Raw genomic sequence first — 115,343 nt, forward strand, 5'->3', positions numbered from 1 at the left:
CATAGTTTATTTGAACACCGTTTTGTAAAAGATAGTCCTTCATTTTGGCCATGAAAACCGTGGGCGTGGTGTGGGAATCGCAAAAATAATGCAGGGCTCCCTTCCCGATGACTTCCGTGTCCCCATGCAACTTCCTTAAGGCATCGGTTTCCAAGTGGGTAACCTCCAACCCAAAGCCTTTGGCGGTTGCCGCCACTTTTTTCTCGGCATCCCCATAGGCATCGGTCTGATAGATCATGAGTAGCCCCTTTTTCTCCAGATGGAAGTCCCCCAAATCCCCGGATTCCTTTATTTCATCGTACAACTTGGAACTCAAAAGATTGATGTCCTTGATGATGGGCGCGGCCCTGTCTACTTTTTCTTTTGTGGAAGATTTATGAAAGGCCCAGGCCCATTTAAAGAAATCGATATCCCAGCGCGGCTTGATATAGAACGGGCTTTTAGGATCCAACATCATGGACAATCCTTTGGTAATCACCCCGGGTGCCGCCATGGGAACAATATGACTTGGCGTAAGGTATCCGGCATTTACAAAGGAGGCCCCTAGGCCGCCCATGGACTGTTCCAAAACCGTGACCTGATGCCCTTTTTTGTGCAGGTAATAGGCCGAACAAAGCCCCATTACACCAGCACCGATAATCAATGTCTTTTTCTTCTCCGCCATATTATATTACTTGGAATCCAAAAGCATAGGGGTCCGCTTCATCAATGGTAATTTCATTATAACCATACTGTCTCGCCCACCCTTTTATGCTTGGTACGATGCCCGTAAAATTACCAATTTTACATTCCTTTTCAGCCATGCCGATGAATTTTGAACCGATGATACTTTCATGCACAAACTCCGCTCCAAGCTCCAGTTTTCCTTTGGCATACCACTGGGCCATGCGCGCCGAGGTACCGGTACCACAAGGGGAGCGGTCAATCGCCTTATCGCCGTAGAACACGGCGTTTCTGGCCGTGGCATCGGGTGAAATGGTGGTGCCCGTCCATAGCCCATGGCTCACATCCTTGATGGACGGATTCTCTGGATGCACAAATTTTCCAGGATATTTCAAGTTGATATTCTGTCTGAGCTCCCGGGCCATTTCTATCAATTGGGAGGCCGAATAATCCTGCAATCCCGAAAAGTTTTTCTGTGGGTCAAAAATCGCATAGAAATTTCCGCCGTAGGCCACATCAAAAACAAGTTCGCCCAAGAAACTGGAGGAAACCGTCAAATCCGATGCTGCCAAATAGGAGCCCACATTGACCAATTTTACCCATTCCACTTTGTCTCCATTTTGTTGGTAGGTCACCTCCACCAAACCTGCCGGAGCTTCCATTCTAATCTTACCGGGTTCCTTTGGAACGACGACCCCTTCTTCAATGGCCATGGTTATCACGCCAATGCTGCCATGGCCGCACATGGGGAGACAGCCACTCGTTTCAATAAAGACGATGCCAAAATCGTTTTCAGGATTTGAGGGCGGATATAAAAAGGCCCCGCTCATCATATCATGGCCCCTGGGTTCGTACATCAGTCCCTTTCTAATCCAGTCATACTCCTTCATAAAATGAAGTCGCTTTTCGCTCATATTCGACCCCTCCAAGGTAGGCGCACCTTCAACGACAAGTCTTACCGGGTTACCACAGGTATGGCCGTCAATACATTTAAAAACATGTTTTTTCACTCAAATCAATTCTTTTTACTACTAATGTATTTATTCACTCTTCTTTCCAAAATGGGCAATGTCACCGTGCCCTGACCCAAAATTACCTCATGAAACTCCCGGATGTTAAAGTCGGGACCAAGCTCGTCTTCCGCTTTGGTTCGCAACTCCCGTATCTTCAGTTCGCCCATTTTGTAGGATATGGCCTGTCCGGGCCAAGCGATATAACGGTCGGTTTCCGTATTGATTTCATGGAGGGAGAGTGCCGTGTTGTCCTTCATAAAGTCCAAAACCTGTTGCTTAGTCCAACCTTTGGCATGAATTCCCGTATCCACCACCAAACGGGATGCGCGCCACATTTCGTAGGTGAGCTTCCCAAATTTTTCGTACGGCGTCTTGTACATGCCCATTTCATCGCCCAAAAACTCGGTATACAAGGCCCATCCTTCCCCAAAGGCTGAGAGGTACATATCTCTTCTGAATTGGGGAATGCTATCGGACATTTCCTGATTGAGGCTGCCCTGCAAATGATGGCCGGGAACCGCTTCGTGAAGGGTCAAGGATGGCAACACATATAGAGGCCTACTGTCCAACTTATAGGTGTTCACCAAATAATAACCAGGTTCCGTGGGACTGCGAGAGCCGGAATACCTACCCCCCGTATATTTGGGTGCCAGGGCATCGGGTACTTTTATGACCCCATAGGGTTTCCTGGGCAAAGTGGAAAAGTAGGCGGGTAATTTCGCGTCGATTTGCTTTGCAATGTTTCGCGCCTCCTTTAATAAGTCCTCACCATCGGCCACGTAAAACTGGGGGTCGGTTCGGAGAAACTCCAGAAAATCGGCAAAACTTCCCTTGAAACCGACGGACTTTATGATTTCCTGCATTTCTGAACGAATCCGAGCTACTTCTTTTAGACCGATTTGATGCACGTCCTCTGCGGTGTATGTATTGGTCGTGGTATAATAGTTTACCCTGTTCTGATAGAGTTCCGCTCCCCCGGGCGTATCGGAAATACCAAACGTGTTCCGGGTATTGGGCAAGTATTCCGATTCAAAAAAGTCCTTTATTTTTTTGAAGGTTGGTACGACCGATGCCTCAATGGCCACTTTGGCAGCACCAAGAATGGAATCCTTTTGTACCGTTGTCAGCGATGATGGCAGGTCCTTAAAGGGGCCGTAAAATGCATTGTCCGAAATGTTTTCAGTGATATGTTGCTCGTAGGTGGATTCATAGCCCTCAAAAATCACCTTGGGCTGGGAAACCTTTTTTTCAAGGGCCATTCGCAATACCTGAAAATGCTCCTCGGCAAAGCGGGGTATATCATTAAGCGCGTTCAAATAATGCTTGGCACTTTCATAATCCCGTAGGGGCCGAATACGATAATTGAGGCTCAGGTGAAAACCTTGATCGGCCTGGATCGGGTTTAGGTAGAGTCCGTGTTTGTACTCGTCCACCCTATTTTGGAGACTAAATTTCAGTAGTCCCAGGGAAATCATTTCGGTTTCGGAAAGATTGTCCGTTTCTATCGATTCCAGTTTTGCCAGTTGTTCCGATGCAAAATCGGCATCCTTTTTATAGACTTCAGGAAGGTATCTGCCAAGGGGGAATTCGTTCCGGTCGTACAGTTGAAACGCCTCCACCTCCCCGATGATTTTTTCCAAGGCTTCCTTTTGGGCGAACATCGGACTTGCATACAATACAATACCAAAAACCAAGATTAAGATTCGCGGAACAGTATGTGTTGCCATCATCCTGTATTTAAAAAATTGCTTCTTCCAAGTGCAAATAGTCCGGCAATTGGGGCCTGTTTGCCATCCCGATCTCAATGATCTTCAGTACTCTTTCCCGCTCCGCACCCTGTAAAGGCAGTCGGGGAGCCCTAACGTTTTCAGTGCCTATGCCCGTGGCGACTTCGGCCAACTTAATATTCTGTACCAACTGTGGATTGATGTCCAATTCCAGTAAGGGCAGAAACCATCGGTAGATTTCGAGGGCCTCCTTAATCCTTCCAGCCTTTGCCAATTTGTAAATGGCGACCGTTTCAGCCGGGAAGGCACAAACCAGTCCGGCTACCCAGCCTTCGGCACCCATTAAGAGACTTTCAAGCCCAAGGGTATCCACCCCGGTCAGAATTTTGAGTCGGTCTCCAAACCGATTCTTTATACGGGTAACATTGGAAATATCACGCGTACTTTCCTTCACGGCGGTGATGTTTTTTTCCTCCAATAAGGTCTCGAACATATCCAAGGTCACCATGATACCATAATCAATAGGGTTGTTATAGATCATGATGGGCAGATCTGTACTACGTGCCACCTCCTGAAAATAGGTCACCGTCTCAAAATCATTGGCCTTGTAACGCATGGGGGGCAGCATCATAAGACCTGATGCGCCGTTCTTTTCAGCCGCTTTCACGGCATCTATGGCCCCTTGGGTGGTCTGTTCCGCAATATTCAAAATCACCGGCACTTTTCCATCCAAAATCCCGATCGTCCTTTTTAACAAGGTCTCCTTTTCGGGTCCGGTCAAGGTACTCGCCTCGCCCAGGGTCCCCCCTAGGATGATACCGTTTACCCCGGCAGCCACTTGGGCCTCGATATTCACTTGGAACATATGCAGGTCCAATGCTCCGTCCTTTGTAAATTTTGTAGTAACCGCGGGCATTACCCCGCTCCATGAAAATGCCATAATTCAATAATTTTGTTTCCTTAAAATTACATAGACCGGGTACAACGCCCTAATTGCATCTTATCCAATTACAGTATTATATTACCCTTAATTTTAATAATGAATCGTATAATGTGGATAATTTGAACTAACTTCATAAAATGAAAGTACTACCCTTCGTAATCCCAAAATCGCCCTCGGAGAATTTGGTATTCCAGGTTGATGAGGAAATCCGTTTCTATGATAAACTCCATCAACATGAAGAAATACAGATAAGTTATATTGAGCGGGGTACCGGAAAACTGGTCTTTATGGACGGAATCCATCCATACAGCTCCAATGATCTTTTTGTGATAGGAAGTGCCATTCCCCACCTGTTTAAAAGTGAGGATAGTGGTAAGACCCCTTCCAAAATGTACACCTTGTTCTTTACCAAGGATTCCTTTGGTGAAAATTTCTTCCGTTTATTGGAACTACAGGATATACGGATGTTTTTTGACAAGGCACAACATGGGTTTAGGGTCTTGGAGGAGCAAAAGGAACTCGGTCAATTTATTAAGGGGATGGAACCTAAAAATAGATTCGACCGATTCCTAGGCTTGTTGCAGCTACTGAGCAAATTATGTGGCCTTCCTAGCCAAACGCTCTCGCTATCGGCCACAACGAAGGTGCGAAGTTTGGACGAAGGGGAACGGTTGCAGCGCATCTTTGATTTGGTGATCCAAAATTTTCATAGGCCCATACCTTTGGAAGAAGTAGCTTCTATAAGTCATATGACAAAAAATTCCTTTTGTAGGTTCTTTAAAAAACATACCAACAAAAGTTTTATGGATTTTTTGATCGAATATAGGGTGTCCCATGCGTGCCAGCAATTGGTGCTTTCCACCAACCTGTCAATTGGCGAAATCTCCGAAGCCTGTGGTTTTCAAAATCAGTCCAACTTCAATAGACAATTCAAGGCCGTAAAAGGCGTATCCCCATCTTCTTACAAAAAGAGCTTTGAATAAGATTATCTGTTGATTCACAGTTAGAGGCAAAAACAGGCACGATTATTCCACCGAGAATGAAAAATTGGGATCTGCCCCTAATACTGGGAAGAAAATCCGGCCGAATGAGATGTACTCGGCTGTAGAAAAAGTTTTTAAGTCTCCGTGAATATTATGTGAATTTTGGAAGTCTCGTTTGTATTCTACACCTTTCAGCTTTGCAAAATCAGACTATCCCGTATATAAACCATAAATAGTAGGTAGAAACTGAAATCCCGTCAAATGAGTATTGCCTATTATTTTTAGGATAATTAGAACAAATTACAATTAGGAAAAGAGAAAGTGTTTTAATTATCCATTGCTTTCATTCTTGCTTTATTGAGTGTTATGTGAGCATTTGAAGAGGCTAGAATCAATACGCCATCTTTGAAATAACTTATTTGATAAACTATTTTATCGGAGAAAGTTGTGATAGTAAGAATATTATTAGCCGAAAGACTCCAAATATCAGAAGTCATTTTATTATTCCTAACGAATACAATTGAAAAATCCTTTTTAAAAGAATAGCTGCTTTTAATTATAGGATAGGGATTTCTTCTATATTTTGAATTGGTAACTGCCGTTGTATACCATACACCTATTAAATCTGCTTCATTTATTTCTTTTTGAAAAGTGGAAACGAATTCTTGAACATTTTTTAAATTTTCCAGATTTGGACTAGAAATTTGCTTTTCCTGACCAAAATTTAATAACACGAAAAAGACTATAAAAGGAGCCATTAATTTTCCCATAAAATGATTGAAACAATAACCATTCCAATTTAAGAACCGCAATTTTCATGGTATCAATAATATAATATTTGTAAACAAATTCCGGCGATTAATATTTTTGCCAACTATTGAACATAAACACCGTTACCATTTTTTCGTAAATAATCTTAAATTACCCTTTGAAAAACGACCTTATGAACACCTTAGAAATGAAACAATTATATGCGTTCGCCATCCTTTTATGTATTGGCTCGTTAACATTCGCCCAAAAGACCAATACCAAGACCCTTGAAAAGTTTACGGAACTGAAGGTCTACGACCGAATTGTAGTTTCCTTGGTAAAAAGCAATGAGAACAAACTCGTAATCTCGGGAGACGACCGTGACGAAGTGGAAATATCCAATAAAAACGGACTTTTAAAAATCAAGATGGAGTTTGGCAATTTCATGGACGGCGATGAGGCCAAGGGCACCTTGTACTATACAGAAGACTTGACCTTGTTGGATGTAAATGAAAATGCAAAAATTAGTTCCGAAGAAACCTTCAAGGGTTCCAAAGTCGAAATAAAAGGGCAGGAAGGTGGAATCATTGACCTAAAGGTCGATTTGGAGGAGGTCTATGTACGTTCCGTATCCGGAAGTGAAATAACCCTAACGGGAAGCAGCAAAAAACAGGAGGTTTCCGTAAATACGGGCGGAAAGGCCTATTGCAAGGATTTGAATACGGAGATGACCGAAGTAACCGTAATGGCAGGCGGTAGGGCCGATGTCAAAGCCACGGAGGAAGTAAATGCCAAAGTGAAGGCCGGCGGATCCATTTTCATCTATGGAAAACCCAAGAACGTGAAAAGGGACAAAGTCTTCGGGGGTAAGATTCAAGAAATGGATTAGTTATTGTCCGATTTCCCTGGCTTCAAAACCCACCAATGCATCGCCCTGAAATTCCGGGGTCACTTCAATGGGGTTACAACATACCTCACAATCCTCAATATAGGTCTGTTTAGATACGGAAGGATCCATAAGCATGGAAACCTTTTCCCAACAATAGGGACATTGAAAAAAGTGTTCGTACATAACTTGGTGCGATTAATTCCCTTTAAGTCTTTTGGTCAATTCCTCCAAGGTCATCCGTTGCACCAGACTTTCCGCATTGGAACTGAAAATAACCTGATTCCCCAATTTAAGCTCCAATTCATCCTCCTCCCTATCCAAGAATAGGTCTGAAGCTTTGGCCCTGATTTCCTCAAGTTTAATATCAAACCGCTTTTTTAAGGTAATATCGCCATCCGTGCGCGCCAGTTCAAAGCCACTGTAGTCGAACAATCTTTTTAGGCCACTAAAGAATTTGATGCCAACAAAAACGAGTCCCGCCATGGCAAACTTGACGGCCAGGGTAAAAACGTCTATTTCATCGCCATTCACAAAGGTCATTACGAGGTTCACGACACCGTTGACGCCCAAGAAGAAAATAATGAGCCCCAAAATGACCGCAAAGACATCGGTCAAGGTCGCGGTTTGGGTCCTGGTTACCAAAAATTTATTGTCGGTTGTTTCGGCCTTAAAACCAAAATCCTTCAAAAATTCAAAATTTTTTATTCGGGAAATCTTGTCTTCTATAGCGGCATCGAGTTCCGAGGTATCTGCAATAAGACCTCTCGTACTGATTTCGTCCTTTAAACTTAGTTGGGACTCGAATGTTAATTGGGAATATTGTTCCAACACCTCCAAAAGTTCTTTGTCCGTTTTATCCTTGTACATGGTACTTTACTTTATGATTTGAACTGTGCCGTTTATATTTCAACATTCAGTAACTGCCCCGTGAGTTGGAGTAATTGCAATTCCGCCAATTTGGCGTCATATTTAGCGAAATTCTTATTGGTCTGGGCATTCAATAGATTTATCTGTGCCTGTCTCAACTCAACGGAGGTAATTTGCCCTAGTTTGTATTGTTCATTAGACCGATCAAAATTGTTTTGAGCCGTTATCACATTTTTTTCTTGAAGGGCCAAAATATCCAATCGGTTTTGGTAGTCGTCTTTTGCATTTTCTATATCCCTTTTTACCTCTTGAATGGTCTGTTCCTCCAATATTTCCTGATTGTCCAATAGAATCCTTGCATTTTTTATTTGGGTGATACTAGTTCCCCCATTGAACAAATTCCATGTCAAATTGAGACCAGCGGAAACACCTGTAGAAACGTTGGAGGCCAAGAAGTTGGTGGCGGGGAAATTACCTTGGTTCCACCCATAAGACCCCGTAAGTCCCACTGTGGGCAAAAAAACGGACTTACTTGATTTTAAGGTATAATCGTTTATTTTGATATTCTGTTTCATTTGAAGGATTCGTACATTATTCTCTACCCCTACTCCAAGAAATTCTTCCAATCTAATTGAGTTGGTAAAACTAACGACCGTATCTACCTCAAAAGTGGTAAGTAGCTCGCGGTTCAACAGTAGATTTAAATCTCTTTTAGTATTTCTGAGCGTTTGCCGCTCGTTCATAAGATTTATACTATCGTTGACCAAGTCCACCTCTGCATTTAAGACATCCAATTTATTTGTCCGTCCAAATTCGAAACTATATTCTGCCCTTTGCAATCTGTTCTTAGTATTGGAAAATGTTTCCTCTAAAACGTTGATATTCTCGGTAAGTCTTGCCACCTCAAAATATACAGTAAATAACTGCAACATGGTCGTTTCGATAGTTTCCCTTGTTTCCAGCGCACTGAGATTATATTCCTCCTTAAGCCTTTTGAAGTCATACATTCTTCCAAGCCCATCAAAAAGCGTATAATTAAGGTTCAAAGATGCATTGTAACGAGTTGTTTCCGCACCATCTATAGCCCTTACGTTACCATCCTGGAATGTGGCCTCTTGATTGTTTTTATCATAGGATGCACCTGCATTTCCTGTTAAGGAAGGTAAAAAGCCTGAATTCATTAGGCTTTTATTGTTCTCGGCAATCCTTAAATTATTATTGGCAACCAAAATCCCAAAATTATTCTCAAGTGCCTTGGTAATCGCTTCTTCCTTGGAGAGAAGGTCTTCTTGTGCAACAACTAATAAAGAGAATAATAAAAGGAACGTTGTTAATCTAAATCTTGTCATTATATGGTTTCTTCTAATTCTTTATGGTGTGGTTTTTCCTCGATTAGATTTCCGTTCAGGCCATGGTTCTTTTGTCCTTCCAAATGTTCGGACTCCCTTTTTTCCAAAATAGCTCTTTCTACCTCTTCCTTGGTAATCTTATGACCGCTCGCCAACATTTTGTTCTTTGATTTCAATTTATTCCCAAAGGATAGAAACAATGGTAACATCAATAGGGTCAAAACCGTGGCGATGCCAATACCATATGCAATGGATATGGCCATAGGCTTTAGAAACTGTGCCTGTCTGCTTGTCTCCAACATAAGGGGAGCAAGTCCTGCAATGGTCGTTACAGAGGTCAAGAAAATTGCCCTAAATCTTGATTTACCTGCTTCATATATGGCTGCATCAAAGGTCATACCTTCTCTAAGGTTATTATTGAACTTACCGATAAGCACCAGACCATCGTTCACCATAATTCCTATCAAGGCGATGATACCCAAAATAGAAAGTACGTTCAAGGGGAAATCATGTATCCAGTGTCCCCAAGCTACCGCCGTAAAGCTAAACGGTACCAACAATAATAGCATCAAAGGCTGACTAAAGCTTCTAAACGTGAACGCAATGGTTATATAGATGAGCAATAGGACGGATAGTCCCACGACCTTTAGAGAACCAGTGAGTTTTCCCAATTCCCTATTCTGACCTTCGTAGGAAGCCGTAACGGTAGGATATCTGGACTGAATATCCGGCATAATCACATTTTGGATTTCTGCCATAATTTCCGTTGGGCTATCCTTAATATCCTTCATATCTGCAGAAACCTGAATCTCCCTGCGGCCTTCCAACCTATTGATGGCGACATCGCCACGTTCAATGGAATATTCCGCTATTTCCTTCAAGGGCACCCGATCACCGGAAGGCGTAACGATGCGCATCTCGTCCAAATTTGTAATGGACGACCTGTCTTCCCTATCATATCTGACCCAGACCCTAATCTCGTCCTGTGACCTTTGAAAACGCTGAGCCTGTACGCCGAAGAATCCGGCTCGTACCTGATTCATGACCGTTCTCAGGTCCAGCCCCAACAAATAGGCATTTTCCTTTAACTGCAATCTAATTTCCTTGATACCCGCAGGGTCGTTGTCCGAAATATCCTTTAAACGGGTATTGTTCTGCAAAATACCTTTAAGCTCGTTCTTGGCCGCCTTGAGCTCCTCAATATTGTTCCCCAATAGGGATACGGAAACGGGCGAACCGCCAAAATTTCCCCCGGAACCATAAATGAGGCTTTCTACGCCAATCACTGGCCCTACCAGTTCCTCTATTCTTCTCGTTACGACATCGGCCACAACGGCATCGGGGCGTTCCTCACCGGGTAATAAGTTGATGGTCAATTGCGCCGTTGAGGAACCAGGTCCCAGTCTACGGATCATGTTTTCAAACATCATCTTATCCGAATTGGGCAAAAATTCCTCCGTAAGTTGCTTATTGACAATTTCAGCCTTTTCCTCAATGAGGCTTATGATGGAATCGGTAATTTTTTCGTTGGTACCATTGGGCATCTGCAATTCAATACTAACCCTGTCACTGGCAATCCTAGGAAAAAAAGCTGTGCGTATGATACCACCTCCAAGAGACCCAAAAGTGAGCACCAGAGCCATGGCAAAAAAGCTGAATGTAAGTATTTTGTAACGCATGGCAAATCTTAGCGATGGCGCATAGAGCTTGTCGCGCATCCAAACCATAATCTTATCCCCGAAATCATTGATGACCCGTAGCTTGGCAAAAGCGCTGGCTGCTCCTTTCTTGGGCTTGTCATCCAAGGGCTGAAGTGCCTTTGAATGTGCCAAGTGTGCTGGTAGTATAATCAAGGCCTCAATAAGGGACACTACCAAGGTTAGAATAACGATGACAGATACCTCTCCAAAAAACTCCCCAATCCTACTATCGAGGAACAAGAAGATAGAGAAGGCCAAAATGGTGGTAATGATGGCCGATATAATTGGGGGCAGTACTTCCATGGTACCATCTACGGCTGCTTGTACTGGGGTTTTCCCCTTTTCATAATGCTGGTAAATATTCTCCGCGATAACGATACCATCGTCTACCAATATCCCGATCACGATAATCATCCCAAACAGGGACAACACATTAATCGTGACGTTAAAAAATCCGGCGAATACGAACATTCCAAGAAAGGCTACGGGCAATCCAAAAGCTACCCAAAACGCTAACCTGGTATTTAAAAAGAGTGATAGGAATATCAGAACCAAAATCATTCCCATAATGGCGTTTTCGGCGAGTAATTCGGTCCGTTGCACCAATGTTTCGGATTGATCGGAAACAACATCCAATTCCACATTGGAGTACTTTTGGTTGAATTCCTCCACATAGGCCTTAACATCGGTGGCAGATTGTATCAAATCCTCCGTATTGGTACTGGTGATGGATACGTTTACGGACAGATTACCGTCAAAGTAACTGGCGTTGGGGTCTTCTGCGAACCTATCGCGAATTTCCGCAACATCCTTCAAACGCACGGTACTACCGGATACATCAGCACGAACGATCAGATTGGAAAGCTCATCGCCATAATAAGACCGATTGTTGGCGCGAATCAGGTACTCCTCCGCATCCGTTTTTATATTACCACCGGTTACCAAAATATTGGCATTTCCTACTGCAGTAGCGACTTCCTGAAATGAAATTCCATAGGCCAATAGGTTATTTTCGTTAACAGCAATTTCAATTTCTTCCTGCGGAAACCCAGAAATCTCTATCTGGGAAATTCCGGGTATGGCCCTTAAATCGTTCTCAACCTGCCTACCCACATTTTTCAAAGTGGCCAAAGGAATATCCTCACCACTAATGGCGAAGGAAATCGTTTGCCGAACCGCTTCCAATTTGGACACTATCAAAGGCTCCATGCCGGTTGGAAAGGTAGGTACCCTGTCCACGGCATTTTTTACCTCAAGCAGCATGAAATCGATATCCCTTCCTTTTTCTATTTCGATGTTAATGGTACCACTATTTTCCCTAGATGTGGAAGTGACACGATCCACCCCTTCCAAACCTTTTAGGTTATCCTCTATTTTAAGCACGATACCTTCCTCCACCTCTTGTGGCGAGGCACCCGGGTAGGTAATGGTAATGGAAATGTTCTTGGAATCAGTTAATGGAAAAAAAGAGGATTTCAGGGACTTGTACCCCACGATGCCAAAAAGGGCAAAGGAAATAACTACCACGTTTACGGCGACATGGTATCTAATAAAGTATTCAATGATCTTTCGCATTATCCTTTAGAGTTATCTGGTTGGTCTTCGTATACCTTTACGGCCATACCCGTATATGCACCGATCAATGGCTTGGACATAATTGTCATTCCATTGGGAACATCCTTCAAAACAACACTTTTTTCAGAAAAATAGACCGGCTTTACATCAATAAGGTCCAATACGGAATCACGAACTACGAATATTTTATTACCTTCCAAAAGCAGGCTTCTATCTATTTCGATGGCATTTTCTTCCTTTTTGGCATCCAGATTCGCCTCTAGGTACATACCTTCCCGTAGTTTGTCGTTGTCCACTTCTATGTAGGCCTTAATTGTCTGAGAAGCCTGGTCAACCCTTCCATTAATTCTGGCAACCTTACCTGTATAGACTTCTTCGCCGTCCAAACTGGTCAATTCCACGGATTCGCCCACCTTTAATAAATCAGTGAACGATTTGCTTACCGAAACTTCCAATTCGTACACTCCGGGATTGATGAACTCGCCCAATTTCTGACCGGATCTGACCAATGTACCTTCCGTTACCAGAGCTTCTGTCAAAACTCCAGTAAAAGGAGCGACTATCCTATATTTTGATAGCCGTTGCTCCAGGTTCTTTACATTGTAGTAACTGGAAAGAATACCTCTTCCCGTGATAAAGAAACGCTCACTTTCTGAAGTCATTTCGGGCAATTTTGGTGTACTCTTGGAAAGGTCGAAACCGTTTAGGTACTTCTGCCATTTTGGATAAAAATCCGGGTAGTCCAAGCGTAAATCCGGCATAATGGATGTTAGCTCATTGTAAAGGTTACTCTTGGCGGATTGTACACTTGCAGTGTATTCATCGGCATCAATACTGATGATGGTTTCACCTTGGTTATAGGCCTGACCTTCCTTGAACAATTTGCTGCCCCTTCTAAAGACACCCTGCACTTCGGCATACAATTCAACCCGCTGTTTTGCCCTAAGATTTCCGTTAGCGGATACAACAATGGGAATGGTCTTGTTTTCAACTACTTCAGTAAAAACGGTCTTTACTACCTTTTGGGCGCGTGGCTTAAAGACCTTTTTATTGTCTATAATGACTTTCGCCAAAAAAAATGAAGCTACTATTAATACGATACCTAGTCCGGTAAAGATGATTTTTCGCATTTTGGTTTTGGTTTTAACAATTGATTTTTTAAAACGACTACAAATATATTTCTGTCTATGTGAAACAATTATTTTATGTACATGAAACGTCCAAATTGATTTGTGAAATGACCTTAAGCTTTACCCAATTTTTTGGATTATGGTTCAAGTACGCTTCAATATGCTCCAAACATGAATAGTAACCCTATAAAAAGTTAACTAGATTAAATTCAGTGATTTAGGATGAAATTAAACGGTTTTAAACGGCGAAACTACAAAAAATCGGTTCCCGTATATTCTTTACAGGAGGTTAAAAATTTCATAAAACTTGAAAAACTGCAACTGAAGTAAATGAAACTTACGTGTAGACGATTAACGTAAAAACTAAAAAGAGGTGCTTAAAGCACCTCTTTTAAATAGTTTAGTTCGTAGATTTTAATTTTTTGAGTCATCAAATTTTGTATCTGCCATTCTTGGTTTGCTAAACCCGATCTTATCCCTAATTTGAATATTCATAATCAAGTCATAACTGTCAAAGCTAACCAGACCTTAGGATTTTGAGATCTAAAAGACCTTATGAAATAAGATTGTTCCCATGCAATTGTACCAATTCAAGGTGTTCCAAATTAGCGATATTTTCAGGTAGGTTTCCCTCAAAGCTATTATAGGACAATACCATTTCCTCTAAATGCACTATATTTTCCATTTCAAGTTTGATTTCGCCACAAAGCCCATTTCCAAATAACTCCACCTGTTCCAATTCCTTAAGGCAGAAAAGACCTTGGAGCAGGGAACCGGTAAAATAATTACAGGAAAGGTTTAGTATTTTTAATGCCTTGGCATTCCCAATTTTACCTGGAATAACTCCTTCCAATTAATTATTAAAAAGGCTCAATTCCGTTAGTTTGCAATCCATAGAAATCCCTTTGGGCAATGTACCTGAAACGAATTCATTTCTAGTCGTAATATTCTTAAACGCGAAGTATTGAAAAGGAAAAAAGGAAGCGTACCATTTAAATCGTTAAAAGCTAGATTTAGGCTATCTAAGTATGGTAGGTTCTGAAAATTTTTCGGTAGTTCGCCTATTAGTCAATTATAATACAAATTTATGGAAATGACATGACCGTTTTCTACCCGAATTCCTTGCCTTGACGATACTTCTTCCTGCAAGTTCTAAGTGATCGTCCAAGATTCATCAGATGTTCTAACATAAAGTTCCTCCAAGGCTTTGCGCGCCTGTCTAGGGACTTGCGGATGAAGAATGTTATTGAAAAAAAGAGGACTACACCAAAGCTTAAATTACCTAGGAGTCTATTTTTTTTTTACTATATTATTGAACCAACCGTTGTCCATTTTCCTAATCTTTTGTAAAAGCTACTGAATACATCTAAAGCTCGAAATCAGAGGCTTTAATTATATCAAAAAAAACAAAAAGAGGTGCTACCAACACCTCTTTTTTCACCAAACTAACTAAAAGTGTAAACTACTCTTAATTTTCTACGTCTTCGTATTTTGTATCGGCCATTCGAGTCTTATCCAACTTAAGCTCCTTAAAATCAAGGTTTTTATCGAACCCATCATAGTCGAATACCAAATACTCCCTAGTCTTTAATATTTCAAGATTCTTAAAGGATGAAAAATTATTGTTCTGAATTTGAAATATTTGGAGGCTTGCCAATTGATTGAATTCTTCTGGAATTTCACCGTTCAAGCTATTATTCGCCAAAACCAATTCCTTTAATTTTGTCAAACGTCCGATTTCCCCTGGGATGGATCCTTCCAAGGTATTTTCGAAAAGTCCCAATGTTTCCAATTGTGTCAATTGTCCAAGAGATTCCGGAATGGTTCCATTTAGGGAGTTACTGGAAAGGTTAAGAATTTTTAAATTACTTATGTCACCAATACTCTCCGGTATACCTCCAGAAAGAAAATTATTGAAAGCGGTCAGTTCCACTAAGTTCGATAGTCCGCCAATATTAGTTGGAATTCCTCCCTTTAACCTGTTCATCTCCAGCTTTAAAACCCTTAAATGTGACAATTGTACCAAGTCTCCCGGTAATTCCCCCGTAATTGAATTAAACGCCAAATTCAACACCTTGAGATTTTCCAATTTAGAAATTCCAACCGGTAAGGGACCCATCAAATTGTTATGGAATAAGTTGATTTCAACGACCTTGTCGTCTTCAATCTTAACACCGTACCATTCTGAGACTGGCTTTTTCAAATCCCACTTTCGAATCCAATGTGCACCGTTTGTGCTATTATAGAGCGCAATCAAAGCCTTTTTTTCAGTTTTTGAAACTTTGGCCATACCAAGACTGGAAATTAACATGAATATGGATAACAGTACGTATAGATTCTTCATATATGATGAAATTATGTGTTCTTAACTAGAATTAAGAATTATCTTACAAATCTCTAACATAAACGATAAAGAGCCAAAAATTATCGTTCAACGCATACATTTTGTTGTGAAACTTCCGGAAAACGTTGTGAAACTACGAATGTAGTAGGTCAAGGTTATTGTATACTTTCAATTTCCAAGGTAAGGCTTTCCCATTTATCCATGTGTTTTTCAAGCTTTGCCTTTTTAGCTTGATATTCATCAAAAAAGTTGGGCTTGGCAATGGTGGCGTCATAATTCATCAACAACTCGTGATCTATCTTTTTTATCTCCTTCTCAAGAGCGGAAATTTTACTTTCCAATCCGCTGAGTTGGTTCTTAAGGCTCTTTAGTTGTTTTTGGTCATCAAAAGAAGTGTTTTTCCGTTCCATGGGTTTCACTTCCTTTTTTTCCTCCCGCTTTTCTATACTTCTAAAGTCATTGACCTTACGCTGTTCCAGATAAAAATCAATATCCCCAAGATACTCCTTGATTCGCTTGTCCTTAAACTCATAGACCTTGTTGGTCAATCCCTGAAGAAAATCCCGATCGTGGGAAACCAGAATAAGCGTTCCCTCAAAATTTAGACAGGCCTGTTTCAGTACATTTTTTGATTTGATGTCGAGGTGGTTGGTAGGTTCATCCATTACCAAAACGTTGAAAGGCTGTAAGAGCATTTTGGCTAGGGCGAGTCGGTTTCGTTCCCCACCGGAAAGCACCTTCACGTATTTTTCAACATCATCTCCCCGAAACAAAAATGAACCCAAGATATCACGCACCTTACTTCGGTTAGACTCATTTGCAGCATCTATCATGGTATCCAAAATAGTCTTGTTCCCATCCAAATATTCCGCTTGGTTCTGGGCAAAATACCCTATTTGGACATTGTGCCCCAGCTTAAGATGGCCTTTATGCTCCAGTTCCCCCACAATAATTTTGGCCAAGGTGGATTTTCCCTGTCCGTTCTGACCCACAAAGGCCGTCTTACTATCACGCTCCACCAGCAGGTCCACATTTTCCAGAACCTTTTTTTCACCATAGGATTTGGATAGGTTCTCCATCTCTACCACCACCTTGCCCGGCGTTACGGAAACAGGAAACCGAAGGCTCATCACACTGTTATCATCCTCATCGACTTCGATGCGTACTATCTTATCCAGTTTTTTTATGAGCGATTGGGCCATAGAAGCTTTAGTGGATTTGGCCCTAAATTTCTCTATGAGTCGTTCTGCCTGTTGTATTTCGCGATCCTGGTTCTTTTGTGCGCTTAACTGTTGTTGGCGAATCTCTTCCCTAAGGACCAAATATTTTGAATAGGGCTTATTATAGTCGTAAATCCTTCCCAAGGAAATCTCAATAGTTCTGTTGGTGACGTTATCCAAGAACATTTTATCGTGCGAAACGATCATGACCGCTCCGGTATAATTGTTCAAAAATTGCTCGAACCAGATGATGGATTCAATATCCAAGTGGTTGGTAGGCTCATCCAGGAGCAGCACATCGTTATTTTGCAACAACAATTTTGCCAGTTCGATACGCATGCGCCACCCCCCGGAAAAGGTTTCGGTCTTTTTGTCAAAATCGGCTCTTTTAAAACCAAGGCCCTGTAATATTTTTTCCGTTTCGCCCTGATAGTTGTATCCGCCCAAAATTTCATAGTGGGAAGTTACATCGCTCAAATCGATGATGAGCTGGTTGTAGCCTTCGCTTTCATAATCGGTACGTTCCGCCAGTTGATAGTTGATTTCGTCCATTTTGGCCTCCAGTACCTTTAGTTCCTCAAATGCTTGATAGGCCTCCTCCAGGACCGTCCTTCCCAGTTCAAAGTCGATATCCTGACGCAAAAACCCGATCTTAATATCCTTTTCAACGGCAATGGTACCGGAGTCTATCGGCATTTGCTTGGCCAGTAATTTAAGCAGTGTAGACTTACCTGCGCCATTTTTTCCAACGAGCCCTACCCTATTTCCGGCATTTAACCGAAAGGAGATTTCCTCAAATAAATATTCCCCGCCAAATGATACGGATAAGTTGTGAATGTTAAGCATTCTATCTAATTTTTAATAACGAAAAGAAATCGGCATTTTAGCTTTATATACCGTCCCTTTTTTGGATGTGCAAAGGTCAAAAAAAGGATTTTAACTCGATAGAAATTTATAAAGAAGTTCCCGTATTATTTAAGTATTGTACTATGGATACGCCCATGTGATTAGTTTGACAGCAAACTAAGAAACCTATTGATATCAACTTCAGGGTCCAATGATGTTCCTTTTTCAATAGAATTAAATAATTCCAAGGCCGCCCAAGGTGCGATCATGACACCATGGGAACCAAAACCATTGATAATATGTAGATTTTTGTGATTTGGATGTTTTCCTACTAAGGGTCTCCTGTCCTTGACCGTAGGCCTGACCCCTGCAACATGCCCTACCACTTCATAGGAACAATTCACTATACCCTCCAGTTTTTTGAGCAGTTCTATCTTGGTTGCTTCCGATGGTCTGTTGTCCTTGTCTACCGGATTATAGTTTGCCCCTACCAAATACCGATTATTCCCTAGTGGTATTAGAAAGACGGATGACTTTACGGCGTTTTTTTCCGATAATTCCTTGGATTCGATGATGAGATACTCCCCCTTTGAGCCTTGTACCGGAAGATAATTAAAGAAGGGATTTTTCGTTACCCCAAAACCTTCGGCAAAAACAAGGTTCTTGGCCTTTACACCTTTATATTCCAAATACTCCGACCTTATCTGTAGCTCAGAATAATCAAATGTTTCCAATGAGAATTGATCCGGTACAAGTATTTTTCTTTGATAGGCAGTTAGGAATTCTTCGGTCCTTAATCGGTACGCACCGTTCAATACACCAAAATCATAGGGAGCGTTCAACGCTGGATTGGTATTCCTTAAGAGTTGGGAGGATAAAAATTGATTTAAATGTTCCTTGTCCGATGCTTCAAACCATAAATTTTGCTCCTCAATGGAACTGAATTTGCGCAAAATGGGTTGCTCGATCAGAAAGGATTTTCCCAATTCACTTTCGATTTCCTCATAAAACCTTTTGGAAAACGGTAATAGACTATGGGCTCTCCAGGCCAAATTGAACCGCTTTAAAATAACAGGATTGGACAGGCCCGCAGCCACTTTTGAGGAAGTCTGGGATTGGTCGCTAAAGACATGAAAACTTTTTTGATTGCGTCTAAGGGTCTCACAAAAAGCGGCTCCTGCCAAACCGAGGCCTACAAGGATATAATCTACCATTTGGCAAAAATAGCCATAAACAAAAAGCTCCGATACTTATCGGAGCTTATATTGTTGAATTGGAATTTTTTTTTGACCTAGTAGGCCCACATATCTTGTTCCCTGTCCCTAATGGTTTCCTTGATACGTTTTGCTTCCAGCAATTGGAAAAGCGCATTGTCCGCAATGTAATCACTGACCTTGCGGTCTCCGTGAACGTTATCCTCTTTATAGATAACGGCATTAAACCTTCTTGCGTTCAACAACATATCAAAAGAGATGGGCTGGGCGGAATTTTGCTGGTTGAAGACCTTGGCCTCGTGCAAAATTTCACGGGCATCCGGGTACCATACCCAGAACAGCTCCACCATATCCGGATTATCATCGTCGATGAAGTTTACGTCCGGAGCAACCGGGGCAATACCCAACAAACGATATTTTAACTCTCCCTGCCTTTTATCAAAATACCACATGCCTTTAATATGGTATTCCTCAATTTCACCTGCAGTTATGTTTCTTCGGGTAATGTACTCTGCAGAAACCTGCTCCCCGGCATTCATTTGCTCATACCCATAGTCCAAAGTATCTACGGATTGCAATGCACCTGCAAGGTCATTATAAGTTCTTTTTTCTGTAAAATAGGAATCCGTATAGGCTTCCAGTTTACCTTCCCTAAGATTTTTGATCAATACATGGTATAGGGACCTTCTATTTTTTCCTATATCCATCGTATCCGTAGGATAGTAAAGCGGGAAATTTACCCTTTCGTCCAAATCAATGGTTTCCCATAGCGTCTTGGACCAAAGAATATCCCTATCGTCCACATAACCATATTCTAAAGGAGCGTCATTATCCACAGCTTTCTGTTCCTCGGTACGAACTCCTATATCCTCAGGTTTTTTAGCGTTAAGGATATTGGCCTGGGCTATCATGGAGGCAGGCAACAATGTTACCGCACCCAATATTAAAACATTTTTCCAATTCATTCTTATAAAACTTTAAAATTAACCGGGCAACCATTTGCTGGTTACCCGGTAGTATTCATTATTTTAATTTGTAATCTCCACAACAACCGGAGATACTTTCTTCAACTTGTAACTTTTGTTATTTGTAATGTAAGCCTCTATATCAAAGATTTGTACCACATCACCTCGACCTGCACGTTTAAGGGCGGCTTTGGCTCTACCATCCAACTTATCACCGTTTACAGTAACTGTTGGTTGACCAGGCACCTTGAATTTAAATCCGCTAACAGCAAGGTTCAAGTCAAAATCAAAGTCATCCAACATAGCGCCAATGGTAGCAATCTCCACATTTGCCCTAGGAAGTTTAATACTACCTGCCTGTCTGCTAAGAGTACCTTCTGGTCTTGGAATGTCCTTAATTCTAAATTCAGATTTGGAGGAAACAGTCTGCCCATCAGGTAATGTACCAGAGGCGGAAATCGTTACCGTTCTACCAGTACCTGGGTTCATTACATAGTTGCTGCCTCCTACTGATTTTAAACCTGGAGCAGATGCAGTAACTTTGTTATTTGGAATACCAGGGATGGAAATTGACATTGGGTTTGCCACGCCACGATACACCACGTTCATTTTATCCGCAGCGATCAAAGCGGCGTTTGGCTTGGAAATCGTTGCAAAAGAGTTACTAACAGGTACCTCGATTTCCTCACCATCCTGCATAAAATAAATAGTACCTTCCACTTTGTGGTCTCCTGCATTTCCTGCACCGACCAACATTTTCACGCCACCTGCTTCCAATTTATAGTCCGTCCCTTCGGAAAGTTTTCTACCGTCCAAAGTCAATTCAGCTCTCACTGGAGTTGAGGTGTTATCCGTTTTGCTTATGATGATTTTACCGTCGTACTTTTCACCGGCATAGTATGCAGATTTAGAAGCCGAAAGTGAAGTTGCAAAGTTCTTTAAGGAAACTTGGCTTGTCAACTCACCTTCCAACATGGATTTCAATGCAGCTTCTTCCGTAGCCTTAACATCGGCCTGTAAAGAAGTCAACTTGGCCAAAGAGGCGACCAAAGGATACCCTTCATAGTGATAGTTGATCCAATCTTGCTTGGTCCCGTCCCTTTTCTCGACCTTACCGTTTTCATCGCCGGTTTTAAAACGATCGATAACGGATTGCTTTAGCGTAGCTGGAACGATTGCGGCTACTTGATCTCTATATTCGGTCAATCTATTCATAAATTCCTGACCACCTTCGGATAGATTGTCACCCTGAAAGAATTTTTGATCCAAATAATCTGAATTGTCCATACGGGCATAATCTGTGGGATCTTCCAATCCTTCGGTCATACCGTCCTTAAGGGATTCCAAATAGTCGAAATACTCTTGGGACATTGCTTTGATCTTCTGTGCATTCTGATACAGCTTTTCATATTTGGCCGCATCTTCAGATGCCTTAGTTTCCAGACTACCCAAGAACGCTTCGTTACTTGCGGTCGTCTTTTCGTTAGAAGTCTCCAGCTTTTCGTTCATAATACCGAATGCCGCTAGTACTTCTTTACTCATATTTAACGCCAGCATTGCGATGAAGATCAAATACATAAGGTTGATCATCTTCTGACGTGGTGTTGCTTTTCCTCCTGCCATGGTTTTTTTAATTAGATTTTAATTAATACTGATTTGGTTTGGTTTTAATAAAATCCAATTTAGTTTCTGTTCATTGCGGACAACATTCCACCATAAACACCATTTAAAGAAGAAAGATTTGTAGACAATGAAGCCATTTGCTCCTTAAGTGCACTTGCGTTTTGTACTACTTCCTCGTTAACGGAAGCTTGTCTGCTAGCACTCTCTAATTGTACTTTATAAAGACTGTTCAAAGATTCCATCTGAGCGGCAGCCTGTACCATTTCCTCAGAATACTTTCTTGTAGATTCCATAGCATCTACGGTTGGTGCAATACCTTTGGCGGCACCTTCAAAGTTCTTAATACTGGTACCTAAACTTTCCATTAGGTTGGCATCTACACCTGCCTCTTTTAACAAATCATCCAATTTTTTGGATAAAGAAGTTTCGGCTTCCTTAATTTCGGCCACTTCATTTTTTCTAGCCTTGGCTTCACCTCCAGCTAATTCTGGGTATACCAAAGACCAATCCAATTCGTCGTCTACAGGTTCGAATGCACTGATCGCAAAGATTAGGGCTTCTGTAATAAGACCAATAGCCAATAAAAGTCCACCTGTTAAAGGTCCAAATTCCCAGTGAAGGATTTTAAACAATGCACCTATAATTACGACTGATGCTCCAAGCCCGTAGGCCATGTTGAATAATTTTTTTGTTGATTTTGACTGTGCCATGATTTAATTTTAATTTAAAGGTTTAATACTAAAGATTTGGTTACTAATTAATTAATTTAATATGAATAGTTTACTTGTTTACTGTGTTGAATCTTCCTCGCCCATGTAATCCTGTACTGTCCTGAAGCCTATGTAACTACGTGCGGAATCTGCATATTCGTAATCCCTTGTACTTACTTGTAAGAAGTAGGCAACATCCTTCCAAGAACCTCCTCGTATTACTTTTCTAGTATTTGACTGGTCTCCACCGTTAGGATTCATTGTGGACACGTAGTCGTAAGCACTAGGGTCATAACTAGAGTTTGTCCACTCAGATACGTTACCGGCCATATTGTAGAGATTAAAGTCGTTTGGCTCATAGGATTTGGCTTCTACGGTGTATAGCGCTGCATCCGCTGCATAATCTCCTCGCTGAGGTTTAAAGTTGGCCATAAAGCAACCTGTATCACTGATTACATAAGGTCCGCCCCAAGGGTATGTTCCACCTTCGATTCCGCCTCTGGCCGCATATTCCCATTCGGCTTCGGTTGGCAATCTAAACTGGTTTACGAACTGTTTACCGCGACTTTTCTGGTCATCATTCTTGAACTTGGTCCTCCAGTTGCAGAAAGCTTTTGCCTGCTGCCAGGAGATACCTACTACAGGATAATCGCTGTAGGCATCGTGCCAGAAATAATCGTTGTGCATTGGCTCGTTGTAGGAGTATTCGAAATCCCTGATCCAAACGGTCGTATCAGGATAGATTTCCAATTCTTCCGTACGGATGAAATCCTTCCTACTTCCCTTGCCTTTTTTGGCGGCACGGGCAGCAGCCTCAATATCCATCCAGCTATACTTGTATTTTAACTTTGTTACGTCGATGCTTCTTTGACCATTATAGGACTCCTCTTCTGGTATGTATAGGGAATCCATAACCTCTGCATAATATTCATCCGGATACTCAGAAGTGTCCCAAATAAGATCTTCATCCTTATTCAAGGCCCTTCCCTCATAACCAGTTTCACCCATGCCGGAATAGTTGTCCAACATATATTTGTCATAAACCGATGATTTTGTGGTATCCGCATCCTTAAAGGCATACTCGCCAATTCCACCATCTTCCGGTCCAATTCCCAATTCATCGGCCAAAATCGCCAAACGGGTTCTTGTAATGGAATCCTTTACCCATTCTACGAACTGACGGTACTCACTGTTCGTAATTTCAGTATCGTCCATGTAAAAGGAACGTACCGTTACTGTTTTGGTAGGGGCGTTTAAAACTTTGGCTTGGTCTTCTTCGCTTTTACCCATAATGAAAGAACCCCTTGGGATAAGTTCCATTCCATATGGTTTTTCGGGATACCATTTTTTGCCCTGGACGCCGACTAGCTCTCCTTTAGTCTTTGACCCACAACTCGTGAGCAAAAAAACAAACGCTATAGATGATAACAATAGCTTCTTCATACTTTAGGTTAAATTTCGATTATGGTTAAAATGCAAATACTATAATGTTATTCTAACTCTTAAAACTATCTTTTGAATAAATTATTGTATTATTAATTTTATGTCTTACTAATTTTTCAATTAATTAAAGCCCTTTTTATAGGCCTTAAACCACCGTTCGGGAATTTTTTGGTCACATGCGTCCAAATAATCCTGCTCTGTGCAAGGTAATAACGCAGGTGTACCTTCTTTAGTATGCGAAGAAAAAATAGATGGCACCTCTACCCACCATCTTTCGGTAAGAAGGCTCTTGTAGAAAATAAGCTCCTCTTCCTCATTGGGTACATTGTACTTGGTAAAGTCGTCCGTTTTGGAATAGGGAGACTCCTTGATCCTGTAATTGATACCCTCAATAAAATACCATATTATTTGTGCCAGAAGTTGTTGGCACTGGATGTTGTTTTCCATTTCAAAAATACCGAATGCCATGACCCGCTCACTGATACCGGCGTATCTGGCAATGGCACAGATTTCCCTTCCCGTAAAACCGTTTGGGGAAAAATTACCTGAAAATCCAATTTCACTGGCTTTGATAGCCCTGGCGTCCAAACTTACCATATGGGCGTTTCTAAGCACCGGCTCTGCCAAGGAAAGTTCGTGGGCAATCTCACCCAACCTGTAGGAATCAAAAAATAGCCGCTCCATAAGATCCACTTCCTCTTGGGCATTGAAGTAGCTCTGATAACCAATATTGGAAAAGTTGAAAAGGTTGTTCGGTTTATCGGTAATGATCTTGCTCATGTAGGAATGGGAAGAAATCAGCTCGTCATCGATGCCAAAATCGAACCGACTGTCAACCGCGACCATATTTATCATATCCTTGATACCGTCAAAAGCCCGGTAAACCGGATAGGTAATGTCCTGCGTGGCACCCAATAGTATAGGTATCACATTTTCTTCCAACAGGCCAGCGGTCACTTCCTTTACTACAAAATAAGTATCCTCAACGGTTTCTCCTTCCTCCAAATCTCCAAGGTCTACAATGGTAGTATCCCAGTTACCCAGCATCAATTTGTACAATTGTAATCGAATGCCCGATACATCCAAAGTTTCCAGTTTTTTCTCGTAAGCATTTCTGGACTCCTTGACTCCAAATATGGCGACGGTGGCATTTGCCAAAACCGGCAAACCATCCTTTTCCGTATGTATATGGGTATTTCTACCAATGGCCTGTGCGGGCAGTAATTCACAATGGGCAAGTACCTTATCTTCTACTGGGACTAAAAAATCAAAAGCCATGTGGGTTACGCGGTATTAATTTTGATGATTGAAAGTGATTCGCTGCTTCACTATTTTCAAAATTATACTACTTTTTTGATTTAGTTTTCGCTTTGGTCTTTTTTTTGGGTGTCTTTTTTTCTATGAGTTCGGCAGCTTGTTCCAAGGACATTTTGGAAACGTCTACCGTTTTGGCCAGCTCCACCTTAATCTTTCCTTTAATAATGTTATGGCGACCCCATCGTGCCTTTTCGATTCGGATACCTTTTTCCGGCCAGTTCTGCACTACCTTTTCCCGTTCCTTTTTCTTTTTGTCTTCTATCAATTCCTCAATATCATCCTGGGAAAGATTATCAAAATCATACTTTTTGTTGACATTGATAAACATTCCGTCCCATTTGATATAGGGGCCAAAGCGGCCAACACCTTTTGTAACGTCCTCACCCTCATAATTGGCAATAGGCGCATCGGCCTTTTGTTTCTCCTTTATGAGTTCAATGGCACGCTCCATTTCAACTTCCATGGCACTTTCATCCTGGGGCAGGGAAATAAAGGTTTTGCCAAAGCGCACATAAGGACCAAACCTGCCCACGTTCGCTTCTACTTCTTCCCCCTCATAAACTCCTAATTTTCTGGGAAGTTTAAAGAGGTCCATGGCCTCCTCGTACGTTATGGTATTTAGGGACTGGTCCGGCAAAAGACTTGCAAAGAGCGGTTTTTCCTCTTCCTCCACGGTACCAATTTGCACCATGGGCCCAAACCTTCCTAAACGAACTGACACCTGTCTGCCCGTTTTGGGGTCTTTGCCCAAAACGCGTTCGCCGCTGGCCCTATCCGCATTTTCCTCAACGTCTAGGACATTGGGATGAAAATCCTTGTAAAAGTTCTTCATCATTTTTTTCCAATCTTCCTCGCCCGTGGCAATTTCATCGAAATCCTCCTCTACCTGTGCCGTAAAGTTGTAATCCAGAATGTTTCCAAAATTGCTTACTAGGAAGTCTGTGACGATGGTACCAATATCCGTGGGTACCATTTTACCCTTATCGGAACCTACATTTTCTGTAAGGTTCTTTTCCTTTATTTTATTTGCCTCAAGAACCATCTGGACATATTTTCTTTCCGTACCTTCAATGGTTCCCTTTTCAACATACCCCCTATTTAATATAGTAGAAATAGTAGGTGCATAGGTCGAAGGCCTTCCTATTCCCAATTCCTCCAACTTTTTGACCAAAGAAGCTTCGGTAAATCGATAGGGAGGTCTTGTAAACCGTTCCGTGGCGGTGATATAATTATTATAAAGGATTTCGTTTACCTTCATGGCTGGTAGCATACCGTCCTGCTCTTCTGCCAAATCCTCATCATCAACACCCTCCAAGTATACTTTTAAAAAACCATCGAATTTGATGACCTCACCATTGGCGGTGAATTCCTCGGAATGTTTATCTGCCTGGATACGAACATTGGTACGTTCCAGCTCGGCATCGCTCATTTGTGACGCGACCGTCCTTTTCCATATAAGGTCATATAATTTTTCCTGATCCCGTTCCAGTGAAGGGGATTGGTTGGACATATCCGTAGGTCGGATGGCCTCATGCGCTTCTTGGGCTCCTTTTGATTTTCCGGTAAAGTTCCTGACCTTACTGTATTTTTCGCCGTAGTTTTTTATGATAGCATCTTTGGCCGAATTTATAGCTTCCCCTGATAAATTCACGCTGTCCGTTCTCATATAGGTAATGAGTCCGGCCTCGTACAATCGTTGTGCCACCTGCATGGTTCTTCCCACGGAAAAATAAAGCTTTCGCGAAGCTTCCTGTTGCAAGGTTGAGGTTGTAAAGGGTGCCGATGGGGATTTTTTGGCCGGTTTTTTGTCCAATTTGGCAACTGAAAATTCGGCCCTGATATTTTGTTCCAAAAAGGCATTTGCCTCTTCCTTGGAATCAAAGGCCTTGCCCAACTTCGCCTGAAAAACGCTGCCCGATTCCGTTTGGAATTCCGCAGAAACCTTGAACGAGGCTTCAGGTGTAAAGGCCTCGATATCGCGTTCCCGCTCAACAATCAGCCTGACCGCTACGGATTGCACACGACCGGCGGACAAGCCCGGTTTTATCTTCTTCCAAAGCACGGGCGATAGTTCATATCCCACCAAACGGTCCAAGACCCTTCTGGCCTGTTGGGCATTTACGAGATTGTAGTTTATATCCCTGGGGTTTTCAATGGCCCGCTGTATGGCCGCTTTGGTGACCGAGTTAAAAACGATTCTTTTGGTCTTCTTTTTGTCCAGGCCCAATTCTTCGGCCAAATGCCAGGATATGGCCTCTCCCTCCCGGTCCTCATCACTTGCCAACCAAATAGTTTCCGCTTTATTGGCCAAATCCTTTAATTTTTTGACCAAGGCCTTTTTCTCCTTGTCAACGATATATTTTGGTGTAAAGTCGTTTTCCACATCTACGCCCAATTCTTTGGAGGGTAAATCGGCAATATGTCCAAAATTGGATTCTACCTTAAAATCCTTTCCTAGGAATTTCTCAATGGTTTTTGCTTTTGCCGGGGACTCGACGATAACTAAATTCTTGGCCATGCATTGATTTTTATGGATACAAATGTATACTAAAATTTATACTTTAAAATTTGAGTCCTTTTATTTCAGGGTAATTTCAAAGAATTACATGAAATCAAAGAATTGATGATTAGCTATGAATTGGAAAGATTTGTTTTCTTATTTTTAGAAGAATTAATTCAAAAACCGACCTAAAATGAAAAAGAACTACTTCCTAGTTGTATTGTGCTTGCTTTTTTATCTACCCGCAAAGGAAGCATTTGCCCAGCGAAAAAACAACAAAGTAAAGGGCGTGCAGTTTGACCAGTCACTATATCAAGGGATGGAATGGCGTTTGGTGGGACCCTTTCGAGGTGGTAGGGCCGGAACGGTAACCGGTGTTATCAATGACCCAAATCTATATTATATGGGGACCGCGGGTGGTGGTGTCTGGAAAACAACCGACGCTGGTAATTCATGGGAATGTATTTCAGATGGCTTTTTTGGAGGTTCCATAGGGACCGTTGCCGTAGCCGAGTCCGATCCTAACATTATATATGTAGGAGAAGGGGAACAAACGTTGCGGGGGAACGTTTCCTCAGGCCATGGTATGTGGAAAAGTCTGGATGCCGGGGAGACTTGGAAGTTTATTGGATTGGAAGGGTCTGAACACATTGCGCGCATTAGGATACATCCAACAAATTCGGACATTGTCTATGTGGCCGCCCTAGGAAACTTGTGGAAACCAAACGAAACAAGAGGCGTTTACCGTACACTGGACGGTGGCGTGAACTGGGAAAAAATACTTTATATCAGCGACAAGGCAGGTGCCGGCGATCTTATCATGGACCCCAATAACCCAAGAATTTTGTATGCCACAACTTGGGAAATGAAACGAAATGGCTACCGTATGGACAGTGGGGGCCCAGATAGCAAAATGTACAAAAGTATCGATGGTGGGGATACTTGGACGGATATCTCAACAAATTCTGGTTTACCTGGATTTCCCTGGGGCATTGTTGGAATAACGGTATCACCTGTAGATTCAAAAAGGGTTTGGGCCTTAATCGAAGCGAAAGAGGGCGGTCTTTTCCGATCGGACGATGGCGGTAAGACTTGGGACAAGATAAATGAAAACCGTGCCCTAAGACAACGCGCCTGGTATTACACCAGAATATATGCGGACACACAAAATGTGGATAAACTATATGTAATGAACGTAAGTTACGGGGTATCTACGGATGGAGGGAAAACCTTTACTTTAAAGAACGCGCCCCACGGGGACCATCACGACCTTTGGATAGATCCCAATAACAATTTGAGAATGGCCATTGCCGATGATGGGGGAGCTCAAATCTCAAATGATGGCGGAAACAATTGGACTACCTACCACAATCAACCCACTGCACAATTCTACAGAGTAGCAACGGATAGTGTATTTCCCTATCGCATATATGGTGCGCAGCAGGATAATACGGCCATCCGAATAGCGCATAGAACCGCGGGAAGTGCCATTACGGAAAGAAATTGGGAACCTACCGCCGGAGGCGAAAGTGCTCATTTGGCTCCTGATCCAAAGAACAATGATATTGTTTACGGTGGAACCTATAAAGGATACATGAACAGATTAGATCATAGCACAGGTCAAGAAAGGTCTACAAACGTATGGCCGGACAATCCTGCGGGTTCCGGGGCGGAGGTTATGAAATTCCGCTTCAATTGGAACTATCCCGTTACTTTTAGCATGCACGATTCAAACAAACTCTATGCCGGATCCAACTATTTACATATGACCAGGGATGGAGGACAGTCCTGGGAGACCATATCCCCGGATTTGACCAGAGGTCTCCCTGAGACCATACAATCAAGTGGTGGCCCAATTACCCAGGACAATACAGGTGCGGAATTCTATTCGAATATTTTTGTAATATCGGAATCGGCATTGGAGGAAGGGGTACTATGGACCGGTAGTGATGATGGACTTATCCATGTAACAAGGGATAATGGGGAGAATTGGGAGAACGTAACCCCTCCTGCCGAAATGTCCCCAAAACTGAATATGATCAATTGTATCGATGCAAGTCCCTTTAAAAAAGGAACGGCCTATGTTGCCGCTTCGTCCTATAAATTTGGCGACTACACACCTTACCTCTACAAAACGGAGGATTATGGAAAAACATGGGAATTGATTACCAATGGAATACCTGGAGAATATTATACTCGGGCCATACGTTCGGATAAAGTGAAGGAGGGTCTCCTCTATGCCGGAACGGAATGGGGCATGTACATTTCGTTTGACGATGGCAAATCTTGGACCCCTTTTCAACTGAATTTGCCCATAACTTCCATACGAGATCTTCATGTTAGGGATAATGACCTCATCGCCGCAACCCATGGTAGAAGTTTTTGGATGATAGACGACCTCACCCCATTACATCAATTGTCCCAAGAAGTTGCCAACAGTGATTTTTATATGTATAAACCCGATAGCTCCTATAGGATGTATCAATCTGGTGATGGGGACGACAGAAATGTAAAATTGGAAGGGGAAAACCATCCAGATGGCACCATCATAAATTATTACCTGAAAGACCTCAAAGAGACAGATTCCGTACAAATCGATATTCTGGAAACCAATGGAAATATCATACAAAGTTTCTCTAATAAGGCCGTTGCCGATAATTTGAATCCTTCGGCCACTAAAACTTTAAAAGTAAAATCCGGTGGCAACCGACTCGTTTGGAACATGAGATATCCCGGTTTTGATGCCTTTAAGGGAATGATTTTTTATTCATCGCCCAACATAGGCCCAAAAGCCGTGCCAGGAAACTATAAGGTAAGGCTAACCTATAATGGACAGGTTCAGGAACGGGACTTTACCATTCTAAAAGATCCAAGACTGGAAATAACGCAAGAAGAACTACAAGAACAGTTTGATTTTCTGATTAGAGTACGGAATCAGGTTACCCGTGCGAACAATGCCATCATTTCAATAAGAAAGGTAAAAAGCGATTTGGATTATTTGAAGGAGAAAACCAAAGAGGATACCGCAATGCAGGAACTCATCAAAGAATTTGAGTCGAAATTATCGGTAATCGAAAACAACATCCATATGACCAAAAACCAAAGTAGACAGGACCCTTTGAATTATGGAATCCGAATAAACAATCGGCTTGCGTTTTTATTGGCCGATTCCCAAAGAGGTGATCAGCCTCCAACAAAACAGGCCAATGAATTCTTTGAGGTAGTAACAAAAGAATTGAATGTTGAAATCGAAAACCTGAATAAATTGATGCAGGAATACGTGGAAAACCTAAATAACAAAGTGCAAGAAAGCAAAATCAAAATGATTTCATTGGAGTAAACTAACATAGGGCAAGCTCACGAGGGGATCGTAGGAAACGACCTTTTAATTTCGAGACCTGCCCGACAAGCGTTCAGGCAGGCAGGCCTTGGCATATTAAATCATTTGGCGGTGCCAATAACTGGTTACATACTAATTTAATTAAAATGGGAAGCTCTATGTGCTTCCCTTTTTATTTTCATTATTTGTTGATTACAACTCAAAAGTACTTATCAACTGGATATCATTTTCCAAATATTCATATTGCCGTAACGTACCTCCTCCAATCATCAACAAGGTGTTTTCCAAAGGAATCACATCATAGGCTTCGATATCAGGGAAATGGTTGAGTTGAGTAATGTTGGGAGCATTACTCTTGTCAAAGACCTTAAGCCCATCGCTTCCATCACAAATAAAGAGTTTGTCCCCTTTTATACCCAGTCCATTGGGACCGAACATAGGATAAATCACCTTCAAATCAGGATTTTTTAAATCGGATATATCCACCACATAAAGACCGCTCTCGGTATTGCCACAAAAATCCCCGCCTTTTAAGGTCACATAGGCGAAGTTACCGTCCACTACCACAGGGTCACACGCAGTTCCATGTCTGAATTCAGAAACGAATTCAGGTTTGGCAGGGTCTTTAATATCATAGATGTACATGCCCTGTCTTCCACCTATGAACAAAATTTCACCTTGGTTAAATATCGTCTCTATGTCCCAAGCTACGGATACATCATCCAAAGCGGTAGGGGTCTCCAAATTTGAGATATCAAAAATATTCAGGTCGCTATAATCCACTACATACAGATAGTCGCCCACAATCTTGAACCGAGCGAGGGAACCACCTTGGCCCACATTACTTTCTGCAGTGTTTACAACGTTATCGAAATTTCTAAATTCACAGTTATCGCATCTGAATTGTTCTTCATATTCAGAAACCGGTCTTCGCTCCATTTTCACTTCCCAACCAACGACCACATACCTGTCGTAATCGATAGTGCCGTAGTCATAAATATCGGCCTGGGGAAACTCCACATTCTGTATCCAAACATCATAGTTCTTGTATATGGCATTTACCATACGGCTGGTCAATTGAATGTTATTGATATCGGAAATATCAAAAATGACGAGATCCCCATAGCTATCGGCAAATAGTTTATCGTCCTTAATGGAAATATCGTTATTTCCTTCCAATTTAATGAAGGCAATATTTTGTGGGTTGGAAGGGTTCTGATTGTCGATGACGTGAAATCCGCTACCTACATCATTAATAAAAATATAATTCTTGTAGGCATAAATTTTCCCCGATGTCTGTATAGGAATTGGGTCGATAATATCTATGGCTTCGGCCTTAAAAGAAATGGCATCTTCCAAAATGGGGCGTGCTACCAAATAGTCCTCATATGGACCATCGTCATCACAGGATACGAAAGGTAGCGCAGCCAATAAAAGCAACAGTAGTATACTCTTTTTCATTGCATTAGCAGTTTATTTGTTTCAATTATTAGATACAAAAAGGGCTTTCTAGTTGCGTATTCCATAATAAAAAAATTTGCACCCATTTCTTTCTACATCTAAACGAATGACATTCCATTTATAATAATTCAAACTATAAATTAAAGCTAAATTAAACTGTCATCTTGTCATATTTTTGAATATAATGCTATCTTTGCCCACCCAATATTTAATGGTATTTGGAGGCATTATGGAGAAAGTAATTGACGAAAGCGTGCAAGGTTCCGCGCTAAGGACCCAAGCTAACATCAAAAACAAAAGGAATTTATACATAGAGAGTTATGGCTGTCAGATGAATTTTTCAGACAGTGAAATCGTAGCCTCCATTCTGGCCCAGGAAGGGTTCAACACCACACAAAATTTGGAGGATGCGGATTTGGTGTTGGTGAACACTTGTTCCATACGCGAAAAAGCTGAACTGACCGTTCGCAAGCGACTTGAAAAGTTCAACGCCATCAAAAAGGACCGGCCGCATTTAAAGGTGGGTGTCTTGGGATGCATGGCGGAACGATTGAAGCATCAGTTTTTGGAAGAGGAAAAAATTGTGGATATGGTGGTTGGTCCGGATGCATACAAGGACTTGCCAAACCTCATTCAAGAAATTGATGAAGGTAGGAATGCCGTAAATGTCATACTCTCCAAGGACGAGACCTATGGGGATGTCGCGCCTGTGCGCTTGAACTCCAACGGAGTTACCGCCTTTGTTTCCATTACCAGGGGGTGCGACAATATGTGTACCTTTTGTGTGGTTCCCTTTACACGTGGAAGGGAACGAAGTAGAGATCCACAATCCATTATTGAAGAAATCAACGATCTATGGGACAAGGGGTTCAAGGAAGTGACCCTATTGGGACAAAATGTGGACAGTTATCTCTGGTACGGTGGAGGCTTGAAAAAGGACTTTAAAAAAGCCACAGAAATGGAGCAGGCCATGGCGGTGAACTTTTCCCAGTTATTGGAAAAAGTGGCGTTGGCACAGCCAAAAATGAGAATCAGGTTTTCCACTTCGAATCCGCAGGATATGACCTTGGACGTCATCCATACCATGGCAAAATACGAAAATATTTGTAATTACATCCATCTTCCGGTGCAAAGCGGAAGCAATCGGATTTTAAAGGCGATGAACCGCCTGCATACCCGGGAAGAGTATTTTGAACTTATTGATAACATCAGGAACATAATTCCCGATTGTGGGATTTCACAGGACATGATCGCGGGATTCCCCACGGAAAACGAGGAAGACCACCAAAATACCCTTACTCTGATGGAATATGTGAAATATGACTACGGATTCATGTTCGCCTATTCTGAAAGACCGGGAACCTTGGCAGAACGTAAGCTAAGGGACGATGTACCCGAAGAGACAAAAAAACGTAGGCTAACGGAAATCATCGAATTGCAAAGACAGCATTCCTTGGAACGGATAAAGGCCAATTTAGGGAAGACAAAAGAGGTGTTGGTCGAAGGCACTTCCAGGAAGTCCGATGCGCATTGGATGGGAAGAACCTCGCAAAACACCGTGGCCGTTTTTCCCAAGGAAGATTATAAGGTGGGGGAATATGTAATGGTGGAAATGCAGGATTGCACATCAGCTACCTTATTGGGCAAAGCCGTTGGATACTCACACAATAATTGAGTTGAAAACGGAATAGCATTGGTATTCTGGGCAACCTAAGGGAGAACCTATAAATAATTCAAGTTTTATTCCGACTGAAATATCGGAATATTTTAATCTCGATTATCGAGTTTATGGAAAGTATACAAAGTATAAAACAACGATTTGAAATCATTGGTCAGGACCCTAAACTGAACCGCGCAATTGAGAAGGCTATTCAGGTAGCGCCTACGGATATATCCGTTTTGGTAACGGGAGAAAGTGGTGTGGGCAAGGAATCCATTCCCAAAATCATTCACTCCCTCTCGCACAGAAAGCACGCCAAGTACATCGCCGTAAACTGCGGGGCCATTCCTGAAGGTACAATCGACAGTGAACTGTTTGGACACGAAAAGGGCGCCTTTACCGGAGCTACCCAAACAAGGAGCGGTTATTTTGAAGTGGCGGACGGAGGTACCATTTTCCTAGATGAAGTTGGTGAACTTCCCCTAACGACACAAGTGCGATTACTTCGGGTTTTGGAAAATGGCGAATTTTTGAAGGTAGGTTCCTCCCAAGTCCAGAAAACCAACGTTCGTATTGTGGCCGCGACCAATGTGAACATGTTCGAGGCCATAAAAAAAGAAAAATTTAGGGAAGATCTATATTACAGGTTAAGTACGGTGGAAATCAATATTCCTCCCTTGCGGGAACGGCAGGAGGATATCCATCTGTTGTTCCGAAAATTTGCTTCGGATTTTGGACAAAAATACAAGATGCCCACCATCCGTTTGGAGGACAGTGCCGTAGATTTGTTGTTAAAATATAGATGGCCGGGAAACATCCGTCAACTGAGAAACATAGCGGAACAGGTCTCCGTATTGGAAGAAAACCGCTCCATAGATGCTGCAACGCTCCATGGTTACCTGCCACATAATGTGGGCAATAACCTTCCGGCCGTTGTCAGTAATAAAAAGTCCGAAAGCGATTTCAGCAATGAACGTGAAATTTTGTACAAAGTGTTGTTCGACATGAAGGGCGATCTCAACGACCTTAAAAAGTTGACCATGGAACTCTTGAAGAACAATGACAGCCAAAAAGTGCAAAAGGAAAATGAAAACCTCATACGCAAGATCTATGGCGATAAACAAGAGGAGGAAATAGAGGAACAGGAAGTCTCTTCCCTGGAAGTGCTAAGTCTTCCAGAGCCCAAGGTAGACAGGACCTACACTCCTATGCCCCAGGAGGACAAATATCATTTTGCGGAGGAAATTGAGGAAGAGGAAACCTTATCTTTACAGGAAAAGGAAATTGAACTTATCAAAAAGTCCCTGGACAGAAATAGGGGCAAAAGAAAGGCCGCTGCCTCGGAACTGGGAATATCGGAACGCACCTTGTACAGAAAAATAAAGCAATACGATCTTTGATTTGAGAAAGCAAGGAAAAACGACCGAAGAAACGGAAACCTGAAACCTGAAACCTGAAACCTGAAACAAATTAAAACCTTGGACACACTTAAAAAATTAATTTGGCTCCTACTGCCCTTCTTTTTGGCGAGCAGCTGTGGTATTTATAATTTCACGGGGGCAGGACCCATAGACGCGGAAACCTTTCAGGTAAACTATTTTCAGAATTATGCCACGCAAAGTCCAGGTTCCATATTCGAGCCGGGAATGGATAGGGATTTTACCCAGGCCTTACAGAATAGGATATTGGACCAATCGAGTTTAGATCTGGTGAACAATGGGAATGCCGATTTATTGTACGAAGGTGAGATAACGGAATATCGAATTTCGCCCATGGCGGCCACGGCGCAACAGACCGCGGCCCAAAACCGACTTTCCATAAGGGTGAAAGCAAGATTTTACAACAGGAACAATCCCGATGCGGATTTTGACCAGAGTTTTTCCTTTTTTTATGACTATCCTGCCAATGTGCAGTTGGCCGCGGTAAAGGACGAAGCTCACGAAGTCATTTTTGAACGTATCACCCAAGATATTTTTAACGCTTCCTTGGCAGATTGGTAACCATGACAATTACGGATTTTACATATTTTCTTGAGCATCCCAACAAAGTTGTGGACCCGTTGCAGACCAAGCAATTGGAAGATATCATTGCGGAATATCCGTATTTTCAGGCGGCAAGGGCCCTACATTTAAAAGGGTTAAAAAACCTCAACAGTTACAAATACAATAAGAATTTAAAGATTACGGCGGCTTATACTACGGATAGGGATGTACTTTTTGATTTTATAACCTCTAAGGATTTTCTAAACTATGACGCGCCTACTCCCAAGGAGGCTGCAGAAAATGAAGCATCTTTTGATCTGCCGGTTAAATCGCAAAATGAAAAACAACTGATCGAAGAATCAGAAGATAAACCCTTACCACAGGATATCCATGACGCTGAACACATTTTAGACCCCGATATTTTCACCACCAAGGAACCCTCAGAAGAACTAAAAAAAGAGGCCAAGTCCTTGGACATGGGCAAGCCACTTGACTTTGACAAAAAGGAAAAATATTCCTTTACGGAATGGCTTCAATTAGCTTCCAAGAAAAAAATCGACAGGGAAGAAAGAGTAGGAACGTCCAAAGAAAAGGAACAAACAAAAGAAACTACACAGGAAAAGCCCGCCAAAAAAACCGACCCTAAAAAACATAAATTCGCACGCATCGATAAGTTCATTGCGGAGAATCCAAAAATAGTTCCCAAGGAAAATATCAAGACAACCTTCAATCCCAAGGACTCCATCAAAATCGACAAAAATGAATTGATGACGGAGACTTTGGCAAGGGTCTATCTGGAGCAAAAAAAATACAAAAAAGCCATACAGGCCTACAAAATTTTAAGTTTGAAATATCCGGAAAAAAGTAGTTTCTTTGCAGACCGAATAAAATCGGTGCAAAAAATTCAACAAGAAAACAAGTAATTATAATGAGTACATTTTCAATATTCCTGATACTGATTATCATAGTTTGCTTTTTATTGGTATTGGTAATTATGGTACAGAATCCCAAAGGTGGAGGGTTATCGTCTTCTTTTGGTGGTGGTGGAAATCAAGTTGTGGGAGGCGTAAAGAAGACCGGTGACTTTTTGGACAAGAGCACCTGGACGTTGGCCGGCTTGCTGGTGGTATTGATTTTGGCTTCCAACATTGCCCTAAAAGGAAACTTTGGCGATGCTGATTCCAAATTGTTACAGGGCGATGATTTTGAGACTACCGTTCCGGAGACATTGCCGGAGGAAGTTACCCCACCTGCCACAAATGAGCCTGCAGCAAACGACAGCTTGTAATCAAGACTCAAAAAATAGATATAAAATGCCAGCTTTGTGACAAGCTGGCATTTTTGTTTTTACAATGTGTCAGTTTTTAGGTAATGGCATAATTTCTGCCTATACTGTGTGAAACTTAAAAAATCAATTTAAAATTTTAATATTATGGCTAAAATTAATATCAAACCATTGGCTGATAGAGTTCTTATAGAGCCAATGGCAGCTGAAACAAAAACTGCGTCAGGTATATACATTCCGGACACGGCAAAAGAAAAACCACAGAGAGGTAAGGTAGTTGCCGTTGGACCTGGTACCAAGGACGAAAAAGTTACTGTTAAGGTTGGTGATACAGTTCTTTATGGAAAGTATGCCGGTACGGAATTAAAGTTGGAAGGTTCCGATTACTTGATGATGCGCGAAAGTGACATTTTAGCGATCATATAAATGACACCCTCGCCAATGGCCATTGGCCTTTGGCCCAATCAAAGAAAGTTTAATAGAATATTTTAATTAGGTTTGAAGGCAAATGGCCTTTGATCAAAAAGCTAAAAAATTAAAAACATGGCAAAAGACATAAAATTTGATATCGATGCAAGAGACGGACTCAAAAGAGGCGTGGATGCATTGGCGAACGCTGTAAAGGTAACTTTGGGACCAAAAGGAAGGAACGTAATTATCAGTAAATCCTTTGGAGCTCCACAAGTAACAAAAGATGGTGTGACCGTAGCAAAAGAAATTGAATTGGAAAATGCCCTAGAGAACATGGGTGCCCAAATGGTAAAAGAGGTCGCTTCCAAAACAAACGATTTGGCCGGTGATGGGACTACTACCGCTACCGTTCTTGCCCAAGCAATTGTTAAGGAAGGACTTAAAAACGTTGCTGCCGGAGCAAACCCAATGGATTTGAAAAGAGGTATCGACAAAGCCGTGGAAGCTATTGTTGAAAACTTGGCAAAACAGGCCAAAAAAGTGGGAGATTCATCTGAAAAAATCAAGCAAGTTGCATCTATTTCGGCCAATAACGATGATGCTATCGGGGATTTGATAGCACAGGCTTTTGGCAAAGTTGGTAAGGAAGGGGTAATTACTGTTGAGGAAGCCAAAGGAACGGACACCTATGTGGATGTTGTAGAAGGTATGCAGTTTGACAGAGGATACCTGTCCCCATACTTTGTAACCGATTCAGAAAAAATGGTAACGGAATTGGATAACCCTTACATCTTATTGTTCGATAAGAAAATCTCTTCCATGAAGGATTTGCTTCCTGTATTGGAACCAGTTGCCCAGTCTGGTAAACCTCTTTTAATCATTGCCGAGGACGTGGATGGCGAAGCTTTGGCTACATTGGTAGTAAACAAATTAAGAGGTTCCCTTAAAATTGCCGCGGTGAAAGCACCAGGTTTTGGAGACAGAAGAAAAGCAATGTTGGAGGATATCGCCATCCTAACAAAGGGTACCGTAATCTCTGAAGAAAGAGGATTCTCCTTGGACAATGCAACCATCGATATGCTTGGTACTTGTGAAAAAGTACAGATTGATAAGGACAACACGACTATCGTAAACGGTGGCGGTGTTGCCAAAGATATCAAAGCAAGGGTAAACCAAATTAAATCTCAAATCGAGACCACTACCTCTGATTACGACAAAGAAAAGTTACAGGAGCGTTTGGCCAAATTGGCTGGTGGCGTTGCCGTACTTTACGTAGGTGCAGCCTCTGAGGTTGAGATGAAAGAGAAAAAAGACCGTGTGGACGATGCCTTGCACGCTACAAGGGCTGCCGTTGAAGAAGGTATCGTAGCCGGTGGTGGTGTTGCTTTGGTACGAGCGAAATCGGTGCTGGCAAAAGTTAGCACTGAAAACGACGACGAAGCTACTGGTCTTCAAATTGTAGCCAGGGCCATTGAAGCGCCACTAAGGACCATCGTTGAAAACGCTGGTGGTGAAGGATCCGTTGTAGTCGCCAAAATCTTGGAAGGAAAAGGTGATTATGGATACGACGCCAAGTCGGATCAATTTGTTGAAATGATGAAAGCAGGTATCATAGATCCCAAAAAAGTAACGAGGGTTGCTTTAGAAAATGCAGCTTCTGTCTCAGGAATGATCTTGACTACTGAATGTGCCTTAACTGACATTAAGGAAGATGCTCCTGCAGGTCCTCCAATGGGCGGCGGCGGTATGCCAGGCATGATGTAACGGCGAGACGCCGAGGCCAAGAATTAATTGACTTCATAAATACTATAAAACCGCTTCTAAGTTTGGGAGCGGTTTTTTTGTTTCTAAAACATAAAAAAACCACCTTCTTTCTTTACAGTAGGTGGTTTCTTTTTCCAAAGGTAAAGACCTATACCATAGGTCCGAACACGACTACTTCTTTCTAGGAGCAGCTTTTGGAGCAGCCTTTTTGCCAGCCTTAGCTGGTGAAGGCTTTGCAGCTGGCTTACCAGCTGATTTTGCTTGTGCCATTGATATCTAATTTATAGAAATTTACACGAATGTATTTCAGATTGTGATCCATGATATTTTTGTTAAGAAAATATTAACTAAAATTGATTTATCTCACCGAAAACACACTTTTAAGATGTTGATTTACTGCTATTTATATAACTTTTTAATGTTTCAAAAAATTAAGCCAAATCGATTGTATTTCTAATTGTTTAACCCCAATTTTGCAAAAAAAAAGTCGAATATGTTTACTTCTTTACAACCCAAGGTCCTATCAATTTTAAAATCCAAAAATGATGTGGATGCAAAACTTCAGGAAGTGTGCGAACTACTAAAAAAAGAAGTAGCACATTATGATTGGGTGGGTTTTTATTTTAAGAACGGTGATAAAGAGGAATTAAAGTTGGGGCCCTATGCAGGTGCACCTACGGACCATACTGTCATTCCTTTTGGAAAGGGCATTTGTGGACAGGTGGCAGTAAGCAACCAAAACTTTGTGGTACCCGATGTAAAGGCCCAGGACAATTACATTGCCTGCAGCATCACCGTCAAATCAGAAATCGTTGTACCCTTGTTCGTCAACGGCAAAAATATTGGGCAAATCGATATCGATTCCAATACCTTGGATCCCTTCACCGAAGATGATGAACGATTTTTGGAATTCGTGAACGGGGAGGTCGCTAAAATTCTTTAAAACTTTCCTTTTTTTGTTGATAAACTCGACCTCTTTTTACTCCTAAAAAGGGTACTTTTGTTGCCTTAATCAAACCCATAAGTATCCTATAATGAGTCGCTCAAAAAAAGCCTCCTCGGCCTTAATTTCAGTATTCCACAAAGTTGGTCTGGAACCTATCGTGAGAAAATTTCAAGAACTTGGTATTACCATATATTCCACGGGAGGAACCGAAAAGTTCATAAAGGATTTGGGAATCGATGTCATACCCGTTGAGGACGTGACGAGCTATCCTTCCATATTAGGCGGAAGGGTCAAAACCCTGCACCCCAAGGTTTTTGGTGGGATTCTCAATAGACAGGACAATGAAAGCGACGTGGCACAACTGAAGGAATATGACATTCCCCAATTGGATATCGTAATCGTGGACCTGTATCCCTTTGAAAAAACGGTGGCCAGTGGCGCATCGGAACAGGATATCATTGAAAAAATTGACATTGGAGGTATCTCATTGATAAGAGCGGCTGCCAAGAACTATAAGGACGTAATATGTGTTTCTTCCATGGAGGATTATGCCGAGTTTTTGGAAATTATATCCAAAAACGAAGGGGCGACCTCGTTGGAAGATCGCAAGAAATTCGCAGCAAAGTCGTTCAACGTTTCTTCCCACTATGATTCCGCAATTTTCAACTATTTCAACAAGAACCATAATATTGCAGCCCTAAAAGTAAGCGAGACGCAAGGAAAGGTATTGCGGTACGGGGAAAACCCACATCAAAAAGGATTCTTCTTTGGAGATTTTAATGCTATGTTCTCCCAGCTGCATGGCAAGGAACTCTCCTACAATAACCTGCTAGATGTGGATGCGGCGGTAAACTTGATGCTCGAGTTCATGAACGAGGCCCCAACATTCGCTATTCTAAAGCACAACAATGCCTGTGGATTGGCACAAAGGGAGACCTTGCACCAAGCCTATATCGATGCATTGGCCGGAGATCCGGTTTCCGCTTTTGGCGGTGTATTGATCAGCAACCAAAAAATAGACAAGGATACTGCCAAGGAAATCCATGAACTTTTTTGCGAAGTGGTTATTGCGCCAGGCTATGATGCGGATGCTTTGGAAATACTTAAGGGAAAGAAGAACCGAATCATTTTGGTACAGAACGAGGTAGCTATGCCAGAAATGCAAGTGCGCACTTGCTTGAACGGAATTCTACTTCAGGAAAAAGACCATAAAACCGATACAGCATCGGATTTGACAAACGCTACCCATTCAAAACCAAGCGAAAGGGAACTTGAAGACCTATTGTTCGCCTCCAAAATCTGCAAACACACAAAATCGAACACAATCGTTTTGGCAAAGAACAAACAGCTATGTGCTAGCGGAACGGGCCAGACCTCTAGGGTGGATGCCCTGAACCAGGCCATTCACAAGGCAAACTCCTTTAATTTCGACCTAAAGGGAGCCGTTATGGCCAGTGACGCTTTCTTCCCGTTTCCAGATTGTGTGGAGATAGCGGACAAGGCCGGTATTACCAGCGTAATACAGCCTGGTGGCTCTATTAAAGACCAGCTAAGTATCGATTATTGCAACGAAAATGGAATTTCAATGGTGATGACCGGCACACGTCATTTTAAGCATTAATTTTACTACTTTTGTCGATGTATTGCACCCCCTAATCCATAACCAAACAGTATTATATGGGATTTTTTGACTTCTTGACCGAGGAAATAGCCATCGATTTAGGTACGGCTAACACCTTAATCATCCACATGGACAAGGTCGTGGTAGACAGTCCTTCTATCGTTGCAAGGGACAGAATCAGTGGAAAAATAATTGCCGTTGGTAAAGAGGCCAACATGATGCAAGGAAAGACCCATGAAAACATAAAGACCATTAGGCCCTTAAAGGATGGTGTGATTGCGGATTTTGATGCATCTGAAAAGATGATCAATATGTTCATAAAGAACATTCCGGCACTTAAGAAAAAATGGTTCCCACCTGCCCTAAGAATGGTCATTTGTATACCATCGGGCATTACGGAAGTTGAGATGCGGGCCGTAAAGGAGTCTGCGGAAAGGGTAAACGGAAAAGAGGTTTATTTAATACATGAACCTATGGCTGCGGCGATAGGTATCGGTTTGGACATCATGCAGCCAAAGGGCAATATGATCGTGGATATAGGTGGAGGTACCACGGAGATTGCAGTGATTGCTTTGGGTGGAATCGTTTGTGATAAGTCCGTAAAGATTGCAGGTGACGTCTTCACCAATGACATTATCTATTATATGCGAACCCAACATAACCTGTATGTGGGCGAAAGTACAGCGGAGGCCATAAAAATTGAAATCGGTTCGGCAACGGAAGACCTTCAATCTCCCCCTGAGGAAAAATCCGTACAGGGAAGGGACCTTTTGACTGGAAAACCAAAACAGGTACAAATCTCCTATAGGGAAATTGCCAAGGCCTTGGACAAGTCCATTTTGAGGGTGGAGGATGCGGTCATGGAAACCTTATCCCAAACACCACCGGAATTGGCGGCCGACATCTACAATACTGGAATTTACTTGGCCGGTGGCGGGTCTATGTTGCGAGGATTGGACAGAAGACTTTCACAAAAGACCGATTTGCCCGTGTACATCGCAGAAGATCCACTACGGGCTGTAGTTCGCGGAACCGGTATCGCCCTAAAAAACCTGGAAAGATATAAGAGCATATTGATAAAGTAATTACCAATTTAGAATCCTTAAGTGAAAATTTAGAAGTGAATGCAACAGATTATAAATTTTCTGATTCGGTATAAGATATTCCTGTTATACCTTTTGTTGCTATTCATTTCCCTAGTTTTTACGTTTCAGTCCCATTCCTATCATCAATCCCGGTTTCTGAACTCGGCCAATTACGTTTCGGGCACCATCTACGCTTTTTTTGATAACACAACCTCATATTTTGGCCTAAGGGAGGAAAACGAGAGGCTTTTACGGGAAAACCAGCGATTGCGCTATCAGCTTTACAACAAAAAACCCGAAGCCATCCAACCTTTGGATTCCTTGGAGCGTAATTATTTGGTGGTACGTGGAAGGGTTATAAAGAACAGCTATGCTGACCAACGTAACTACATTACCATAAACAAAGGCAGGAAGGATAGCGTGGAACAGGATATGGGCGTTATCACTACCAGAGGGATACTTGGTATCGTAGAAAATACATCCAACGGATTTTCTACAGTTCAGAGCATCCTGAACGAAAAATCCAACATCAATGCCAAAATCAAAAATTCCAACCACTTTGGTTCCTTGATATGGGATTCCAAGGACTATAACACGGTGCAGCTTATTGATATTCCAAGATTGGTTCAGCTCACCATTGGAGACACGATTGTAACAGGGGCTATGAGCAGTATTTTCCCCGAAAATATTCCCATTGGGATTATAAAAAAATTCGACTTGGACACCTCCAAGAACTTTTATCGCATAGATGTTTCCCTCTTTAATGACATGACCAATATCAACAATGTCTATATCATAAAAAACCTGAACAGGGAGGAAATTTTGGAACTTCAGGAAGAAACGGAATCAAATGATCAATAGCACTTTCTTTATAAACGTTTTAAGGTTCGTGCTATTGATTTTGGTACAAGTACTTGTATTCAATAGGTTGAACTTCTTTGGTTTTATAAATCCTATGGTCTATGTTTTGTTTCTTTATTGGTACCCTATAAAAAAGAACAGGACTACCTTTATTTTGATTTGCTTTTTACTCGGTCTTTTAATCGATGTTTTCTCGGATACCATGGCCTTGAATGCAGCGGCTACGGTCACCATAGCCTATTTAAGACCTTCAATTATGCGGTTCGTTTTTGGTGTGAATTATGAGTTTCAAAGTTTTAAGTTAAATAGTGCTACCAAGGCACAACAATTCACCTTTTTAGCGTTATTAATTGTGGTTCATCACGTTATATACTTTACGCTGGAGATTTTTAGTTTTGCGAATGTCTTGCTGATCTTCAAAAAAAGTATCGCTATTGGGACGGCATCCATTATTTTGTGCTTATTGTTTAGTTCATTGTTCAGTACCAGGAAGGAATGAGAAGAGTCTTACTTTCATCGATTATCGTAATCATAGGAATTACCTTTTTAGGTAGGCTGTCCTATTTACAGATATTCAGCTTCTCTCCCGATCAGGTTATTGAAGACCCAAGTATAAAAAGGGTTTACACCTATCCAGAAAGAGGTTATATCTACGATAGGAACGGTAATCTCCTGGTAGGTAACGACCCTGCTTATGATGTCATGGTCATACCCCGTGAAGTACAACCTTTGGATACCCTTGAATTCTGCGAAATGCTGGGTATCGATACCGATACATTCGTAGAAAAACTGACCAAGGCCAGGGTATATTCCCCCAGGCTGCCCTCCGTACTGGTCCCTCAACTCTCAAAGGAAGACTATGCCAAATTGCAGGAGAAAATGCGCAAGTACAAAGGCTTCTACATACAAAAGCGTTCCTTAAGATATTATGATACGCCCAGTGCGGCAAACGTGTTGGGCTATATCAGTGAGGTAAACGAAGGGGACTTGGCAAAAAACAAATATTACATACAAGGGGAGCTTAGAGGTAGAACCGGGGTTGAAAGGTACTACGAGGAACTATTGAGAGGAAGAAAAGGGGTGCAGTATATTCAAAAAGATCGATTTAACCGTGACATTGGTCCGTACAAAAATGGTTCACTGGATACCCTTCCAGAGCAAGGAAAACAGATAAGCGTTACTTTGGACAAGACCCTACAGGAATATGGTGAACGATTGATGGTAGGCAAACGTGGTGGTATCGTTGCGCTTGAACCTGCAACGGGTGAAATATTGACAATGATTTCGGGGCCTACCTATGATCCGTCCTTACTGGTAGGTAGACAACGTTCCAAAAACTATACGGAACTCTACAACGACACCATTGCGAATCCAACATGGGACAGGTCCATTCACGCGCAACAACCGCCAGGATCCCCCTTCAAGACTTTGAATGCGCTTATTGCCTTACAGGAGGGGGTTTTGGACGAATCCACCACCATTCAATGTTATAATGGTTTTTACGTAGGTAAAAAGAAACGCGGCTGTCACTGCGGTGGTGGGCTTCGTAATTTGAACAGTGGTATTTACCAATCCTGCAATGCCTATTTCGCAGGTACCTTTCGCAAGATTTTTGAAAAGTTCGATACCACGGATGATGCCATGGATGTTTGGGAAAACCATATGAAGAGTTTCGGACTGGGCGATTACCTAGGGTATGATCTGCCATTTGGGCAAAAAGGGAGAATCCCCAGTAAGGAATATTATGACAAGTGGTACGGGGACAATAGATGGAGCTCTTCTTACATCATTTCAAATTCCATTGGTCAAGGTGAAGTCCTGGCGACCCCAGTGCAATTGGCCAACATGACAGCGGCCATTGCAAATCGTGGTTTTTACTATACACCCCATATCCTCAAAAAAATAGAAGGGAAGGATATTAAAGATCCAAAATTCACGGAGCCCAAGTACACCACAATAGATAGGGAACATTTTGAACCCGTAGTGCAAGGTATGGCAGATGTTTACAAAAAGGGGACGGCACGATGGTTACAGGTTCCAGGTATCGAAATCGCGGGAAAAACAGGTACTGCAGAAAATTTCACCAAGATTGACGGAGTACGCACCCAGTTAACGGACCACTCGGTATTCGTGGCATTTGCGCCGGTAAACGACCCCAAAATTGCCATTGCCGTTTACATTGAAAATGGATACTTCGGTTCTAGGTATGCCGGTCATATAGCCTCATTAATGATAGAGAAATACCTGAAAGGCGAAATTACCAGAAAGGACTTGGAGAAGAAGATGTTGGAGAAGACCTTGGAACATGAATATGCCAAACCTTATAGTGGTGAGGAATTTAAAATAAACGAACGTGTTTGGTAAGGTTCTAAGGAGAATAGATTGGCTTACGATTCTTATTTACTTAGCACTGGTCTTTATCGGCTGGATCAACATATACTCCAGCACCTTTAGCGATGAACAAACCTCCCTTCTTGATTTAAGTACGCGATCTGGGAAACAGCTTTTTTTTATAATTGTTAGCTTAGTAACCATTATCGTGGTACTAGCCCTAGAAGCAAACTTTTACGAGCGCTTTGCAAGTCTATTCTATCTTTTGACCATGGTATCCCTCTTGGGATTGTTCGTGTTTGGCAAAACCATTGCGGGAGCCACCTCATGGTACGACCTGGGTTTTTTTAATTTTCAACCTTCGGAATTGGCAAAAGTCTCCACCGCTCTTGCCCTTGCAAAATACCTAAGCGATATCCAGACCGACCTAAGGCGAGTAAAGGACCAATTGTATGCATTATTGATTATACTTATTCCAGCGTTGCTTATCATTCCCCAACCGGATCCAGGAAGTGCCCTCGTATTCTTTTCCCTTGTATTCGTGATTTTTAGGGAAGGACTCCCGCTTTATTATTTGGGCATAGGCTTTACACTGATTTTGATCTTTATAATCACTCTGATGTTCGGGACCATTTGGTTGACCATTGGGCTATCGCTGTTGATCGTTTTGTTTTTTCTTTTAAAACGAAAAACCCTAAAAGTTCCCATTATTCCCATCATAATAGGATCTATTGTGGTTATTCTTTTCTCACTGTCGGTGAATTTCGTTTTCAATAATCTTTTTGAACAGCGGCACAGAGATCGATTTAGCCTATGGTTGCGATTGGAAAAAGACCCAGAAAAATTGGAGGAAATACGAAAGACCATTGGCTATAATACCTATCAGTCCGAAAAGGCCATAGAATCTGGAGGTCTATCAGGAAAAGGTTTTTTGGAAGGAACTCGTACCAAGGGTGATTTTGTTCCGGAACAGGACACGGATTACATTTTCACTACCATTGGGGAAGAATGGGGCTTTGTGGGTACCGCTACGGTAATCATTTTGTTTTCAATCCTCTTTTTACGACTGATTTACTTAGCGGAACGTCAAAAAAATGGGTTCTCCAGAATGTACGGTTATGGTGTGATATCGGTTCTTTTGGTACATTATTTTATCAATATAGGTATGGTGATAGGAATTCTACCTACCATAGGTATTCCCTTACCCTTTTTCAGTTACGGGGGCTCCGGACTTCTTTTCTTTACCCTTTTGTTATTTATATTTTTAAAGTTGGACACCAACAGATTGAAGGAAAATTTTTAAAACTTCCAATCGTGGCTGGCCACGGAACTTTCCAATGTTTCCGCAAGTCCCGTATTCAACTCCTTGAAAAAGTCGATTCCGGTTAAGGATTCAATACTATCCACCGCCACACAAAAGCTTTCCAAGGGCCGTTGCTGTTCTACCCCGGGAATCAAGAACCCAAGAATCTTAAGTCTATCCCCTTCCTTACGAGCTACTATTTTGTAAAACTTCTTGGGAACGTCAACAGCTTCCTCCCCTATTTCTTGTAAACCAGGTTCCAGAACGCCGCCCGTTATAACGATCACTTTTCCGTAGCGTTTCGTCCATTGACGTATTTGCATCTCCAAGCGGTTCCAAACACCGGCATTGAAGTCCTTGTCCTGCGGACTTATATTACTGGTATAAAATGTTTCATTATACGCTTGTTCCGAAAACCTACGGTCACCGGCCGGACATAAGTGGCCTCTATCGTACCCTGAACCCCTATAGTTGCGCCAATCTGCCGACTTGGATTTTACATAGGGATCTTCAATGAAGTAGGGCCTGTCCCTATCATCATAGGTCAAATGTTTCTTGTCCAATTCATAGGCCACCCATTCCGCTTGCTCAAAAGGTTCGTTATAGGACAGCGAGTAATAGGAATGGTGTACGATGTCGCCGGTTGTGGAACTGGGCAAATACTCCAAAGGAAAGGAACTTGCGCCATTTTCATCATTGTTTCTTGAATAGGTATCCGGGGTGTAAAAGTTCTCAAACACCCAAAACCCAACGATGCATATCACTATTAAAATGGAGTAAATAGTGCTATTTTTACGATATCTGGACATCCTTCAAAGGTAACCACAAATTTGTAAGATTTTCAAGTTTAGACCGACCTATAAAACATCTAATAATTACTAAAGAAAGGACACTTATGGCACTTACGTGGAAAGATGTAATTCATTTTTCAGTAAAAGGAAATCCCGTTCCGGATAATCGGGTAGAAAAATCCGAGAAGGAATGGAAAGAACTGTTGACACCGGAACAATTCAGGATTACCCGAAAAAAAGGAACGGAAGCCCCACATTCCGGAGCCTTGTGTAGCGTACATGATGCCGGAAAGTACGAATGTATTTGCTGCGGAACGTCCCTATTCGATTCCAGCATCAAATTTGAATCTGGGACGGGATGGCCAAGTTTCACACAGCCCATAAAGGAAAACGCAATCAAGTATAGTAAGGATACTTCTTTTGGCATGACCCGGGTGGAAGTACTATGCAACACTTGCGACGCACATTTAGGACATGTTTTTCCAGATGGTCCTCCACCAAGCGGCCTACGATATTGCATCAATTCGGAATCCATGAAAATGACAAAGGAAAACGATAATGGGTGACATTAAATTGGAAACTATTACCGTAGGCGGAGGTTGCTTTTGGTGTACCGAAGCTATATTTCAAGAAATTAAGGGAGTTCGATCCGTAGTATCTGGATATACGGGAGGAAATGCACCGGGCAAGCCCACCTACAGGGAAATCTGCTCCGGTCTAACAGGTCATGCGGAGGTAGTCCGTGTAACTTTCGATAATTCCATGATTACCTTGTACGATATATTGCACATCTTTATGACCACACATGACCCAACAACCCTGAACAGGCAGGGCGCCGATGTGGGAACGCAATACCGATCCGCTATCTATTATATCAATGACGATCAGAAAAAGATTGCTGAGCATGTGCTTATGAATGTTGCCGGACTTTATGAAAATCCCATTGTTACGGAATTGACCCCAATGGCTATTTTTTATGATGCCGAAGAGTATCATCAAGACTACTATAAAAACAATCCCTCCCAAGCATATTGCCAAGTTGTAATCGACCCAAAATTGGCAAAATTGAGAAAGTTACATGCTAATAAATTAAACTAAAAAGCCCCTATTTAAGGGGCCTTTTAGTAAATGTAAGTTTTGCTTCCTAATTTTTTGCGCTACTTGCCAATTTGATATTTTTCAAATTGTTCATTTTTAAATCCTCAAGAACATTCACCGCTTCTTCCACGTAAACGTCCTTTGCCAAGCTTTTGTGCCATCTATCCCTTTTCTCCCGTAATACGGAATCCTGGGTAAAGAGTTCCTGTTCGTACTTCAAGGACTCGAAAGTCAATTTCGAATCATAGTCGGATAGATTCTTGAAGTAATCGGACTGCTCCTTGTCTTTTTCCTTTTCTTCCTTGTAGGTGGCGTAATTCAACGAGATTTCAGTTTCGTCCTGTTCGGATTTCAACCATTTGGCATTCTCCTCTATCAATTTTATCTGTGGATTGCTCGCCATTCGCTTTTTAGACTTGGCCACGGTTTGTTCATAATCCAAATATCCGTTCCAAACCTCATAATCAGCTGGTGTGATTTTATCCCATTTTAAAGGATTTGCCTGATCTCGTTCCCCAAGGTCTATGTAACTGTACTTATCCGGAACCACAACGTCACTCTTCACTCCTTCCAACTGGGTAGAACCTCCATTGATCCTATAAAACTTTTGGGTGGTCAATTTAATGGCTCCCAAATCCCCGTGTTCATTGCTTCGAACGATATTGTCCAACGGAATTACATTTTGTACGGTTCCTTTTCCAAAGGTTTGCTTGCTTCCTATTACAATGGCCCTTTTATAATCCTGCATGGCGGCGGCCAATATTTCAGATGCTGATGCGGATAGTTCGTTGACCAATATTACCAAAGGTCCGTCCCACTGGATTCGCTCATCGTTATCGTCATACACTTCTTTTTGCTTGTTGCCCGATCTTACCTGTACAATGGGTCCGTCCTTTATAAACAGGCCGGCCATTTCAACCACCGTTTTTAAGGATCCGCCACCGTTATCCCTGAGGTCCAAAATAAGCCCCTCTGCACCTTCTTCCTTAAGTCGCTCTACTTCCTTGGCAACATCCGTAGCCGCATTTCTTTCGTTATAATCCTCAAAGTCCACATAGAATTTGGGAAGATTGATGATTCCGAATTTTTGATCGCCTCGAATTATGTTGGCCGATTTTGCATAGGACTCCTCCAGTTCAACCACATCCCTTGTCAAGGATATTTCCTCTAAAGATCCATCCACTTTTCTCACCGTTAGATCGACTACGGTTCCCTGTGGGCCCTTTATCAATTTAATAGCGTCATCCAAGCGCATTCCAACAATGTTGATGGGTTCTTCCCCGTTCTGTCCTACTTTGATGATCTCATCACCAACCTCCAAACGCTGGTCCCTCCAAACGGGTCCACCAGAAATAATTTCAACAATTTTCGCCCCTTCCGGCTTCTTCTGAAGCCTGGCACCTATTCCCTCAAATTTCCCGGACATGTTCATGTCAAATTTCTCCTTGTCGTCCGGTGCAAAATAAAAGGTATGGGGGTCGAACTCGTCCACTATGGTGTTGATATACTGCACGAACCAATCCTTGCGCTCCAAATCGTCCACAAAATCGAAAAACTCGTCCAAGGTGGCCTCCGTAGATTTTCTGGATTCGATTTCTGCCTCCTCGGGGGTATGTGCGCTGTGATCATGGTCATCGGCCGCTGCCTCGTCGGCCGGTTTCTCGGCATGTGAAATCTTGGAATCGTATGTTCCAAGAGTGGCATATTTGAGTTGTTTCCTCCAACGCTCCTTCAATTCTTCCTTGTTGGAGGCAAAAGGCTCATCCTCGTACTTGATACTGATACTTTCGTTTTGGGTATAATCGAATGGTTGTTGAAGCACCTCTTTATAGATTTCCTTGGCATCGCCCATCCTTTTTATCAACCTTTCATACACCAAATTGAAGAAGGAAATATCCGTATTCTTGATTTGATCATCGATTTGAAACTTATATTGTTCAAAATCGGCTATGTCCGAAGCCAAAAAATAACGTTTGGTGGGATCCAGCACATCAATGAAGTCCTCAAAAACACTAACGGAAAAATCATCATTGATGTCCTTTGGCTCGTAATGGCCTTTTTCAAGAACGTATGTAATCAAATCTAATAACAGTTTGTCCTTGTCGTCATTCTCAAACGACTTATTGGTAAAACTACAGGAGGCTACCGCCACCAGCATCACCGTAAGAACATAGGCTAAATTTCTTTTCATAAAAATATTTTTAAATCTATTTTTCAAAACCTTTGAATTTGAAGATTATGTGGACAACTTTTGTATCGAAATCCTCTAAGATAAAGAAAAAACCATGCCAATTGGGGGACTGGGAATTAATTTTTTGTTAAACGGGCCCAGCGGCAAATCCTATTTAAAAACGTATTTTTGACCCGGAAAGTATGTACCATGGGAAAACCTTTGATATTGGTAACCAATGATGACGGAATAACGGCCCCAGGGCTTCGTGCTTTGGTCTCCTACATGAAGGAGATAGGGGACGTTGTGGTTGTCGCTCCGGACAGTCCACAATCCGGTATGGGGCATGCCATTACCTTGGACAGCACCCTATATTCAAAAAAAATGCAAGTGGACCTTAGCCATACGGGTACGGAGGAGTATAGTTGCAGTGGAACTCCGGCGGACTGTGTAAAATTGGGTCTTCAGGAACTTTTGGAACGAAAACCCGATATCTGTGTCAGCGGTATCAACCATGGGTCCAATTCTTCCATAAACGTGATATATTCCGGTACCATGAGTGCCGCCATAGAGGCAGGAATAGAAGGGGTGCCCGCCATAGGTTTTTCCTTGTGCGACTATAATTGGGAGGCGGACTTCGCCCCTTCGGAGAAATACGTTAAAAAAATTGTACGCGAGGCGTTAAAGTTCGGTATTCCAAAAGGAGTGGTTCTCAATGTGAACATACCCAAATTACCAAAGAAGGAAATAAAAGGAATAAAGGTCTGTAGACAGGCAAAAGCAAATTGGAAGGAAAAGTTCGACAAAAGGACGAACCCAATGGGCAAGGACTACTATTGGTTGACGGGCGAATTCGAACTCTTGGACAAAGGCGAGGATACGGACGAATGGGCCTTGGCCAACGGCTATATTTCCGTGGTTCCCACACAGTTTGACCTAACGGCCCACCATGCAATACAGGACATTAATAATTGGAATCTGAAATGAACATAAAAAAGGAGCTTACCATTGGATTTTTAGTCGGTATCATAGCAAATACCCTTGGAACCTTGGCTTATATCGTTTTATTTTCTGACCTGAGCATTTCAGAAACATATCAGGCGGCAGTTTCACAGGGGCATGTGGGCAGTCTATTGGCCCTAGGTGCGATTTTAAACCTGATCGCCTTCTTCGGGTTTTTGAGGATCAAGAGGGACAACCGCGCCAAGGGCGTGCTGATTGCCACTATTTTGACAGCTTTGTTAATCCTGTACTACAAAGTTTTCTAGCATGCGGTACTACATCATAGCGGGAGAGGCCTCCGGAGACCTGCACGGTTCCAACCTCATCAAGGCCATTAAGGTAGAGGATCCGGATGCTCAAGTGCGTTGTTGGGGCGGTGATTTAATGCAACAGGCCGGCGGAACCCTTGTAAAGCATTACAAGGAAATGGCCTTTATGGGTTTTCTTGAGGTAGTGATGAACCTACGTTCCATTTTTAAAAATATCAATTTTTGTAAAGCCGATATTGAAAGTTTCCAGCCAGATATCCTGGTTTTTATAGATTATTCCGGTTTCAACCTACGTATTGCCAAATGGGCCAAGGAGAATGGTTATAAAACCAACTACTATATTTCCCCACAGATTTGGGCCTCTAGGGAAGGCAGGATCGAAAAGATCAAAAGGGATATCGATGCCATGCATGTCATACTTCCCTTTGAAAAGGAGTTTTACGAAAAGAATCATGGCTATCCCGTAAATTTTGTTGGCCACCCGTTGATCGATGCCATTTCCGATCGGCCGGAACTGGACAAAGCAAAATTTAGAAAATCTTCTGATATCGATCAAGGTAAACCCGTAATAGCTTTGTTACCGGGAAGCCGAAAACAAGAAGTACAAAAAATGCTTTCCGTAATGCTGTCCATTACAAAGGACTTTCCCGGCTACGAATTTGTAATCGCGGGCGCTCCCAGTTTGGAACCCGAATTTTACGTACCCTTTTTAGAAGGGAACAATGTGAAAATGGTAAAAAACAGTACCTACGACCTGCTTTCCATAGCATCGGCAGCATTGGTCACCAGTGGAACGGCCACCTTGGAAACAGCGCTTTTTGGGGTGCCCCAAGTGGTTTGCTACAAGGCCAATTGGATTTCCTACCAAATTGCAAAGAGGATCATCACATTAAAATACATCTCCCTTGTGAACCTTATCATGAACAAGGAAGTGGTAACAGAATTAATTCAAAACGACTTAAATACCGTAGGACTCAGAAAAGAATTATCAGCCATATTGACCGGAACAAAACGAGAAGAAATCCTGAAGGATTACAAAGACCTTAGGCACAAATTGGGCGGGATCGGTGCCAGCAAGAATGCCGCACAGGCCATAGTGGCGAACGCCAAATCCTAGTGCAAACCAGTCCGTTATAAAATAATTCTCTAATTTTGATGTTCAAGTAAAAGATGCTACTTGAAATCCATGCGCTACTTCTCCACCTTATTGCTACTTATTTTATTTGCCAGTTGCGGCAGTTCCAAAAAAAAGGCGACCCCAAACGAACGTACCATATCCGTTACTGCGGCGTATGAGGCCCGAAGAAACGGTACCAAAATTAAAGAGGGGGACACCCCAATAGATTCTGAAGTAATTGAGGCTCCAAAGGGAAATGCTACCAAAGCCGATAATATCATCAATACCGCATTGACATTTTCCGGTGTGCGTTACAAATATGGCGGTACCACCCGAAAAGGTATGGACTGCTCCGGACTTTTATATGTGTCCTTCAGCGAACATGATGTGGAGCTTCCCAGAACCTCAAGCCGCATGGCAGAAAGAGGTACGAGAATCCGGGTGAAGGATATTGAAAAAGGCGATTTGCTTTTTTTCAAGACTACCCGTGGTTCCAAACGGATCAACCATGTGGGTATGGTGGTAACCGTTGAAAATGACGAAATAAAATTCATACACGCCTCCACATCTAGGGGCGTGACCATTTCTTCACTGCGGGACGGTTTTTGGAACCAAGCCTTTGTAAAGGCCACAAGAATTTTATAACATGAGATTGTTGGCGTTTGTCCCGATCAAGGGTACGCTACTGCTGATTCTGGGCATTCTTATTGGATTTTTCTTTCCCCTACCCTTGGAATATTGCTTCGGTATTTTGTTGGTAAGCTTTGCCATTTTGGGGTATCTATTCATTCGAAAGGATACTAAAGGTTCGAGATTCGAAATTATGGCAGGGGTGTCCGTCATACTACTCGGCATGTTTTCCTACGTGCAATACCAGCCTATTCCCTACGACCATCATTTTAGTAAGATTGCCACGACCGATGCTTCTAAACTTCATATAAAAATACGGGAGACTTTAAAGCCGAATGCCTATTCACAGAACTACATAGCATCGGTTTTGACGGTTGACGATACGAAATCCGTAGGGCAACTACTGGTAAATCAGCCATTGGATAGTGCCTCAAAGCTCTTAACGGTAGACCAAGAATTGGTGGTGCGATCACATATATATGACATAAAACCGATAGTAAATCCACATCAGTTCGACTTTAAAAGGTATATGGAGCGAAACGGCGTGTATCATTCCCTGAGACTTTCGGATGAAAACTTTGTCACCTTACCTAATCCATCTAGGACCTTGATCGGTTATGCACAAGAAATCCGAAGCGATATCATCCAAAAACTGAAAAAGGAAAATTTTGGCACCGAGCAACTTTCGATTATCCAAGCACTGCTTCTGGGCGAACGTGCCAATATTTCAGAGGAAACATACTCCAACTATGTCGATGCCGGTGCCGTACACATTTTGGCCGTCTCCGGACTTCATGTGGGCATCCTGTTACTACTCATTCAATATCTTCTAAAACCGTTGCATAGCATCCCGAACGGCAAAAAAATAAGTCTGCTGCTTACGGTTTTATTTCTTTGGGCGTTTGCGTTTATTGCGGGGCTTTCACCCTCCATCATACGCGCATGCGCCATGTTCACGTTTGTGGCCTATGCCATGTACCTGAACAGGCCCTCGAACAGTTTCAACATTCTGGCCCTGTCCATGTTCTTCATCTTGTTGGTCATTAATCCAAACCTGCTGTTCCAAGTCGGTTTTCAAATGAGCTACGCGGCTGTTTTCGCCATTGTTTGGATATTTCCACTCTTACAGCGTTGGTGGTATCCAAAGAACAGGATTGTGCGGTATCTATGGCAATTATTGTCGGTAAGTATCGCCGCCCAATTGGGGGTATTGCCTATAAGCCTGTTTTACTTTCATCAGTTTCCGGGCTTGTTCTTTATCGCAAATTTATTGATCGTCCCTTTTTTAGGGGTCATATTGGGAATGGGAATCTGTATCATTTTCCTGTCGCTTTTGGACATTGCCCCAAGTCAATTGATTTCGGTTTACAATGGGATTATTGGTCTCATGAACCGAATCGTTGGCTGGATTGCCGATCAGGAAGCCTTTGTTTTTAAATCCATTTCCTTTGACAGTGTACAACTGCTCTTGGGATACCTTCTTATAGGCTCCCTGATATATGCTTTCTCCAAAACAAACTATAAACGCCTTATGTTGTTTTTGGGTTTCCTTTTGATGTTCCAAGGATACACGATGTATCAGGAATATAAATCGGACAACATTAAAGAAATCCTCCTGCTACATCAGATAAAAAATTCGGTGTTACTAGATAGGAAGGGAAAAAACCTGCATGTGTTCACCACGGACACTACCAATGCAAAACAGTTGATAGCGAATTACCGCGTACAAGAACGCATAACCCAAACCGATTACCTTCCCATTAAAAACAGCTACCTTATCAATGGGACTTCCTTACAAATAATCGATAGCTTGGGCGTTTATCTGCCACTGAATTCCAGTTCCATAATGCTACTGACGGCGTCGCCCAAAATAAACTTGGAACGCCTTATTTTGGAAACCAATCCCATGGAAGTCATTGCAGATGGAAGCAACTACCCAAGCTTTATCGAATCCTGGAGAGCGACCTGTAAAAAATACGATATCCCATTCCACTATACAGGTGAAATGGGATATTACGCTTTTGATATTGAATAGGCTTAATTTACATCGCCCATCCATTTTTTGATAAAGGGTCCGGCTACCAAGAAAATAATTCCGGCCCCAACGGAAACCCAAACGACGTTCAAGAAAATATTGGGCATTTCAAGGACATTTTCAGGATCAAAATTGCCACCTATCAATCCGGCGATCAAATTGCCCAGGGCCGCCCCAACAAACCAAATTCCCATCATTTGGCCCAAGTATTTGGCCGGGGACAACTTGCTTGTAGCACTCAGACCAACGGGACTAATGGTCAACTCTCCAATGGAGTGCAGAAAATAGGTGAGAATTAAAGCGAACATTCCAGCCTTGGTACCACTTGCCGCAACATTGGCGGCACCAACCATCACCCAGAAACCGGCACCTAATAAAATAAGTCCAACAGCGAACTTTAATGGCGTTCTTATATTTATATTCCTTGCTGCCAGTTTTACCCATAATGCCCCTATGATGGGTGCAAAAATTATTATAAAGGCGGAGTTCACGGATTGCAACATCCCCGCTGGCATTTCCCAACCTCCTATAAACCTGTCGGTAAAGTCCCTAGCGAACAAATTCAAAGAAGAAGCCGCCTGTTCAAAACCGGACCAAAATATAGCTATCCCTACAAAAAGTATAAAAATAACCCCCACCTGTTTCTTCTCGATAGTGTTCAAACCCCCATTGAACAAAATGTTTATGAAGTAACCCATGGTTATCAAAACGATGATTAGACCAAGTGCCTGTGCAATTCCCGTAGCTGTTGTCACATCAATATAACCTAAGAACTGCAACAGAAAAAGGGAAATCAAGACTATCGCAATAATTAAAATGGATATTGAGGTATTGGAGGATGTTTTTTCTACTCCTGCAGATTTGACTTTGGGTTCAACGCCAATGTCGGCCAAATACTTTGGGGAGTATACCTTAAAGGCAATCAATCCAAACAACATACCAACAGCGGCAAGTCCAAAGCCAAGATGCCAGTTATACTCTGCCAATAATGGCACAAAAATCTGACCTAAGAAAGAACCCAAGTTTATTCCCATATAGAATATGGAAAATCCTGCGTCCCTTTTTGCACCACTGTCCTTTGAGTATAATTCCCCAACCAACGTACTGATATTTCCTTTCAACAACCCGGTTCCCAAAGCTACAAAGGCCAATCCCGTAAAAAATATTATGGGAGAACCTGGGATGGCCAAAATTAGATGGCCAATCATGATCAGGACACCGCCATAGAAAACGGCTTTTCGTTGCCCGAAAATGTTATCGGCCAACCATCCACCGGGTAAGGTCATCAAATAAACAGATGCGGTATAAAGGCCGTATACCGCGCCCGCAGTTTCTGTGGTCAACCCCAAACCTTCATATGCTACGTCCGTAGTCATAAAAAGTATCAAAATGGCACGCATACCATAATAGCTGAAACGTTCCCACATTTCTGCGGTAAAAAGCACATACAATCCTTTTGGATGTTTGAAGCTATCCTTGCTGGGTTTTGAAGTAATATCCATAGTTCTTGGTTTGGTTTATGGGTTGTTTATAAATGTTCCTTTACAAAATTGGTCATCTTGTTGAATAAATGGATTCTGGTATTACCACCATAAATACCGTGGTTCTTATCTGGATAAATTGCCCATTCAAATTGTTTGTTGGCCTGCACCAGCGCTTCTATCATCCGCATGGTATTCTGCACATGAACGTTGTCATCGCCAGAACCATGTATCAACAAGAAATCCCCTTTTAAAAGTTCAGGATAATTAAAGGGCGAGTTGTCGTCATATCCACTAGGGTTTTCCGCTGGGGTCCTCATAAAACGCTCTGTATAGATGGTATCATAGAAACGCCAGGAAGTCACCGGTGCAACGGCAATGGCCATTTCAAAGGTGTCATTTCCCTTAAGCAGGGAATTGGTTGCCATGTGACCGCCAAAACTCCACCCCCAAATACCCGTTCTTGCTGCATCGATATACGGCCTTTCACTTAATTTTTTGGCTGCTGCAATCTGATCTTCGGTTTCGTACTTTACCAAATTCAAATACGTAGTCTTTTTAAAATCCCTTCCCTTGAATCCGGTACCTCGGCCGTCCACACAGGCAACAATATAACCTTCTGCAACCAGCACCTGATGCCAATAATCCCTGGCACTATACCATGTATTGCTCACACTTTGGGAGCCGGGACCGCTATATTGGTACATCAACAAGGGATATTTTTTGGAAGCATCAAAATCCTGCGGCTTGATTATGTACATATTCAAATCGTTACCATTGATATTGATGGTGGAAAACTCCCGTGGGTTTAAAACATAGCCTTCCATCTTTTCCAAAAGCACGGTATTATCCTTAATGTGCTTAAGTTTTTTGCCCGTTAAGGCCTTGTGCAGGGTGTAGACGGGAGGTGTGGTAGCGTTGGAGAACGTGTTGATGAAGTAACTGAAGTCGGCACTAAAGGATGCGCTATTGGTCCCTTCGTCAATGGCCAAATCCCGCTTATTTTTCCCATCGCTCTCCACACTGTAAACGCCCCTGTTTATGGAGCCATTTTCGGTGGATTGATAATATACCTTGTCCCCATTTTGGTCGTAGCCATAGTAACGGGTAACTTCCCATGGGCCTTTGGTGATTTGGTTCATCAGTTCCCCATCGGAATTGTACAAATAAATATGGTTCCAACCGTCCTTCTCGCTCGTCCAAATAAAACTGTCATCGGCCAAAAAAGTAAGGTCGTCCGTAATATCTACGTAGGCCTCATCCGTTTCCTGTAACAGTAATCGAACCGCATTCGTATTGACGTTCACCTCATGCAAACGCAGGTCGTTTTGATGTCTATTAATGGTCTGCACACTCAAATAGTTGGGATTGTTCATCCATTTTATTCGAGGGATATAATAAGGATTGCCTAGATCAACCCCGGAAATTGTTCCACTGGCAACATCCAACAAATGAAGGCTCACGATGGCATTGTCCTCGCCGGCCTTTGGATACTTGAACACGTTTTGGGAAGGATATTTTTCTGTACCGTATAGGTCCATGGAAAATTCCGGCACCTTGGTTTCGTCAAACCTTAAAAAAGCGATCTTGGTCCCGTTACTGTTCCATGCAAAGGCACGCACGAAGGCAAATTCCTCCTCATAGACCCAATCCGTTATACCATTGATAATTTCATTCTTTTTGCCGTCCTTGGTAATTTGTTGGGTGTTCCCTGTCGTCAGGTCCATCACATACAGGTTGTTGTCCCTAACATAGGCCACCTTTTCACCGTTGGGCGACAAGGCAGGTTCCTGAATTTTCATTTCACTGATCTTTACCAGCTCCTTGGTTTTGATATCAAGGACATAGAAAACCCCCAATGTGGACCTTCTAAAAATCGATTCCACTTCCGTGGCCAATAACACCTTTGACTCGTCATTGCTGAATTCATAGGATGAAAAGTAGGGGACACCGTCCAAAGCATCCGAGGAAACGATGGTTTCAACTTTTTCCAAGGTTTTATAATCGTATTTGTCTATTGTAGAAACCTTTCTGGCGGGGTCAAAGTTCAGCACGGTATATTGTCTGCCATTATTCATGGAGCGAAGCACATCAAGACCTTGGGTACTAAAGGTCCCGGAGTAAATTTCGGCTACCGTGATTTTTTTTTGTTGGGCGATAACAGCCGATTGAAAACCGATCAAGAAAAGTACCAGCACGTAAAATTTTCGCATGAAATAATGAAATATGTTAAATTCTCCAAGTTTACCACTAATTCTCTAAAAAACCTCGGAATCCATTCAAAAAGACCTGATTTTTAACGATGCTTTCACGTTGGTTTGCATTAGGTCCATTATGATTATCTTTACCCTAGAAACTACCGTTTCACGGCCTGGTTTAAACTAAAAAAGTTACCCGATTTACCCAAGAAACCCTAGAGAATGAAGAAGCCCATTGCAGGTTTTTCCAAGCTATCCAAATCAGAAAAAATCGAATGGATCGCCGCCAACTATACCCAAAATCCCAAAGAATCAAAAAAAATCCTAGAATCCTACTGGAATTCGGATTCGCAGTTGCAGCAACTCCATGACGAGTTTATAGAAAATACCATTAGTAATTTTTATATGCCGATGGGCATTGCCCCAAATTTCTTGATCAACGATAGGCTTTACGCCATTCCCATGGCCATTGAGGAAAGCTCCGTAGTTGCCGCCGCCAGTAAGGCGGCCAAATTTTGGGAGGGCCGGGGAGGTTTTAGGACCACCGTCTTGGGTACGGAAAAAGTGGGCCAGGTACATTTCATGTACCACGGGAATGCGTCCAAACTATTGGATTTCTTCAAAAATATTAAACCAACGTTGTTGTCCGAAGCAGACCATTTGACCCAGAGCATGCAAAAGCGAGGAGGCGGAATCAAGGACATTATTCTAAAGGACAAAACTAGTGAGCTCCTAAATTACTATCAACTGCATTGTACGTTTGAGACCCAAGATGCAATGGGCGCGAACTTTATCAATAGTTGTTTGGAACAGTTTGCCGAAACACTTAAAAAAGAGGCTTTGGCACATCCCGATTTTTCGGAGCAGGAAAAACAGTTGGAGGTCGTGATGAGCATTTTGTCCAACTATGTGCCCAATTGCCTGGTAAAGGCCGAAGTGCGTTGTCCCATTGACCAATTGGACCTTACCCAGGATATATCGCCCAGGGATTTCGCCGAAAAAATGGTGCGTGCCGTGGAAATTGCCAAAGTTGAGCCGTACAGGGCCGTAACCCATAATAAGGGTATCATGAATGGAATCGATGCCGTTGTATTGGCCACGGGAAACGATTTTAGGGCCATTGAGGCCGGCGCGCATGCCTATGCCGCCAAGGACGGAACTTACAGCAGCTTGACGCATGCCAGAATCGAGGGTGAAGTATTCTCTTTCTGGATAGAGATTCCCTTGGCAGTGGGCACCGTTGGCGGACTCACAAAGCTGCATCCTTTGGTGAAACTCAATCTGGAGATACTACAGCAACCTTCGGCGGTAGAGTTAATGCAGATCATGGCCGTGGCGGGTCTTGCACAGAACTTTGCGGCGGTAAGCTCCTTGGTTACCACCGGGATTCAAAAAGGTCATATGAAAATGCATTTGATGAATATCCTGAACCAACATAACGCGACCGACAAAGAAAAAGAAGCCATCTTAGCTCATTTCAAAACCCATACGGTAACCCATAGGGGTGTTTTGAACGCCCTTGAAAACCTACGAAAATAGATGACCGAGTTTTACGGCAACGGAAAATTGTTGCTTACGGGCGAGTATGCCATTTTGGATGGTGCAAATGGACTTGCAATACCTACCAAATTTGGTCAATATTTATCCGTAAAAAACGCGACTACGGGCCAAATCAACTGGCAAAGCCTGACAGACAAAAAAATCCCATGGTTTACGGCGGACCTATCCCTAAAAGATTTCAGCATTCTCGCCACCTCCGACGTACAATCCGCCGAAAGATTAATCACCATTTTAAGGGAAACCAAAGCTTTGAGTCCTTCCTTTTTGGATGCTTGCAATGGCGTTTATGTCAACACGAAATTGACCTTTCCCAAAGATTGGGGCCTAGGATCCTCATCTACCCTCATCAATAACATTTCCCAATGGGCACAAGTGGATCCCTATAAAATTCTGGAAGCTACTTTTGGCGGCAGTGGATACGATATTGCGTGTGCCCAGAACGACACTCCCATCGTTTATCATAAAATGGGGGGCAATCCTAAAGTAGAAAAGGTAAATTTTGACCCAATTTTTAAAGACCGACTTTTCTTTATTTATTTAAACAAGAAGCAAAATAGCAGGGATGCTATTAAGGCTTATCGTCAATTAAATATTGATAAAATTGAGCTTATTGCCCAAATAAACGGTCTTACCACTCAACTTATAGCAGCGAAAGATCTTGGAACATTTGAAACTGTAATAAATAGGCATGAGCATTTACTTTCCAAAACATTAAAAGTCGAAACGATTAAAAACCAACTTTTTCCCGACTATCAAGGCTGTATCAAAAGCCTGGGAGCTTGGGGCGGGGATTTTATTTTGGCAACCGGAACTATGGACGATATGCAATATTTCCGCCAAAAGGGATACGATACCATACTACCCTATTCCAGCATGGTATTATAAAAAAAGCCCTCCAAGTGGAAGGCTTTCAATTTTATAGATACGAACTATTAATAAAAGGTAGCTCTTTTATCCTCAATTTCAGAGGACTCCTTTAGGGCATTGTACACATCAGAATTCACCCTATTGGCCGAATTGGTCTTTAAGGTATTCGCATATGTAGCGTAGTTGTCCAATTTAGGGGCCTCGGTTTTCTTGGTTACCTCAATTTTAAAAATACCTGTGTTCCCTTCCAAAAGACCTGAAGTTTCGCCTTCTTTCATTCCGTAGGCAGTACCCACGATTACCGGTTCGCTACCCGCACCAGGAATGGTAGGCGACTTTACGGTTAGGGCACTTGCCGTTGAAACCGTTGTATTGTTGTCCGAAGCAATGGCATTCATGTCCTTACCTTGGTTAGCGGCCATAATTTGCGCTGCTTTTCTTTCCTTTCTAATAATAGGAAGTACGGTGGCCGAAGCATCCTCGGCAGTCATTAGTCCTTCTTTGTATATGCCCGTTAATTGTACTATGGTATAACCATCGTTGATATTGAATCGTTTGATGTCACCAACTTCGGTATCTTCATTAAAGGCCCACTGAACAATAGCTCTTTGGGCACCCAAACCTGGAAGGTTCTCGTCCAGTTGTTTTATTTTGTTTACGGGACGAACCAAATACTCACTTTTCTGTGCTATTTCGGAGAATGCGCTTTCATCAGCAATTGTTTCCATTTCAAACTTGGTGGCATCGGTAAACAATTTATTGGTCGTTTCTTCGGATGCCGTTACCTCTCTGGACAAGGTGGCGATTTGAACCAAATCTTCCTTATCATCGACTTTTATTACATGGAAACCAAAATCGGTCTCTACCATCCCGATAGTTCCGACGTCATTCCCAAAGGCAAAATCGTTGAAAGCGGGCACCATGGTTCCTTGTTGGAAATATCCCAAATCACCACCATTGGGTGCGGATGGGCCATCAGAGTTATCCCTTGCCAATTCTGCGAATACCACTCCAGATTTTTTTGCCTCTGCCAGTAATCGCGTTGCCTCCTTTTCTGCCTCTTCCTTGGTTCTGGTAACTTCTGGATTGGCTCTTGTGGCACCTTCATAGGCAATCAAAATATGGCTGGCCTTTACGGAGCCATTGGGCCTTCTACCCATCATTTTGGAAACCTTATAGGAACCGGCATCTTTGTAAGGCCCGTAAATTTCACCCACATTTAAGGTCATTAAGGTATCGGCCACACTGGAAGGCAGGTTCTTTTTCGCTTTATAAATGGTATCGAATTTGATATCGGAATTCCTGTCCAGGAAAGCCTCCATGTCCTGGGTATTTCGAAAGCCGGCAATGGTATCGTTCCTATCGGTCTGTGCATTGTACTCCACAGTATCATCCAACAATTTGGTAATCGCTTCCTTCACGGCCAAATCATCCGCATCCGATGGTTTTTCACTAAAATAAACAAATTGGATATCACGGGCAGGGTCCTGTTTAAAATCATCCTTATGTTCGTTCACATAGGCCGAAATCTCGCTCTTGGTTACCGTTATAGTACTGTCCGGAATTGAGGAATACGGAACCCTCACATACCGAATATCCATTTTCTCGTTGGCCAATTTATAATCCAGTTCCCCTTCCTTTAAAGTAGCGCCCACACCTGCCTTGATAAGGTCAAAGTATGTTTGCTCCTTTGCCATTTGAACGATTTCCTTTTCGGTCTGTAACCAAAAATCGTACTGGGCCGGGTTGTTGTTCTTCCAATCCAATACCGTGGAGCGGAACCTGTTAGGGTCAAAAACCCCGTTCTCGTTCTGGAACTCGGGATTTTGGGCGTATCCGGTAGTTCTTAAAAAATCTACGATTTGGTCCTGCTCGATGCCGATTCCCAAATCCTCAAATTGTTCTTCCAAAATGCTCCTTCTTACCTCTTGATCCCAGACCTGGTTCATGGTCTGCATGGAAGAAACCGTTGGCCCCATTCTTTGGGAAGCCGTTTCCACCTTCTGCCTGAACTCGTCTATGGATATTTCCTTCCCATTGATTTCGGCTACGGAAGAACCTATTTTACCTCCGGCCCCAAAATTACTACTTGTAAATACCCCAGAAATCACAAAGGCGAATAGTGCCAGACCTATAATCAGTATCAATACCGTGGTACGCTTTCTAATGTTTTCTAAAACTGCCATCCTATCGAATCAAAAAGTTAAAATCAGTTGGCGAAATTACCATTTTTAATTGAAATAATAAAAACTAAAATGGCACGTAAAATATGGTTGCTTCGGCTCCCAATATTTTGATTTCCACCACTTGGAATATCCGAGTAAATCTGTTAATCCTCCTTTAAAAGTTCCAGGGAAACCAAATCTATTTTGGTGTTGGAAACCTCCAAAACGATGAACTTAAAATGATCGATCGTTATTTCCGAATCCTTTTCAGGAATTTCCCCAACTTGATGCACCAAAAGACCTCCCAAGGTCTCAAACTCATCACCAATGGGCAGTTCAAGTTTGTAGCTTTCGTTGATGTAATCCACTTCCAATCGAGCCGAGAACAAATAGTTTCGTTCGTCGATTTGTTCCTCCTTCAGGTCGGTGGTATCATGCTCGTCCTCAATTTCCCCAAAAAGCTCCTCTACAATGTCCTCTACGGTCATTAGACCGGAAGTCCCTCCATACTCGTCCAAAACAACAGCTATACTTTTCCGCTTTTTGATCAGCACATTCAATATATCCTGAATGAGCATGGTTTCTGGAACAAATTCGACTGGAAGCAGGATACTCTTAATGGTCTTGGGCTTTTTGAATAGTTCATAGGAATGTACATAACCTATGACATTGTCAATAGTATCCTTGAAAACCAATATTTTGGAATAGCCGGTTTCCGTAAACAACTTGGCAAGATTTTTAGGCGTTTCATGTATTTCCACAGCGGTAATTTCAGTTCTGGGAACCATGACCTCACGGGCCTTGACCTCTGCAAACTCCAACGCATTTTGAAAAATTTGGATTTCGGAATCCACCTCATCGGCCTCTTCAACCGTTTCCATTTGTTCCGTAATATAATCCCCCAGTTCCAATTTGGTAAATGCCAATTGGACCTCGTCTCCAGAGGTACGAAAGATGTATTTCAATATGAAATCCGAAACATAGATGACAAAATCCGATACCAAACTAAATGCCAAATAAAACAGATAAGCAGGAATGGCAAGTAACTTCAATAAACTGTTCGCATAGATTTGAAACAGTACTTTGGGGAGAAACTCGGCCGTAATCAAAATAACCAAAGTTGAGATGATGGTTTGGGTCAATAGACTGAAATCCGTCAAAAAGACCCTAACGATTTCATTTTCAGGATGCATACCCAAAAACCAGTTCATAAGCACTTCACCCATAAAAAGACCATACACCACTAGGGCTATATTGTTACCAATTAGCATGGTCGCAATAAACTTGGAAGGCCTTTTGGTGAGCCTTGTCAATACCTTGGCGAGAAATCCAGCCTGCTTTTTCTCAATTTCAATATGGATTTTGTTCGCGGATACAAAAGCGATTTCCATTCCAGAGAAAAAAGCTGAAAAAAGTAAGGAAAGTACAATAATTACGATACTACTGTCCACCGCTATTTTTGATTATCCTTTGAGCGCTGCTCGAATTTTTTGCGATAATTTCTTCGGAATAGAAACATCCCTATGGAAACGACAGCAAAAAAAATGAAAATGTAGGCCATACTTCTATCTGTATTCCAATCCGTATAAACCCTGTAGATCGAAAAAACAGCTACTACAACGTATAGGTATTCCGTATAACGTAAAATCTTAATCATCCTTTTCTTCTTTAATCAACATTAGACCGTAGGTTTTATGGGCGTTCAAGAAGGTGAGGTCCTTTTTTATGTCCATCCCCTCGCCGTCCATAACGGTACCATCCTCCGGATTTGTAAACTTAAACTTTTCCTGGGTAAAAGCCCACTCGTTTTCTTGGTCGTAGTACAACTGTGGGGCTTCCAACATTTTACCATCATGGCCCTTGATCACCACGTTTCCCTGAAGATCAATGACGTCCGTTGCCGTGAAATAAATACCTTGATCGGCCTGTATGGTCGTCCTTTCATTCCTCTCATTGAATATCTCCACCAAAACCCCTTCAGGAAAGGTCTGGTGTGGAAATTTCAAATTGTCAAAGTCATTGCGAAGAGGCCCGGAAATTACGGCCAACACCTTAGAACTCCCTGTATCTTCAGCACTCAGGTTTTCTGGAATTTCCGTATAGGTCAACACAAAATTCTTTGCGACACCCTGCGGAAAAATTTCCTTCTTGGCTTCTTCGCCAACCCGTTTGTAATTATCCTTGCATGAAAAAAAAAGCATTGCCATGGAAACCATGGCAATGCCCTTAAATATATCTACAAAATGTATTGTCATTTTATAATGAAGGTACCTTTACACTTCCTCCTACCCAACAAGAGAAAGATACCGATTGTCCTGCCATCCCGGCACTGAAAATCATCTCCTTGGTTGGTGCTTTTGCGTTGTAACTAGCCGCAGCCTGGCCGGCCCTTCCACTTAACGCAGGGTCTACCCTACCGGCCTGTCTTGCCATATCAGCTGCCTTCCAATAGATGGCACGCTTTTCAAATGGGGTGTTCCCACATTCGTTGGCACTACCAGCATACAAGCTTGCAATCAACAAATAAGCTCTACCGTTCGCCGGATTGGCATCAATTGCCTTTTGGGCGTAACTTCTTGCAGTAGATCTACTTGATTTAGTATAACTAGTCGCAATTTTGTAAGCGATATTCGACTTCTTTTTAGCATCCGTTTCCAGTTCCAATGCTTTGTTGTAATCCGCTACAGCACCATTGGTATCGCCACTTGACTTTTTCAAGGAACCTAAATATACATAGGTATCCGCTGATGGTGCAAGTTGTGCTTGTACCTCCACCAATTTTTTAAACATTGGGTCTTCCGTACATTCCTTATTATACATTCTTCCCACTGCAGCTTTTACCCACTTCACGTCACCTTTCTTTTCCTCAAAACTCTTTTCGTATAGGGGAATTAGGTTTTCACAATCTGCCAATTTTCCTAATTTAGAATCGATGCTCCCGGCAATTTTACCGTAGTTTTCTGAGTAGGAATTGTAAACTTTAAGAGACCTTTGCTCCTTTGAGGTCAACGTACCGGCCTCTTCCTTTGGAAGTAACTTAGCAATGTTATCCGTAAGCTTTTCGTTCTCCTCATCGATTTTTGCAGTTACGTCATCATATACGTCAAAAACCTCTTGAAGTTCCTTTTTACCTGCTTCGTGCAAATCCACTAAACTTGAGAAGTATAGATACAAAGCTTTTGGGTTGGTGAAATTCTCCCTATCCTTGCTGAAAGCTTCAGACAACATGCTGTACATTTTGGAATCGTCGGCCATTTTGTTATCATACATTACCATTGCCTTATCCACCATAGTTTCTCCAGGACTGGTCTTTGAGGAAAAGTGGACAAGCTTGTTGTCATAAAGCCCCATAAGCTCATTGATATACCCTTCCTTTTCAGCTCCGGTAGATTTTTCAATTTTATCGTTCAGGATGCGCTCACCATAGACATAGATCGCATTGTTCAACTGAGGACAGGTCTCATATGTCTTTTTCCATGGCTCATAAGCCGCATCATAATTTTTAACTTTTGCATGCTCTGAAAATATAGACAGGTTCGTCATACATTCAGGGTTTTGCGCCTGTGCATTACTTACTCCCATCATCCCAAGGAACACAATTGCCGCGAAGTAAAGTTTAGTTTTCATCGTTCTAATTTTAAAAGTGGTTAATGTACTAAAAATTTATCAATTAATCTTTCGTTTTTGGAACCATCGATCGTTTAAAGAAAGGCCTACATTGACCTTAAAGTAACTCTCCTCTATCAAATTCGCCCTGGTGGTTCCCCTTCTGCCCAGCTCAAAACCAACATTGAGATTGGAGAAACTTCGTCCCAATGGTAACCCTAATCCAAAAGTTATGCCAAAATTATTTATGTCCACATCGTTGACCACCATTCCGGTCTTGTCCAAACGCACGCCTGCTCGATAGGTAATTCTTTTTAAGTAGCTATCAAAAGACCTTGCATCAGGTGTTATAAAACCACCCAAGGCCAAGGAACTGGCGTCGTTGTATTCTATATTATTAGTTCCTAAAAAAGGATTTTCAAAGGAACCCAACCCCTGAAAACTATATTCTGCACCTAAAAACCATTTAAAATCCATTCCATAACCCAACCCTAAAGTAGTGGTAGTAGGAATCTTAAATTCCGTATTTCTGAGGTTGATTGCCTCCAGATCAACCTCTAAGTTCTCGATATTGGTGCCGCTGGCGACTGAGAACGAACCGATATTCCTATTGTTCCTTGAAACCAAATTTCCTTGGGTATTTACCCTAACGGAAGTATGTAAGGTATGGTCCTCACTGATCTGTGGGGTATACAAGAGGGCATAATTAAAATCAAACCCGTTTATTTGGGAGGACCTTCTATCAAAAGTACCAAACTGCACATCCTCGATTTGTTGGAGCCTTTCATTGGACAAAGTACCATAATTATAGTTTATGGTTACACCCAGGCTAAGGTCCTTTATAATTTGATAGCCCACGGAATAATACACCTTAGTCAAATCCCCTTCCCCGCTGAAGATGTTTGTCAATGCTTGACCACTGCTGGAAGTTTCATCCACAAAATTATAGCCTACGGAGGAATAGGGCATAATCCCAAATCCCATTCCAAGACCTTTTCCCAGACTAAAACCTAAAGATAGATAGTCCAACGTGGTCAGGGAGCTACTCTGTTCTTCCTCAAAACTTTTGAGCCGCACCTGTTTGTTGGAAATCCCGGCCGTATACGTCACCAGACCCACTTTATCCATTACGTCCAGGCCTAATTCTCCATAGGCCGCAGGGTTCTGTAAATTTAGATGAATACTATCCGCATAGACCCCAATATGACCCATCATTTGGTTTTCAACCGTTGCCGAAGTCCTTAAGTCACCAATACCGAAAAACGAATAGGGAGAAACCGTACCATTTTGAGCATACATGCCCGCGGAGGCCATGCACACTATTGCAATTACAATTTTCTTGATCATCTAGTGCTTATTGTATTCCAGCAAATAATTAAGTCCCTTTAGCAGGAATTTGGAATCCGCAAAGATGGTATTTTTTAGTCTTTTAGACAAAAAATGACTATCACCCCCTGTTAAAATAACTGTTAAATCTTTAAAACGGGTTGCATATTGATCGATTATTCCGTCCAATTCGGCACAAACACCATTGACGACACCGCTGTGCATACTGCTGTTGGTGGTATTTCCTATTAAATCCAGTGGTGCCTCCATAGGAAGCAGCGGCAATGCCAAAGTCTGTTGGTGCATGGCCTTGTAGCGCATTTCCAGTCCTGGGGAGATGGCCCCTCCAAGGTATTCGTCAAAATCGTTCACCATATCATAGGTGATACAGGTACCGGCATCTATCACTAGCGTATTTTTATGGGGCGCATGATAAAAAGCGGCCGTTACCAGGGCAATTCTATCGATTCCCAACGTTTGGGGCGTGGCGTAACTGTTCTTAAATGGGACTTTGGATTCATGGGAAAGCACATGTACCTTACAGAACAAGGTCAGAACAGTAAGGTAGGTTTTATCGGTGGCACCTACGGATGCATAGATGGCCCTTTCTATGCCCGGGTAACGCTTAAAAAGTTTTTTGACCCTGGCCGTAAACTCCTCCAGTTTAAACCGTTCGTCAAAAATCAAGGTATTTTTGTCAAATACGGCAAACTTCACGAAGGTATTCCCTATGTCAACGACTAGATTCATGGTGTAAATTTATAGAATGGCTTTTGCATTGAAACAATTGTAACCTATTTTATCTTTGGCAGGAGCCATAAAAATCCCATGATCAAAAGAAAACCCATAAAAAACCAGATGGTAGGAATGCTTTGGGGCAGGAATTTTTCCTTTTGGTCCGTAACCGTAGAATCAAAGAATCCCTTGTTCCGTTTTAGGGTATTTTGGGCGGTCAAGGAATTCCAGTTTCCCGCCTCCATAACATAAAAATTTTGGGAAGCCTCACTATCCAGTTCCGATGCCAATTCATGCCAACCCTTTTCCTTAGGATAGACCCTTCCTTGCCATTCATCATGAACCACAGTGTTTTTTAATAATGGAACCCGATACTGATTTTCTAAGGTCACTACCGGGATTTCTTCCGATGTAAAAAACGAAAAATCGTAAGGTTCGTCAATAAATGCCCAGTTGGATTCCGACCGAAATGCGCCCGTATTCTGGGTTTGCTTCCGAAGTCCGTTGATCAAGGATGTCCAAATTTCCCTGTATTCTGCCTGCTTACCGTCCAGCAGCAATTCATACGTATTCTTCAAAGAAGTGGTCCCGATAATCCCTTGGCCCAATCGTTTGGAATATCCGTAATTTCCGATGGCCATTTCCGTCAGTCCTGTGGCCGGGAAGCGTACCGGATATTTTTCCATCAATGGTTCTGCCCCAACCGCTACGTTAAGGGTGTTTTCAGTATCGGGCTGCACTTCAAATGCTCCCAGTTTGTTTTCGACTTGAAACCGATTTCCCGTTTGTTGCACAAAAACTCCGAGTCCGTACTGCTGTATCGCTTCGGTCAGAACGGTCCTTTCCGAATTGGAAAGCATGTTTAATGAAACATCGTCAAAAACAATCAGATCCAAAGCCGATAGGTTTTCAGAATTCAAGGAATACACAGGTTGCCTTTCCGTATTGAAATATTCATACTTGTACTTCTGTTTGGTCAGTTTCGTCTTTACGATGACCCGATGCCCTTCTTCAGATAAAAAATTCTTCAAATACTTGGTTTCAAAAGAGGGGAATTCATTGACCATTAAAACTGTCAAAGGCGTTTTCGCGTCCACAATTACCGGTAACGGTTCTGTCTTAGAAACAGTACCGGAACCATCCTTGCTCTGTACGAAAAATAGGAACTTTCCGGGTGCCTTTAGGTTGGTCCTTAATCTAAATTGATGTTCTTGATTATGGGAAAAAACAATCGAATCCAATGGGCTTCCACCGGGCCCTTGAAGTACCAATTTGCTTTGATTGACTGGGTTATTATAAATTCCCTCTACCACTAGGTCTGCTCCCAAAATGGCCTTTTGGTTATATTTCAATTGTACGATTCCCTCGGAAATAGCTTCCGGAATAAATGAGACGGAACTTTGCTTAAACTGCCAAAGATCGTAATCCCGGACTCCATGTCCCACAATCAACAAACTTTCAATGGAATCCAATGTGGAAGAAAGGTCCATTCCTGGTGCATACTCCAGAACGGAAATCCTTCCGTTGCTTTTTTTTAGACTGTCCAAGGTTTCCGCTTGGTATCCATTGGTCAAAAGAACGGCCTCCTTCCTGACCTTTTGTAGGTACGTTGGTTTCAGAACCAACAAGGCCAAACAAAGAATGGCAAAGAACCCAAGGAATGTCTGTAGATAGAATCGCCTATCCGCCGTTCCGGTCCAGGCCTTCCAAATGAAAACGGCGAACAACAGGAGTCCGGTCAGCACAACGGCCAACATCCAATTTTTATTTTCAAAAGCAAGGTTACTCAACATTCAAGGATTCTATAAACAGATTGTTCAGCTCGTTTTGATAGCGCTCACTGGAATTTGGCAACACTTGTTTTTTGGGCAAAGCCCTATACAAGCCTTGCACCGCGTTTTTCATTTGCTGCATATCTATGCTTTCCGATTCCGATAACCAATTGACGGTCTGCAGGGTTTCCAGATATTTTCCAGGCTCCTTAATCGCCTGTATCGCCAATTCGTTCCCAACTTTATGGAAGAGGTCCCGATCGGCTTTGGTGATTCTTAAATCGGAATCCAACAAAACTTCCAAACGTGCTACCGCTTTCCGCATGTTTTCATAATCGTCTTCCTTTTCCAAGGTTTCGCTCTTGGAATAGTTCCCAACCTCCTTTAGGTCACCCGTCAAACGCTTGTCCTCTTTGATGGGCGGGGGATCAAACCCGATTCTGTGTACATATATCCGTGCGCTGTTTTTAATTTCCTGAATCAGTTTTAAGGCCTTGTACTGGTAAGGCAGGGATTTTTCCGGTTGAAAAAGTCGCAAATACAATTCGGCATCCCACATTTCCGCCATGGCCTGCTTCAATTTACTTTTTAGGGATTGGGCAAAAAGCGTGGAGGCTTCCGGATCCTCGTGATTATGGACATAGGCTTCCAGCGGATCTTCCGCGTCGTCTTCGTTTCCATGATCTTCGTGGTCGTGGTCTTCATGCTCCTCGGCCACCAAATTGTGCTCGTTTGAACCATCATGGTCATGGGTGTATTCCGCCAACGGATCTTCTGTTGCAGCTTCAACTTCGGTAACGACTACAGGGCCTCCCTCGCTTTCGTCGCCCATAAATTCCCCATATTTTATGCGCAAAGCCTTTTGGTCAAAGCCCAGCTCGTTGCTCCTAAAGTTGAACTCCTTGGTTTCAATGACGGGTTTCTCCGCAATCAATTTTTCCGTATCGATAATCAATTGGCGTTGGCTCCTGAAATAATCCGGCATTAGGTCGGCGCCCAAAGTTCCTTCTACCGCAAATTGATTGGTAACAGTGTCCTTTATGACGGAAAAGAAAGTTTCCGTCCTGGAAATATTGGGTCTAGGCTGTTTGTTGTCAATAGCCTCCACATAAAAATATAGTTCGTCCCCAGGTTCCATTTTCAGCTCCCTTAAATTAAGGGTCTTGCTGAAATCCTGACGTTTTGTTCCCAGACTCAGTTTTGTATCGAAGTCCAAGCGTTCCTCCCTAAACTTAACGGATTCCCCACTTCCCTTGCTTACCGTGGCTATGATGGCGACATCGGCCAGGCCAAAATCATCCTTTAATTGGGTGGTAAACGCCAGTTTTTGGGGACCTTCAAAATCAAAAGGGCTGAACTGCGGCAAACCTTCCATTTCAATAACGGGCGGTTCATCCTTATAGGTCTCCAACGCGAACAAATCGGATACGTAGGAATTGCCGAGGGAATCCTCAAATTTGATGGCATAAAAATTGGCATAATCAGCCACCAGCGATTTTGAAAAGGAATCTTTGGTACCGTCCATCTGGAGCGAATCGGCACCCATTTGTAGTTGCACCCCGTTGACCGATTGATCAAATACAATGTTCCAGGATATACGGGATCCTTCCAAGACCCGTAGGTTCATTTGGGTGGTGTATGTATCGAGTTTTTGGGTGTAATTTGGGTAGCTGATGCGGATTTCCTGACTCCTTATTTTTGGCGGAAGGATTTCGAGGTCTGTGGAATCCAGTGGCTGAAAGGTCACCACATCGGCCTCCGGAATGTTTTTTGTATTGCGGTCCAACTGAAAAGCTCCCGATGCATGTATCAACCACGCTAACAAAACAACAAACAGGGAAACACCGGCAGTAGGTACTAGGGCATGTTCGATTCGTATGTCACTTTGATGGTTCTTAAGGCTTTCACTGGCCCTTGCCCGCTGGATTTTGGAAAGCAGCGGCAATTGGTTTTCATTTTCCAAAATCAAGCCCGTACTATGCTCCATGGTCGGGATGGTTTCGTCTACCCGGGAACAGATTTGGGCCAGGGTCAACTTCCAAGGTCGAACAAACCATAAACCGACCGACAACGAAATCAAAAAGACCATTACGGCCACCCAAAAAGAGGAAAAAAGTAAATACGCGCTCCCCCCAAGTGCCAACGCTACCAGCAATGGCTCCGTACTTTTCAACAAGCGCCATTTGAGCAAAGCCCCGTATAAAATATCCCGCGCCTCCTTCATTGCTTTCTTACTTTTGAGAGTATCCGCTCTGCTACGAGCACTAAAAAAACGGCCAGCCAGATCCAAGTAGAAATATCCATGGTACGGACCTTCATTCTAGATTCCGAGGTGGCTACATGCGGGGTAAATTCCGTTTCGGGCAATACACGCTGGTCTCGTTCAAGCAAATTTTCTTCCAAGGTGCGGTTGAACAACAGCAAGCCTGCCAAAGAATTTGTCAGGTTTTCAGCGATGGCATTTTCTATATTCAAACGCTTGGTCAAATGAAAAAGATTTTCGGACTCGGTAGGTTCTATGAGGGAATTGGCCAAAGAATCGGGTACCATCGCAAGGGTGGTTTGTTTGACATTAGGAATATTGCTATCCTTTAACCAGACCAACAAATCCAACGGTTTTCCTGTTTCCAGTACGGTATCGGCGTTCATCGTTTTTATATTGATTTCCCGCATTCCATACATGCTTATGGCTTTTAAGGCCGATGTAACAAACCGCATTTCCCTTTCATAACTTTCGTCAAATGCTACGGTCACGTGCAGGGTATCGTTCTGTAATACAGGGACTTTGGTCGTTTCCCCCGATGCGTTCCATACCAGACTATCCGAAGTTAGCGAAACAACGCTTGCATCATTTTTGGAGAGCATGTTTGCCTGTAAATCGGTTATTTGGGAAGAACTCTTTGCTTCGAATAGCCTTATAGAATCCCCAATGATTTTTGCACCAATGGGCTTAACAACCTCCGAATCATTTTCTACCATGACCCAACGCACATTTGCGTCCAACACCGGTCTTGGTCCTTTGATTCCTTTGACCAAGCCTTTCGTAAAAACTACGATACTATCCGAAAGTATTTCATTTAACTTTTGGGCTAGCTGCCAATACGTAGGAACGGTGCCACGGTCAACCTCAGCTTCCAACTCCGGAAAATTTTCGGCAAACCATCGCATATCGTTTTGAGGAAGGGAATCCGCAAAGGCCATAAAAGCTTCGTTGGACGCCAAAGAAGGCTCAATAAGATAGGTCAGGGCAGCCTTTTGCACTTTGGTCTTCCACCGTGGTTCTGCCAAATACAGAATGATCAGCCCCAATAAAAGCATCCGCAGGAACAACAGGAACAATTCGTGCAACCTAATCTTTCGGGATTGCTTGGTATCGGATTCCTTAAGGAATTTTACACTTCCTACCTTCACCGTTTTTACATCCCCTTTGTTCAACAAGTGAATGAGCAAGGGAACGGCCAAGGAAAAAAGGGCCCAAAGATATGTAGGTTGCAATAATGTCATTTATCTCAACGCCATCCGTTTTTTTAAAAATAATTGCAAGGCCTCTTCCATCGGGTTATGAAGACGGAACAGTTCATAACTGATATTCTTGGAAAGGAAATCATTCTTTAGTTCCTCCAAATTCGTTTCCATCAATTTTAAATATTCCTTTCTGGCATTTTTTGCCTCCACCTTCACCTTTTTTCCCGTTTCCAGGTCTTCAAATACCAGGGCACCGGAATAGTTGAACTCCAATTCATTTTCTCCCAAAACATGAAGGACGACCACCTCATTTCTAGAGGTTTTTAGATTTTGAATCCAACGGGTCAGTTCGGTACCCACTTCGTGCATATCGGTAATGACGAACAACAATTCCTTTTGGGTGCGTTGATGTATCTTCTCCAAATCGTTCAGATTTGTGGGCCACTCCCCACCTACTTTAAGTTCGATCAGTTCGTGTAAAATGCGGTTATAATGCTTATTATGTGCTGCAGGATATACACTTCGCAATCCGGAACTATTAAGTGCATACAGCCCCACCATATCCCCTTGGTTGTGTGACAGATAGGCCAAGGAAGCCACCAATACCTTTACAAAATCGATTTTTCGCAGTCCGGCTTCCTCGTGGAGCATAGAAGCACTGCTATCCACAATGAACTTTACGTTTACCTGGGTATCAATGTCCGATTCCTTGATGTAATACCTCCCGGAACGGGCCAACATTTTCCAATCCAACAGCCGCATGTCATCCCCGGGTTGATAGTCCCTGTACTGGCTAAATTCCTGACCAGGGCCTACCCGCCTACTTTGATGCGACCCGGATAAAAATCCGTCCACAATCGCACGTGCTATGAGCGCCAAGCCAGATACACTGTTGATGATCTGCGGTTGAAAAAGTTCCCTGTAGTCCGTTTTCAAGGGGCAGCTATTTTACGTTTACCTTACTCTTTTCCAACAATTCCTTGGTAACGGCGTCCGAATCGATTCCTTCGGCCTCTGCCCTAAAGTTCACGATGACCCGGTGCCGCAATACTGGGAAGGCGACATGTTTCAGGTCTTCCAGAGTGACCGAAAAACGGCCTTCCTGCAAGGCCCTTGCCTTGGCGGTCAAGATCATGGCCTGACCTGCCCGGGGTCCCGCTCCCCAACCTACCCACTGTTTTACAAAGTCGGAATTGGTAGTTTCCGGGCGGGTAGCCCGTACCAAATCGCTTACATATCCAATAAGGTCGTCGCTTATGTGTACCTCGCGTACCAATTCCTGCAAGCGGATGATTTCGGGTCCGCTGATGATTTTTTCCACTTTGGGCCGATGGGTCCCCGTGGTATTTTTTAAGATGTTCTTTTCTTCTTTTGCGGTTGGGTAGCCAATCTTTATATAAAAAAGAAAACGATCCTGCTGTGCCTCCGGAAGTGGAAAGGTACCCGATTGTTCAATAGGGTTCTGGGTGGCCAAAATAAAAAAGGGTCGGTCCATTTCATAGGTCTTCCCTGAATAGGTGACCTCAAATTCCTGCATGGCCTCCAACAGAGCGGCTTGGGTCTTTGGCGGGGTCCTGTTGATTTCATCGGCCAAAACGATATTCGCAAAAATGGGGCCCTTATTGAACTTGAAGAACTTGTTGCCCGTGGTGTGGTCTTCCTCTAAAATTTCAGTGCCCACAATATCCGAAGGCATCAAATCCGGCGTAAATTGGATCCTATTGAAATTTAAGTCTATCGCCTGGGAAATGGTCTTGATCAGCAAGGTCTTGGCGAGCCCGGGCACCCCTTCCAAAAGGGCATGTCCACCTGCGAGAAAAGTGATGAGCATGTGCTCAATGGTTTCTTCCTGGCCCACAATGACTTTTCCTATCTCCTTTTTTAGCAAGGGTAATTTATCCGTCAATTTTTTTATTTCCTGCTCCGCAGCCACTAATTGTTTGTCCATGTATTCTAAATTCTGCTTAAGATGTTAATGCGTACATGACGATATTTACGCCAAATCTTGTATTATCGTTTTTATACCACCGTTTGTTCCTAAAATCATAATCCCATTCACAACCATAGTCCTTGTTACTGTACAATACCCCGATCCGTCCGTTGACCTCGATTGCCTTTAGGTATTCATGTACCAAGTCGTCGCCCCAACCGTTCAGTTCCTGGGAAGTAGTGGGCGGTCCATCTTCAAAATCGAAAAATATCGTGTAGAGTTCATGATCATTGGGCAATTTCACCAAGGCTTCGTTCCCGAACAACTCCCCCATTTGCCGTTCGAAGGATTTTGCAAAAAGTCCGTCGATATCGTGGTTACAATCGTCCACGAAAACGAATCCGCCGTTATCCACATATTTTTTAAAGTTTTCCCCTTCCTTTTTGGAGAATTGTACCAATTTATGTCCGGATAGGTAACAAAACGGACATTTAAAAATATCGTCACTGGCCAAGGGGACGATGTTTTCCACCGTATTCACCTGGAGGGTGGTATACTCTACCAAGGAGTTGAGCAGGTTGGAAGGCATACGTTGGTCCACGTCCCAATCGCCGGACTCATATTGTAATCGGGTAAAGAAAAACTCGTTACTCAACGGTATTCAAAAGTATTTTAAATTTTAAACCACTTCAGTGAAAATAAAAACTGGTTGCAATGATAAAATGTATCGCAACCAGCTTTTATAATTTCAAGACCTATACGGCATCCGATAAGCTCGTAAAGGTAAAGTCCCTGATTTTCATGTACGGAATCAAATTCCCGTTAATACGGACCTGTTGCCCCAAAGCTTCCAGGTTGTTCAGCATGATGACCGGACTCTCATTAAAGCGGAAGTTCTTCACCGGATGTTTGATCTGTCCGTTTTCGATATAAAAGGTTCCGTCCCGGGTAAGACCGGTATACAATAAGGTCTGAGGGTCTACCGTACGGATGTACCACAAACGGGTCACCAAAATCCCTTTCTTGGTACCTTTTATCAAATCTTCCAAAGAAGCATCGCCGCCACCCATGATGATATTGTTGGGAAACGGCACGGGTTCAACACCTTGTTCCTGCGCCCAGAAACGGTCATAGGCCAAATTTTTGACCACCCCGTTTTCGATCCAAACGGTTTTCTTCAAGGCCTGACCATCTCCGCTCCAAGTACTGGTGGGAACTTCGGGATGCAAAGGGTCTGACCACAGGTTGACCCTTTCGTCCACTATTTTTTCTCCCAATTTGGTGCCTCCACCTTCTTTGGACATAAAGCTTCGGCCTTCATCGGCGGTACGGGCATTTAGGGATCTTGCCATATTGCTGATCAAGTCCTCGGCCGCGGCGGGTTCCAAGATAACGGTGTATTTACCAGGTTCTATAGCCTTCGCTTCCCTGGACATCACCGCCTTGTCAATAGCCACCTTGGATGCCTCGGAAGCATTGAACTTGCCTATGTCGTTAAAATCCCTGGCGACCCAACCGGAACCTGTACCATCGTTGGTTCGCATGGTGACCGTAAAATCTACGTTGGAGGATTTATTGTATGCAAAAAGACCCTTGGAATTCAACATCGCACTGAAACCATAGGAATCGTCCAAAAACCCTGCCGCCGTTACATCTTGTGCGGCCGCGGGTTCAATACTGTCGTTGGCCACCGATGCCCTATATTCCGGGGTTATATTCGCCGTCGCTTCCACAAAGTTAATGGCCTTATCATAGCTTTGCTGCTCCAAAGGTTCCATGAATTCCGGGTTTTCCGGGGAAAGTTTCGCCAGTTCCTCCGCTCTTTTCACCACCTTTTCCAAAGAGGCGTCGTCAAACTCGTCAATGGTCGCCGTACCTGATTTCTTCCCAAAACTGGATTGCACAACCAAGGATTGATTGGATCTATGACCTGCCGTGGAAACCGTATTCCGGGCGTAGCGGATGTTTCCGCTCTCCTCCCCACTTAAATTTATTTCACATGTATCGGCCGTGGAAAAGCTCAACGCCTTTTCCATAATTTTTCTGGCCTCTTCTTCTGTATATATTGCCATTTCTGAAATTTTGTATTGCGTATCCTTTAAATGGTACGACCCGTGTTAATTACATTGATATCATTGAATCTGGAGGTAGAGCTACCGTGGGATACGGCACTCACTTGGGACGGCTGCCCCTTTCCATCAAAGAAGGACCCGAACATGCGGTAATCCCCTTCATCACAAATCTTGGCACAGGAATTCCAAAATTCCTGGGTATTGGATTGGTAGGCCACATCGTTCAGCATACCGGCAATTTCCCCGTTTTTGATTTCATAGAATACCGTACCACCAAACTGGAAGTTATACCGCTGTTGGTCAATGGAATACGAACCGCGTCCGGCGATATAAATACCTTTTTCCACATCCTTGACCATGTCCTTAATGGAGTACTTTTCGGTTCCAGGTTCCAGGGATACGTTTGGCATCCGCTGAAATTGGACATCGTTCCAGCTTTGGGCATAGCAACATCCGTGGGATTCGTTTTGGTCGATGATGTTTACTTGATCACGAATGGCCTGATAGTTCACCAAGGTACCGTTACGGACCAAATCCCATTTTTTGGTCTTCACGCCTTCATCGTCATACCCAACGGCACCTAAACTACCTACTTGGGTCTTGTCCGCCACCAAGTTTACGATCTTGCTTCCATAATTGAAATCGCCCGATCTCCATTTGTCCAAGGTAGCAAAACTGGTACCTGCATAATTGGCCTCATAGCCAAGGACACGGTCCAGTTCCAAGGGGTGTCCAACCGACTCATGGATGGTGAGTCCCAAATGGTTGGGCTCCAGAACCAAGTCGTATTTTCCTGGATCTACGGATTTTGCCGAAAGCATTTCCTTGGCCTGATTCGCCGCTTGGATGGCATCTTCCACGATATCATAACTTTTTCGGTAGAGGGTGATTCCGGCAGGACCTTCCAGTTTTTCCGAAGCAAGTCCGTCCATATACTCGTAGCCCATTCCCATGGGCGCACTCATCGCCTGGCGGGTCTTGAACTTGCCCGCCGCCCGATCCACGGCCGTTACGCTGAAGGTAGGCCAGATACGGTGCACGTCCTGGTCTATGTAAGAACCATCCGTAGAGGCAAAATATTTTTGCTCGTTGACCATGAACAAGGCCGAATTCACAAAGTTGGCGCCGTTTTCCATGGCAGCGGCATTGGCACTCAATAACAGGTCTACTTTTTCAGAAACCGGTACGTCCTTAAAATCCTTGGTCAAAGGGGTCTTCCAAGAAACCTCTCCATGCGCCTGCACCGGTGCCAGTTGTACGGGCTCCTTCTGGATTTTGGAGTTGGCCTTGGCAATGGCTACGGCCTGTTGGGTCGCTTTTTTGATTCCGTCCTCGGTAACGCTATTGGTGGAGGCAAAACCCCAGGTCCCATTGGCGATTACTCTTATTCCAATTCCAAAGGATTCCGTGTTCACCACGTTCTGCACCTTGTCCTCCCTTGTAAATACATATTGGTTCAAGTACCGTCCAATGCGCGCATCGGCATAGGTAGAACCCAAGGATTTGGCGGTATTCAGGGCCACATCGGCCATTTTCTTTTTTAGGACGACGTCCATACCCGGCTCCAGGAGGGCTTCTGTTTCAATCACATTGCCCATCATACTTGCGGGTACCAATAGGGAGGCCGCACCCATGCCGGACAATTGTACAAAGTTTCTTCGTTTCATTGTTTCGTCTGTTCGAGTTAATTTTTTACTTAGTCAGTATTCCCATAAGCCCATATTTCATGGGTGTCTATTTTGACACTACTTAATAGGAATAGCTCCTAAAATAGGGAATTCTACCTGTAACATCCTTGGGTATTTGGATTTTATTAAGAAGATTTTATGATATTCACATTTTGTATAGGTGCCAAATTAGAACCCTGGAACCAAGGATATGATTTATTGACGTTCCCCTATCGCAACGTGGAATCATCGTAAATAGGGGTATTGAACGGGAGGTACAAAACAAAAGGATGCTTTTTTTGTTTTTTAGTTGGTATATGTAAAATTAGAAATTATATTTGCAGCCGCATTCCCCATAGCTATGGGGGCGTAAAGGTACCTTAGCTCAGTTGGTAGAGCAACGGACTGAAAATCCGTGTGTCCCTGGTTCGATTCCTGGAGGTACCACAATATACACAAACCCATCCACTTTAGTGAGATGGGTTTTTTTATGGGAAAACCGTAAGCGTTTACGCTTAACAGGTTTTGGACATAAAAAAACAACAGCCGTTTAGGCTGTTGGGTTTGTGTATTGACTTTTGGGAACAAAGGAACAACGAGCGTAGCGAAGTTATCTCCTGTAGGTACCACTTAACGCAGCAAACCCGCTCCTTCAAGAGCGGGTTTTTTATTTACCGGATTTTTGGTAAGCTTGATTGATCAAAAAAGTAGGAAAATAAAAAAGCAGCTGCCATGGGCAGCTGGGTTCGCTATTTTCAATTGTGGTTCCGATGGAACAACAAGCAAAGCGAAGTTATCTGCTGGAGGTAAGGAAAATAAAAACTTAAATCACGTTAAGTTTACCAAGGATTCAAATCCAATACTACCACCATCCCCACATTAACCGTATCTTGTATTCCTAAAAGAGCTTCTTATTTTGATACGAATCGATGAAAAAATGCCCATTGAGACACTCCAAGCCTTTTTAGCGGAGCGTCAATGGTTACAACCCAATGAAAAAATCGACCGACTTTCCAAAGCCGGGGAGGGTAATATGAACGTCGTGCTAAAAGTACACACCGATCAGCGTTCTTTTGTTCTAAAACAATCGCGTGAGTATGTACAGAAGTATCAGGACATCTCCGCCCCTATTGAACGTATCGCCGTAGAGCACGCATTTTATAGTGCTTTAAAACACCAAGACCTGCAAAAACACTTGCCAAAAATCTTGGGCTATGATAAAGATGCCTACCTATTATATATGGAAGATTTGGGCGATTGTAAGGACATGACCTATCTATACCACCAACGGAATATTGACCAACGTCAATTGAATACCCTGGTCGAGGTACTTCACAAAATACATAGCAGCAAGGCCCCCAAGGATTTTCCCGAGAATATGGAAATGCGCCAACTCAACCACCAACACATTTTTGTGCTTCCTTTTATGGAGGACAACGGCTTCTCATTGGACACCGTTCAACAAGGACTGCAAGGTTTGGCCGCGCCCTATAAAAGTAATCCTGAATTAAAGTCGGTCATTTCCGAACTTGGAAAGAAATACCTCAGCCAAGGGGATACCCTACTGCATGGGGATTATTACCCGGGCAGTTGGATGTCCAAAAACGAGGAGATTTTTGTACTAGACCCTGAATTCGGTTTTTTGGGTTTTCCCGAATTCGATTTGGGCGTCATGGCCGCCCACCTTATCATGGCCACACACGATGCGACTTTCGTAGAAAGTTTATCCAAAACGTATCCCGGCAAGCATGACAAACCATTGGTAGCACAAATAGCCAGTGTGGAAATCATGCGTCGGCTTATCGGTCTGGCACAGCTTCCCTTGGAACGCAGTATAGAAGAAAAGGAATCACTTTTGGCCCTGGCCGAAAAACTAATACTGTCTAAATAGCTAACAATATAAAACAATCAACACTTAGTTTTTGAGGTTCAAACATGGTTTTAAAATGTTAAAAAATCTATTCTGTATTTTAAAAAAGTATGTCACTTCGAGTGGATTTTTCGATTGATAATGAGAAAAATTTTTATCGAGAAGCGATATTTTTCCATCGTTTAGTTCTCGATACGATTTTTCGTGCCTCAAAATCACTCGAACTGACGATTCATTAGGTTTTTGATACATATTTGTAAATAGTTCCAATATTGAATGGTAATAAGTATATTCTCTTCTTTCTAGATGACAGTCGGAAATTAGTTGACCCTAAAAGAGTATAAGCCTATGAAAAATCATCATCCAAGCCTTAGCAAATACATTGTTGTCCTTTCGTTGGTTCTAATGTTTTCATGTAAGCAAAACGAGAAGGAAACCCCGATTATACCCGCACCAAAAAATACGGCATACACCTCGGATACCCTACAACTCTCCAAAGAAGCCTATTACGATAGGGTTTTGGGGGCATTGGTGGGGTCCGCCATTGGCGATGCCATGGGCGCAAGTACCGAAATGTGGCACCGGAAGGACATTCAGCTAAAATACGGATACATCACGGGACTTACGCCCGCCGAACGCGTACAGTCCCCGGAGGGCACTTGGGAAAACAACCTCCTCCAAGGTGCCACCACCGATGATACCCGCTGGAAATTTCTCATGACGGAATATTTTACACAATCCGAAGGGGAGCCAAATGCAACTTCCTTTTCAGAATTCATCAACGACTATTACGGGCAACTTACCAAAAACCTTTCCGATACCGGCCTGGCGACCCAAACCGACCTACTCGACCAAAAAATGGAACAGATCGATTGGATCAAGGAATGGGCCCGGGTCTCACTGGCCTACCAAAATGGTATGACCGAATATACCCGTGCCCTAAACCGATTTTACGGTGGTGAGATGTCCTGCGCCGGACAATTGTATGCGCCAATGTTCGGGTTTATCGCCAACAACACGGAGGATGCCTATGCCCTTGGGTACGAGCATTCCCTATTCGATATTGGCTATGCCAAGGACATTACGGCCAGTGTATCGGCCATGACGCATATGGCCCTTAGGACCCAAAACTTGGATTCCATTTTGAACGTAGTTCCCTTTACAGATATGGAGGGCTATCAGGACAGCCGCTTGGTGGGACGGATACCTTACAACATCTGGGTAGCTTCCACAAACCAAATCCGAAGTATCAAAAAGCTTAACAAAACAGGGGCGATCCACAACGAAAATATAGCCGACAAAATCGTCCCACCCCAAAATTATCCTGGTTCCGCCATTGATTGGGAACTACAGGAAATATCCTATGCCTTCTTAGAAAAGGAGCAAAAAGCCATTCCCTTTCATTCCGGGGAAATCTGGCAAATCCTGATTACCGGTCTGGCCTTTGGCGAAGGTGATTTTTTAAAAACGATACAATACATCGTAAACTATGGCCGGGACAATGACACCGTTGCCGCCGTGGCAGGGATGGTCTTGGGTGCGAAAACCGGTTACCAAAACCTGCCAAAAGAGATAAAGGAAGAGGTCGTGAAGGTAAATCGGGATCATCTGGGCATCGATTTGGAGGCCATGGCCCAAAGGATTACCGATTTAAAGTACCCTTAATCCCAAATCCGCATCACCTTACTTTCGGAAAGACTGTCTATTTTCTGTTCGGTGTCCGATGTATTCTCCAAGGTAAGTTCCGTATAATCGGCATTGGGGAAGATTTGGTTCGTCATCACGTACTGACCCTTGTTCAAAAAGATTTCCAAGGAAGACTTGTCCAAGAGCATCCTGACTTCAATGGCATCGGTAGGCAAATTGGGAACGGGCATATGCTGCTTTCCGAGGACAAATTCGGGTTTAAAATCCACCTTCCCAGATTTGGAACGGTCCAACGAAAACATCTTGTCCTTTTGATTTAGCTGTAATACCAGACTATCCCCCCCAGGATTGCTAAAGATCCATTTGCTGTCCAAAGCCTCCATGAGAAAACGAATTTCGGATTGGTTCCCGTATTTAAGGGGGATTTGGGTCCGCTGTTCCGGTTTAAGTGCCACGGGTGTCTCGCCATAGGAGTGCTCCACGATTTCGTCAAAATTGGCAATGGGGTAACTATACAGTTCCAAGGTTCCGTTGTTTTCATGGAGCGAAAGGTTTCGGGGTATCGTGTTGGCACTTCGCCACACTTCGGTGGGCGTGTCACGGGCATAGTCCCAATTGCTCATCCAGCCAATGAAGATTCGTTCGTTTTCGGGTACAATATTGTATGTGACGCCTGCATAGTTGTCCCGGCCCCAATCGACCCATTTGGCCTCTTCTTGGTCGGTCGTAAAGGTGGTGCCATCAAAATCGCCCACAAAATATTGCGTGCCGCTTCCGCCATTGGGCGCTCCAGGGTTGATACTGATGAGGAGAACCCATTTTTCGGTATCGGTCCCCTCAACCTTCAATTTGAACATATCCGGACACTCCCAGACGCCCCCGTGGGCACCTTTGTCCTTCCCAAATTCGCTTACCTTTTCCCATGCCTTTAAATCGTTGGATTGCCAAATCTGTAGGTGGTCCCCCGCTACCAAAAGCATGGTCCAGTTGTTTTTGATTTCGTTCCAAAATACCTTGGGGTCCCTAAAATCGCGCATACCGTCATTTTGAATAACAGGGTTTCCATCGAACTTTGTCCAGCTATCCCCATTGTCCAGACTATAGGCGATTCCCTGGGTCTGAAAATCATTTCTTCCCGCTTTCTCGCCCTCCATATCATGATAGGTGAAAATGGCTACCAAGGGCGGATTTTCTCCCGTTCCAAATCCCGAAGTATTATTGGTGTCCACCACCGCAGATCCGGAAAAAATCAGTCCGTGTTCATCTGGAAACAACGCTATGGGTTTATGCTCCCAATGAATCAAGTCCTTACTTGTGGCGTGGCCCCAATGCATGGGTCCCCAGACGATATCGTCTGGATAATATTGATAGAACAAGTGGTAGATTCCCTTGTGATATACCAAACCGTTGGGATCGTTCATCCATTTTTCCTCTGGGGAAAAATGAAACTGCGGCCGGTAGGCTTCGGTGTAATAGAAAGTTACGTCAGGATTTTCCATAGGTTCATTTTTGGGAGTTTCCTTACATGCATTCAGACACAAAAGAATCAAAAAAATAGGGATGATAGACTTGAACATTACGAGCAATTTAAGATAGGGCGATATGCGACCTTCGCACCTAAAATACTACCTTTGTATAGATGTTACAAAAAGTTTTATCCTTTCTGGTCTTACCGTTCCTTTTGCTTGTGCATTCCCATGCGATAAGGGCGCAACGCAGTTTGGACAACACCCTAAAATTGTTGAACAAGGAGACCGTTCCCTACATCCAACCGGAGAACCTGCAACCCAATGATTCCATTGTACTCTTGGATGCCCGGGAATTGGATGAATTTGAAGTAAGCCACTTAAAGGGTGCCGTTTGGGTGGGCAATTCCGATTTCGACGCGGATAAAGTCCTGCAAACCGTTCCCCAAAAGGAACAAGCTATTGTCGTATACTGCTCCATAGGCGTACGGTCCGAGGATATTGGCGAGAAACTACAGGAATTGGGCTATACCAACGTAAAGAACCTCTATGGCGGCATCTTTGAATGGAAGAACAAAAACAGAACGGTATACAATTCACAGGGTATGGAAACGGACAGTGTACACGCCTTTAACCGTTTGTGGGGACGCTTATTGAAAAATGGGATTAAGGTTTACGAACCCTGAACGACCAATGACGTGCCATCTTAATTTCCTAAAGAAAAAACAGTACTGACACTTGGGTATTCTACAGACCAACAAAAACGAAAAGGACGAAAAAACCATAGATTTTACCTTGGCCAACAGCAAGAACCTGCTCCTCATCTTCACCAGAAACCCGGAACTTGGAAAGGGCAAAAGGCGCTTGGCGGCAACCGTGGGAGACCAAGCGGCCTTGGATATTTATAATTTCTTACTTGAACATACCGTAAAGATTACCTCCGGATTGTACACCGATAAAATTGTTTACTATTCCGATGAAGTCTGGGAACAGGACATTTGGGACAACAAAATCTATGGTAAAAGGCTTCAGGTTGGCGACCATTTGGGCACCCGGATGCGCAATGCCTTTCAGGACGGGTTTGCCAGCGGATATGAAAAAATAGTCATTATTGGGAGCGATATGTACGACCTGTCCCAGGAAGATCTGGAAGAAGCCTTTAGGGTACTAGCGCAAAACGATTTTGTCTTGGGCCCTGCCGAAGATGGCGGTTATTATCTCTTGGGTATGAAAAAGCTTAAGCCTGCCCTTTTTAAAGATAAGGAGTGGGGAACAGAGACCGTTTTAAGGGATACCTTGAACGATTTGGAAAACGAAAAAAAGATACTTTTAAAAACCAAAAACGATGTAGATTATTACGAGGACATAAAGGACATACCTGCCTTTGCCCCGTTTTTAAAAAATAGATAAGCATGCAAAAGAAACAATTGGAAGAATCGGTCGCCTATTTAATATCCAAGGGATTTGAAAACCCGGAAATAGGAATCGTGCTGGGTACCGGATTGGGAAAACTGGTCGAGGAAATTCAGGATCCCATTGAAGCACATTATAACCATATCCCATTCTTTCCCCTCGCTACGGTAGAATTCCACACGGGAAAGCTTCTCTATGGCACCATCGAGGACAAAAAAGTAGTGGTCATGCAAGGTCGGTTCCACCTGTACGAAGGGTATGACTTTCTGGATATTACCTATCCCATACGCGTGATGCACCTATTGGGTATTTCCAAGCTATTCATCTCCAATGCCGCGGGAGCCATCAACCTCGATTTTAAAAAGGGCGATATGATGTTGATCGAGGACCACATCAACTTGCAAGGGGGGTCACCGCTGGCTTTCAAAAACGTGTCTGAATTTGGACCCCGTTTTGTGGACATGTCCCAACCCTACGACAAGGACATGCGAAAAAAACTTTTAGAAATTGCCAAAGAACATGGCATTTCGCTAAAATCCGGCGTATATGCATCCGTGGTGGGGCCGCAGTTGGAAACCAGGGCAGAATACAGAATGCTGAAAATATTGGGTGCCGATGCCGTGGGAATGAGCACCGTACCCGAGGTCATTGTAGCGAATCATTTGGAACTGCCCATTGTGGCCGTTTCCGTACTGACCGATGAATGCGACCCGGATCATCTGGAGCCCGTAAACATATCTGAAATACTGGCCATCGCCGAAGCGACCGAACCCAAGATGGTAAAACTCTTTAGGGAACTGATCAAGCAGCTATAAACGTTTTTGGCCCTACCTGGGAATTTAAAATGCAAAAGGAAGTACCCAATATCAGTATCATCATCCCCGTCCTGAACGAGGAAGACTATATACAGCGGGTATTGGCCAAGATTCTAGAGAATACCTGCACGGACCAGATCATGGAAATCCTGATCGTGGACGGCGGTAGCACGGACCGAACCGTTTTTTTTGCCCAAAAATTTGGAGCCCGGGTTTTATCCAGTGAAAAAGGCAGGGCCAATCAAATGAACTGGGGCGCCAAAAATGCTTCGGGCGATATTTTGTATTTTTTACATGTGGACAGCCTTCCGCCACCGGGTTTCGATACACAGGTTCTAAAAGTGGTTGAGGAAGGAATACGGACAGGATGCTTCCGACTCAAATTCGATTCGCCCAGTCCCTTTCTGGGATTTTTCGCTTGGTGTACCAAAATAAACCGACCTATATGCCGCGGCGGTGACCAATCCCTTTTTGTGGAGAAGGAACTTTTTGAAACGTTAGGCGGATTTGATGAAAACTACAAAGTCTACGAGGACAATGAGTTTATTGGGCGATTGTACAAAAAGACCCCGTTCAAGGTCATCAATGATTATGTGGAAACTTCGGCACGAAGGTATATGGAAAAGGGCATGGTCCGCCTGCAATATCATTTCGCCATGATACACCTTAGGTATTATTTGGGCAAGGGACCCGATAGTCTATATGATTATTACCGAAAAAATATTGCACTCTAGTTATCTTTCCTCATAATCCAGTATCACACCTTCTGAAATCCATTTGGCCAATGCCTGTCTATTGTCCGGGTCCAGAATACGTCGTTGGTCCTTTTCATTACGGATATTCCCGATTTCAATAAAGGTCATGGCCGGATGTGTCTTTTTGACGAGGAACAGGGAAGTACGGTCCTCAAAAGTTCCGGAATAGGTCCTGTTGGGCTGGTACTGTTTGTATTTCGCCTCGAAGGTCTTGTGGATACTCTCCGCCAGCCGCTTCCCATTTTGGCTCTTTTCATGATGGTAAAAGAACACATCTATATTCTGGCCAACGCTCCTGCTGTCCACATGGGTAACGATGAGCCGCTGGTAGGCCCCTTTGTTCTGTTTGTACAAATCGTTCACGATATCCACGCGCTGTTGCAGTCTATCGCGTTGGTTCAAGGGAATGACCTTATCGGGATAGGCGACCTCGTCCCGGTCCATTTCCAGGATACGTTCCTCGCGAATTCCATCGTTTTCATCCCTGATTATAATATACACCGATGCCCCATGCGCCAGAAGTTCCTTGGCCAAACGCAAGGTAATGTCATAGGCATATTCATCCTCCGATATGGATTTGCCCGCATACACGGCCATTGCCCCTGGGTCCGGACCGCCGTGGCCGGATACCAAATAATAGATGGCACCTTTCAGACGTTCGCTCTTGGATAGTACCGTTTTGTGCTTCTCCCCAAAAATATCGTAGGTCTTGGCCTCCACTTCCTTCACTTCCTTGGCCTGCCGCTGGATGGAGTCCACCACGGGTATGGTGTCCATGAGCACTTTGGGGATGGCATAGATCCTACCCTCGTACAAATGAACGCTGTCACGTAGATTTACCAGGTTGATATCTATAAATTCACGGTAATATTCATAGGGGTTCACACCATGTTTTCGCAAAAGGGAATAAATACCGTCGCCTTTTTCCGCAGTAACGGTGGCCAAGGTATCCTGCCCATGTACAGGGAAAAATTGGAAGGAGAAAACAAAAATAAACAAGATAAATTTCCGCATCATACACTTACCAAAATCAAAGTCCATGCCGAAGAATCCAAGATATTCCCCACTAATTTTCAAAATTCAACTGGGAGTAATCCTCTAGAATGCCGTCGTTCAACAGACCCACTAAAGGTTTCTTTTCGGATTTTAGGTTAAATCCGCCCTGTAAGGGTTTGGAACCATCGGTAAAGTTCAAAATTACGATGGGCGGAACCAAGTTGTTGGCAAAATACAAACTGGCGTCGTCCTTAAAGGAATTCGGTTCGTTCTTTTCCTTTACGGGAACCGAGGTATTTTTTCGCAATACGTTCTCCAAAACGGAAGCAAATTGTCTGCCTTCCCTACTTTTAGGATTATGGCTAATACGTACGACCGAATTTTCCCGTGGTCCAAAAGCGTCCTCAATTAGAATCACGCGTTGGTAGGCGCCCTTATGCCTCAAATATTTTTTATTGATCGCGCTGGAAAAATTTCCGTACATCTCCTTTTTTGCCACAAGGGACAGCGAATCCGAAATCGCCGCCGCTATTTTGGAATCCTCCAAAAGATAGACCCGCGCCCCCTTTACCATAAGGTCATTGGCCAATTGGCGTGTGAGTGAATCAAAACGTTTTTTAGATTCGGTACCACCGGAATGCACAAAGTAATAGACCGTATTTTGCAAGGTGGTATCCTTTTGGTTCATCAGGGACAACTCCGTTTCATTGAAAATGGGAGCTTCTACCTCTTCGCCCGTATCGATTCGGACCCCAGTGCGCTTAAAGGAGTCTGGCGCATCCGGAAGAATGTATTCCTTCCCCACAATCAACTCGCTACCGTTCTTGATGTTATCGGCATTCAACTTCAGGAACTGCTCATAGTAATTAATAGGATGGATTCCGGATTTCCGCAAAACGGAAAAGATACCATCACCCGTTTTGGCCACAATGGTATTGGACGTTTCTTGGGCCACGGTTGCATGGATATGAAGTAGAAAAAAGCAAATGGATAAGCTCCTAAAAACGGAACGAGGTATAGGGTTGTGCATGCTGATAGTATTCCTGTTACAAAGATTAACAAAAATAATAGCCCTTTCAAAACAGTGGGCCAACTAATTTTCAAGGGTTTACTCTAAATCAATCCTTATGTAGCCTGTAATAGTTGGCAATAATGGCCTGTGAAGGTTTGTTCTGGGGGGTAAAACGGTTATCCTTTTCCCCGCCGGAACGGTCATGCTGTATGAACCATTTCCAGACGAAGCCGCCGGCGAACCATTCCTCGCCCCAAAACTCCTCAAAAATGGCCTTTTTGGCGTTGGACTGACCCACCATATTTACGCCCTCTTCGGTTCTATCCACCAACCAGGGCTTTTTGGCGGTGTAGTCCATGGATCGGTAGCCGTATTCCGTAAACAGCACCGGTCTTTGTACTTGGAGGGCCAATTGTGAAATTTTCTGTTTCCAAGGCTGCCAACCCGCCTTCAATTCGGTTACAGTAGGTGTTTTGGATTCCGATAAAGGAAAATAGGCATCGATGCCGATGAAATCCAGTTGGTTCCAAAAAGGTGTTCTGGCATATTCGTCCCAGTTGGCCGCATAGGTCAGCTTACCGGAATAGATTTTACGGATTTTCGCGATGAGCTCGTTCCAGTATTCCGGCCGGTTCTTTATAAAGGTCTCCAGTTCCGTCCCGATGCAAAAAATAGGCGCATTGGTCTCCTGTGCCAACGCTGCATAGTTTAAAATAAACTTGTCGTAAGATTCCTCCAGCACCTTCCAATCTTCGGGCGATTTCATGGCGATGGTACCCGTAAACTGACCGCCCCCGATCCAAATCTGGGGTTTTACCATCACTTGGATCCCGTTCTTCTTTAAAAGTTCGATGTACTGTTTTGCGCCTTTTCTAGTTTCCCCGAACCATTGTCTCTCCGTATCGAAAATAATTTCGGGCGAAGCCAAATCACGTATAAAACCAAAGGGCATTACGGCCGCGCTGTTCGCATGGATCTTAATGATCTCGTCTACGTGGGGCTGCGCCGCCTCTTCCCGGGAAGCTACAAAACTGACGCCGTTCCACTTTTTCTGTGCCTTTCCATTACAGCAGAATTGGAGAAAACATACAAGAATTAGACCTAATTTCCTCATAGTGAATCAATCTAAAATCTAAAGTAATGTATTTAGGCTTTCCAAGTAAGTCCATTTTTTAAAGTGAAGTGTTAAACTTTTTATTACTACAAATCATACATGCTATACAAATCAAAGAAATCAAACCTATTTCCATTGGACATTCCTATCTAAATTCTTTATAACTTAACATGGCTTGTTAAGGAATTCGTTTTTAGAACGACCCAAACTATAACTAAATCAACCGGCCCATGGAACACATCGTCATTATTGGAAACGGCATATCGGGCGTGACCCTTGCCCGACACATCCGTAAACTATCCGACAAAAAAATCACCATCATTTCTTCCGAATCCGATTATTTCTTTTCACGTACCGCCCTTATGTACGTGTACATGGGCCACATGAAATTTGAACACACACAGCCCTACGAAAACAACTTTTGGAAGAAAAACAGGATAGAATTAGTAAACGGCTATGTTGAAAAGGTGCTTCCGGACCAAAAAACGGTGTCCCTTTCCAATGGCGACCGCATTGAATACGATGCCCTGGTCATCGCCACGGGCTCCAAACCCAACAAATTTGGGTGGCCCGGTCAGGATTTAAAAGGTGTACAAGGGCTTTATTCCAAACAGGATCTGGAGCAATTGCAGAAAAATGCACCAAACAAAAATGTTTGCAAACGGGCAGTCATAGTTGGTGGCGGACTTATTGGAATCGAAATGGCGGAAATGTTGCGGAGCAGGGACATCCCGGTGACCTTTTTGGTACGCGAAACGAGCTTTTGGAATGGGGTCTTGCCCAGTGGGGAATCTGAAATGATCAACGAGCACATCAGGGAGCACCATATTGATTTACGGTTGGATACCAATTTAAAAGAGATATTATCTGATGAGAATGGCCGGGCCAAAGCTGTAGTGACAGATAAGGGAGAAACTATTGCTTGTGATGTGGTAGGGTTGACCGCTGGGGTAACCCCCAACATAGATTTCCTTAATGATTCCGGTATTGAACTCGGAAAAGGAATCAAGGTAAACCGAATGCTACAAACCAACATCGAGGACATCTACGCTATTGGCGATTGTGCGGAACAACACGAGGCCATTGGGTTGCGTAGACCCATAGAGGCCGTTTGGTATACGGGCAGGATGATGGGCGAGACCTTGGCGCAGACACTTTGCGGCAACCCCACCGAATACAATCCTGGGCACTGGTTCAACTCGGCCAAATTCTTGGATATTGAATATCAGACCTATGGCTGGGTGTTCAGCGAACCAAACAAAAAGGAATATGAAGAACATTTTCATTGGCGACATCCCAAGGAAAAACTTTGTATCACTATTGCTTTCCACAAAGACACTCATGAGTTTTTGGGCATCAATAACTTTGGCATACGATTACGGCATGAACTGTTCGATAGATGGCTGAATGAAAAACGAAGCGTGGAATATGTATTGGAACATTTAAAGGATGTGAATTTTGACCCGGAACTCTATGAGACATATGAGGAGGCCATTGTATCTAAATTTAATCAAGATTTTCACCAAAACATCAGACCAAAAAAGAAAAGTTGGAAGCGGATATTAAATCTTGCCTAACCTTACCAACAGTTAAAAACAACTTGTATGCGTACTCTAGACAAAAGCATGTCATTGGCCGGGGAACCGCCAAAGGCCTTGAACACCAACCAGAAAATATCCGTGTTGATCGGTATGACCGGTCTTGGCATTCTTGTCCTACAACTCTTCAACCTGCAATTGGGCAACAGTGCCCTTTGGCTAAGCATATCACTCCTGCTTATTTTCTTGGGCGTGTTCCTATTTTCCCAAGCGGCCTATGCACATAAACATGAGGGTATCAAAAACGATGGGGTGTGGTTCAAGTCCATTTCTAGCAGGGGCTTTTTAGGCTGGTTGACAGGAATTGCCCTGACGGGATTTTACATCGTACTTTATTTTTATCCGGAATATCTGGGTTTGGTTCAGGATGGGGATAACAAGGGTGTGATTGCCCTTTTTGACCCATTGAGCAAGGCTTTGAGCGGGAATCCTGCCAGTCAGTGGTTCGTATATGGAGCCTTATATACTTTGGGCATACTGGCCTTTGGGTTAAAATTTATGTGGAAATACCGGCATAACGGCTACCAACGTTTGCGAACGCTAAGTGTTATGTTCTTCCAGACGGCCTTTGCCTTCATCATTCCCGAAATCATGGCTCGGTTAAACGGGGACCTACCCTATTACGACCTCAAGAATATGTGGCCACTGAACTACTATAATTTTGAACGCTACCGGATAAACGGTTTTATAGATGCTGGGGATATTGGTTTGGCCATGTTGCTTTTTGGTATCCTCTCCATTTTTGTGATTTCACCTATTTTGACCTATAAATTCGGGAAACGATGGTACTGCTCTTGGGTGTGCGGTTGCGGTGCCCTGGCGGAAACGGTGGGGGACCCTTTTAGACAATTGAGCGATAAGTCCAAATTTGCCTGGAAGGTAGAAAGATGGGTAGTGCATAGCGTAGTAGTATTTGTAACCTTAATGACCACGGCCGTTATCTACTCCTATTTAGGGAACGATACCAGCAAATACTGGTTGACCAAAACCACCTTTCTTATTGGGGTATCCGTAATACTGACTGCAGTTTTCGCTTGGGCCATGATCTATAAAAGGGACCAACTTGAAAAGGATGCCCAGTACGGGGCCATAGGCTATTTTACCATCATTGCGGTGCTGATCGGTATGCACTTCTTTAGCGGTGACGGCAACATTTTCATATTCAAATCCAATACACTTAGGACCACCTACAGCTTTTTGATCGGTAGTATCTTTTCGGGTGTTATTGGTACGGGGTTCTATCCCATTTTTGGTAGCAGGGTATGGTGTCGCTTTGGGTGTCCCATGGCGGCCATCCTAGGATTTCAGCAACGCTTGTTTTCCAAATTTAGGATTACCACCAACGGGGGCCAGTGTATTTCCTGTGGCAACTGTTCCACCTATTGCGAGATGGGCATCGATGTACGCGCCTACGCCCAAAAAGGCGAGAATATCGTACGATCCAGTTGTGTGGGCTGTGGTATTTGCTCGGCGGTTTGCCCGCGGGGCGTACTCAAATTGGAAAATGGACCGCAGGAGGGTCGCATCAATCCAACCGAAATACTTTTGGGCAATGACGTTGATTTAATGAAGTTGGTGAATAGGAAGTAGTTCTCGAAAGGCCTGCCTTTAGCGGAGTTGTAACACTTGGAAAGACAGTCGAATAACACAGTGTCACGCTGAGCCTGTGGAAGCGCAGGTCAATAAAAAAGTTTACTGAAATTTTATGTTTTAGGTCCTCAAAAGGCCTGTCCTGAGCGTAGCCGAAGGACTTGGACTGACAGTCGTACATTATATGTCACGCTGAGCATGTCGAAGCGCATAAATTTGGTCCATATTAAAAGTGCCATCCCAAAAAGATGGTAAGTTATTGATACTTTTGCGACCTAATTACTTTTAGATGGTCAACCGCCTTTTCAATTAAGATAATGAAGGACATTAAAGTCATTATACCCGCCTTCAACGAAGCAGATTCCATTGCGCACGTCATCCACGACCTTCCAAAATCGGTTTCCGAAATAATAGTTATTAACAATGCATCTACCGATGCAACCGTTGAAAATGCCCGTGCCGCTGGGGCTACGGTGCTCACCGAGACCAAGAAAGGGTATGGGTATGCCTGTCTTTGCGGTATGGATTACATCGCCAAACAATCCAAACAACCGGATATTATCGTATTTATCGACGGAGACTACTCCGACTATCCGGAGGAATTGGATAAAGTTGTAGCTCCCATTATTGAAAACGATCTTGATTTTGTTGTAGGGGCCAGAAAAAAAAGTTTGCGGGAGGAAGGTTCCATGACCCCGCAACAGGTTTTTGGCAACCAATTGGCCACATTTTTAATGCGCTTGTTTTTTGGCTCTAAATTTACGGATTTGGGACCTTTTAGGGCGATAAAATACGAAAGTCTCAAAGAATTGAAAATGGAGGACAAAACGTACGGATGGACGGTAGAAATGCAATTGAAAATTTTGCGAAAAAAAATGGCATATACCGAAGTACCAGTGCGTTACAAAAAAAGAATTGGTGTTTCAAAAGTGTCCGGTACGGTAAAAGGTACTATCTTTGCCGGAGTAAAAATATTGGGTTGGATCTTTAAATACAGTTTAAAATAATATGGCAATTACCATCTCTTACATTATCATCGCGATCTATAGCATTGCACTGCTGTTGATCTTCTTTTACAGTTTGGCCCAATTGAACCTTTTGGTCAATTACCTTACCCAAAAAAGAAAAAACCAGACCGCTCCAAAATTCAATTTGTTGGACCCAAGGGAAATTCCATTTGTGACCATTCAGCTTCCCGTGTACAACGAGGAATACGTGATGGAACGTTTGTTGGAAAACATTGCCAAGATTGAATACCCAAAAAGCAAGTTGGAAATTCAGGTGTTGGACGACTCTACGGATGACTCCGTGGCGGTTACCGCAAAACGCATATCCGAACTTCAGGAAACTGGATTGGACATACAGCATATCCGTAGAACGGATAGAACGGGCTTTAAGGCCGGCGCCCTAAAGGAAGGACTAAATATTGCCAAAGGCGAGTTTATCGCTATTTTTGATGCCGACTTTATGCCGTCTTCGGATTGGTTGAAGAAAACCGTTATCTACTTTAAAGATCCGGAAATTGGTGTGGTACAGACCCGTTGGGGCCACCTCAACCGCGACTATTCAACCTTGACCAAAATACAGGCCTTTGCGTTGGATGCACACTTCACCTTGGAACAAGTAGGTAGGAATGCCAAAGGACACTTTATCAACTTTAACGGAACCGCTGGTATCTGGAGAAAAGAAACCATTTTGGATGCCGGTAACTGGGAAGGTGACACCTTGACCGAGGATCTGGACCTAAGCTACCGTGCCCAATTAAAGAATTGGAAGTTTAAATATTTGGAGGATGTGGAGACACCGGCCGAACTTCCTGTCGTAATCAGTGCGGCCCGTTCGCAGCAGTTTCGTTGGAACAAGGGCGGCGCGGAAAACTTTAGAAAGACCGTTTGGAGCGTAATCAGCGCCAAGAACATTCCTTTTAAAACCAAATTTCATGGTGTCATGCACTTGTTGAACAGTAGTATGTTCCTTTGTGTGTTCACTGTGGCCTTGTTGAGTATTCCTATGTTGTACATAAAAAACATGTACGGGCACTTGGCGTGGGTATTTGAGGCGACCAGCTTCTTTATCCTTAGTACAATCATCCTTTTTATCTGTTATTGGTTTACCTACAAGAGCGTACAGGGCAGTAGTTTCGACAATTTTGTGGACTATATAAAACTGTTCTTTACCTTTTTCTCGGTGGCCTTGGGCTTTTCTTTGCACAACTCCATCGCGGTGTTGGAGGGCCACATGGGCAAAAGAAGTGAATTTGTACGTACACCCAAATTCAATATCAATAACCTGACACAAAGCTGGAAGGGCAACAAGTACTTGGCCAAGAAACTGTCCCCCAACATGATCTTGGAGTTCGCCTTAATGTTGTATTTCCTTTTTGGCATGTACAGTGCGGTACCTTTAAACGATTTTGGACTGTTCCCGTTCCACTTTATGTTGTTCCTAGGGTTTAGCTTTGTCTTCTTTAAAAGCTTAACGGCCAGGGCATAGAAATTATAGATAGCTTAAACAAAAAAAGGACGGCAATTGCCGTCCTTTTTTTGTTTAAGTACCATTTTGTTAAGTATATTCCATTTTTATTGGGTGTATAGACCATTAAAATCCATTAGATTAGTATTCGTAAAACGGGTATAAACGTACCTAGGTACGTTTATGCGATTGTTGGCAATAATTTAACACTACTTACTAAATATGAATTTTAATCTTGATAATTTTTTATTTAACACACCAATCTATACGAAAATAAAAATAGAAGAGACTGACCAAAACGAATTCGAAAAAATAGTTTACAGCTATCGTAATATAAATGTCGAGGGATATAATCCTTGGCGGAAAGTTGAAACGACATTTGCTATTTCTAGAACTTTAAGATATGCTGACAACGATTTTCAGACAAATGGAGGTTTTGCAAGTGTTGAAATACAATGTAAAAGATATAATGATATTTTTAGATACTATTGTTTGTGGGAGCCAGAGTCACAAATTCTTATGAAAGTTGGACAATTTCCATCTGTTGCAGATCTACATATCGGCGAGATAAAGCAATATAGCAAGCTTCTCAATTCAGAGAAATTGAAAGAATTTACACGAGCTATTGGATTAGCTGCTAACGGAGTTGGAATTGGTTCTTTTGTCTACCTAAGAAGAATTTTTGAATTTTTAATTGACAAGGCTTACGAAAAAGGACTTGCCAATAAAACTGTAGACGAATCCAAATTTCAGAAAGCACGAATGGATGAGAAAATCGAATTGCTTAAATCTTATTTACCTTCATTTTTAGTAGATAATCGAACAATGTATTCAGTACTTAGTCTTGGTATTCATCAACTAGATGAAAACACTTGTTTAGAGCATTTCGATACATTAAGGGTCGGAATAGAAATTATCCTTGATGAACAACTTGACGAATTAAAAAAGAAAGAGAAAATTGAGGCAGCGAAAAAAAAGTTACAACAGCTAAAAGGTAAAATTGGGAAATAAATACTATTGCCAACCCCCGCTACCCCCCCGCTACCGCAGGCATCCATTCGTGTGGTCCCATTAAACAATAGTACTTCTGTTTCTCTTTTTAGCATAGCTCCTCAAAAGGGTTAAAAACCATAAATTCCACAATCCTTAGGTTCATGTTCATGGCAATACAAGGGATTATATTTTATGAGCTGGGGGTTTTATTAAAATACTGCTTTGACCAGTATTGAGCTAAATGGCCGCAAGAATCCATTCCCACGGCATCGATTGTCCTTTTTGTTTTGATCTGTTATTTTGTCTAAATTCCTTATGTTCTTGGAACTGAGAAAAAACAAAATTGTTACAAATGTAATGGCGGATAAAAAGAAACTATACAAAATAGCCTTCGGACTGGCGGTATTTACGATCATCTACAACGTTGCGGAGGGACTGATATCAACGTATCTGGGCTTTGAAGATGAAAGTCTGGCTCTTTTTGGTTTTGGTTCGGATAGTTTTATCGAGGTGATTTCCGGACTCGGGATTGCCCATATGATTATAAGAATCCAAAATAATCCAGATAGTAAACGGGATGATTTTGAGCGTACAGCCTTGAGAATTACCGGAATTGCCTTTTATATTTTGGTCTATGGACTTGTAATTACAAGTATTTTCAACATTTGGACAGGACATAAACCGCTTACAACGTTTTGGGGAGTCGTGATTTCAGCCATATCAATTTTAATTATGTGGATATTGGTCGTTTGGAAAAGGAACGTAGGAAACCGACTCAATTCTGCACCAATTTTAGCCGATGCTAATTGTACTATGGTTTGCGTTTACATGTCCATAATCCTACTTGTGAGTAGTGGTATTTATGAACTGTTCGGAATTCCATACATAGACAGTCTTGGAACGCTGGGACTTGCATACTTTGCCTTTAAGGAAGGAAAGGAGTGTTTTGAAAAAGCAAAAAGCGACAAGAATTGTTGTTGCGATTAAAGAATCGGTGTTTCATTAAACCCAGATGGAACAAGGCTTATAAAAGCGATTCTGTTTGTTGAAAAAGAGGGCAAGAGGCCCGTAAAACCAGTCTTTAAGAAACGTGGAAAAAACAATGTTATGGTAAACTGATTTTTTAGTGTACATTTAACACTAATTAAATCTGTAATACCGAACAAATTATGAGACCATTTTTAAAGACGTGTACGCTATTTCTATTTTTTGCGGCAATAAGTTTTACCTCCTGTAAATCCGACCCAAAACCAACCGCAGAAGTAGATTTGGTAATTGAAACCACCAACGGGAAGATAACCGGAAGCGTAAATGATAGCGTTTATGCCTACAAGGGAATTCCCTATGCCAAGGCAGAAAGATTTATGCCTCCACAGGATCCAGTGGCTTGGGACGATGTACGCGAATGTACGGATTTTGGGCCTGTAGCCAGACAAGTAGTGCCTTGGTATCCTGATGAGATGCAGAGCGAGACGGATCTGTTTAGCCTGAACATCTGGACCCGTGGAATAAAAGACGGTCAAAAACGTCCCGTAATGGTTTGGTTACACGGGGGTGGATTTTTTGTGGGTGCCAGTAACGACCCCATGACTTATGGAGAGGCCTTGGCCAAGAAAGGAGATATTGTAATGGTTTCGGTCAATCATAGATTAAACATTCTAGGATTTCTTGACCTATCCGCTTATGGCGATTCCTATGCACAATCGGCAAATGTGGGCATGCTGGACATCGTAAAAGCATTGGAATGGACCAAAAACAATATTGCAAAATTTGGGGGTGATCCCGCAAATGTGACTATAGTAGGCGAATCCGGGGGCGGAGGAAAAGTGGGTACCTTAATGTGCATGCCAGCTGCGAAAGGATTGTTCAACAAGGCGATTATACAAAGCGGCACCTTGATAAATTCAATGACCCAAGAGAAGTCACAGAAACTGGCCGCAACCGTGCTTGAGAAATTAAACCTTACCCCAGAAGACGTTAAAAAGCTGGACACCATTCCCTATCATGATCTTGTGAAAGCAGGAAATGAGGCCGTAGCCGAAATTTCGGGCCCTAGAATTCCGGGTTCATCCGGAATGTTTGGTTTTGCACCCTCTGTAGATGGCGAGGTATTGCTTCAACAACCATTTAGCCCAGGCTTTGCCGATATTTCAAAAAACATTCCCGTGATGATCGGTTCAACCTTGAACGAGCTGATGCCTGTCGCCTATGGAAACAAGACACTGACATTGGAACAGGCCAAGGACAGTCTGGCCAAGGAATATGGAGACAGGACCGATGAATTTGTATCGTTATACGAAAAAGCGTATCCGGATTATACTCCTCAGGACCTGTTGTCCATAGATAAAATGTTCAGGCCTTATACCATTCGTACTGCCGATGCCAGGGCCGAAGAAACAGATGCACCTGTATACGCGTACCTATTGGCCTGGAAAAGCCCCGTTGAAGATGCCTCTAAGGGTTCGTTCCATGGTTTGGACATTCCCTTGGCCTTCAATACGGTCGATCTAAGGTCAGACTGGACCGGCAATGGAGAGGATGCCTGGGCACTGGCCGACAAGATGAGTTCTGCCTGGATCAATTTTGTAAAAACGGGAAATCCCAACGTACAAGGGGTACTTCCAGAGTGGGAACCCTATACCGCGGACAATGGCGCCACGATGTATTTTGATACGGAATGCCGCATAGTGCATAACCATGACCGGGAGTTGATGAAAATGATCAGGCCACTGGATTAGCCGGTTATTTCAAGTTTGCATTTAAAAGGAATCTGAACCAATGAACAATATAGAAAAGGGGCCATGAACTATGGCCTCTTTTTATTTAGGGGGAAACTGGCAAGGTCGAATGATCTCTTTAGGCGGTTCCTAGGCATTATCCTTTTCCCCTTTAAAGACCTAACTGCCAGGGCCTATCAATTAAAAATAGCTTAAATGAAAAAGAAGGGCTATCGCGATTCTTTTTTTTAATGTAGAATCATTTTGTTGACCATAATCCATTACTATTGGGTGTATAGAATATTAAAATCCATTAGATTAGTATTCGTAAAAAAGAAATAAACGTACTTAGGTACGTTTGTCTTTTCTTATTATAATTCTGGAGATAGACAAAATGATTAATTTAAAACTTTAAAATATCGAGTGATGAAAAAAATCAAATACGAAAAGAAGATAAATTCTTCATCCCAAAATATCTATGAAGCGATGCTAGGGTTAAATGATAAATCCACCTATGAATATTGGACATCAGCTTTTAACCCAACATCAACTTTTGAGGGAAGCTGGAATAAAGGAAGTAAAATTCATTTTATCGGATTAGATGAAAATGGTAAAAAAGGAGGCATGGTTTCGGAAATTGTTGAAAACAAACCTGCCGATTTTGTTTCAATTCGTCACTATGGTATTCTGGATGGAGAGACTGAAATAACAACTGGGGAAAAGGTAGAAAAATGGGCTGGCGGACTTGAAAACTATAAGTTCAAAGAAAATAATGGAATCACTACCGTAATTGTGGAACTGGATGTTGTTGATGAATACCTTGACTACTTTGATAATACTTATCCCAGCGCATTAGACAAATTGAAAGAGATTTCAGAAAAATAAAACTGCACCTAACAAAGAACTAAGTTAAAAAACAAGTTCTTTTAGTTCAATTTCGATACATAGTTCTCATCATAGGACAGCCCAGATTTTGCAATGTTAGCCGCTTGTTTCAAAATTTATTGTCTTTGCTCATCTAGCCCAACTGGATAGCTGCAATTCCAAATTTGAAAGGATAACCATATTTTTCTAAAGGGCTTTCGTTATATTTCATTTAAAATCCATATAAAGTAAGAAATGCACCATACAAACATGCAGAAGGTCGGAAGCCTTATCTTGGCCCAATGAAAATAGACCTTTTTAACTCACATTACTTTACTCGCAGTACGGTCACAAACGCGATTAAATAGCATACAATTTTAGGAATGCAACCCATGGCAAACAAAGCTTCTTCACAAAACTTAAATTCCATGAACTGGTATAATGAACCAAGCTCCTGGAACATTTCAGACGACAAATTAGAATTGTTCGTAACCCCGCAATCAGACTATTGGCGTAAAACACATTATGGATTTACGGTAGACGATGGTCCGTTTTATTATACTGTCAGAGGTGGCGAGTTTGAGGCCACCTTAAAAATTACAGGTTCCTATAAAACCCAATATGACCAAATGGGGATGATGTTACGTATTAACGAAAAACATTGGATAAAAACTGGAATTGAATATGTTGACGGCATGTATAATTACAGTACCGTAGTAACGAACCGTCAAAGTAGCTGGAGCATTATTAGATTATTGGAAAGACCTAAATCCGTATGGATTAAGATTATTAGAAGATTAGATGCGGTAGAAATATATTATTCCCTGGATGGCAAGGACTATGCGATGAGCAACCTATGCTATCTAAAAGATAGGATTCCGGTAAAGGTGGGTATGATGGCGGCAAGTCCAGATGGAGATGGCTTTAAAGCCATCTTTGAAGGGTTTACCATCAAACATTTAGGGGACTTGAAAAGATTGGAATGGTTGGAAAGAATAAAAAAATAACCATTGTCAAACTGCTTAAAATAACAATGCTTCTTATGCGTGGACTAAAACCAATGGATAAATGAGGAATCATTTTAAGGCCACACGCCTAAAATAGACCATTATAGCCTAATTCACGATAGATTTCTATGGCCAATCTGCCGCAGCATTCCTGAACTTATGAAAAAAAGGACATGGTAAATTATTCTAAAAACAACTGCCAATAATCGAGATCATTGAACTAATTACTAAAAGTTATTTCCAAAATTTGACCTCTAGAGCATTTTACTTGGCCCTTTTATTTTTATCAACCTTTAGGAGCCTTCTTCTTATTATTGATTTCCAGATTTGCTATATTTCAGCTTATTTGTCCGATTTTCAATTTTCGGTCTTAACGTAATCAACCATGAAAACATCCCTGAAAAAATTAGCCATCGCCTTAATCCTTCTGTTTACCTCCTATTCCTTTTCCCAGGCCATATTGGAAGACGAACGCTATGTTCCCGAAACGGATCCCTTGGTGCTGGAAAAACTGGACCAGTGGCAGGATATAAAATTCGGACTCCTCATGCATTGGGGGCCCTATAGCCAATGGGGCATTGTAGAATCATGGTCCATTTGCCCGGAGGACTACGGTTGGTGCGAACGTACCAAAGGAAGTAATCCCCAGAATTATTTTGAATATAAAAAGGAATATGAAGGGCTAAAAAAGACGTTTAACCCCGTAAAATTTGACCCGGATAAATGGGCCGATGCCGCCAAGGCCGCCGGAATGCGCTATGTGGTCTTTACCACCAAGCACCATGATGGGTTTTCCATGTTCGATTCCAAGTATACGGATTATAAGGTAACGGACCCGGAATGCGCCTTTAGCCAACATCCCAAGACAAATATCACCAAGGAAATTTTCGATTCCTTTAGGGCGAAGGATATGTGGGTAGGTGCCTATTTTTCCAAACCGGATTGGCACCATGAAAACTACTGGGACCCTTATTTTCCGCCACAGGACAGGAATGTAAACTATGACCCTGCCCTATATCCTGAAAAATGGGAAAAGTACGTACAGTTCACGCATAATCAATTGTTGGAATTACTGACTGACTATGGCAAGGTGGACATTATTTGGCTCGATGGCGGTTGGGTCAAAAAACGGGATCAACAGAACTTGGAGGAAAACTATGCGGAAAAGTTTACCGAAAACGCTTCGGGAAATGGTTTCATAAAACACAGAATGGTATCCCAGGATATCCGCATGGATGAACTGGTGACCAAGGCCCGTGAAAAACAACCCGGGCTCATTGTCGTGGACCGTGCCGTTTACGGAAAAAATCAAAATTACCTCACCCCGGAAAACCGCGTACCGGAAAAGGAACTGCCCTACCCTTGGGAATCCTGCATCATTTCAGGTGATGGCTGGTCCTACACGCCGGATTCCAATTACATGACAGGTAAGGAGGGTATACAAATGTTGGTGGATATTGTGGCCAAGGGAGGTAATCTGTTGTTGAACATTGCCCCATCGCCTGAGGGGGAATGGGACCCGGGTGCCTATAATTTGCTCCAGGAATATGGAAAGTGGATGGACATCAACAATGAAGCCATTTACAATAGCCATACCCTGGCGCCCTACAAAGAGGATAACATTTGTATGACCCAACAGAAGGATGGTACAACCTACTTTCTGTACCTCGCGAAGGAAGGGGAAACGGAAATACCGGCAACGATTCCCATAAAATCGCATCGGCCCAAAAAAGGAAGTACCGTAACGCTTTTGGGATATGATGAGGTTTTAAAGTGGACGCCCCAAGGGGAAGGCTTCGTGGTAAACATTCCAAGATCCATCCGGAAGAATCCCCCTAGCGACCATGTATGGACCATCAAGGTTACCCAGTTGGAATAATCCAGTAACATAGTTTTATGTAGGTCTACAAAAAGCTTTCATCGATAGCAGCTATAAAAAACTTTCAGATTTGGTATCTTTCAGATACAATCCTGACGGATAACTTACTTATTATTAATCCGATAAAACTAACCAAAATAGAACGCTATGCTCAATAAACTATTCAATACCAAACATTTAAAAGGGGACTTTACAGGTGGCTTGGTTGCCGGGGTAGTCGCCTTGCCCTTGGCCTTGGCCTTTGGTGTACAGTCCGGCCTCGGTGCAACGGCAGGGCTATATGGGGCCATAGCGGTAGGTATTTTTGCAGCCATGTTTGGGGGAACGGAGACACAGGCCAGTGGTCCAACAGGTCCCATGACCGTGGTATCGGCAGCCTTGGTGGCTACTGCCATGCAAATGAACGGTGGTACGGAGGGTTCCATGAACATCATATTATTGACGTTTTTATTGGGTGGTGCATTTCAGGTCATTTTTGGATTTTTGAATATAGCGGGCTATGTGAAATATTTTCCCTATCCGGTAATCTCGGGATTCATGAGCGGGGTGGGCCTTATCATCGTCATTTTGCAGATCTTTCCATTTTTGGGCATGGACTCGGCTAAGTCGACCTTATCGGTCATAAAGGATTTACCTAGAATTGCATCCGAAACCAATCTCAATGCCCTTTTGTTGGGGGCCATAACCATTGTAGTATATTTCATTTTCCCGAAAATCACCAAGGCCGTTCCCAGTGCCCTTGTGGCATTGATCGTGGCGACCTTGATAGCCTATTTTGCCAAAATGGACGTACCTTTGATCGGGGAGATTCCGTCCGGATTGCCCGCCTTCCAACTTGGGGGCATCTTTAGCGTTCCCCCAAGTGCCTATCCAAAAATCATAGAATTTGCCTTGGTATTGGCCGTTCTTGGCAGTATCGATTCCTTGTTGACATCCGTTATTGCGGACAATATGACCAAGACCAAGCACAATAGCAACAGGGAGCTCATTGGGCAGGGAATTGGAAATATGTTGGCGGCCGCCGTTGGCGGGATTCCCGGTGCGGGAGCCACCAAGGGAACCGTGGTGAATATCAATGCGGGCGGGAAAACGCGTTTATCGGGGATTTTCCATGGCCTATTCCTTTTGGCCGTTTTATTGGGGCTTGGACAACTGGCCGCGCACATTCCGCTTAGTGTTCTGGCCGGATTGCTGATTCCCATCGGGTTTAAGATCATCGATTTTAAGGGGCTGAAGCATTTGCGAAAAGTACCCAAGGCCGATGCCGTCGTACTTCTGTTGGTGCTGTCCGTAACCACGTTTGGTAGCTTGATACACGCCGTAGGAATCGGGATCGCCCTGGCTTGTCTGTTGTTCATGAAAAAATCCGGCGACATAGGCGAAAAAGGACTGGAAGTGGGAAATATAGCCGAAATAGACGGAGAGAAACCTTGGCAGGACGAGATAGAGTTTTACGATAAATACAAGGACAAGGTCATCGTTAAACATTTATATGGGCCCTTGTTCTTTGGTTTTACTTCTTATTTCAAGGACCAGATCAAGACCCTTTCCCAGGATGTAAAAGCGGTAATCATACGCATGGACCGCGTACCCTACATGGACCAGACCGGGCTATATACCTTGGAAGAAGTGATTTTGGACCTTGAACTGGAAAATATTGAGGTGATCTTGGTGGGTCTGAAGGAGCAGCCCAGGGACATGTTGGAGGCCGTGGATATTATTCCTGACCTTATACCTCCCGAAGATATTTTTGAGCATATTGGGGATAGCTATTCCTATCTTAGGGACAAATTGAAAGCAGGCGAAATATCGAGCTGATTTTCGATTTACAGGACTTTTCCTTTTGGAGCGAACGATGCGCTTTATCAGGTCAAAATTTTTCTTAAATGAAGTTCAATGTAACCTTTGTTACTGTCTATTTTTATAGAATGTCCTATTTTATTTGGGATACTTTTTTAAAAATAGAGAACTACACATTATGATTATAAAGCAATTTGAATATGCCCCTTTGGCCCATTATTCATATGCCATAATAAGCGATGGGAAGATGTCCATCATAGACCCGGAAAGAGATCCCACACAATATTATGAGTATGCCCATGAAAACGATGCGGATATCGTTGCGGTCATGGAAACACATCCCCATGCCGATTTTGTAAGTTCCCATCTTCAAATACATGAGGAAACAGGTGCTACGATTTACAACAGCGAAAAGTTGGGTGCCTCTTATCCCTTTACCGCATTTGACGAAGGTGTTACCTTGAACCTGGGAAACGTAACGTTATCGGCCATTAATACGCCGGGGCATTCCCCGGACAGTATCACGATAATTGCCAAAGATGATAATCAAATGGCTCTTTTTACTGGGGATACGTTGTTCATTGGCGATGTTGGAAGACCTGATTTAAGGGAGAAGTCGGGCAACATGAAGGCAAAGCGTGAAGAATTGGCGGAAATGATGTATCACACCATAAGGAACAAGTTCAAAGGTATACCGGACGAGGCCATAGTGTATCCTGCACACGGAGCGGGTTCGCTCTGTGGTAAAAATTTAAGTTCCGCCAGTAGCAGTACCTTAGGAGAGGAACGGCAGGGAAACTGGGCTTTTAAGGAACTGACCAAGGAGGAATTTACAAGCTATTTATTGGATAGTCAGCCCTTTATTCCCTCCTATTTTGGTTTTAACGTGGACATAAACAAAATGGGCTCAAAGAATGTTAGAAAGGCGACAGCGTCTATAGAGTTTAAGTTCAATGCCATGGAAAATGGATGGCTTGTGGACACACGAAATGAATCGGATTTTAAGAAAGGCCATTTACCGGGAAGCATTAACATACAGGCCAATTCACCAAAAGACAAATTCGAAACTTGGTTGGGTTCCATAATAGCACCGGAAGAGCCTTTCCATATCGTCATCGATAATCCGTATGACTTGGAAGCAATATTGAATAGGGTGTCCAAAATTGGGTATGAAAACCAATTAAAATCGGTCATTACTCCGGATAAAAAGCATTTGGAGCAGAGCAATGGACTGGATTTATCCGATTTCAAAAAGAATCCCTCCAATTATACCATTGTGGATATTCGTAACCAAAGCGAAATCAATGAAGGAACCTTTTTTGGAGGGGCCTTAACACATCCCCTGAACAATCTTAGAAATACATACAAGGATATACCGCGGGACAAACCGATTGTCGTGCACTGCGCAGGAGGGTATAGAAGTGCCGCTGGGAGTAGTTTGCTTCAAAAACTAATGGAAAATGCCAAAGTTTTGGACCTTGGTGAGGAGGTAAAGGAATTCAAAAACACCTAATACCCATGGATTTGGCTATAGCCTCTTGCCTTTTTGAAAAGAATACAACCAAAAATGCCCCCGAGTTTTTGCGTGAGAGACAATCTTGGATATCGTTATATAAACGAATTTCAAACACTTTGAGAAGCTCATATTTTTGGAGTTGAAATAATCCGCTAAATTAGTGTGCTTGTTCAACCAAACTAAATAACGTGCCCAGAAGGCTGACAACGTATTTTCAACTTCATAGACTGCCCTTACTATTTGCGCTGTTCTCCATGGTTTTTTACTATAGTCTAGCCTATCAGTTGGAACGAACGGACTATGTAAAGCTTTTTACTCTATTTGCGGCACTTTTCTTTTTCTATTGGAAACTTATCCAATTCGAAAAATGGAACTTTCGTTTTCTGTTGGTTTCGGGAATATTGTTCAGGCTGATTTTTATCCCGCTTGAGCCACACTTGTCCCAGGATTATTTTCGTTTTATTTGGGACGGGGAACTCATCATAAACCTTTTGAATCCGTACTTGGAAGTTCCAAATACCCTTATTGAAAATCGGGACCTTCCCATTGCGAACGCACAGGAATTGCACCAGGGAATGGGTAGTCTAAGCGCCAAACATTACAGCAGCTATCCTCCTTTGCACCAAATGGTATTTGCCCTTGCGGCACTGTTAGGCGGAAAGTCCATCTTGGGCTCAATTGTAGTTCTAAGAAGCACGATTATCCTGGCCGATTTGGGTATCTTTTATTTTGGCCGGAAACTATTAAAAAACCTCAATAGGTCCCCCCACCTTATCTGTTGGTACTTTTTGAATCCCTTGGTCATCGTTGAACTCACCGGTAACCTTCATTTTGAAGGTATCATGCTGTTTTTTCTGGTGTGGTCGCTGTATTTATTGTCCCAAAACAAATGGCAGCTTGCGGCCATCGTCATGGCCTGTTCCATATCGGTCAAATTGGTGCCCCTACTTTTTATGCCCTTGTTCTTAACATATTTCGGACTAAAAAAAAGCCTGCCTTTTTATCTTATCATCGCAGGTATTTCGATTCTATTGTTTTTGCCTTTTTATGACCCTGCCTTTTTAACCAACTATACAGAGACTGTCGGACTCTGGTTTTCAAACTTTGAATTCAATGCAGGCTTCTACAATGTGACAAAACGCGTTGCCATTGCCATGGATGAAAAACCCTGGGAATTCATAAAGGAGTATGGCAAAATTGTTCCTTATTTAACCTTAATTACGGCCCTACTCCTTACTTTTCTAAGGAACAACAAGGACCTCCTAACACTCATGGCTTCCATGATGTGGCTTCTCACGATGTACTACATGATTTCAACAACGGTCCATCCGTGGTACATCATTTCGGTCTTGCTTTTGGGCGTCTTTATTTCTGTTAAGTTTCCTGTAATCTGGACAGGTATGATCGTTCTCAGTTATTTTGCCTATTCCCAAGTGAACAATGAGGAAAATTTACTCCTTCTGGCTTTGGAATTTGCCGTGGTATTGGGTTTTATGGGATATGAAATTTTCGTGCATCCTAACAAAAAGTAAGCTTTTTGTAAAAAATAGGCCCATTATTACTTAGGTACAATTTAATTTGTACTTTTACTTCATAATGAACGAGAAGCTTTACATTTCGATTTTTACGAGTATCAGTACTCCCATCAGTCCGTTCGTATCTCGCCGTCGTCGCCCGTAAGGGTTGTACATTTTTAATGGAATTAGGTGAGTCCATTTCCGCACGAGCAAAATCTTATTTTTATTTCTTATTAAAATCCAAACATGGCAATGAAACTAGTTGTTGCTAACGAATCACATTTTAAATATGCACAGATTATCTGCGATACCATCGCGGAATCCGCCAAAGTTCGTGGAACGGGGATTGCAAAGCGCACTCCAGAATATATTCAAAAGAAATTGTCCAACGGAAATGCAATTATTGCCTTGGACGGGGACAAATTTGCCGGATTTTGCTATATCGAAGTATGGGGCCATGAAAAATTCGTGGCCAATTCTGGGTTGATCGTACACCCTGATTATAGAGGTCACGGACTTGCAAAGGCCATTAAGGGTAGGATTTTTGAACTGAGTAGGGAGAAATTCCCAAATGCCAAAATATTCGGAATCACTACAGGATTGGCAGTAATGAAAATCAATTACGATCTTGGATACCAACCTGTTACATTTTCAGAACTAACGGACGACCCCGAATTTTGGAAAGGTTGCCAAACCTGTAAAAACTTCGATATTCTGACCCGTACCGAGCGTAAAATGTGTCTTTGCACGGGAATGCTTTACGATCCGGAACGCAAGGAAAAGGACAAGAAGAAAAAGGAGATTAATAGCAAATCCTTTAAACGATTAAAAAGTATCAAGGAGGCCTTGTTCTTTAAAAAAGAGAATAAATAATATCAAATTGATTCCCAATTGGGGAACTAAATAGAATAAGTAATGAAATTAGTTTTAGCATACAGCGGTGGATTGGACACCTCCTATTGCGCCAAATATCTATCAAAGGAAAAAGGATTTGAGGTCCATGCCGTGAGCGTAAATACAGGAGGGTTTATTCCTGAGGAAATTAAAAACATTGAGAAAAAGGCCTTGGAACTTGGCGCCACTTCCTACACCTCTATTGATGCCGTACAGACGTTTTATGAGAAAGTGGTAAAGTACCTAATTTTTGGCAACGTATTGAAGAACAATACCTATCCGTTATCGGTAAGTGCGGAACGTATCGTTCAAGCCATAGAAATCGTTAACCATGCCAAGAATATAGGGGCCAAATACATTGCCCACGGCAGCACGGGAGCCGGTAATGACCAGGTGCGTTTCGATATGATTTTTCAGATAATCGCTCCGGAAATAGAAATCATCACCCCCATCCGTGACAACAAATTGGCCAGGGAAGTCGAGATCAAATATCTACAGGAAAATGGGGTGGACTACCCTTGGGAAAAGGCCAAATACAGTATCAACAAAGGTCTTTGGGGAACTTCGGTTGGGGGCGAGGAAACTTTGACTTCTGAAAAGGCTCTGCCGGATAGTGCGTATCCCAGCCAGTTGGAAGAAAAAACGCCAACGGATGTTAAACTGACCTTTGAAAAAGGAGAATTGGTCGCTTTGGACGGAACCACCGATACTCCGGTAAACAACATAGAAAAATTGGAAGCAATGGCCTCCAAATATGCCATTGGCAGGGATATCCATGTAGGTGATACCATTATTGGAATTAAGGGGAGGGTAGGTTTTGAGGCAGCGGCCGCCTTGATCATCATTAAGGCCCACCATCTATTGGAAAAACATACTTTGACCAAATGGCAACAATTTCAAAAGGAGCAGCAAGGTAATTTCTATGGGATGCTGTTGCACGAAGGACATTATTTGGATGCCGTCATGCGGAACATCGAGGCCTTTTTAACCGATACCCAAAAAACGGTATCGGGCGATGTGTTCGTGAGTTTATACCCCTTCCAGTTTCGATTGAACGGTATTTCCTCACCCCACGACCTTATGAATGCCTCCTTTGGAAGTTATGGCGAAATGAACAAGGGCTGGACGGCCGAGGAAGCCAAGGGCTTTATTAAAATCCAGTCCAATGCGGGAAAAATATACAACCACGTAAATCAAGGCAATGATTAAAGCGGGTATTATTGGAGGTTCGGGATATACTGGGGGGGAACTCATCCGGATAGTATTGAATCACCCTGCAGTGGAAATCGATTTTGTTTATTCCACTACCAGGGCCGGTAAGGGTTTACATACTGCGCATCCCGACCTTTTTGGGCTGACCGAAATGCAATTTACCGGAACCGTTAACCTAGAAGTGGATGTTGTCTTTCTTTGCTTGGGACATGGGAATTCCTCCCAATTTTTATTGGAAAACAACTTTTCCGAGAAGACGGTAATCATCGATTTGAGCAACGATTTTCGGTTACAGGCCGATGCCAATTTCAACGGAAAACAATTTGTATACGGTCTGCCCGAATTGAATACTTCCGATATTGAATATGCCCAATACATCGCCAATCCCGGATGTTTTGCCACGGCCATTCAATTGGCGCTGTTGCCATTGGCTAAGGCAGGAAAGTTATCGGACAAGATCCATGTAAACGCGGTCACAGGAAGTACAGGTGCGGGCATAAGCCCTACGGACACCTCCCACTTTAGCTGGCGCAGCAACAACGTAAGTTGGTATAAGCCCTTTACGCACCAGCATTTGGGGGAAATCAACGAAAGCCTGCGTTCCTTTCAGCAACCTATTGGCGAATTGTTTTTCCTACCAAACCGGGGGAATTTTACACGGGGCATTTTTGCTACGGCTTATACGAATTTTTCAGGTTCCTTGGAAGATGCCAAATCCCTGTTCAAGGAGTATTATTCTGATGCCATTTTTACGCATGTTTCGGAAGAACCTATTAGTCTAAAGCAAGTGGTAAACACCAATAATTGCCATATACACTTGCATAAACACAACGATACCCTTTTGATAACATCGGCAATCGATAACTTATTAAAAGGAGCATCCGGACAGGCGGTACAAAATATGAACCTGATTTTAGGGTTGGAAGAAAATTTGGGACTGAATTTGAAAGCTGGGGTTTTTTAATGATAGTGAAATAGTGGATTAGTACGTTAGAGGGATAGTGAATAAAATCGAAGATTTTCCAAGCACTGTCAACAACTAAAATCCAACAACGAATAACGAAAAAGGGAAATGAAAATAGCGATCATAGGAGCAGGTAATCTGGGACTTTCCATTGCCAAAGGAATTCTGAACAGCAACGGTGCCACGAGCATGTACCTGACCAAACGTAATGTAAGGTCCATTTCTGAATATGAGAAATATGGCAATGTTACGGTCACACCGGATAATAGGGAAGCGGTTGCCAAATGCGATATCCTGATTTTTGCGGTGCAGCCAGGGCATTTTGCAAGTATTCTGGAAAGTGTCAAAGACCTGTTCACGGACAATCATGTCATTATCTCCACCATCACGGGATTCGAGTTGAATAGGATTGAGGAAGTAATTGGAACAGACAGATACATCATTAGGAGTATGCCCAACACGGCAATTTCCGTTGGTGAATCCATGACCTGCATCTGCAGTAATGAAAAAGGCAAAAAACGGATCGATTTGGCCAAAGCCATTTTCAATAGGATGGGGCACTCCATGGAAATTCCGGAATCGCAGATGCAGGCAGCAACGGTAATCTGTGCCAGCGGCATCGCTTTTTGGATGCGGTTGATCCGCGCCACCACCCAAGGTGCCATTCAGCTTGGTTTTGATGCCAGGGAAGCACAAGAACTGGCCATGCATACCTGTAATGGTGCCGCAAAATTATTGATTGAATCCGGCAACCACCCGGAAGAAGAAATAGACCGGGTAACGACCCCCATGGGCTGTACCATCCAGGGCTTGAACGAAATGGAGCACCAAGGTTTAAGTTCCTCATTGATCCAGGGTATTGTGGCATCCTACGATAAAATTACCGAGTTTAAGAAGAGGTGACGTATTGGGAATTAGGGGATTTGACGATTAATGGATTGATTGATGTGTGGATTGGGCAATTTGTGGATTTGAGGATTTGTGGATGTGCGGATGTGGGGATTGATTGATGTGGAGATTGATGTGAGGATGTGTGGATTTGAGGATTGGCGGATTTGGGGATTGGTGAGATAGTGTTCAAGTGAGTTAGTGAACTAGTGGGATAGAAAGTAATCCAATAATTGACATTTTTTACATGAACTTGATATTTGAATTTGAGTTTGAACTTGACCCTTGGACTTGATACTTAAAAATATAATTAACGATTAAAACAAACACCCCGTAAAATACCCTCTTTGGGGGTTAGGGGGCTCATGATATGAAACTATTCGACGTATACCCTTTGTACGATGTTACTCCGGTTTCGGCCAAAGGAATTGTAGTTACCGATGCTAAAGGACAGGAATATTTGGATTTTTACGGTGGTCATGCCGTGATTTCAATAGGTCATTCACATCCGCACTATGTGAGACGGATAAAGGACCAGTTGGACAACATCGGGTTTTATAGCAATGC

93 protein-coding genes and 1 tRNA gene (2 of these 94 running past the window's edge) are annotated in these 115,343 nt (G+C 42.9%); 51 read left to right on the forward strand and 43 right to left on the reverse strand.

Annotated elements, in window-relative coordinates; translation table 11 throughout:
- The 4 genes in view from ACZ41C_RS04620 to ACZ41C_RS04635 are tightly spaced (at most 7 nt apart) and all read right to left on the reverse strand, a layout consistent with a single transcriptional unit that may run on beyond the window.
- A protein-coding gene (locus tag ACZ41C_RS04620; RefSeq protein WP_464564691.1) for an NAD(P)/FAD-dependent oxidoreductase crosses the window boundary here: on the reverse strand, positions 1-664 show its 5' portion. Its footprint begins 596 nt before the window's first position; only the first 664 of its 1,260 coding nucleotides appear in the window; its start codon is at positions 662-664; the stop codon falls past the left edge of the window.
- A 1-nt stretch (position 665) separates the two neighbouring features.
- A complete protein-coding gene (locus tag ACZ41C_RS04625; RefSeq protein ID WP_464564693.1) occupies positions 666-1,673 on the reverse strand; it encodes a 4-hydroxyproline epimerase in 1,008 nt (335 codons plus the stop codon).
- A 5-nt stretch (positions 1,674-1,678) separates the two neighbouring features.
- Entirely contained in the window at positions 1,679-3,406 is a 1,728-nt protein-coding gene (locus tag ACZ41C_RS04630; RefSeq protein ID WP_464564695.1) for a DUF885 domain-containing protein, read from the reverse strand.
- Between the two features lie 7 nt (positions 3,407-3,413).
- Positions 3,414-4,343 (reverse strand): dihydrodipicolinate synthase family protein, encoded by a 930-nt coding sequence (locus tag ACZ41C_RS04635; protein WP_464564697.1) that lies wholly within the window; start codon positions 4,341-4,343, stop codon positions 3,414-3,416.
- A gap of 140 nt (positions 4,344-4,483) precedes the next feature.
- On the opposite strand from ACZ41C_RS04635, the gene ACZ41C_RS04640 reads away from it, so the two are divergent.
- On the forward strand, positions 4,484-5,329 hold the full coding sequence (locus ACZ41C_RS04640; RefSeq protein WP_464564699.1) for an AraC family transcriptional regulator: 846 nt from the start codon (positions 4,484-4,486) through the stop codon (positions 5,327-5,329).
- 326 nt (positions 5,330-5,655) lie between these two features.
- Here ACZ41C_RS04640 and ACZ41C_RS04645 read toward each other — a convergent pair whose 3' ends face one another.
- A complete protein-coding gene (locus ACZ41C_RS04645) occupies positions 5,656-6,099 on the reverse strand; it encodes a hypothetical protein (RefSeq protein WP_464564701.1) in 444 nt (147 codons plus the stop codon).
- Between the two features lie 173 nt (positions 6,100-6,272).
- On the opposite strand from ACZ41C_RS04645, the gene ACZ41C_RS04650 reads away from it, so the two are divergent.
- Entirely contained in the window at positions 6,273-6,968 is a 696-nt protein-coding gene (locus ACZ41C_RS04650; RefSeq protein WP_464564703.1) for a head GIN domain-containing protein, read from the forward strand.
- Here the strand turns inward: ACZ41C_RS04650 and ACZ41C_RS04655 are convergent, their stop codons facing one another.
- The 15 genes from ACZ41C_RS04655 to topA all read right to left on the reverse strand — a co-directional run bounded on the left by ACZ41C_RS04655 (position 6,969) and on the right by topA (position 27,789).
- Complete coding sequence (locus tag ACZ41C_RS04655) at positions 6,969-7,151, reverse strand: CPXCG motif-containing cysteine-rich protein (RefSeq protein ID WP_138257126.1); 183 nt, start codon at positions 7,149-7,151, stop codon at positions 6,969-6,971.
- Between the two features lie 12 nt (positions 7,152-7,163).
- On the reverse strand, positions 7,164-7,835 hold the full coding sequence (locus ACZ41C_RS04660) for a hypothetical protein (protein WP_138257125.1): 672 nt from the start codon (positions 7,833-7,835) through the stop codon (positions 7,164-7,166).
- 32 nt (positions 7,836-7,867) lie between these two features.
- Positions 7,868-9,184 carry a TolC family protein gene (locus tag ACZ41C_RS04665; RefSeq protein ID WP_154918159.1) on the reverse strand — a complete coding sequence of 439 codons (1,317 nt, stop codon included), beginning with the start codon at positions 9,182-9,184 and terminating at the stop codon, positions 7,868-7,870.
- Positions 9,184-12,459 carry an efflux RND transporter permease subunit gene (locus tag ACZ41C_RS04670; RefSeq protein ID WP_464564706.1) on the reverse strand — a complete coding sequence of 1,092 codons (3,276 nt, stop codon included), beginning with the start codon at positions 12,457-12,459 and terminating at the stop codon, positions 9,184-9,186. The genes ACZ41C_RS04665 and ACZ41C_RS04670 overlap by 1 nt, the downstream gene beginning before the upstream one ends.
- The gene (locus ACZ41C_RS04675) at positions 12,459-13,589 is read right to left on the reverse strand and encodes an efflux RND transporter periplasmic adaptor subunit (protein ID WP_464564708.1); all 1,131 of its coding nucleotides are present in this window, start codon (positions 13,587-13,589) and stop codon (positions 12,459-12,461) included. The genes ACZ41C_RS04670 and ACZ41C_RS04675 overlap by 1 nt, the downstream gene beginning before the upstream one ends.
- 553 nt (positions 13,590-14,142) lie before the next feature.
- The gene (locus ACZ41C_RS04680; protein WP_464564710.1) at positions 14,143-14,442 is read right to left on the reverse strand and encodes a hypothetical protein; all 300 of its coding nucleotides are present in this window, start codon (positions 14,440-14,442) and stop codon (positions 14,143-14,145) included.
- Between the two features lie 615 nt (positions 14,443-15,057).
- Positions 15,058-15,933, reverse strand: a complete 876-nt coding sequence (locus ACZ41C_RS04685) for a leucine-rich repeat domain-containing protein (RefSeq protein WP_138257121.1) — start codon at positions 15,931-15,933, stop codon at positions 15,058-15,060.
- Between the two features lie 155 nt (positions 15,934-16,088).
- Positions 16,089-17,999 (reverse strand): ribosomal protection-like ABC-F family protein, encoded by a 1,911-nt coding sequence (gene abc-f, locus ACZ41C_RS04690; protein WP_464564712.1) that lies wholly within the window; start codon positions 17,997-17,999, stop codon positions 16,089-16,091.
- Positions 18,000-18,160: 161 nt separating this feature from the next.
- Positions 18,161-19,213, reverse strand: a complete 1,053-nt coding sequence (locus tag ACZ41C_RS04695) for an NAD(P)/FAD-dependent oxidoreductase (RefSeq protein ID WP_464564714.1) — start codon at positions 19,211-19,213, stop codon at positions 18,161-18,163.
- 77 nt (positions 19,214-19,290) lie between these two features.
- Positions 19,291-20,178 carry a type IX secretion system ring subunit PorN/GldN gene (porN, locus tag ACZ41C_RS04700; protein WP_464564716.1) on the reverse strand — a complete coding sequence of 296 codons (888 nt, stop codon included), beginning with the start codon at positions 20,176-20,178 and terminating at the stop codon, positions 19,291-19,293.
- 63 nt (positions 20,179-20,241) lie between these two features.
- On the reverse strand, positions 20,242-21,801 hold the full coding sequence (gene porM / locus ACZ41C_RS04705; protein ID WP_464564718.1) for a type IX secretion system motor protein PorM/GldM: 1,560 nt from the start codon (positions 21,799-21,801) through the stop codon (positions 20,242-20,244).
- Positions 21,802-21,860: 59 nt separating this feature from the next.
- Positions 21,861-22,511 (reverse strand): type IX secretion system motor protein PorL/GldL, encoded by a 651-nt coding sequence (porL, locus tag ACZ41C_RS04710; protein ID WP_138257116.1) that lies wholly within the window; start codon positions 22,509-22,511, stop codon positions 21,861-21,863.
- A gap of 78 nt (positions 22,512-22,589) precedes the next feature.
- Positions 22,590-23,954 (reverse strand): T9SS ring complex lipoprotein PorK/GldK, encoded by a 1,365-nt coding sequence (porK, locus tag ACZ41C_RS04715; protein WP_154918146.1) that lies wholly within the window; start codon positions 23,952-23,954, stop codon positions 22,590-22,592.
- Positions 23,955-24,074: 120 nt separating this feature from the next.
- Complete coding sequence (locus ACZ41C_RS04720) at positions 24,075-25,232, reverse strand: formimidoylglutamase (RefSeq protein WP_154918144.1); 1,158 nt, start codon at positions 25,230-25,232, stop codon at positions 24,075-24,077.
- A 67-nt stretch (positions 25,233-25,299) separates the two neighbouring features.
- A complete protein-coding gene (topA, locus tag ACZ41C_RS04725; RefSeq protein ID WP_464564721.1) occupies positions 25,300-27,789 on the reverse strand; it encodes a type I DNA topoisomerase in 2,490 nt (829 codons plus the stop codon).
- Positions 27,790-27,964: 175 nt separating this feature from the next.
- On the opposite strand from topA, the gene ACZ41C_RS04730 reads away from it, so the two are divergent.
- Entirely contained in the window at positions 27,965-31,111 is a 3,147-nt protein-coding gene (locus ACZ41C_RS04730; protein WP_464564723.1) for a VPS10 domain-containing protein, read from the forward strand.
- Positions 31,112-31,303: 192 nt separating this feature from the next.
- On the opposite strand, the gene ACZ41C_RS04735 is transcribed toward ACZ41C_RS04730, so the two are convergent.
- Positions 31,304-32,572: an LVIVD repeat-containing protein gene (locus ACZ41C_RS04735; RefSeq protein ID WP_464564725.1), complete on the reverse strand. Its 1,269-nt coding sequence runs from the start codon at positions 32,570-32,572 to the stop codon at positions 31,304-31,306.
- A 229-nt stretch (positions 32,573-32,801) separates the two neighbouring features.
- Here ACZ41C_RS04735 and miaB point away from each other — a divergent pair, with 229 nt between their 5' ends.
- The 14 genes from miaB to rodA all read left to right on the forward strand — a co-directional run bounded on the left by miaB (position 32,802) and on the right by rodA (position 47,821).
- The gene (miaB, locus tag ACZ41C_RS04740) at positions 32,802-34,247 is read left to right on the forward strand and encodes a tRNA (N6-isopentenyl adenosine(37)-C2)-methylthiotransferase MiaB (RefSeq protein WP_464564727.1); all 1,446 of its coding nucleotides are present in this window, start codon (positions 32,802-32,804) and stop codon (positions 34,245-34,247) included.
- A gap of 113 nt (positions 34,248-34,360) precedes the next feature.
- Positions 34,361-35,632 (forward strand): sigma-54 interaction domain-containing protein, encoded by a 1,272-nt coding sequence (locus ACZ41C_RS04745; RefSeq protein ID WP_138257110.1) that lies wholly within the window; start codon positions 34,361-34,363, stop codon positions 35,630-35,632.
- A gap of 78 nt (positions 35,633-35,710) precedes the next feature.
- A complete protein-coding gene (locus ACZ41C_RS04750) occupies positions 35,711-36,232 on the forward strand; it encodes an LptE family protein (protein ID WP_138257109.1) in 522 nt (173 codons plus the stop codon).
- Between the two features lie 2 nt (positions 36,233-36,234).
- On the forward strand, positions 36,235-37,137 hold the full coding sequence (locus ACZ41C_RS04755) for a hypothetical protein (RefSeq protein ID WP_464564730.1): 903 nt from the start codon (positions 36,235-36,237) through the stop codon (positions 37,135-37,137).
- A 5-nt stretch (positions 37,138-37,142) separates the two neighbouring features.
- Positions 37,143-37,502 carry a preprotein translocase subunit SecG gene (secG, locus tag ACZ41C_RS04760; protein ID WP_138257107.1) on the forward strand — a complete coding sequence of 120 codons (360 nt, stop codon included), beginning with the start codon at positions 37,143-37,145 and terminating at the stop codon, positions 37,500-37,502.
- Positions 37,503-37,646: 144 nt separating this feature from the next.
- Positions 37,647-37,925 carry a co-chaperone GroES gene (locus tag ACZ41C_RS04765; RefSeq protein WP_138257106.1) on the forward strand — a complete coding sequence of 93 codons (279 nt, stop codon included), beginning with the start codon at positions 37,647-37,649 and terminating at the stop codon, positions 37,923-37,925.
- Positions 37,926-38,042: 117 nt separating this feature from the next.
- On the forward strand, positions 38,043-39,674 hold the full coding sequence (groL, locus tag ACZ41C_RS04770) for a chaperonin GroEL (protein WP_138257105.1): 1,632 nt from the start codon (positions 38,043-38,045) through the stop codon (positions 39,672-39,674).
- 493 nt (positions 39,675-40,167) lie between these two features.
- Positions 40,168-40,617, forward strand: a complete 450-nt coding sequence (locus tag ACZ41C_RS04775) for a GAF domain-containing protein (RefSeq protein WP_138257104.1) — start codon at positions 40,168-40,170, stop codon at positions 40,615-40,617.
- Positions 40,618-40,708: 91 nt separating this feature from the next.
- A complete protein-coding gene (gene purH, locus ACZ41C_RS04780) occupies positions 40,709-42,241 on the forward strand; it encodes a bifunctional phosphoribosylaminoimidazolecarboxamide formyltransferase/IMP cyclohydrolase (protein ID WP_464564734.1) in 1,533 nt (510 codons plus the stop codon).
- Between the two features lie 56 nt (positions 42,242-42,297).
- Positions 42,298-43,326 carry a rod shape-determining protein gene (locus ACZ41C_RS04785; protein ID WP_138257102.1) on the forward strand — a complete coding sequence of 343 codons (1,029 nt, stop codon included), beginning with the start codon at positions 42,298-42,300 and terminating at the stop codon, positions 43,324-43,326.
- 39 nt (positions 43,327-43,365) lie between these two features.
- Positions 43,366-44,187 carry a rod shape-determining protein MreC gene (gene mreC / locus ACZ41C_RS04790; RefSeq protein WP_138257101.1) on the forward strand — a complete coding sequence of 274 codons (822 nt, stop codon included), beginning with the start codon at positions 43,366-43,368 and terminating at the stop codon, positions 44,185-44,187.
- Positions 44,177-44,686, forward strand: a complete 510-nt coding sequence (gene mreD / locus ACZ41C_RS04795; protein ID WP_138257100.1) for a rod shape-determining protein MreD — start codon at positions 44,177-44,179, stop codon at positions 44,684-44,686. Before mreC ends, mreD begins: the two co-directional genes overlap by 11 nt.
- Entirely contained in the window at positions 44,683-46,551 is a 1,869-nt protein-coding gene (gene mrdA / locus ACZ41C_RS04800) for a penicillin-binding protein 2 (RefSeq protein WP_138257099.1), read from the forward strand. The genes mreD and mrdA overlap by 4 nt, the downstream gene beginning before the upstream one ends.
- A complete protein-coding gene (gene rodA / locus ACZ41C_RS04805) occupies positions 46,541-47,821 on the forward strand; it encodes a rod shape-determining protein RodA (RefSeq protein ID WP_154918122.1) in 1,281 nt (426 codons plus the stop codon). Before mrdA ends, rodA begins: the two co-directional genes overlap by 11 nt.
- Here the strand turns inward: rodA and ACZ41C_RS04810 are convergent.
- Positions 47,818-48,630 carry a DNA/RNA non-specific endonuclease gene (locus ACZ41C_RS04810; RefSeq protein WP_138257097.1) on the reverse strand — a complete coding sequence of 271 codons (813 nt, stop codon included), beginning with the start codon at positions 48,628-48,630 and terminating at the stop codon, positions 47,818-47,820. The genes rodA and ACZ41C_RS04810 overlap by 4 nt on opposite strands.
- Positions 48,631-48,716: 86 nt before the next feature.
- On the opposite strand from ACZ41C_RS04810, the gene msrB reads away from it, so the two are divergent.
- Both msrB and msrA read left to right on the forward strand, forming a co-directional pair.
- On the forward strand, positions 48,717-49,178 hold the full coding sequence (gene msrB, locus ACZ41C_RS04815; RefSeq protein ID WP_138257096.1) for a peptide-methionine (R)-S-oxide reductase MsrB: 462 nt from the start codon (positions 48,717-48,719) through the stop codon (positions 49,176-49,178).
- Entirely contained in the window at positions 49,171-49,710 is a 540-nt protein-coding gene (msrA, locus tag ACZ41C_RS04820) for a peptide-methionine (S)-S-oxide reductase MsrA (protein ID WP_464564739.1), read from the forward strand. The genes msrB and msrA overlap by 8 nt, the downstream gene beginning before the upstream one ends.
- 46 nt (positions 49,711-49,756) lie before the next feature.
- Here the strand turns inward: msrA and ACZ41C_RS04825 are convergent, their stop codons facing one another.
- Complete coding sequence (locus tag ACZ41C_RS04825) at positions 49,757-51,901, reverse strand: carboxy terminal-processing peptidase (RefSeq protein ID WP_138257094.1); 2,145 nt, start codon at positions 51,899-51,901, stop codon at positions 49,757-49,759.
- A gap of 189 nt (positions 51,902-52,090) precedes the next feature.
- Between ACZ41C_RS04825 and surE the strand changes: the two genes are divergently transcribed.
- The 5 genes from surE to ACZ41C_RS04850 all read left to right on the forward strand — a co-directional run bounded on the left by surE (position 52,091) and on the right by ACZ41C_RS04850 (position 56,933).
- Positions 52,091-52,867, forward strand: a complete 777-nt coding sequence (gene surE, locus ACZ41C_RS04830) for a 5'/3'-nucleotidase SurE (RefSeq protein WP_138257353.1) — start codon at positions 52,091-52,093, stop codon at positions 52,865-52,867.
- Entirely contained in the window at positions 52,864-53,148 is a 285-nt protein-coding gene (locus tag ACZ41C_RS04835; RefSeq protein WP_138257093.1) for a hypothetical protein, read from the forward strand. The genes surE and ACZ41C_RS04835 overlap by 4 nt, the downstream gene beginning before the upstream one ends.
- A 1-nt stretch (position 53,149) precedes the next feature.
- Positions 53,150-54,268, forward strand: a complete 1,119-nt coding sequence (gene lpxB, locus ACZ41C_RS04840; protein ID WP_464564742.1) for a lipid-A-disaccharide synthase — start codon at positions 53,150-53,152, stop codon at positions 54,266-54,268.
- A gap of 69 nt (positions 54,269-54,337) precedes the next feature.
- Positions 54,338-54,913 carry a C40 family peptidase gene (locus ACZ41C_RS04845; RefSeq protein ID WP_464564744.1) on the forward strand — a complete coding sequence of 192 codons (576 nt, stop codon included), beginning with the start codon at positions 54,338-54,340 and terminating at the stop codon, positions 54,911-54,913.
- Position 54,914: 1 nt separating this feature from the next.
- On the forward strand, positions 54,915-56,933 hold the full coding sequence (locus ACZ41C_RS04850) for a ComEC/Rec2 family competence protein (RefSeq protein WP_464564746.1): 2,019 nt from the start codon (positions 54,915-54,917) through the stop codon (positions 56,931-56,933).
- Between the two features lie 2 nt (positions 56,934-56,935).
- Here ACZ41C_RS04850 and ACZ41C_RS04855 read toward each other — a convergent pair whose 3' ends face one another.
- A complete protein-coding gene (locus tag ACZ41C_RS04855; RefSeq protein WP_464564748.1) occupies positions 56,936-58,435 on the reverse strand; it encodes a peptide MFS transporter in 1,500 nt (499 codons plus the stop codon).
- A 26-nt stretch (positions 58,436-58,461) separates the two neighbouring features.
- A complete protein-coding gene (locus ACZ41C_RS04860; RefSeq protein WP_464564750.1) occupies positions 58,462-60,627 on the reverse strand; it encodes a S9 family peptidase in 2,166 nt (721 codons plus the stop codon).
- A 207-nt stretch (positions 60,628-60,834) separates the two neighbouring features.
- On the opposite strand from ACZ41C_RS04860, the gene ACZ41C_RS04865 reads away from it, so the two are divergent.
- Both ACZ41C_RS04865 and ACZ41C_RS04870 read left to right on the forward strand, forming a co-directional pair.
- On the forward strand, positions 60,835-62,151 hold the full coding sequence (locus ACZ41C_RS04865; RefSeq protein WP_464564752.1) for a hydroxymethylglutaryl-CoA reductase, degradative: 1,317 nt from the start codon (positions 60,835-60,837) through the stop codon (positions 62,149-62,151).
- On the forward strand, positions 62,152-63,057 hold the full coding sequence (locus ACZ41C_RS04870) for a GYDIA family GHMP kinase (protein ID WP_464564754.1): 906 nt from the start codon (positions 62,152-62,154) through the stop codon (positions 63,055-63,057).
- Positions 63,058-63,104: 47 nt separating this feature from the next.
- On the opposite strand, the gene ACZ41C_RS04875 is transcribed toward ACZ41C_RS04870, so the two are convergent.
- The 14 genes from ACZ41C_RS04875 to ACZ41C_RS04940 all read right to left on the reverse strand — a co-directional run bounded on the left by ACZ41C_RS04875 (position 63,105) and on the right by ACZ41C_RS04940 (position 81,777).
- A complete protein-coding gene (locus tag ACZ41C_RS04875; RefSeq protein ID WP_464564756.1) occupies positions 63,105-65,225 on the reverse strand; it encodes a peptidylprolyl isomerase in 2,121 nt (706 codons plus the stop codon).
- 143 nt (positions 65,226-65,368) lie between these two features.
- Positions 65,369-66,655: a hemolysin family protein gene (locus tag ACZ41C_RS04880; RefSeq protein WP_464564758.1), complete on the reverse strand. Its 1,287-nt coding sequence runs from the start codon at positions 66,653-66,655 to the stop codon at positions 65,369-65,371.
- 198 nt (positions 66,656-66,853) lie between these two features.
- Positions 66,854-67,459 (reverse strand): LPS export ABC transporter periplasmic protein LptC, encoded by a 606-nt coding sequence (lptC, locus tag ACZ41C_RS04885; protein ID WP_240042657.1) that lies wholly within the window; start codon positions 67,457-67,459, stop codon positions 66,854-66,856.
- 1 nt (position 67,460) lies between these two features.
- A complete protein-coding gene (locus ACZ41C_RS04890; RefSeq protein WP_138257082.1) occupies positions 67,461-68,831 on the reverse strand; it encodes a tetratricopeptide repeat protein in 1,371 nt (456 codons plus the stop codon).
- 39 nt (positions 68,832-68,870) lie between these two features.
- Positions 68,871-70,157, reverse strand: a complete 1,287-nt coding sequence (locus ACZ41C_RS04895; protein ID WP_464564761.1) for a hypothetical protein — start codon at positions 70,155-70,157, stop codon at positions 68,871-68,873.
- Complete coding sequence (locus ACZ41C_RS04900; RefSeq protein ID WP_464564763.1) at positions 70,158-70,886, reverse strand: type III pantothenate kinase; 729 nt, start codon at positions 70,884-70,886, stop codon at positions 70,158-70,160.
- Between the two features lie 44 nt (positions 70,887-70,930).
- Positions 70,931-72,664, reverse strand: a complete 1,734-nt coding sequence (locus ACZ41C_RS04905; protein ID WP_464564765.1) for a hypothetical protein — start codon at positions 72,662-72,664, stop codon at positions 70,931-70,933.
- On the reverse strand, positions 72,654-74,867 hold the full coding sequence (locus ACZ41C_RS04910) for a tryptophan-rich sensory protein (RefSeq protein ID WP_464564767.1): 2,214 nt from the start codon (positions 74,865-74,867) through the stop codon (positions 72,654-72,656). Before ACZ41C_RS04910 ends, ACZ41C_RS04905 begins: the two co-directional genes overlap by 11 nt.
- A complete protein-coding gene (locus tag ACZ41C_RS04915) occupies positions 74,864-76,147 on the reverse strand; it encodes a BatA domain-containing protein (protein ID WP_464564769.1) in 1,284 nt (427 codons plus the stop codon). Before ACZ41C_RS04915 ends, ACZ41C_RS04910 begins: the two co-directional genes overlap by 4 nt.
- Positions 76,148-77,044, reverse strand: coding sequence for a DUF58 domain-containing protein (locus tag ACZ41C_RS04920; protein WP_464564771.1), 897 nt, complete (start codon positions 77,042-77,044; stop codon positions 76,148-76,150).
- 7 nt (positions 77,045-77,051) lie between these two features.
- Complete coding sequence (locus tag ACZ41C_RS04925) at positions 77,052-78,056, reverse strand: AAA family ATPase (protein WP_464564773.1); 1,005 nt, start codon at positions 78,054-78,056, stop codon at positions 77,052-77,054.
- A gap of 16 nt (positions 78,057-78,072) precedes the next feature.
- Entirely contained in the window at positions 78,073-78,693 is a 621-nt protein-coding gene (locus ACZ41C_RS04930; RefSeq protein WP_464564775.1) for a DUF4159 domain-containing protein, read from the reverse strand.
- A gap of 100 nt (positions 78,694-78,793) precedes the next feature.
- Complete coding sequence (locus tag ACZ41C_RS04935; protein WP_464564777.1) at positions 78,794-80,110, reverse strand: TldD/PmbA family protein; 1,317 nt, start codon at positions 80,108-80,110, stop codon at positions 78,794-78,796.
- Positions 80,111-80,136: 26 nt separating this feature from the next.
- On the reverse strand, positions 80,137-81,777 hold the full coding sequence (locus ACZ41C_RS04940; protein ID WP_464564779.1) for a TldD/PmbA family protein: 1,641 nt from the start codon (positions 81,775-81,777) through the stop codon (positions 80,137-80,139).
- Between the two features lie 374 nt (positions 81,778-82,151).
- Here ACZ41C_RS04940 and ACZ41C_RS04945 point away from each other — a divergent pair.
- The 3 genes from ACZ41C_RS04945 to ACZ41C_RS04955 all read left to right on the forward strand — a co-directional run bounded on the left by ACZ41C_RS04945 (position 82,152) and on the right by ACZ41C_RS04955 (position 85,312).
- Positions 82,152-82,224, forward strand: a tRNA-Phe gene (locus ACZ41C_RS04945).
- Between the two features lie 469 nt (positions 82,225-82,693).
- Complete coding sequence (locus ACZ41C_RS04950; RefSeq protein ID WP_464564781.1) at positions 82,694-83,668, forward strand: phosphotransferase; 975 nt, start codon at positions 82,694-82,696, stop codon at positions 83,666-83,668.
- A 327-nt stretch (positions 83,669-83,995) separates the two neighbouring features.
- Positions 83,996-85,312 (forward strand): ADP-ribosylglycohydrolase family protein, encoded by a 1,317-nt coding sequence (locus ACZ41C_RS04955; RefSeq protein ID WP_464564783.1) that lies wholly within the window; start codon positions 83,996-83,998, stop codon positions 85,310-85,312.
- Here ACZ41C_RS04955 and ACZ41C_RS04960 read toward each other — a convergent pair.
- Positions 85,309-86,793, reverse strand: a complete 1,485-nt coding sequence (locus tag ACZ41C_RS04960) for a glycoside hydrolase family 32 protein (RefSeq protein ID WP_464564785.1) — start codon at positions 86,791-86,793, stop codon at positions 85,309-85,311. The two genes, ACZ41C_RS04955 and ACZ41C_RS04960, sit on opposite strands and share 4 nt — an antisense overlap.
- A 140-nt stretch (positions 86,794-86,933) precedes the next feature.
- Here ACZ41C_RS04960 and ACZ41C_RS04965 point away from each other — a divergent pair, with 140 nt between their 5' ends.
- From ACZ41C_RS04965 to ACZ41C_RS04980, 4 genes are read left to right on the forward strand one after another with little or no spacing between them, the layout of a single operon-like run.
- The gene (locus tag ACZ41C_RS04965; RefSeq protein WP_138257061.1) at positions 86,934-87,446 is read left to right on the forward strand and encodes a rhodanese-like domain-containing protein; all 513 of its coding nucleotides are present in this window, start codon (positions 86,934-86,936) and stop codon (positions 87,444-87,446) included.
- Between the two features lie 58 nt (positions 87,447-87,504).
- On the forward strand, positions 87,505-88,170 hold the full coding sequence (locus ACZ41C_RS04970) for a TIGR04282 family arsenosugar biosynthesis glycosyltransferase (RefSeq protein ID WP_464565701.1): 666 nt from the start codon (positions 87,505-87,507) through the stop codon (positions 88,168-88,170).
- Positions 88,171-88,172: 2 nt separating this feature from the next.
- Positions 88,173-88,988 carry a purine-nucleoside phosphorylase gene (locus ACZ41C_RS04975; RefSeq protein ID WP_464564788.1) on the forward strand — a complete coding sequence of 272 codons (816 nt, stop codon included), beginning with the start codon at positions 88,173-88,175 and terminating at the stop codon, positions 88,986-88,988.
- A 29-nt stretch (positions 88,989-89,017) separates the two neighbouring features.
- A complete protein-coding gene (locus tag ACZ41C_RS04980; RefSeq protein WP_464564790.1) occupies positions 89,018-89,722 on the forward strand; it encodes a TIGR04283 family arsenosugar biosynthesis glycosyltransferase in 705 nt (234 codons plus the stop codon).
- Here ACZ41C_RS04980 and ACZ41C_RS04985 read toward each other — a convergent pair whose 3' ends face one another.
- From ACZ41C_RS04985 to ACZ41C_RS04995, 3 genes are all read right to left on the reverse strand, one after another.
- The gene (locus ACZ41C_RS04985; RefSeq protein WP_464565703.1) at positions 89,723-90,757 is read right to left on the reverse strand and encodes an N-acetylmuramoyl-L-alanine amidase family protein; all 1,035 of its coding nucleotides are present in this window, start codon (positions 90,755-90,757) and stop codon (positions 89,723-89,725) included.
- Between the two features lie 52 nt (positions 90,758-90,809).
- Complete coding sequence (locus tag ACZ41C_RS04990; protein WP_138257056.1) at positions 90,810-91,769, reverse strand: hypothetical protein; 960 nt, start codon at positions 91,767-91,769, stop codon at positions 90,810-90,812.
- 88 nt (positions 91,770-91,857) lie between these two features.
- A complete protein-coding gene (locus tag ACZ41C_RS04995) occupies positions 91,858-92,865 on the reverse strand; it encodes a glycoside hydrolase family 113 (RefSeq protein WP_464564793.1) in 1,008 nt (335 codons plus the stop codon).
- A gap of 230 nt (positions 92,866-93,095) precedes the next feature.
- On the opposite strand from ACZ41C_RS04995, the gene ACZ41C_RS05000 reads away from it, so the two are divergent.
- From ACZ41C_RS05000 to ACZ41C_RS05085, 18 genes are all read left to right on the forward strand, one after another.
- The gene (locus ACZ41C_RS05000) at positions 93,096-94,442 is read left to right on the forward strand and encodes an NAD(P)/FAD-dependent oxidoreductase (RefSeq protein ID WP_138257054.1); all 1,347 of its coding nucleotides are present in this window, start codon (positions 93,096-93,098) and stop codon (positions 94,440-94,442) included.
- 27 nt (positions 94,443-94,469) lie between these two features.
- A complete protein-coding gene (locus tag ACZ41C_RS05005; protein ID WP_272636800.1) occupies positions 94,470-96,053 on the forward strand; it encodes a 4Fe-4S binding protein in 1,584 nt (527 codons plus the stop codon).
- Positions 96,054-96,370: 317 nt separating this feature from the next.
- Positions 96,371-97,060: a glycosyltransferase family 2 protein gene (locus ACZ41C_RS05010; RefSeq protein ID WP_138257052.1), complete on the forward strand. Its 690-nt coding sequence runs from the start codon at positions 96,371-96,373 to the stop codon at positions 97,058-97,060.
- 1 nt (position 97,061) lies between these two features.
- The gene (locus ACZ41C_RS05015; RefSeq protein WP_464564796.1) at positions 97,062-98,546 is read left to right on the forward strand and encodes a cellulose synthase family protein; all 1,485 of its coding nucleotides are present in this window, start codon (positions 97,062-97,064) and stop codon (positions 98,544-98,546) included.
- 201 nt (positions 98,547-98,747) lie between these two features.
- Complete coding sequence (locus ACZ41C_RS05020; RefSeq protein WP_464564798.1) at positions 98,748-99,536, forward strand: hypothetical protein; 789 nt, start codon at positions 98,748-98,750, stop codon at positions 99,534-99,536.
- 339 nt (positions 99,537-99,875) lie between these two features.
- Positions 99,876-100,505 (forward strand): cation efflux transmembrane domain-containing protein, encoded by a 630-nt coding sequence (locus tag ACZ41C_RS05025; protein ID WP_464564800.1) that lies wholly within the window; start codon positions 99,876-99,878, stop codon positions 100,503-100,505.
- A 182-nt stretch (positions 100,506-100,687) separates the two neighbouring features.
- Entirely contained in the window at positions 100,688-102,256 is a 1,569-nt protein-coding gene (locus ACZ41C_RS05030) for a carboxylesterase/lipase family protein (protein WP_464564802.1), read from the forward strand.
- A 405-nt stretch (positions 102,257-102,661) separates the two neighbouring features.
- Positions 102,662-103,120, forward strand: a complete 459-nt coding sequence (locus tag ACZ41C_RS05035) for an SRPBCC domain-containing protein (protein WP_464564804.1) — start codon at positions 102,662-102,664, stop codon at positions 103,118-103,120.
- A 407-nt stretch (positions 103,121-103,527) separates the two neighbouring features.
- On the forward strand, positions 103,528-104,106 hold the full coding sequence (locus ACZ41C_RS05040; protein ID WP_464564806.1) for a DUF1349 domain-containing protein: 579 nt from the start codon (positions 103,528-103,530) through the stop codon (positions 104,104-104,106).
- A 385-nt stretch (positions 104,107-104,491) separates the two neighbouring features.
- Positions 104,492-105,985 (forward strand): alpha-L-fucosidase, encoded by a 1,494-nt coding sequence (locus tag ACZ41C_RS05045; protein WP_464564808.1) that lies wholly within the window; start codon positions 104,492-104,494, stop codon positions 105,983-105,985.
- Between the two features lie 147 nt (positions 105,986-106,132).
- The gene (locus ACZ41C_RS05050) at positions 106,133-107,803 is read left to right on the forward strand and encodes a SulP family inorganic anion transporter (protein ID WP_464564810.1); all 1,671 of its coding nucleotides are present in this window, start codon (positions 106,133-106,135) and stop codon (positions 107,801-107,803) included.
- 160 nt (positions 107,804-107,963) lie between these two features.
- Positions 107,964-109,298, forward strand: coding sequence for an MBL fold metallo-hydrolase (locus tag ACZ41C_RS05055; RefSeq protein WP_464564812.1), 1,335 nt, complete (start codon positions 107,964-107,966; stop codon positions 109,296-109,298).
- A gap of 191 nt (positions 109,299-109,489) precedes the next feature.
- Positions 109,490-110,833 (forward strand): mannosyltransferase, encoded by a 1,344-nt coding sequence (locus ACZ41C_RS05060; protein WP_464564814.1) that lies wholly within the window; start codon positions 109,490-109,492, stop codon positions 110,831-110,833.
- A gap of 237 nt (positions 110,834-111,070) precedes the next feature.
- Positions 111,071-111,691, forward strand: coding sequence for a GNAT family N-acetyltransferase (locus tag ACZ41C_RS05065; protein ID WP_138257350.1), 621 nt, complete (start codon positions 111,071-111,073; stop codon positions 111,689-111,691).
- 42 nt (positions 111,692-111,733) lie between these two features.
- Complete coding sequence (gene argG, locus ACZ41C_RS05070; protein WP_464564817.1) at positions 111,734-112,921, forward strand: argininosuccinate synthase; 1,188 nt, start codon at positions 111,734-111,736, stop codon at positions 112,919-112,921.
- On the forward strand, positions 112,914-113,888 hold the full coding sequence (argC, locus tag ACZ41C_RS05075) for an N-acetyl-gamma-glutamyl-phosphate reductase (protein WP_464564819.1): 975 nt from the start codon (positions 112,914-112,916) through the stop codon (positions 113,886-113,888). Before argG ends, argC begins: the two co-directional genes overlap by 8 nt.
- A gap of 108 nt (positions 113,889-113,996) precedes the next feature.
- Positions 113,997-114,791 carry a pyrroline-5-carboxylate reductase gene (gene proC, locus ACZ41C_RS05080; protein ID WP_138257039.1) on the forward strand — a complete coding sequence of 265 codons (795 nt, stop codon included), beginning with the start codon at positions 113,997-113,999 and terminating at the stop codon, positions 114,789-114,791.
- A 355-nt stretch (positions 114,792-115,146) separates the two neighbouring features.
- A protein-coding gene (locus tag ACZ41C_RS05085; RefSeq protein WP_464564822.1) for an aspartate aminotransferase family protein crosses the window boundary here: on the forward strand, positions 115,147-115,343 show its 5' end (the start). Its footprint extends 931 nt past the window's final position; the window shows 197 of its 1,128 coding nt (coding positions 1-197); it begins with the start codon at positions 115,147-115,149; its stop codon lies off the right edge, out of view.

The sequence above is a fragment of the Maribacter sp. C-4077 genome, from assembly GCF_055378385.1.

Coding starts and splice junctions, on each gene's coding strand:
- ACZ41C_RS04980 (WP_464564790.1), top strand. CDS start 89,018: ATGCAAAAGGAAGTACCCAATATCAGTATCATCATCCCCGTCCTGAAC.
- ACZ41C_RS04655 (WP_138257126.1), bottom strand. CDS start 7,151: ATGTACGAACACTTTTTTCAATGTCCCTATTGTTGGGAAAAGGTTTCC.
- ACZ41C_RS05045 (WP_464564808.1), top strand. CDS start 104,492: ATGAAAACATCCCTGAAAAAATTAGCCATCGCCTTAATCCTTCTGTTT.
- ACZ41C_RS04910 (WP_464564767.1), bottom strand. CDS start 74,867: ATGAAGGAGGCGCGGGATATTTTATACGGGGCTTTGCTCAAATGGCGC.
- ACZ41C_RS04755 (WP_464564730.1), top strand. CDS start 36,235: ATGACAATTACGGATTTTACATATTTTCTTGAGCATCCCAACAAAGTT.
- ACZ41C_RS04940 (WP_464564779.1), bottom strand. CDS start 81,777: ATGAAACGAAGAAACTTTGTACAATTGTCCGGCATGGGTGCGGCCTCC.
- msrB (WP_138257096.1), top strand. CDS start 48,717: ATGGCACTTACGTGGAAAGATGTAATTCATTTTTCAGTAAAAGGAAAT.
- ACZ41C_RS04665 (WP_154918159.1), bottom strand. CDS start 9,184: ATGACAAGATTTAGATTAACAACGTTCCTTTTATTATTCTCTTTATTA.
- ACZ41C_RS05015 (WP_464564796.1), top strand. CDS start 97,062: ATGGCAATTACCATCTCTTACATTATCATCGCGATCTATAGCATTGCA.
- ACZ41C_RS04870 (WP_464564754.1), top strand. CDS start 62,152: ATGACCGAGTTTTACGGCAACGGAAAATTGTTGCTTACGGGCGAGTAT.
- ACZ41C_RS04995 (WP_464564793.1), bottom strand. CDS start 92,865: ATGAGGAAATTAGGTCTAATTCTTGTATGTTTTCTCCAATTCTGCTGT.
- ACZ41C_RS04900 (WP_464564763.1), bottom strand. CDS start 70,886: ATGAATCTAGTCGTTGACATAGGGAATACCTTCGTGAAGTTTGCCGTA.
- ACZ41C_RS04650 (WP_464564703.1), top strand. CDS start 6,273: ATGAACACCTTAGAAATGAAACAATTATATGCGTTCGCCATCCTTTTA.
- ACZ41C_RS05005 (WP_272636800.1), top strand. CDS start 94,470: ATGCGTACTCTAGACAAAAGCATGTCATTGGCCGGGGAACCGCCAAAG.
- proC (WP_138257039.1), top strand. CDS start 113,997: ATGAAAATAGCGATCATAGGAGCAGGTAATCTGGGACTTTCCATTGCC.
- secG (WP_138257107.1), top strand. CDS start 37,143: ATGAGTACATTTTCAATATTCCTGATACTGATTATCATAGTTTGCTTT.
- porK (WP_154918146.1), bottom strand. CDS start 23,954: ATGAAGAAGCTATTGTTATCATCTATAGCGTTTGTTTTTTTGCTCACG.
- ACZ41C_RS05065 (WP_138257350.1), top strand. CDS start 111,071: ATGAAACTAGTTGTTGCTAACGAATCACATTTTAAATATGCACAGATT.
- ACZ41C_RS04985 (WP_464565703.1), bottom strand. CDS start 90,757: ATGCGGAAATTTATCTTGTTTATTTTTGTTTTCTCCTTCCAATTTTTC.
- ACZ41C_RS04850 (WP_464564746.1), top strand. CDS start 54,915: ATGAGATTGTTGGCGTTTGTCCCGATCAAGGGTACGCTACTGCTGATT.
- ACZ41C_RS04845 (WP_464564744.1), top strand. CDS start 54,338: ATGCGCTACTTCTCCACCTTATTGCTACTTATTTTATTTGCCAGTTGC.
- ACZ41C_RS04640 (WP_464564699.1), top strand. CDS start 4,484: ATGAAAGTACTACCCTTCGTAATCCCAAAATCGCCCTCGGAGAATTTG.
- ACZ41C_RS05055 (WP_464564812.1), top strand. CDS start 107,964: ATGATTATAAAGCAATTTGAATATGCCCCTTTGGCCCATTATTCATAT.
- ACZ41C_RS04935 (WP_464564777.1), bottom strand. CDS start 80,110: ATGGCAATATATACAGAAGAAGAGGCCAGAAAAATTATGGAAAAGGCG.
- miaB (WP_464564727.1), top strand. CDS start 32,802: ATGGAGAAAGTAATTGACGAAAGCGTGCAAGGTTCCGCGCTAAGGACC.
- argC (WP_464564819.1), top strand. CDS start 112,914: ATGATTAAAGCGGGTATTATTGGAGGTTCGGGATATACTGGGGGGGAA.
- ACZ41C_RS04765 (WP_138257106.1), top strand. CDS start 37,647: ATGGCTAAAATTAATATCAAACCATTGGCTGATAGAGTTCTTATAGAG.
- ACZ41C_RS04720 (WP_154918144.1), bottom strand. CDS start 25,232: ATGGCTTTTGATTTTTTAGTCCCAGTAGAAGATAAGGTACTTGCCCAT.
- ACZ41C_RS05030 (WP_464564802.1), top strand. CDS start 100,688: ATGAGACCATTTTTAAAGACGTGTACGCTATTTCTATTTTTTGCGGCA.
- ACZ41C_RS04965 (WP_138257061.1), top strand. CDS start 86,934: ATGTTACAAAAAGTTTTATCCTTTCTGGTCTTACCGTTCCTTTTGCTT.
- ACZ41C_RS04990 (WP_138257056.1), bottom strand. CDS start 91,769: ATGCACAACCCTATACCTCGTTCCGTTTTTAGGAGCTTATCCATTTGC.
- ACZ41C_RS04670 (WP_464564706.1), bottom strand. CDS start 12,459: ATGCGAAAGATCATTGAATACTTTATTAGATACCATGTCGCCGTAAAC.
- ACZ41C_RS04730 (WP_464564723.1), top strand. CDS start 27,965: ATGAAAAAGAACTACTTCCTAGTTGTATTGTGCTTGCTTTTTTATCTA.
- ACZ41C_RS04685 (WP_138257121.1), bottom strand. CDS start 15,933: ATGAAGAATCTATACGTACTGTTATCCATATTCATGTTAATTTCCAGT.
- abc-f (WP_464564712.1), bottom strand. CDS start 17,999: ATGCTTAACATTCACAACTTATCCGTATCATTTGGCGGGGAATATTTA.
- ACZ41C_RS05035 (WP_464564804.1), top strand. CDS start 102,662: ATGAAAAAAATCAAATACGAAAAGAAGATAAATTCTTCATCCCAAAAT.
- ACZ41C_RS05000 (WP_138257054.1), top strand. CDS start 93,096: ATGGAACACATCGTCATTATTGGAAACGGCATATCGGGCGTGACCCTT.
- ACZ41C_RS05020 (WP_464564798.1), top strand. CDS start 98,748: ATGAATTTTAATCTTGATAATTTTTTATTTAACACACCAATCTATACG.
- ACZ41C_RS04895 (WP_464564761.1), bottom strand. CDS start 70,157: ATGATCAAGAAAATTGTAATTGCAATAGTGTGCATGGCCTCCGCGGGC.
- msrA (WP_464564739.1), top strand. CDS start 49,171: ATGGGTGACATTAAATTGGAAACTATTACCGTAGGCGGAGGTTGCTTT.
- ACZ41C_RS04860 (WP_464564750.1), bottom strand. CDS start 60,627: ATGCGAAAATTTTACGTGCTGGTACTTTTCTTGATCGGTTTTCAATCG.
- ACZ41C_RS04955 (WP_464564783.1), top strand. CDS start 83,996: ATGAAAAATCATCATCCAAGCCTTAGCAAATACATTGTTGTCCTTTCG.
- ACZ41C_RS04635 (WP_464564697.1), bottom strand. CDS start 4,343: ATGGCATTTTCATGGAGCGGGGTAATGCCCGCGGTTACTACAAAATTT.
- ACZ41C_RS04915 (WP_464564769.1), bottom strand. CDS start 76,147: ATGACATTATTGCAACCTACATATCTTTGGGCCCTTTTTTCCTTGGCC.
- ACZ41C_RS04785 (WP_138257102.1), top strand. CDS start 42,298: ATGGGATTTTTTGACTTCTTGACCGAGGAAATAGCCATCGATTTAGGT.
- ACZ41C_RS04630 (WP_464564695.1), bottom strand. CDS start 3,406: ATGATGGCAACACATACTGTTCCGCGAATCTTAATCTTGGTTTTTGGT.
- ACZ41C_RS05010 (WP_138257052.1), top strand. CDS start 96,371: ATGAAGGACATTAAAGTCATTATACCCGCCTTCAACGAAGCAGATTCC.
- argG (WP_464564817.1), top strand. CDS start 111,734: ATGAAATTAGTTTTAGCATACAGCGGTGGATTGGACACCTCCTATTGC.
- ACZ41C_RS04975 (WP_464564788.1), top strand. CDS start 88,173: ATGCAAAAGAAACAATTGGAAGAATCGGTCGCCTATTTAATATCCAAG.
- lpxB (WP_464564742.1), top strand. CDS start 53,150: ATGCGGTACTACATCATAGCGGGAGAGGCCTCCGGAGACCTGCACGGT.
- ACZ41C_RS04865 (WP_464564752.1), top strand. CDS start 60,835: ATGAAGAAGCCCATTGCAGGTTTTTCCAAGCTATCCAAATCAGAAAAA.
- ACZ41C_RS04660 (WP_138257125.1), bottom strand. CDS start 7,835: ATGTACAAGGATAAAACGGACAAAGAACTTTTGGAGGTGTTGGAACAA.
- ACZ41C_RS04775 (WP_138257104.1), top strand. CDS start 40,168: ATGTTTACTTCTTTACAACCCAAGGTCCTATCAATTTTAAAATCCAAA.
- ACZ41C_RS04645 (WP_464564701.1), bottom strand. CDS start 6,099: ATGGGAAAATTAATGGCTCCTTTTATAGTCTTTTTCGTGTTATTAAAT.
- ACZ41C_RS04825 (WP_138257094.1), bottom strand. CDS start 51,901: ATGAAAAGAAATTTAGCCTATGTTCTTACGGTGATGCTGGTGGCGGTA.
- ACZ41C_RS05050 (WP_464564810.1), top strand. CDS start 106,133: ATGCTCAATAAACTATTCAATACCAAACATTTAAAAGGGGACTTTACA.
- ACZ41C_RS04890 (WP_138257082.1), bottom strand. CDS start 68,831: ATGAAAACTAAACTTTACTTCGCGGCAATTGTGTTCCTTGGGATGATG.
- porM (WP_464564718.1), bottom strand. CDS start 21,801: ATGGCAGGAGGAAAAGCAACACCACGTCAGAAGATGATCAACCTTATG.
- ACZ41C_RS04835 (WP_138257093.1), top strand. CDS start 52,864: ATGAACATAAAAAAGGAGCTTACCATTGGATTTTTAGTCGGTATCATA.
- ACZ41C_RS04875 (WP_464564756.1), bottom strand. CDS start 65,225: ATGGCAGTTTTAGAAAACATTAGAAAGCGTACCACGGTATTGATACTG.
- mrdA (WP_138257099.1), top strand. CDS start 44,683: ATGAGAAGAGTCTTACTTTCATCGATTATCGTAATCATAGGAATTACC.
- ACZ41C_RS05040 (WP_464564806.1), top strand. CDS start 103,528: ATGAACTGGTATAATGAACCAAGCTCCTGGAACATTTCAGACGACAAA.
- purH (WP_464564734.1), top strand. CDS start 40,709: ATGAGTCGCTCAAAAAAAGCCTCCTCGGCCTTAATTTCAGTATTCCAC.
- ACZ41C_RS04925 (WP_464564773.1), bottom strand. CDS start 78,056: ATGGACAAACAATTAGTGGCTGCGGAGCAGGAAATAAAAAAATTGACG.
- ACZ41C_RS05025 (WP_464564800.1), top strand. CDS start 99,876: ATGGCGGATAAAAAGAAACTATACAAAATAGCCTTCGGACTGGCGGTA.
- porL (WP_138257116.1), bottom strand. CDS start 22,511: ATGGCACAGTCAAAATCAACAAAAAAATTATTCAACATGGCCTACGGG.
- ACZ41C_RS04810 (WP_138257097.1), bottom strand. CDS start 48,630: ATGTCCAGATATCGTAAAAATAGCACTATTTACTCCATTTTAATAGTG.
- ACZ41C_RS04905 (WP_464564765.1), bottom strand. CDS start 72,664: ATGTTGAGTAACCTTGCTTTTGAAAATAAAAATTGGATGTTGGCCGTT.
- ACZ41C_RS04855 (WP_464564748.1), bottom strand. CDS start 58,435: ATGGATATTACTTCAAAACCCAGCAAGGATAGCTTCAAACATCCAAAA.
- ACZ41C_RS04695 (WP_464564714.1), bottom strand. CDS start 19,213: ATGGTAGATTATATCCTTGTAGGCCTCGGTTTGGCAGGAGCCGCTTTT.
- ACZ41C_RS04745 (WP_138257110.1), top strand. CDS start 34,361: ATGGAAAGTATACAAAGTATAAAACAACGATTTGAAATCATTGGTCAG.
- mreD (WP_138257100.1), top strand. CDS start 44,177: ATGATCAATAGCACTTTCTTTATAAACGTTTTAAGGTTCGTGCTATTG.
- surE (WP_138257353.1), top strand. CDS start 52,091: ATGGGAAAACCTTTGATATTGGTAACCAATGATGACGGAATAACGGCC.
- porN (WP_464564716.1), bottom strand. CDS start 20,178: ATGAATTGGAAAAATGTTTTAATATTGGGTGCGGTAACATTGTTGCCT.
- mreC (WP_138257101.1), top strand. CDS start 43,366: ATGCAACAGATTATAAATTTTCTGATTCGGTATAAGATATTCCTGTTA.
- ACZ41C_RS04675 (WP_464564708.1), bottom strand. CDS start 13,589: ATGCGAAAAATCATCTTTACCGGACTAGGTATCGTATTAATAGTAGCT.
- ACZ41C_RS04960 (WP_464564785.1), bottom strand. CDS start 86,793: ATGGAAAATCCTGACGTAACTTTCTATTACACCGAAGCCTACCGGCCG.
- ACZ41C_RS04735 (WP_464564725.1), bottom strand. CDS start 32,572: ATGAAAAAGAGTATACTACTGTTGCTTTTATTGGCTGCGCTACCTTTC.
- topA (WP_464564721.1), bottom strand. CDS start 27,789: ATGGCCAAGAATTTAGTTATCGTCGAGTCCCCGGCAAAAGCAAAAACC.
- lptC (WP_240042657.1), bottom strand. CDS start 67,459: ATGACAATACATTTTGTAGATATATTTAAGGGCATTGCCATGGTTTCC.
- groL (WP_138257105.1), top strand. CDS start 38,043: ATGGCAAAAGACATAAAATTTGATATCGATGCAAGAGACGGACTCAAA.